Below are 114,822 nucleotides of genomic sequence, written 5' to 3'. Positions count from 1 at the left end.
GACTCCTTTTTTGGCGATATCGGTGAGATCAGACGTGTTTCCGGCCGCTCCATGACTGCCGGCGAGGTCCGCGCTGCCGATATCCTGCTGGTCCGTTCCGTTACCCGGGTAAACCGTGAGCTGCTTGAAGGCAGCCGCGTGCGTTTCGTGGGTACGACCACGATTGGCACCGACCACGTGGATCGGGACTGGCTCGAACAGCAAGGTATCCGGTTTTCCGCAGCGCCCGGCTGCAATGCCAACAGTGTTGCCGAGTACGTGCTGTCTGTTCTGTCTCTTTATGCCGAGAAGCGGGGGCTGATCGACTGGTCGCGGCTCAGTGTCGGTATTGTCGGTGTGGGTAACGTTGGTGGCGAGTTGGCGCGTAAACTGGAACGCCTTGGCTTTGACGTGCGGCTTTGCGATCCGCCAAGAGCAGACCTGGGCGAAGAAGGCCAGGAGTTTGTGTCCCTCGAAGAGGCCATGAAGTGCGATGTAGTTACCTTGCACACACCGTTAACCCGTGAGAGTAACCATCCGACGTTCCACATGGTTGGCGAACAGGAGCTGGATAGTCTGGGTGCAGGTCAGTTGCTTATCAACGCCGGCAGAGGCGGGGTTATCGACTCATCAGCCCTGCTGGCGCGTCTCGGTAAGAGCAATGTGCCCACCGTGGTACTGGATGTCTGGGAGCAGGAGCCAAGAATCCACCCTGAACTCGTTGATCAGGTATGGCTGGCAACACCGCATATCGCCGGGCACAGCCTGGAGGGGAAGGTTCAGGGCACGGAAATGATTTATCAGGCGCTGAGCCAGTTCCTTGGGTTGCCGGTTCGCAAAAAGGCGGGCCAGTTTCTGCCGGAGCCGGCACTTAGCAAAATTTCTTTTACCAGCTCCGCGGAGGAGGAAGATGCAATCCGCATTGCATTGAGGGCATGCTATGATCCCCGCCGGGACGATATCCGGCTTCGGAACGCCATGAGCGGTTCGGTTGAGGAGCGAGGGGCAGCATTTGACCGACTTCGTCGTGACTACCCGGTGCGTCGGGAGTGCTCCAGCCTCAAGATCCAGCTGAAGGGAACGAGTAAATCCCTGCAGGACAGTTTCCGGGCCATAGGGTTCAAGCTGAAGATCTGATCAGTAGTGTTGGCAGGAAAGAAAAAACCGGGGCAGTGCCCCGGTTTTCTGTTTACAGCTTTGCGCTCTGCAAGGCCTGGATGCGGTCTTCCAGCGGAGGGTGCGTCATAAAGAGTGCGCTCAATCCGCCCCGGGCGCCGCGGTTGATGCCGAACGCCTGCAGGGTGTCGGGCATCTGGTCCGGGACCTCACTCTCCTGCCTGAGCCGCGCCAGTGCGCTGATCATCGCCGAGCGCCCGGCCAGTTGTGCTCCAGCGATGTCGGCCCGGAACTCCCGGCGGCGCGAGAACCAGAACACAATGGTGCTGGCGAGGATCCCCAGTACGATTTCGGCCACGATACTGACTGCAAAAAAACCGAGACCATAGCCGCTCTCATTCTTGAACACCACACGGTCAACGAAAGAACCTATCACTCGTGCCGCGAATATTACGAAGGTGTTCACCACCCCCTGAATCAGCGCCAGGGTCACCATATCACCGTTGGCTACATGGCCGATTTCGTGGCCAAGCACTGCCCGGATCTCATCTTTGTTGAAGCGTTGCAGCAGGCCTTCGCTCACTGCCACTAACGCGTCATTCCTGTTCCATCCCGTGGCAAAAGCATTCGACTGTGACGCCGGAAAGATGGCCACTTCAGGCATGCCAATACCGGCGTTTTTGGCCATTTCAGCGACCGTCCCGACCAGCCAACGCTCGGCGGGTGTTCTCGGAGATTCAATGACCTTCGCCTTGGTGCTCCACTTGGCCATGGGCTTCGATAGGAGCAAGGAGACGATGGCGCCGGCAAACCCGAAGATAGTGGCGAAAGCCAGTAGCGAGCCATACTGAATGCCGTTCTGGGCCAGGTAGCTGTCCACCCCCAGCAGTCGCAGCGTGAAGCTGGCGACAAGGATCACGGCAAGGTTGGTTGCCAGAAACAGCAGAATACGCATGTTAGGTCCCTGTTCTGTCCGTCACGAAAAAAACCGGTGTTCAGACCGATATATATGGCTCGGGTTCAATCAATCAACGCTCTTACGTCGATTTAATAATTGCCACTGTCAGCAAAGAAGACCGCCTGCATTGCCTGACTGATGCGGCCGGAGTTGCCGCTTCTGAGTACGGTGCGCACCAGGTGGATATGGGTGGAAAGATCGTCCTGAACCGAGGGGGGCAGGGTGCTGACGGATCCCCCATCCGCAATTCCCAGTTCCCGGGTCAGAGACGCCGGTGCCGGAGCGCTCAGGCGGATAAACGCACCCCGTGTCAGGACCGCCTGGTCCAGCGCTTCCTGACGAATGGTATCAACATACCGAAGCAGGCCTTCCTCGGCGAGCCAGAGCAGCGCGCCAAAGCAGGCCATATGTCGCTTGCTGTGCAGGCCGAACTCGTCGGGTTCATCGGGCCCGGCAATATCTTCAACAAACAGGTTTATTCGCCTCGGGAAGGCGCCATAAAGTTGAACAAGAGCAATTGCAGCATCCTTGTAGAATTCCTCGACGTGAAGATCCGCCATGATGAGCCCCGTTACTGCTGGTATTTGCCCAGGAAGTTTCCGAGCCGGCCCATGGCGTCTTCCAGGGTGTCCTCCCGGGGCAGGAAAACCACCCTGAGATGCTGCCTGTCATCGATATTGAACGCTGAGCCCTGTACCAGAAGGATTTTTTCCTGCAGCAGAAGATCCAATACCAGCTTTTCATCATTAACGATGGGGAAGCGCTTGGGATCCAGCTTCGGGAACAGATAGAGCGCGCCCTGGGGTTTGACGCAGCTTACGCCCGGAATATCGTTGAGCATCCGCCAGGCCGTCTCCCGTTGCTCGTAGAGCCGTCCGCCCGGGGCTACCAGGTCATTGATGGACTGATACCCGCCCAGTGCAGTCTGGATGGCCAGTTGGGCGGGCACGTTGGCACACAGGCGCATGTTGGAGAGCATCTCAATGCCCTCGGTCAGGTCCTTGGCGCGGTGTTTGGCACCGCTGACAATCATCCAGCCTGAGCGGTAACCGGCCGCCCGGTAGTTCTTTGAAAGGCCGTTATAGGTGAAGAACAGAACATCGTCGGCCAGTGAAGCGGTGGAAATGTGCTGGGTGCCGTCGTAGAGAATCTTGTCGTAGATCTCGTCGGACAGAACGATCAGGTTGTGCTCGCGGGCAAGCTCGATCACCTGTTCAAGCAGTTCTTTTGAGTAGACGGCACCGGTCGGGTTGTTCGGGTTAATCAGCACAATTGCCCGCGTACGACGGGTAATCTTTTTACGAATATCGTCAATATCCGGGAACCAGTCCTGCTGTTCGTCACAGCGATAATGCACCGGTTTGCCGCTGGACAGGGTAACAGCCGCTGTCCAGAGCGGGTAATCCGGTGCCGGGATCAATACTTCATCGCCAGTATTGAGCATCGCCTGCATGGTCATGACAATCAGTTCGCTGACGCCGTTGCCAAGAAAGATGTCGTCAATATCGACCTTGTCGATACCTCGCTGCTGGCAATAGTGCATCACAGCCTTGCGGGCGGAGAACAGGCCCTTTGATTCCACGTAGCCCTGGGCCAGGTGCATGTTGTAGATAACGTCCTGCTGGATTTCTTCCGGCACATCCAGCTCAAATGTGGCCGGGTTGCCAATGTTCAACTTGAGGACCCGGTGGCCTTCTTCTTCCAGTCGACGTGCTTCCCGCAGAACTACGCCACGTATTTCATAACACACGTTATCCAGTTTGGCGGATTTATAGTAGTTCTGCATAGGACCCGGGCTTCCTTCTTGTGAGATCGGAAAATGACGCCTGCCAAAACGACAGGCCTTTATTCTAGCGGAGCGACGGTCGGCGGCAACAGGGGAATTATGATGAATTGTGTCGTGTTCAGGCAGATTTACAATGCAAAGCTGAACCGGTTTGTAAAAGTGCGTCCCGGGAGGCCTGCACGGACATGGTTTTTTTAACTAAATTGTGCACAATATAAATGTGGAAAAGATAAATTCATTATGGGAGAGTCCGATGGCTGGCAACACGATATACGACTTCGAAGTACGGGATATCCAGGGCAATGAGAAAAGCATGGCAGACTATCGGGGAAAGGTGCTCCTGATTGTTAACACCGCCAGTAAATGTGGATTCACACCGCAATTCGAGGGTCTGCAATCGCTCCATACTGAGCTGGGGGGTAAGGGGTTCGAAGTGCTGGGCTTTCCCTGCAACCAGTTCCTTAACCAGGATCCGGGTGATGACGACGCGATCAGCCAGTTCTGTAGCCTGAATTATGGGGTGGATTTCCCGATGTTTTCCAAGATTGAAGTCAATGGCGATGGCGCCCATCCGCTGTTCCGGTTTCTCAAGCGCGAGGCCAAAGGCCTGATGGGGTCAGAAAACGTGAAATGGAACTTCACCAAGTTCCTGGTCGGCCCCGATGGAAAGGTAGTCCGCCGCTATCCGCCCACAACCAAACCCGAGGATATTCGGGCTGACATCGAGAAGTTACTGCCGGCATGACAGCACAGAGTGACCCGTTGAGCGACATGCTGAGTGTCGATAACCAGATCTGCTTCGCATTATACGTTGCAAACCGGGCGGTAACCGCTCGTTATCGTCCACTGCTGGTGGACCTTGGCCTCACTTATCCGCAGTATCTGGTGATGCTGGTGCTTTGGGAGCAGGCAAGAAACGGATGGCTAACGAGGGTTTCTGATCTGGGAGCGCGGCTTCGACTGGACTCGGGAACCCTGACACCGTTGCTGAAGCGCCTGGCGGACCGTGGGCTGGTCATCCGACAACGGAACCTGGATGACGAGCGGGTGGTGACGGTAGCGTTGACCAAAGCTGGGCATGACTTGCGAGAGCAAGCCGGGCAGATTCCCGGGCGCCTCTTGTGCGGTATTGATGTCGAGCCGGGCCGGCTGGTTGCGCTCCGGGATGAGCTCAGGCAGGTCCTGAGTGTTCTGGAGCACCAGGTGGGCGCCAGCGATTGATCACTGCCCTGAGCTCGTCACATTTATAGGGCTTGGTGATGTAATCATTCATTCCTGATGCCAGGCAGTCCTCCCGGTCTCCCTGCATCACGTTGGCAGTAACGGCAATGATGGGCAGGTTCTTCCAGTCCGGGTTCTGGCGTATCCGTTGCGTTGCCGCATAACCGTCCATCACGGGCATCTGACAGTCCATCAGCACCATGTCATAATGCTTTCGCTCCAGCGCATGGATGGCTTCCTCGCCATTCTCTGCGTGGTCTGTCCGGTGACCAAGCTTTTTGAGCAGGCTCGTGGCCACCAGTTGATTGACCTGATTGTCTTCTACAAGAAGAATCGACAGCGGCTGATCGGTGTCGGTTTGCGATGGCTCCGGAGTGATGCCGAGACGGTTTTTCGGGGAAGCCACGCTTTCAGCGTCTGCTGGCCCGGCATCATGGACCGCCAACGGCAGGATAACGGTGAAGTGGGTGCCGCTGCCCTCCCGGGAGTCCACCAGGATCTGGCCATGCATTCGTTCCACCAACTGGCGGCAGAGCGTCAGCCCAAGACCGGTCCCGCCATAAAGTCGGGTGGTGTCCGCGTCGGCCTGGGAGAAAGGTGAGAATATCCTGTCCAGACCCTCTTTTGACATGCCAATCCCGGTATCTACCACGCCGATTCTGAGACTGCCGCCAGAATAGCCCGCCCGGATTCGGACGCCGCCCTCGTCAGTAAATTTGATGGCGTTGCTCAACAGGTTATTGAGCACCTGCCGGACCCGGGTCGGATCGCCCAGAAAACTCTCCGGGAGATCCGGATCTATTTCGTTAATCAGGTAAATATTCTTGCGACGGGCTTGTTGGGTATGGAGCGTTGCGCATTCCTCGATCAGCTGCCGGACGCTGAACGGGATGTTTTCGAGGCTAAGCTTGCCGGCTTCAACCTTCGAAATGTCCAGTATATCGTTCAGAAGCTCCAGCAGGTTCTCTCCGGCATTCAGGGCGATCTCCAGTCGGTTGCGCTCAGCGGAATCAAGATCTCCCTCCAATGCCAGACCAAGCAGCCCCAGAACGCCATTCAGGGGAGTACGGATCTCGTGGCTCATGCTGGCCAGGAAACTGGCTCTCGCCCGGGCGCGGCGTACGGCGTCTTCCTTCGCTTTCACCAGGGCGCGGTTACCCCGTTGCAGGGCCTGATTTTTCTCGGAGATTTCCCGGGTGCGGTCTTCAACTTCCTGCTCAAGCTGAGTGGAGTAGTTCTTCATGGCGCTCTCGGCATGCCGGAGTTGCGCCAGACTGGCATCCATGGTTTCAAGGTGCTGGTTGATGACGCCAACCATGGTTCCGATCTCGTCTTCCCGATGGTTGTGCGGTATTGGCAACCTGACTTTCTCCGGAGAATTTGCGCGCACCTGGCTGAGGGCACTGATGACATTGAGCATGGGGCGGGTGAGCACGAAATAGAAAATCAGAAACAGCGCGGCGGACAGGATGAGGGTTTTGAATAGCCCGCTCATGAGAGTGTAGCCGGCCCGCTCAAGAAACTGAGCGCCATAGTGGAAGGTATCGATGGTGACAACGAGTTCTCCGAGGGGTAGATCCTCAAGCTGAGGCACTCTCAGCTCATGCCTGAAAACCCGGTCTGAGCCGAACAGAAGATCGCTGACCCAGCGGTAGGACGACGTCGGGCTGCTTTTGCTGGAAGCCGCCATGGGCTCGTTGTCGCTGTCGATAATTCGGGCGTCGATTGTCGCCGGGTGTCTGAGCAGGCCATCCAGCAATTCTTCCGCCAGCCGGATGTCGATGTTGTAGGCAATCTGGGACGCCGGGCTGGTACTGATGTCCATCAGGGCGTGGATTTCGCTTTCCAGGGATTCCCTGGCGCTAAAATAATCCAGGGTGATCTGGATAAAATTGAGCACCAGCCCCAAGGCCATGGCAACCAGTACGGTGTCACGGGTGAGTCGGTAGGAAAGCCGCTGCTTGAAGCGTTTGCTCACGGGTATGCACTGTCCCTGTTGGCGGGCCGGACCTATTAACGACCCGGTCTGTGCCTTCAGTCGTCGTAGTCGGCTTTTTTCTTCCACTCATCATCGTGGAGGAAGGTGTCCCATTCCCGGTCCAGCTGGGACTGGGATTCATGGTACTGGCCATCCTTGCCTTCTGCGCTCATTGCCTCCAGTTCCTTGATACGTGTCCGGAAGCTCTTGACCGCTTTCATGGCAAGGGGATTGTCACGGGACTTGCCCATTTCGGTGCTGGCCAGGTGATAGGCGTGGATGGCTTTGCGAATCTGGTTCTGGCGGACATAATCCCGGGCCTGGAACACATGCAGGTCGGCGTGGGTCTTATGAACCAGAAACAGGACATACCTGAGGTTCTTCTTGGCAGTGCCAGCGTCAATCCGCCCGCTTTTATGCATCGCCTCAATCATTTTGAACAGATTCTGAAGCAATTCCTTGACGTAATTGGATTTTTCCGGGGAATCGATCTTTACCGGCACGGTGGTGTCACGTTTTTCCATGACCTGTTTTTTCAGATCGGTCGCCGAATCCTGCCACTGTTTAACCGGGAGGCCGGACTTAAGCCCCGCGAGTTCATTACACGCTTCTTCCATGCGTTTGATCAGCACGAGCTTAAGGTCTGCGGTCAGGTACTGACCGGGGATCTCCGAGAGCAGCCGAAAGGCGCGGTTGTACGCGTCCTCCTGTGCGGTGATTTTCCGGGCCCGCTCGATTCGGGCCCGCTCTCGCATCTGGCTGATCACAATAATGACAATCGAGACGGTAACGATGGCGGCCAGCACAAGGACAATCGTAGTGGTATCCATTTTGTCAGTAACGACTCCGGCTTCAGGATCAAAGGACGGCGGGAATGCAGGCCCGGCCTCAAAATACCGATATTATTCAGCAAGTATCCGAAAGACTAACAGAAATACGGCGTTGAATCCGTTTTCAAATGTGAAAGTTCGTATTGCACATTGATTACGTGAATTTTCCGTAGCATGTATATTGTCCCCGTGAATGAAGGTTCTTTTACCCCGTTATTATGGCGTTCCGGAGTTGTCTGTGGATATTTCCCGTGTTGATCTGAACCTGCTCGTTTATCTGGACGTGCTCTTGCGCGAGCGGAATGTAACCAAGGCAGCCAACCACCTGGGCATCACCCAGCCTGCCATGAGCAATGGGTTAAGGCGGTTGCGTGATCTGTTCAGCGATCCATTGCTGGTAAGAACCAGTGAAGGTATGACAGCCACGGAGCGCGCCCGGGAGCTTCAACCGCTGGTACGCGGGATCCTTTCAGATATCGAGCAGGCAGTGCAGGAAAAGACGCCGTTCTCGGCTCTCGAAAGCCAGCGGGTGTTCAGGATTATGGCCAGTGATTACGCCGAGTCCTGTTTGATGCCCCGCGTGCTCCGCCGCATTCGGCAAGAGGCGCCACAGGTGACGCTGGACGTCCTGACCCCGAGTGACGTCAGTTTTCTCGACGTCGAGCAGGGCAGGCTGGACATGGCCATTAACCGGTTCGACAAGATACCCCAGTCGTTCCACCAGAAAACTCTCTGGACCGAATATTTCGCCTGCCTGATGAATGCCCGTAATCCGCTGCTCAGGGAGCCGTTTACGCTCGATACCTACCTGGATGCCAGTCACATCTGGGTCAGTAAGACCGGCTTTGGCGTTGGCGTGGGTGTAAATCCCAAGGACGTCCAGCGCCTGGGCTGGGTTGACGAAGCCTTGTCCAGAATGGGGCGCAAGCGTCAGATTTCCGTCTTCACACGGCATTATCAGGTGGCAATGCTGCTCGCTGAGCAGCATGACCTGATTGCCACATTGCCCTCCCGTGCCGCCTGGCTTCAGAGGGACAATCCGAATCTTGTCGTCAAGGTGCCGCCGTTCGAGATTCCGCCCTTTGAGTTGAAAATGGCCTGGAGTCCGTTGCTGCAACACAATGCCGACCATCAGTGGCTGCGCAGGCTGATCGCTGAGGTTGCCAGTGAAGTGGATGCCGAATTTGCCCCGTTCGGCGCCCGATTTGAAGCGCCGGACGCGCCACAGGCTCATCACTCAGAGCGGTAATTCCCGCAATTCCAGGGAAGGGCGGGCGGCATCCCACATTCGCTGGAAACTCTCCGAGAGCAGTTTTACCCGGCCACCGTCCGAAAACCTGGCGAAACCCTCCGGCTTGTAGAAGTCATGCCGGTACACCACACCTTCCCGATCCGCCAGAATGAACGGCTGATCCTCCACCGGGTAATCTTCATTGACCAGGCGCAGTTCCATCCGACTGGGTAACCGGCGCATGAGCTCGACCAGTTTGTGGCGACGCTTCACCAGCGGTTTGTCGTCATGGATCAGCAGTCTGACCTCACTGAGCCGATGGCGACGGGCGAGGGCGGAGATCAGCTCCCGGAAACGATGGCGGTCGTACAGATCGTGTTCCAGCAGGCGGTCGTAAAGCCAGATTCGCTGACCAGCCTGGCCAACCACGGAATCCATCAGGCTGATCAGCCGGCTTTCACTATCAAATAGCCAGGACTCCGTGTCATTACCCAGAATCATCGGCTGGTCTTTGCCGGCAAGGGCCTCGGCCGCGAGATCCGGTGCCAGGCAACGCATATCAAAGTGAGGAATGCCGGCATCGTCGTAGACACCCGAGCAGACATGAAAGCCTGAACGCTGGTAGAAGGGGATAGCGTGTTCCTGGGCAGAGAGCCTGAGCTCTGAAAACCGTCCCGCGGATTCATTGATCAGGTGCCGCAGCAGTGCCTCACCAATACCCTGTCCGCGGTACTCCGGCGGTATCGCCATGCGACCAATGTGGCCGGTTTCTTCCAGGGCCGGGAACAGCCGGGCGACGCCGGCGGGCGTGTTGTCAGGCAACACCGCCAGGTAATGATCGGCAATTTCGTCGGTTTCATCCCACTCCAGCTCCGGAGGGACCTTTTGTTCGTCAATGAACACCTGCTGACGAATTTCCCGGATTGATGCTGGAGCGAGTTGCCAATCGTATTTTCTGAATCGGATATTCATGATGATGCCTGATAAGGCGAGCGGGTAAGCCCTGATAAAACCGTGCGGAGCCATGGGTGAAGTGCAAAGCACTTCACGGGAAAGCCATGGACGGCTTGCCCCGGACCTTTAGCGCGACGCAGGAGCGATAAGCGCTAAAGGGCGGAGCCGAGCGTACACGGATGTATTCACAGCGTGTTTTATCAGGGCTTACCCGCTCGCCGATACCTCGACCGCCTATGTTTACTCGAAATAGACAGAGCCCTGATTGTAGAGCGTGGTCAGAAGCCCAAGCAACGCTTCGTCGTCGGCAAATCCGGCCAGTGCCGCCATATCGATGCGGGCGGAGGAACATAGCAGCGGGGCCAGAGGCCGGGCCTCACCTTTTAGCAGGAATTGTTCGCCGTCCACGAACAGCGCGGTTTCGCTTTCAAAATCGTAATAGGCGAAGCGCGAGCCTTCATTCCAGCGCATCTGCTCGCCGGCCTGAATCGCTTCCGCAATATCCCCGGCATCGGCCGGTTCGTCGGCAGGGACTACGATGTCCATACTCTTCGGAGCCGTGGAATATTGACCAAACCAGAGAGTCAGTTGCCGGCGATCACCCAGTTTCTCCCGAATAACACCTTCCAGGCGGTCCACAACGTTGGGCCGGATAGTGCCCGGGTTATCCTGAACCTGCAGGTCCGGGTCGTTGAGATGCTCGGAGGTATCGGACTGGCTGGCCAGAAAGTCGGTGAACCCGGTAAGAATGTCGTCGATGGTCGGCGCCCGGAAACCCACTGACAGGGTGATGCAGTCGTCCTCGGCAATGCCATGGTGTCCGATGCCTGGCGGCAGGTACAGCATGTCACCGGGGGACAGGGTGACGGTTTCTTCTCCATCCCAGCTACTCAGAATCCGGAGCGGGGTGCCTTCCACTTGTGGAGAGGCGTGGTCGCAGTGGCCGCCAAAGGTCCAGCGCCGGTGCCCCTGGGCCTGAAGCAGAAAGACATCATACTGGTCATAGTGAGGGCCAACGCTGCCGCCCTTGGGGGCGTAACTGGCCATGATGTCATCCAGGCGCCAGTTGGGTATGAAACGGAAGTGCTCCAGCAGATCGGCAATGTCCGGCACCCAGTGGTCCAGGCCCTGAACCAGCAGGGTCCAGTCCTGCTCTGGTAAAGCGCTGAACCGGTCCGGAGAGAAGGGGCCGTTGTGGAGCTGCCAGGGTTTGCCATCGTCGTTTTCAATGACAATCCGGGACTCCACGCCTTCTTCGCAGGCGAGGCCCGCGAGCTCATCGGCACTGACCGGGCACCGGAAACCTGGAAATGCCTGACGGATGACAAGGGGCTTCTTCTGCCAGTAGTCCCGCAGAAATTCAGAGGGTGTCAGTCCGCCAAGCATGTCCATGGGCGTGCTCCCGGTTTCAGATGTTTTGTGCTTGATCAATGGCGTTGCCGATGTAACTGCCTGGTGTCAGCGCCATCAGTTCTGCCTTGGCTTGCTCCGGAATCTCAAGGGTCTCAACGAAATTCTTGATCACTTCCGGGGTCATTGCCTTGCCGCGGGTCAATGCCTTGAGCTTTTCATAGGGCTTTTCGATGTTGTAGCGGCGCATCACGGTCTGGATCGGCTCGGCGAGTACTTCCCAGGCGTGGTCAAGGTCGTCATCAAGACGGGCCGGGTTGATTTCGAGCTTGCCCAGCCCCTTGAGGCTGGCCTCATAGGCGATCAGGCTGTGGGCAAAGCCAACCCCCAGGTTGCGGAGAACTGTTGAATCAGTCAGGTCCCGCTGCCAGCGTGAAATGGGGAGCTTGGCAGAGAGGTGGCTGAACAGGGCATTGGCGATACCAAGGTTGCCTTCGGAGTTCTCGAAGTCGATCGGGTTGACTTTGTGGGGCATGGTGGAGGAGCCCACTTCGCCTTCCACGGTCTTCTGCTTGAAGTAACCCAGGGAAATGTAGCCCCAGATGTCCCGGTCCAGGTCGATCAGAATGGTGTTGAAACGGGCGACGGCATCGTACAGTTCGGCAATATAATCGTGTGGCTCGATCTGCGTGGTGTACGGGTTCCAGTCAAGGCCGAGAGCTTCGATGAATTCCCGGGCATTCAGCGCCCAGTCAATGTCGGGGTAGGCTGAAATATGGGCGTTGTAGTTGCCAACCGCGCCGTTGATCTTGCCCAGCAGCTCGGTTTCACGGATCTGTTTGACCTGCCGGCGTAACCGGTAGACCACATTGGCCAGCTCCTTGCCCACGGTTGTGGGTGAAGCGGTTTGCCCATGGGTACGGGAGAGCATCGGCTGGGATGCGTGATCGTGTGCCAGCTGTGCCAGCTTGTCGACAACCCGGTCCATGGCGGGCAGCATGCCGTGATCCAGACCCTCCCGAAGCATCAGCGCGTGGGACAGGTTATTGATGTCTTCCGAGGTGCAGGCAAAGTGGACAAACTCGGTCACCGCGTGCAGTTCCGGAACGCTGGCGATTTTCTCCTTGATGAAATACTCCACCGCTTTCACATCGTGATTGGTGGTGCGTTCGATTTCCTTGATACGCTCGGCGTCCTCCAGGCTGAATTCGCTCACGATGCGGTCGAGCACGGCATTGGCTTCAGTGGAAAAAGCAGGCACTTCGGTTACGCCGGGGTGAGCGGCCAGTTTCTGCAGCCACCGAATCTCGACGGTCACGCGGTTCCTGATCAGGCCATATTCACTGAAGATTTCACGGAAGACGCTGACTTTACTGCCATAGCGTCCATCGACCGGGGAAATGGCGGTCAGGGCGGTGAGTTCCATCGAAAACCTCTCAAGTCATCAAAGAATTGTGTCAAAAGAAAATCAGGGGGTGCCTATCATACACCAGCGCAGGCACTGAATCAGCGCTGTCAGTGGTACAGGGAGCGATTCGCTTCCTCGGCCAGTTCCCGGGCCAACAGGATGACCTTCTTGCGGGAAAAAATCAGTTGCCAGCGACGCCCGCCGGTCTGGCGCCAGAGCACCGCCGACCGTATACCCGCCAGCAGAAGAGCCCGAACCTTGGCGGCGTTCTCTTCCTGCTGCAGGACTGAGGGATTGCCGCTCACCTGGATGCGCATCCGGAAAGTGCTGATGGTATCGGCGTATACCGAGGCCAGGTTGCTGATCAGGTTGGGGTGGGTATAGCCGAAGTGGCTGGCGGTATGCCGCGCCTGGTCGATCCTGCTGCCGATGACGTCCAGCATGTCTGACCGGCGGTTCAGCCTGGATTCCAGGTGAACCAGGTTAAGGGCATAGCGAAGCACTTCGATATCCTGCTGCTTGCTCTGCTGGCTGAGCACGGAGGAAAGCGTTACCAGGCCCTCCCGGATATCCCGGAGTTCACCACCGTAAACGTCCAGGGTGTTCTCCGGATTCGTTGCAAACAGGGAGCGTATGGAGGTTTCCAGACTGGCCTGATTACACTGGCCGCTGTGGGCAATCTGCTGAACCAGGTTAGCGGCCTGGAAAACCCCGGCCAGGGCCAGGGTCTGGTCTTTCAGAGAGCGGCTCATACGGATTCTTCCTGAGTCCGGGAACCGGTCAGGCGGGCCGGCAGGGGCTCGCCATCACGCCAGGTTTCCTCAATGACACCACCGCCGAGACACACCTCGCCGTCGTAGAAGACAACCGATTGTCCCGGCGTGACCGCCCGTTGGGCATCCTCAAAATCGACCCGCAAGCCACCGTCAATGACAGAAACCTGACAGTCCTGATCCGGCTGCCGGTAGCGGGTCTTCGCCTTGCAGCGGAAGGACTCTGCGGGAGGCTGGCCGGCGACCCAGTCAATCGGACCGGATACCAGGCCCCGGGAGAACAGCAGGGGATGATGCTTGCCCTGAACGGCAATGAGCAGATTGCGACTGAGGTCCTTTTCCGCCACATACCAGGGCTCATCGCCAAATTCACTGAGGCCACCGATGCCGAGGCCCTGGCGCTGGCCAATGGTGTGGTACATCAGGCCCTGATGGCGCCCGATCTTCCGGCCATCCGGTGTTTCGATATCGCCGGGCTGGGCGGGCAGGTACTGTTTCAGAAAGTCCCGGAACTTGCGCTCACCAATAAAGCAGATGCCCGTGGAGTCTTTCTTGTCGTGGGTCACGAAGCCCTGCTGTTCGGCAATCCGGCGCACTTCCGGTTTCTCGAGTTCGCCCACGGGGAACAGGGTCCGTGCGATGCGGTCGCCTGAGACCGCGTGCAGGAAATAGCTCTGATCCTTGTTCGGATCCAGGCCTTTCAGCAGCTGGGCCTTGCCCTGGGAGCCGGCAATGGGGCGCTGGCGGGCGTAATGGCCGGTGGCAATATAGTCAGCACCCAGGGTGATGGCGTAGTCCAGAAAGGCGCGGAATTTGACTTCCTTGTTGCACAGAATGTCGGGGTTCGGGGTGCGGCCTGCCTGGTATTCCGACAGGAAATGCTCAAATACCCGATCCCAGTACTCGGCGGCGAAGCTGGCGGTATGCAGTTTGATGCCGATGGCATCGGCAACGGCCCGGGCGTCCGCCAGGTCGGTCATGGCGGTGCAGTATTCGGTGCCGTCATCCTCATCCCAGTTCTTCATGAACAGGCCTTCAACCTGATAACCCTGATCCTTGAGTAGCCAGGCGGCCACGGAAGAATCCACACCGCCGGACATGCCGACGACAACGCGGGTGTTGGTTGGGCTGGTTGAAGAATGAGCTTCAGATGCGTTGGTCATTACAGCGTTGCTACCGGTTAAAAAACCGCGAGTTTACCATTTTCCTAGTACGCCGTCTTTGAATCGACGACGACGTCCAGCGGGTATTGGCGGCCGTTTCGGTAATCTTCTATGCACCGCAGTACAAGCGGGCTGCGAAGTTTTTCGCCGAGGCCACGAATCTCGTCAAGGGTCAGCCAGTGGGCGGCAATGATGCCGTCGTCCAGATGGTCTGAAACCTTCGCCCCGGCTTGGGCGACGTAACAGAAGCGATAATAGGTAACGTCATTTGCCGGCGCCTTGTAGGTGTAGATGCCCAAAAAGTGTATCGGGTCAATCTCCCAGCCGGTTTCCTCCAGGGCTTCCCGGCGAACGGCATCGAGTATGGCCTCGTTTTCCTCGATATGGCCGGCGGGCTGGTTGAACACAACCTTGCCACCGCTGAACTCCTCCACCATGAGAAAACGTCCTGTCTGATCTTCAACAACAACCGCTACAGTGGCATGGGGTGTCCAGGTCATGACTTTCTGGTTCTCCGGGGTCGGGCCCCGGGTCCGGCACGACCGGGGCGGGATTTGGTGTTTGAGCTGGCCGGCAGGTTGACGGTGACTGTCCGGTGTTCACCGGATTTCAGGCCAGCCAGGGTCCAGTCGCCAATGCGGTAACGGATCAGTCGCAGCGTCGGGAAGCCGACCGCGGCAGTCATTCGCCGGACCTGCCGGTTCCTGCCTTCGGTAATGGTCAGCTCCAGCCAGCTGGTTGGAACGGTATCGCGGTGCCTTACAGAAGGTATCCGGGGCCAGATGGCCGGCGCGGGCATTCTTGTGGCTTTTGCCGGCCGGGTCAGGCCATCTTTCAGCTCAACGCCTTCCGCCAGACGTTTCAGGGCGTCGTCTGAAATCTCGCCTTCTACCTGCGCCCAATAGGTCTTGGGCATCTTGAGCGCCGGCGACGCAATCCGGTGCTGCAAGGCACCCTCGGATGTCAGCAGAAGCAGGCCCTCGGAATCATAATCCAGTCGACCGGCCGGATAGACGCCGGGAATTCGCAGGTAGTCCGCCAGCGTCGCGCGCGGCGAGTCGCCTCCAGCGGCACCATCGTCAGTAAACTGGCTCAGGACCTGAAAGGGTTTGTTGAAAAGAATGAGCTCAGCCATGCAATCGCACGTTTCCAGAAGTTGCAGAGTGCTTCAGAGAGAGTAGGGTACTTCAAAGGTAAGGAGTGACAAAGTCAGATTGCGGCGTCAAGTTTCAGCCGTTAGCAGGATCGTCAGGTTTTCAGAGAAAAAATAACACCTCCCACCAGCTTTCGCCGGTGGGGGTGTCAGGCTCCCGACGCCAGACAGGTCAGCCGTTTACTGCACGGGGCGGATAACCGTCCCGGCCGGATTCCTGTTGCCCCGATTCTTCTGCAGCGTCGCCTCCGGCACCTGTCTGGGCCTTGCTGGCGGGCTGCTCATCCGGAATGATGTTGACTGCGTGAATGCCCTTGTCGCCTGGCTTTTTATCAAAGGATACGGCCTGACCGGCTTTCAGGGTCTTGTAGCCGTCCATTTGGACCGATGAGAAGTGAGCAAACAGGTCGTCACTGCAACCATCCTCGATGATGAATCCGTACCCTTTGGCATTGTTGAACCACTTGACTTTGCCTCTTGGCATGATGAACTCCCCTGTTCTTTTGCTGTCACTGTTCTTATTCGTGGTGTTTGCCTTTCGGCCGTCGCACTTTCCGTCCGAATTACCGTCGGAATCGCGTTACACAAACGTTGCATGGATTTACATTATTTTACAATGCTATTTAACTTTCGACCAATCGTAGCGTCGAGTCAATAGTTTCTATGCCGGGAATGTGTGGTTGAACGCAGTCTGGAAGCGGTATCATGTTCGTATCAGTAAATATCCCACACGTCCTGCTTGAAAAGCTTGGGGCCGACATCCACATTTAGACAGGAGCACCGATAAACCGGTAAGCAATGATGCGGACTATCGAAAATTCTCTACTAGTATTAAATCAGGGGGAGGACGAACAGCCGGGGCGGCAGGATGGCCTCAGCGTTGCTCCCGAAAAGCCTGCTCTCAAGCGCCCGGCGCGATACAGGGTAGTGCTCCTGAACGACGATTACACACCCATGGATTTTGTGGTGGATGTGCTGATGACGTTCTTCGGAATGAACGAGGAAAAGGCGACGCAGGTGATGCTGCTCGTCCATACGCAGGGAAAAGCTGTATGCGGGGTATTTACCCGGGACATCGCGGAAACAAAGGCGGCACAGGTGAACCAGTATTCCTCGGAATGCGAACATCCGCTCCTTTGCGAGATTGAACGTGCGGACTGAAAGACGTTGGGGTGGCCCATGCTGAGCAAAGATCTGGAAATTACGCTGAACACGGCCTTCAAGAATGCCCGCGATAAGCGTCATGAGTTCATGACTGTGGAGCATTTGTTGCTGGCCCTGCTCGACAACGAATCGGCGGTGGGCGTTCTGAAGGCCTGTGGTGCAGACCTCAAGCGACTTCAGGAGGAACTGGTCGAGTTTGTTGACTCAACAACACCATTGATCCCGAGCAGCGACGGTGAGCGGGAGACCCAGCCCACGCTGGGTTTCCAGCGAGTGCTGCAACGGGCGGTGTTCCATGTGCAGTCCTCGGGCAAGAAAGAGGTAACCGGGGCCAATGTACTGGTCGCTATCTTCAGCGAGCAGGAAAGCCAGGCAGTTTATGTGCTCAAGAAACAGAGCATTGCCCGCATTGATGTGGTCAATTTCGTCTCTCATGGAATCTCCCGGGTTCAGGGCGCCGAAGATCAGGAAAGTCATGATCAGGCTTCCCATGATGAAGCCGGAGAGGAGGGTGGCCATTCCAAGCCACTGGAAAGTTACGCAACCAATCTCAATGAGCAGGCCCGCCAGGGCCGGATTGATCCACTCATCGGGCGCGAGCACGAGGTTGAGCGGGTGGTACAGATTCTGGTGCGCCGTCGCAAGAACAACCCGCTGCTGGTCGGTGAGGCCGGCGTAGGCAAGACCGCCATCGCTGAAGGGCTTGCCAAGCGAATCGTGGATGGTCAGGTACCCGACATCATTTCCGATGCCGTGGTCTACTCGCTGGATCTCGGTGCCTTGCTGGCGGGTACCAAGTATCGCGGTGATTTCGAGAAGCGCCTGAAAGGGCTGCTGGCGGAACTCAAGAAGGAGAGCCACGCGATTCTGTTTATCGACGAGATCCACACGATTATCGGTGCAGGTTCTGCATCCGGTGGCGTTATGGACGCTTCCAACCTGTTGAAGCCGATGCTGAGTTCCGGGGAGATCCGTTGCATCGGCTCCACCACGTTCCAGGAATTTCGTGGCATCTTCGAGAAGGACAGCGCGCTGGCCCGCCGCTTCCAGAAAATCGATGTCAACGAGCCCAGCGTTGAGGATACCTACCAGATCCTCAAGGGGCTGAAGCCGAACTTCGAGAAGCACCACGATCTCAAGTACACGGACAAGGCCTTGCAGGTTGCCGCGGAGTTGGCAGACCGGTACATCACCGATCGTCATCTGCCGGACAAGGCTATTGATGTGATTGATGAGGCGGGCGCCCGCCAGCGGTTGCAGCCGGAAGGCAAGCGCAAGAAGACCATCGACGTAACTGATATCGAGGATGTGGTAGCGAACATTGCCCGCATTCCGCCGAAGAATGTCTCCACCAGCGATAAGGACCTGCTTCGCAATATCGAGCGGGACCTCAAGATGGTGGTGTTTGGTCAGGATCCGGCCATCGAGTCCCTCTCTACTTCCATTAAGCTGGCCCGTGCCGGCCTGAAGGCGCCTGAGAAGCCGGAAGGTGCATTTCTGTTCGCGGGGCCGACAGGTGTCGGTAAAACTGAGGTCACCAAACAACTGGCCAAGGTTCTGGGAATCGAACTGCTGCGCTTCGACATGTCCGAGTACATGGAGCGCCATACTGTCTCAAGACTCATCGGTGCGCCGCCGGGCTATGTCGGATACGACCAGGGAGGCCTGCTGACGGAGTCTGTCACCAAGCACCCGCACTGCGTATTGTTGCTGGATGAAATCGAAAAGGCCCACCCGGAAGTCTTCAACCTGCTTCTGCAGGTCATGGACCACGGTACGCTGACTGATAACAACGGCCGCAAGGCGGACTTCCGCCACGTGATCCTGGTTATGACAACCAATGCCGGCGCAGAAAGCATGGCCCGTCGTTCGATTGGCTTCAGCGAACAGGACCACAGCACCGATGGCATGGAGATTATCAGCAAGACCTTCACGCCGGAGTTCCGCAACCGTCTGGACGGTATCATCCAGTTCGGCGACCTTCAGAAGGACACCATCACCCATGTGGTGGACAAGTTCCTGACCGAACTGCAGGCGCAGCTGGACGAGAAGCATGTTGTGTTGCATGTGGATGATGCTGCGAAATCCTGGCTGGCAGACAAAGGCTACGACGTCACCATGGGTGCCCGTCCGATGTCCCGTCTGATTCAGGACAAGATCAAGCGGCCGCTGGCTGAGCAGATCCTGTTCGGACGCCTGTCAAAGAAGGGTGGAGATGTGTACATCCATCTCCGTGACGATGAGCTGGTGTTTGAGTACGAGGACGAACCGGCGGAAGCCGTCTGAGGTGCTGACGTAAAGAAAAGCCGCTGTCCGGTTGCCCGGACAGCGGTTTTTATGACCTGACAAAAAAAAGCCCCCGAAGGGGCTTTTCAGATGTCACGTGAGCCTTAACGGGCGCGGTACACAATGCGGCCCTTGCTCAGGTCGTAGGGAGTCAGCTCAACCTTGACCTTGTCACCTGTCAGGATGCGGATATAGTTCTTGCGCATCTTGCCGGAGATGTGAGCTGTGACAACGTGACCGTTGCTCAGCTCAACGCGGAACATGGTGTTTGGAAGGGTGTCGATAATAACGCCTTCCATTTCAATGACATCTGATTTCGCCATTCAGTAGAAACCTCGTTTGGATATGCTTCTCGTGATTTTAAATTGCGCAATTCTGCCTGATTTATCCGCGTTTGGCAAAGTCAGCCGGCACTCAGTTCTCGCCAGTGCCCGTCACGGAGGGCCTCAATGGGGCGGAACCGGGTTTTGTAGTTCATTTTCCGGCACTGTTTGATCCAGTAACCGAGATACAGATGCGGCAGGCCCTTGCGGCGGGCCTCGTCAATTTGCCACAGGATGGCAAAAGTACCAAGGCTGCGATCCTCCATTTCAGGTTCGAAAACCGTATAGATGGCAGACAGGCCGTCATCCAGCAAGTCGACGGCGGCCAGACCCACCAGATTATTGTCCTTGCGGATCTCCAGAAACCACGAATCGGTCGCACCTTCCACCAGAAACGAGGTGAACTGCTCCCGGGACGGCGGGTACATATCGCCGTCCTGGTGCCGCTGCTCGATATAGGTGGCGTAAAGTTGATAATACCGTTCGGAAAAGGTGGCGGGCACCAGGGTGCACTCCAGATCCTCGTTTTTCTTCAGTACGCGTCGCTGGCTACGGTCGGGTTTGAAATCATCGACCTTCAGGCGAACGGGAATGCAAGCGTTACACTGCTCGCAGTGGGGGCGGTAATAATGGGATCCGCTGCGGCGAAAGCCTAGGGCGGTGAGCTGGCTGTAGAGTTTTTTGTCGATATGGGCCCGCGGATCCACGAACATGGTGGTTGCCTCCCGGTCTGGCAGGTAACTGCAATCGTGTGGCGGGGTTGCAAAGAACACCAGGGTTCTGAGATTGCTCATTCACGCCTCCGGCCCGGGCCATTGCCAGCGGAAGGTCCAGTCGGTTTGATCCGGTTTCTGATCGATGCTCATCCTGAGTATAGATAAAAACTCTTCCCGGGGAATAGTTTTGGCACCCATGGTCAGTAGGTGGCGGCTTTCCACCTGGCAGTCCATAACCCGGTAGCCCCAAGCCTGGAGCTGATGGGCAAGGTGGACCATCAGGACTTTGGAGGCGTTGGTCTCCAGGGAGAACATGGATTCGCCGAAGAAACACCGGCCGATGGCCAGGCCGTACATCCCGCCAGCCAGGTCACCGCGGCGGTTCCAGACTTCAATAGAGTGTGCCGTGCCCATTCGGTGCAGTTCGGCGTAGCTGGCGATCATTTCTTCCGTGATCCAGGTGCCTTCGGCCCGGGTGGAGGCGCACAGGCGGATAATTCGCCCGAAGGCCTGATTAGCGGTGACCTGAAAGCGTTGCTGGTTCAGGGTGCGGCGCAGGCTTCGGGATACGTGGATTTCGTTAGGGAACAGCACGCATCGGGGGGTCTGGCGACCACCAGAGTATGGGTTGTTGGTCGCTGTACCAGGGGAATATACCGTTCCGGTAGGCGAGCATGAGTCTGTCTGTGGCCAGGTCGCCGCCGAGTGCCAGGAGGCCGTCGGGGTCGTCCAGGGCTTCGTTGGCTGGGGGGGAACCAGAGTTGGTCAGGGTCTAGCCAAGGTAGTGAGGTCATCCTTCTCCGGCAATTACTTCAGTGTTTCGGGCCTGTAGAGTACCGGCCGGTGGGACCCGCCTTCTGAAACACGCTGTAAATACGTCCCTGTACGCTTGGCTCCGCCATCCATGGCTCCGCACAGTTTCAGAAGGCGGCTCCCACCGGCCTTCGCAAACTTTTGAGTTCGCGTTCCTTTTGTTACTGAATCACAATCAGTCTTGCTGATCCAGAAACTTTTCCGCATCCAGGGCGGCCATGCAGCCGAAGCCGGCGGAGGTGACGGCTTGGCGGTAAACGTGGTCGGCTACGTCGCCGGCGGCGAAGACGCCGGGGATGCTGCTCTGGGTGGCCATGCCTTCGAGGCCGGAGCGGATGCGGATGTAGCCGTTTTCCATATCGAGCTGGCCCTGGAACAGGTCGGTGTTGGGTTTGTGGCCGATGGCGATGAAGACGCCTGCCAGTTCCTTGTCCTGAGTCGAGCCGTCTTTCATGCTTTTGATGCGCATGCCGGTGACGCCGGTGCCGTCGCCCAGGACTTCGTCGAGGGTGTGGTCCCAGACGATGTTGACGTTGCCGTTTTCGGCTTTCTCGAACAGTTTGTCCTGGAGGATTTTTTCGGCTCGGAGGCTGTCGCGGCGGTGGACCAGGGTGACTTCGTCGGCGATGTTGGAGAGGTAGAGGGCCTCTTCAACGGCGGTGTTGCCGCCGCCGATAACGGCGACTTTCTGTTTCTTGTAGAAGAAGCCGTCGCAGGTGGCACAGGCGGATACGCCCTGGCCTTTGAATTTCTCTTCGGATTCCAGGCCCAGGTACATGGCGGAGGCGCCGGTGGCGATGATCAGGGCGTCGCAGGTGTACTCGCCGCCGTCGCCCTTGAGGCGGAAGGGACGGTTGCGCAGGTCGGCTTCGTTGATGGTGTCGTAGACGATGCTGGTTTCAAAGCGCTCGGCGTGTTTGAGCATGCGCTGCATCAGTTCGGGGCCCTGTACGCCGTCATTGTCGCCGGGCCAGTTGTCCACGTCGGTGGTGGTGGTGAGCTGGCCGCCGACTTCAATACCGGTAATCAGGGTCGGGTTCAGGTTGGCGCGGGCTGCGTAAACAGCAGCGGTGTAGCCTGCGGGGCCGGAACCGAGGATGATCAGTCGGGAATGTTTGGTGTCGCTCATTGAAGGTCTCTCACTGAAAAAGCCGTACATTGCCCGGCCCGGTGTTCAGGGCCAGACGCTTCGGGGAAAGGTGGAAAGGCTAACATGAAAGAAGCGGTCTGCCATTCGTTTTGGGCAATACCGCTTATAAAACCTTGCTATTTACTCAAGCACTGAAACGGTGGCAAGCAGTTGTCTGACACGTTCGGTGCTTTTGCCGGATTCGCCCTGTTCCAGGCGATGTTCCGCTACTGCCGGGAACACGGCCTGGATATCATCCGGCAGTACGTGATGCCGGCCCTCCATCAGGGCCCATGCCCTGGCAGCCCGCAGCAGGCCGAGTCCGGCTCTTGGCGAGAGCCCGTACAGCAGCCCCGGCATTCTGCGGCTTTGCGCCAGCAGGCGTTGAATATAGTCCAGCAGGGCCGGGCTGGCGGTTATCCGGGTTACGGCTTCCTGAAGGGTCTTCAGATCCTCCCGGGAGAGTAGGGTGCCAAGCTTTTCGGTCAGCACACGCCGGTCTTCGCCCTCCAGCAGTTCCCGCTCGGCTCTGGGATCAGGATAGCCCAGGCGCAGGCGCATCAGGAACCGGTCCAGTTGCGATTCCGGTAAGGGATAAGTGCCACCCTGTTCGGTCGGGTTCTGGGTCGCAATCACGAAGAACGGGTGGGGCAATGGCCGGGTTTCGCCCTCGATGGACACCTGGCGTTCTTCCATGGCTTCAAGCAGGGCGCTCTGGGTGCGTGGTGATGCCCGGTTGATTTCATCGGCCAGTACTACCTGGGCGAAGATCGGGCCCGGGTGGAAAACCAGGCTGCCGGCCTGTTTGTCATACATGGAGTAGCCAAGCACATCGGCCGGCAGCAGGTCGTTGGTAAACTGGATGCGCTGGTAGCTGAGCCCCATCACTTTGGCCAGGGCATGGGAGAGGGTGGTTTTGCCCATGCCGGGAATGTCTTCAATCAGCAGGTGGCCCCGGGCCAGAAGCCCACAGAGAGCGAGGCGAACCTGTTGATCCTTGCCGAGAAGTATCTGGTTCAGTTCACTGACAACGGTATCGACCAGTTTTTTCATTCCGGGCTCAGTCCCTCACGCGTTTGAGAATATCTCCGTAGGCGTCAATCCTGCGGTCTCTCAGATACGGCCAGATGCGACGAACCGATTCACTGCGGTTGCGATCAAGTGTTACGGCCAGGATGCATTCGGAACTGTCATCGGCCCGGGCAAGAAATTCGCCCTGGGGTCCGCAAATGAAACTGTTACCCCAGAAGCGGATGCCATCGCTCTGGCCGGAAGGATCCGGTTCGGTGCCGACGCGGTTTGGCGCCACCACAGGCAGATTGTTGGCGACGGCATGGCCTCGTTGCACGGATACCCAGGCTTCCAGCTGCCGGGCCTGTTCGTCCGGTTCGTCGGTGACATCCCAGCCGATGGCAGTCGGATAGATGAGTATCTCGGCACCGGCCAGGGCCATCAGCCGGGCCGCTTCCGGGTACCATTGGTCCCAGCACACCAGGACGCCCAGCCTGCCCACGGAGGTATCTATGGGAGTAAAACCACTGCGGCCATCGTTAAATTGGGCGTCACCGGGGGTGAAGTAGAACTTTTCATAGAAGCCGGGATCATCCGGAATGTGCATTTTACGGTACAGCCCGGCCATGGAGCCGTCTTTCTCAAACACCACGGCGGTGTTGTGGTAAACACCGTTCATTCGCCGCTCAAAGATGGAGCCTACCAGGACAATATCCAGCTCAAGGGCGAGATCAGAGAGTCTCTGGCTGGTGGGCCCGGGTATGGACTCCGCCAGTTCAAAAACCGAGGTGTCTTCGGTCTGGCAGAAGTACAGCGTGGCGTGGAGCTCCTGCAGAATGATCAGATCGGCCCCGTTTGCTGCGGCTTCCCGTACCAGTTTTTCCGTGGCGGCGAGGCTGGCGGCCTTGTCCGGACTGCAGGCCTGCTGAATGGCCGCGATGGTGATCCGGTTGTTGCTTGAATTAATGCTCATCAGGTAACGACTCCGGCCGGAATCTGCATGGTGACACAGTGAAGGCTGCCATGCTGATGAATCAGGGCCCGGCAATCAATCGGCACAATGTCCCGGCAAGGGAAGATCTCCTTCATGACCGCAATCGCCTCGTCGTCCTGGGCAACGCCATAGACGGGAAGCAGAACCGCACCGTTAATAATCAGGAAATTCGCATAGGTGGCAGGCAGGCGTTGTCCGTCTTCATCGTGGATTGCTTCCGGCCAGGGCAAAGCTGTCAGCTTGTAGGGCGTGCCGTCGGGCTGGCGGAATTCCTGCAATTCCTCCTCCATGGCAGCCAGGGCGCTGTAGTGTTCGTCGGCGACATCCGGGCAAGCCACATAACAGATGTGGTCCGGGGCGCAGAATCTGGCCAGTGTATCGATATGGCTGTCGGTGTCGTCGCCTTCAAGATAGCCGTGGTTAAGCCAGAGAATGCGGTTGACGCCCAGAACCTCGGCCAGCAGCTGCTCAATCGCGGTCCGGTCCACGGAGGGATTTCGGGAAGGAGTCAGCAGGCACTCCGAGGTGGTCAGCAGGGTGCCCTGGCCATCGGATTCGATGGAGCCGCCTTCCAGTACAAAATCGACTTGCTGCATCGGAGTGGCGCCAAATACGCCGGCGTTGGCCAGATGCTGGTTGAGGGCGTCGTCTTTTTCGAAGGGGAACTTCCCGCCCCAGGCATTAAAGCGGAAATCGAGCAGCGCCGGGCCGTCTTCGGTTGCGATGGTAATCGGGCCATGATCCCTGGCCCAGGTGTCGTTTGCCGGTGCCGGAACGATGCGTACCCGACCCGGAAAGTCGTTTTCCTCAGCGTACCGGTTCAGATCCCGGTCAAGTTCCTGCAGGCGGGCGACGTACTCGCAGCTGATCAGGAGGTTCTCGTAGCGAAGTACGGCCCTGGCAATGTCGAGGAATACCGGCTCGACCTCATCAAGTATATCCGCCCAGTCTGTTCCGGGGTGAGGCCAGGTCAGCATTATGGCACTCTGGGGAGCCCACTCTGCGGGCAATACGCGTCTGGTTGTCACTTCGCAGCCACCTTAAATCACAAAAGACGCCATTCTAACCAAAGGTCGGCTGAACGTCAGGACATGAGTGGGGAAATTCGGGCCTTTGAGGGCCGCTATCGGCTATTCAGCGATTGTGCTTGAGAACGGTATGGATTACCCGATCATTTTCGAAATAAACGACAAAAGTCGGGTAGTGCCACTGGCTGATGGGAGGTTGGCCAACCGGACCCTGAATTTCCAGGGGGGCGCCCCAGGAAGCCCGCACCGAAGCCTGGCTCATTCCGGTGCCAGGAACGTTTGCCTGGTCGCGATCTGCCTGGGTTCCCACCGGTACGCGGATTTCCTCGGCAACCGCAGATGCGGCCGGGAAAAGGGTCAGGGTGGCAGACAGAGCCAGTACGCCGAGCAGGATTCTGTTTTTTTTCATTGATCGATCTCCATGAAGGCTGACGTCCTCAGAAAGTTTGCTCCGGAGGACATGGATAAAGCGTAATATCCGAAAAAGATTAGTAAAAGTCACCCGCTTCCCACAGTCTACTCTTTTTGGCGCTGGCGAATCTGCCACCGCATCACATGCCGCGCGATCTGCTGTCGGTCGCCGTCATCAATCCGGGCAAACTCGGTGTGGACCCTTGCCCCACCTGAGGAGTCGGGGTGTACCTCCAGTACCCGGGCGATAGCCTGAGGCTGGAAAAGCTCTGGCGGAAGTGTCATGCGAACGGCAAGCCGGTCCCCCGGTTGCCAGGCACGCGTACTGCTTGAGAATGACAGGCCGCCCTCGCTCAGGGTCACATCCTGCCAGTCCTCCGGTTGCAACGGATTTTGCTCAAAGGCCATAATGCGCGCAAGCATATCCAGCTTGCCGTTCAGGGATTTGATCAGTCCGGTAAGTAGCCGGTCTCTCTCGGCAAGGCTGGCAAGCTGGGACTTCACGTCCTGGTCCAGCCGCCTGAACTCCGCTTTCAGGCTCTCAAGATGGTCGCCGTCGAAAGCATCTGCATCCAGGGGTGTGTCGGGCGCAAGCTTGCGGATTTCCAGGCCGATTCGGTCTTCAATGCGGAAAAAGTCCCGGCGCTCGGGTGAATAATCCGCCGGTTCGCTGGGGATGTTGGATGACGGCATCTCGGCTCCGGAAAACTGAAATTTTATTGATACAGAGTAGTTTAGCAGTTTCCCTCTGTGCTGGAAGGTGCCAGGGAAAACCAGACCACGACAGACCTGAAGGTAGCAACAGGCTCCTCTCCATGTTCAGACCCTTATCGTTTTATATAGGCTTGCGATACACGGCGGCCAAGCGCCGGAATCACTTCATTTCCTTTATCTCCCTGACGTCGATGATCGGGTTGATGCTGGGTGTTGCGGTCCTGATTATTGTTCTTTCCGTGATGAACGGATTCGACCGGGAGCTTAAGCAGAGAATTCTCGGTATGGTGCCCCACGCCACGATTCAGGGCACAGGCCCCCTGGACGACTGGAAATCCGTGGATGCCCGGGTTGAGAAGCATCCCCGCGTGCTGGCAGCTGCTCCCTTTATTCAGGGACAGGGCATGGTCACTGGCGGTGGGAATGTCCGCGGCGTGGTGCTCAATGGTATCCTGCCGGAAGAGGAGCGCACCGTCTCCATCATTGAAAATCACATGATCGAAGGCAGGCTTGATGACCTGGTGTCCGGTGAATTCGGCATTATCATCGGTCGGCTGATGGCAGCCAGTCTGCGCCTCCAGGTAGGTGACAAGGTCACGGTGGTGCTGCCAGAGGCATCCGTAACGCCTGCGGGCGTACTGCCGCGGCTCAAGCGATTTACGGTAAAGGGCGTGTTCAGCGTCGGGGCGGAGCTGGATGGCAATTACACCCTGATCCACATGGACGATGCCTCGAAACTCATGCGCACCGGAGGCAAGGCGGAAGGCATTCGCCTGCTGGTGGATGACCTGTTTGCAGCTCCCCGGGTAGCGGAAGAGGCTGCGAAGCAGCTTGGCGGGCGTTATTACGTGTCCGACTGGACCCGCACCCATGGCAATCTGTTCCAGGCCATCCGCATGGAGAAAACCATGATCGGTCTGCTGCTTATGTTTATTGTCGCCGTGGCGGCGTTCAATATCGTGTCCACGCTGGTGATGGTCGTCACCGACAAAACCGGTGACATAGCCATTCTCAGGACTATGGGGGCGACTCCGGGCCGGATTATGCGGATTTTCATTGTTCAGGGTGCGGTGATCGGTATCTTTGGCACGGTCATAGGCACCTCGCTGGGTGTGTTTGGCGCGCTCAATATCAGTACCTTCATTTCCTGGCTTGAAGGCGCGTTGGGGCACCAGTTTCTCAGTGCCGACGTCTATTTCATCAGCTACCTGCCTTCGCAGCTGCAATGGCAGGATGTCTTAATAATCAGCGGCGCCGGCCTTGCCATGAGTCTTCTGGCAACCATCTACCCGGCCTGGCGGGCTTCGAGAGTGGATCCCGCGGAGGCGCTTCGCTATGAGTAAGGAACATTCGGCTATGGTGGATTCATCCCTGGTGATTGACTGTCGGCAGGTGACCCGTACCTACAGTGAGGGCCCCGAAAAACTCACCATTTTTTCGGATATTTCTCTGGAAGTGGCGCCCGGAGAAACGGTCGCCATTGTTGGCAGCAGTGGCGCCGGTAAAACCACCCTGCTCAACCTGCTTGGCGGGCTGGACAAGCCCTCATCGGGCCAGATTTCCATTTGCGGCAAGGATATTCACCGGCTTTCCGAAGCCGGCCGCGCCAGGTTCCGTAACCGTTACCTTGGGTTTGTGTACCAGTTTCATCATTTGCTGCCGGAATTCTCGGCACTGGAAAACGTCATGATGCCCTGCGTACTGGGTGGCATGGCGGTCGCTGACGCCCGGAAGAAAGCGGAAACGCTGTTAGGCAGAGTTGGCCTTGCTGCGCGACTGACCCACAAGCCGGGTGAACTGTCGGGCGGCGAGCGTCAGCGGGTGGCCATTGCCCGGGCACTGGTCAATGAGCCGGATTGTGTATTGATGGATGAACCAACCGGCAACCTTGACGAGCACACGGGAGAAGGGGTCAGGTCGCTGATCGAGTCTCTTCGGGATCAGCTGGGCATTGCATTTGTCATGGTTACCCATGACATGAAGATGGCCCGGAGTCTGGGGCGGGTATTACGGCTTGAACAGGGTCGGCTGATTCAGGAAGTCTGATCGGTCTCCCGACGACGTTTCCGGCGATTGATCCGCCGCACCTGCCAGTCTGTGCGTATTTTCCGGCGCCACAGGAACTGGATGACCAGGTAAGCGAGGCAGGCTGACACGGTCGCAACAATGAGGGATCCAAGATACAGAGGGATGCCTATGTCCATGAGCCGTTCAGTGATCCAGGACCATGACAGCTGAAACTCGAAACTGAGAACCGGGCGGCTAAGGGCCCAGGCCCCGACTTTGTAATTGAAGTAGAAAATCGGTGGCATGGTTACCGGATTGCTGATCCAGACCAGAACAACCGACAGCGGCAGATTGGCGTTGAACCAGATCGCGAAAAATGCAGCAGCAAGCATCTGGAAGGGCATGGGTATGAAACAGAACCAGACGCCGACGAGAAAGGCGCGGGCAACACTGTGGCGATTGATATGCCAGAGATTGGGCTCGTGAAGGATATCGCCCAGAAAGCTCAGCGACTGCATCGCTTGCACCTTCTCTGGTGAGGGCAGATAGCGTTTCATGAACTTCTTCGGCATTGGAAGTTCTGCCTTTAAACGGAGTTAAAAAACCGGCACATCGGATGTCGCCGGTGAATGTGACATACGGGAGGACAAGGATTGTCCGGAAGTCTGAACCGCTCGCCGTACCCGCCGGGCAGGCGCGTTGCCGCAGTCCTGGGCGTTATCGCCTTCTCTGGTGGCGTCATCTTACTGTATTGGCTGTCGATACTGCCACCTCCGCAGTGGCTGGCGGCACCCGGACTTCTGCTTTTTTTGACCCTTTGCCGTCCGGCGTCTGTCATGATCCGCCGGTTAACGGTGCTGGCTCTTGGCTTTCTGGTGGGACTTTCCTGGGCAGCGTGGCATGCCCGGAGCCAGCTTTCGGAAGTGTTGCCGCCTGAAGCCGAGGGGAAACGTCTGTCGGTATCCGGTTACCTGTGTGATATCCCGTCACCGGGAAGTTTCGACAGTTTGCGCTTCAGTTTCTGTGTTACCCGTTGGCATAACCTTCCCCCGGTAAACGTCCCGGGCACGCGTCCGCCCGAGTTGCTGCGGCTGGCCTGGTATGGTCACGCAGCAGAGAGATTACCGGGGGCCCGTTTGCGCCTGGAGGTCAAGCTCAAAAGACCACACGGGAACCTCAACCCGGTGGGTTTCCGGTATGAAAACTGGCTGTTCCGCAAAGGGTACCGGGCCACCGGAAATGTCCGTAGTGTTCAGGTGGATCCAACCGTGCCTTGTTCCCTGCACTGCCAGTACCGGAGTGCACACCTGTCGCTGGGCGACTGGGTGCAAAACCGGTTCGGCGGCACCGAACACTTCGCGCTGGCTTCCTCGCTGTTGATTGGTCATCGCGGGTACATGACCCAGAAGCACTGGGACGTTCTGAAAGCAACGGGAACCATTCATCTGGTCGCGATCTCCGGTTTGCACCTGGGGCTGGTCGCTCTGGGTGCAGGTTTTTTGTGTCGGCGCCTCTTGCTGGCCTGGCCGGCCCGCCGCGTGAGCGAACTCAATGGGCGCCGGATTGTCTTTGTTTTCGTGGTGGTATCTTGCCTGGCCTACGCTCTTGCGGCCGGTTTTACCGTGCCCACCCGCCGGGCACTGGTTATGGTGATCGTGGGCGGCTGGCTGCTTCTGTTGGCCCGACAGTCATCCGTCTGGCAACCGTTTCTGGTTGCTCTGGCGGTGGTTTTGCTGCTGGATCCTCTTGCACCCCTGGACCAGGGATTCTGGCTATCGTTCGCTGCCGTCGCGGTACTCATCGCTGTATTCTCGGCGCGGCTGGCAGGCGCCGGGTGGTTGGGTAGCCTGTTGGTTGCCCAGATCTCGGTGTTTTCTGGCTTATGGCCAGTTCTGGAAACCTTCGGGCAGGGGCAGCCCCTGGCGGGATTGCTGGCAAACCTGATTTCCATTCCCTGGGTATCCCTGGTGGTTATGCCTCTGCTGGTCACGGGCGGGTTGATTACTGCCGCTATTCCGGAAGCGGCGAACCTGTTCGGGCCCGCATTTGATCTGGTGCTCGGTCTGCTCTGGCATTTTCTGGACTGGCTCGCACGCTGGCAGGTGCCCGAAATCGCTGCCAGCGCCGAAGAAATCGCTGCTTTATCGATGCTGTCAGTGTTTATGGTGCTTGCGCCATTCACCGGGTTTCGGCTGGTGGCGGTTGTGTCGGCGCTTGTGTGGCTGGGATCTTCATCCTCGTCGTTACCGCAGAATTCCCGGGTGGCTCAGCCCGAAATCCGGGTTTGGGATGTCGGGCAGGGCTTGTCGGTGCTTGTCCGTCACGGCCGGGAGGTCCTTGTCTACGACACCGGGCCGGCTGTGCCCGGGGTGTTTTCAGCCGTTGAGTCGACGCTGTTGCCAAATCTGAAGGCAGAGGGCATCCACAGAATCGATACCCTGGTGATAAGTCATGGGGACAGTGATCATGCCGGAGGCGTATCAGAGCTCGCGGAGCAGATCGAAATCGGTCGCGTTGTTGCCGGTGAAACCGGGGCAATCAGGAATCGAATTCCGGATGTGCCCACCGTACCCTGTGAACGGGCCACTGAAACCTTCGGCGCTCTGACCATCGACTACTGGCAAGGGGAGGGTGTTTCCGAAGGCAACGATGCGTCCTGTGTAATCCGGATCCATCATCCCGAATCGGGTATTGAATGGATACTGCCCGGGGATATTACCGACCCCATGGAGTCGCAGTATCTGGCCTTTCTTTCGGCCGGCGGGAAATTGCGTCATTCGGGCAGTCGGGTGGTCCTCGCTCCCCATCATGGCAGCAAGACATCCTCTTCCGAAGCCTGGGTTCAGGGGCTTGATCCCGACTGGGTCATCTACACCGCCGGATACCGCCACAGGTATGGTCATCCCCATCAGATGGTAACCGCCCGTTACCGGCGCTCTGGTGCGGTCTCACTGAACACCGCCTGTTCCGGCAGCGTATTGATGACTATTGCCGATAACCGGTTGGTGTTAAAGGAAATGCGGCGTGAGGCGCCATTCTGGATAGGTGGCCCGGGGCTGACCCGTGATCAATGTGAAATACCGTGACATTGCCGCTGTGGCCTCCACGGGTAGCTATGCTAAAGTAGCGCGGCTTGTAAACAACCAGGGAGACCAAGCGTGTTCGAGCTGTTGAAAGCCGGTGGCATTCTGATGGTGCCAATTGTTGCCTGTTCCATACTTGCACTTGCCATCATTCTGGAACGTTTCTGGACCCTTCGTGCTTCCAGGGTTGCGCCGTCGCAGACCATTAACGAACTGTGGCGCTGGATCAAGAAAAAAGAACTGAATGGCCGGAAACTGAAAGCCCTGCAGGGATCATCTCCCCTGGGCCGGATTCTGGCCGGCGGCCTGATCAATGCCAAGCATGGCCGCGAAATCATGAAAGAGAGTATTGAGCACGAAGCCAGTCAGGTGATTCATGACCTGGAGCGCTTCCTGAATCCGCTGGGCACCGTGGCCACCATCACACCGCTGCTGGGGCTTCTGGGCACGGTCATCGGCATGATTAAGGTGTTTGCCGAGATTCAGCTGGCCGGTGTCGGTAACGCAGGCAACCTGGCCGGTGGTATTTCCGAGGCGCTGATTACCACGGCTGCCGGCCTGAGTGTGGCCATCCCTGCGTTGATCTGTCACCGCTACTTTATCCGCAGGGTAGACGAGCTGGTGGTCGGCATGGAGCAGGAAGCCATCAAGCTGGTTGAGGTTGTGCACGGAGACCGCGAAATCGACGTGGAAGGAGCCTGAACACCGTGAAGTTCAAGCGCCAGAGAAGCCAGGAAGTCGGGGTTGACCTGACACCATTGATCGATGTGGTGTTCCTGCTGCTGATTTTCTTTATGGTTTCCACAACCTTTACCCGGGAGAGCCACCTTCAGGTGGAGCTGCCGGAGGCAAGCGGGGAACCCGCGGAGGCCTCAGAGGTCAAGCAAATTGACGTGGTGATCAATGCCGAAGGGCAGTACATCCTGAACGACCGCACGCTGGTCAATAACCGGCGTGAAACCCTGGAGCGGGGCGTGCGTGAGCTGGCGGAGGGTAACAGCTCGATGCCGTTTATCATCACGGCGGATGCCCGCACCCCCCACGAATTTGTGGTTCGTGCCATGGACGTTGCCGGCCGCCTGGGGTTTGCAAAGCTGAGCATCACCACGGAGCGGGAGGCTGAGAGTCAGTGAGGGTAACCGAGCCTCTGCCTGATCCCTCTCCGGTAGTGCCGGCCGGCAGTTGGGAAACCTACAAGCGTTTGTTGGCCTACGTGAGGCCTTTCTTGCTGGCGTTCTCCCTGGCTGTGGTCGGCAACATCATTTACGCTGCTGCATCAACTGGCATGGCGGCCGCCATGGAATACGTGATTGCGGCCATCGAGAACCCCACCGAGCAGAACCGTCTGATGCTCACCCTGGTCATCGTCGGGGTATTTTCGTTCAGGGGCCTGGGCACCTTCCTGAGCCAGTATTTCATCAGCTATGTTGGTCGTCAGGTTATCAACTCGCTGCGCAATGATGTGTTCAATCGCCTGATGACATTGCCGTCCCGGTATTTTGATGACAATGCGGCCGGGCGTCTGGTCTCCAAGCTTACCTTCAACGTCGAGCAGGTGGCGGAAGCCACCACCAACGCCGTCACCATTACCCTTCGGGAAGGTCTGACCATCATCGGTCTGCTGGGCTACATGTTTTACACCAACTGGAAGCTTACACTGATATTCCTTGCCGTCGGACCGCTGATCGGTGCGGTGGTGAGTTATGCCAGCAAACGTTTCCGAAAAATCAGTAAGCGGATTCAGGGGTCCATGGGAGACATCACCCATGTGGCCTCCGAATCCATCACCGGATACCGGGTGGTGCGGACCTTCGGTGGTGAAGACTACGAACGCCAGCGTTTTCGGGACGTTAACGACAAAAACCTCAAGCAAAGCCTCAAGATGGCATCGACTCAGGCGATCAGTGTTCCTGTGATTCAGGTACTCGTGGCCATCGCGATCGCCGGTCTGGTGTGGATGATGCTGGCCCCGGAAATCCGGGGTGGAATGACCACCGGCCAGCTCGTGGCCTTTATCACGGCGGCAACCACCATGGCCAAGCCCATCCGGCAGGTGACGTCGGTCCACGCCAAGATACAGAAGGGCGTGGCGGCGGCTTACGATGTGTTCGAAACCATTGACGAATCGCCGGAGCAGGACCCGGGCACCTACTCCCCCGACCGTGTCGAAGGCAAGATCGAGCTCAATGATGTGTCTTTCCGGTATCGGGACCAGTTGGACAATGTACTGGAAGGCATCTCGCTGCAGATTCCTGCGGGGCAGAGTGTTGCGCTGGTCGGCCGCTCCGGAAGCGGAAAATCCACACTCGTAAGCCTGTTGCCGAGGTTCTATGAATTTACCGGCGGTGATATCCGCATCGACGGCCATTCGCTGCGGGATTTCTCGCTGAAGGCCTTGCGGGCGCAGATCGCTCTGGTCACCCAGAGCGTTGTGCTGTTCAACGATACCATCGCCGCCAATATCGCCTATGGTGCCCTCAGGGATTGCAGTCGCGATGAAATCCGGGAGGCAGCGGCCAAGGCCCATGCTCTCGAGTTCATTGACCGGATGCCCGAAGGCCTGGACACCATGATTGGTGATAACGGTGTGATGCTTTCCGGTGGCCAGCGTCAGAGGCTCGCTATTGCCCGGGCATTGCTCAAGAATGCACCGATCCTGATCCTGGATGAGGCCACGTCTGCGCTGGATACGGAATCCGAACGCCACATTCAGGATGCCCTTGAAACCGTGATGCGGGGACGTACCACCCTGGTGATCGCACACCGTCTGTCCACCATCGAAAAGGCAGACCGGATACTGGTGATGGAAAACGGTCGTATTGCTGAATCCGGCCGTCATGATGAACTTCTTGCTACTGGTGGCGCCTACGCTCAATTGCACCAGATGCAGTTCAGTGAGCAGTCATGAGCTCGTTGGTAGATCGTCTCTGGTATGGCAGAAATCGTCCTCTGGGGTTTCTTGCACCTCTTTCCTGGCTATACCGCGGCCTCTCGGAAGCCCGCCGCCGTTCTGCGTGGGAGGCCCGGGATGTCTCGCTGCCGGTTCCGGTTGTGGTTGTTGGCAATATCACCGCAGGTGGTACCGGCAAATCGCCCCTGACCGCCTGGCTGGTTTCGGAACTGATCGGTGACGGGTGGTGTCCGGTGATCCTCAGCCGCGGGTATGGCGGCAAGGCCGCTGACTACCCCCTGGAAATTAATGCCCGAACCAGCCCCCTGGAGGCCGGCGACGAGCCTGTAATGCTGGCTCTCAGCACCGGGTGCCCGGTTGTTGTGGACCCCCGGCGCCGGCGTGCGGCGGAATATGCCCTGGACAATAATCTCGGAAACCTGTTGGTCTGTGACGACGGTCTCCAGCACTACAAGCTGCCCCGGGATGTGGAATTGTCGGTGTTCGATGGCAAGCGTGGCATTGGCAACGGTGCCCTGATTCCGGTCGGACCACTGCGCGAACCGCTCTCCCGGCTCGCCTCCGTGGATTTTGTTATTGTTAACGGCACGGATTATTCCGATCAGGTCATGGGGAGTTTTGCTGGTATAGAGCACCCACAGATCTATTCAATGGTACTCGAACCCGGAACCCTGGTTCACGTCAGGACCGGTAAACCCCGGCCCATCTCCGATCTGAAAGGGCTGTCCGTAAGGGCCGTGGCGGGAATCGGCAATCCGTCCCGTTTTTTCGATACACTCAGGGCACTGGGCGCCGTGGTTACCGAGGCAGCTTTCCCGGATCATCATCGCTTCCGCGTTGCCGACCTGAATGCCTGCCCGAATGATTTGATCGTTATGACTGCGAAGGACGCGGTGAAGTGCCGTGGCTTCGCTCCCGACAACGCCTGGAGCCTGACCGTTGAGGCCAGGTTGCCGGACCGGTTCCGGGACGCTCTTCTGGCCCGGGTTCGCCAGTGCTCCGAACAGTTAACTTCTTGATAGCGAGTGAGTAAACACCATGGATAAAAAATTGTTGGCAATGCTGGCCTGTCCGGTCTGCAAGGGAGATCTGAAGCTCAACGACGCCCGAACCGAGCTGATCTGTTATCAGGATGCCATGGCGTTCCCGATCCGTGAGGGGATTCCGGTGATGCTGGCCAGCGAGGCCCGGACGCTCTCCACCGACGAGCGCCTGCACAAGCGTTGAAACCAGAGGTCATCAGGGTAGCTACACCATGTCTTTTACTGTTGTGATTCCGGCCCGGTATGCCTCCACCCGCCTTCCCGGAAAGCCGCTGGCGGATGTCGCCGGAAAGCCCATGATTCAGCATGTCTGTGACCGCGCCGGCGAAAGTCGGGCAGGGCGGGTGGTTGTCGCGACCGACAACGAACGTATCCGGAGCGTCTGCGAAGGCTTCGGTGCGGAAGTGGTCATGACATCGCCAAACCATGCCAGCGGTACTGACCGGCTGGAAGAAGTTGCCCGGGCGCTCGGTTTTGAACCGGACCATCGTGTCGTTAACGTGCAGGGTGATGAGCCCCTGATTCCGCCGGAACTGATCAACCAGGTGGCGGACAATCTGGAGTTTTACCCGGAAGCCGCCATTGCCACCCTGTGCGAGCGCATCCACGACCCAGAGCAGGTTTTTAACCCCAACGTGGTCAAGGTGGTGTTCGACCATCAGGGCATGGCCCATTATTTCAGCCGTGCGCCCATTCCCTGGGCCCGGGACCATTGGCAGGGTGGCACGCCTTTGACCCGTGTCGACGTTTCCATGCCTGATAGCATCGGTTACTTCCGGCACATCGGTATCTACGGTTACCGGGTCTCGGTACTGGGGCAATTTGTCCGCTGGGCGCCCGCGCCCACGGAGATCACCGAATCCCTTGAGCAACTGCGGGCCCTGTATAACGGCGCCCGGATCCACGTGGATGTGGCGTCGGTGAACCCGCCCGCCGGTGTGGATACCGAAAGCGATCTGCAACGGGTGAGGGAGTGGCTGGAAAGGAGGAGCAACGATAATGGCTGAACCGGTAAAGGTGCTGTTCGTTTGTCTGGGCAATATCTGTCGGTCGCCCAGTGCAGAGGGCGTCTTTCGTGCCCTGGTTGAGCAGGCAGGGCTGGCTGAAAAGATCGACATCGATTCCTGTGGTACCGGTCACTGGCATATCGGCAAACGCCCCGATGCCCGGGCCCAGGAAGCGGCAAGGCGACGTGGCATCGATATCAGTGGTTTGCGGGCTCGCCAGTTCAGCCCGGGGGATCTCGATAGTTTCGACTATGTGCTGGCAATGGACCACCAGAACCTTGCGGACATCAAGGATGTCTGGCGTCAGAACGGGGGCACCCGGCCAGCGTTATTCCTGGAGTATGGCAGCTCCAAGCATGATGAAGTCCCGGATCCCTACTACGGTGGTGCAGACGGCTTCGAGGTGGTTCTGGATCTGATCCATCAAGCCGGAGAGGGTTTGCTGGCCGATATCCGGGGGCGGCTGACTTGAGACGGAATCCGGAGATCCGGGAGGATGTTGAGCTGGAGGCGCTGAACACGCTTCACGTGCCTGCCCGGGCCCGTTTTTATGTCGAGGTCGAAAGCGCTGCCGGGTTGACCTGGTCCCTGGAGTGGGCAGCGAAAGGGCAGTACGAGACCCTGATTCTCGGCGGTGGAAGCAACCTGGTGTTTGCCGGTGATTTCCGGGGGCTGGTTGTTCGCATGGCCATCCGGGGGCGGAGCTGGGAGCGAGTGGTTGATCACCGGGCCACGCTGGTTCTGGGAGCCGGAGAGAACTGGCATGAGGCTGTCCTGTATGCTGCCAGAGCCGGTTATCGCGGTCTTGAAAATCTGGCCCTGATTCCGGGCACTGCAGGTGCTGCCCCGGTTCAGAATATTGGCGCCTATGGGGTTGAGCTATGTGACTGCCTGGAATCGGTCACGGCACTGGATCGCACCACCGGTGAGTTGGTTGCCCTCAACAATGCCGAGTGCCGCTTCGGCTATCGCGATAGCCTGTTCAGGCACACCCCCGGTCGTTTCGTGATTACGGAAATCCGCCTGGGGCTATCCCGTAACAAGCCCCTGGCACTGGGTTACCGTGACCTGCAGGAGTATCTCGGCGATACGCCGGACTCTGCTCTGAACGCCCTGGATGTCGCCGAGGCGGTCATGGCGATCCGGAGGCGAAAGCTGCCGGACCCGGCCATCATTCCCAACGCAGGCAGCTTCTTCAAGAACCCGGTGGTGGATGTGGCGCAGTTCGATTCGCTCAGAACGCAACATCCGGATATTGTCGGTTACCCTCAGGAGCATGGCATTAAACTGGCCGCGGCCTGGTTAATTGACCAGAGTGGCTGGAAAGGTTTCCGGAATGCCCGGGTGGGTGTTCACAACCGTCAGGCGCTGGTTCTCATTAATCACTCCGGCGGCAGTGGCAGAGACATTCTGGCGCTGGCGGAGGAGATCCGGAAATCCGTTGAGAAGCGATTCGGAGTTTGTCTGGAAATGGAACCCGGCATTGTTGCCGGGGCCGGGAGCCTCTGACGGCACTCGTTCGGTAGTACCGTCAGCGTTTCAACCCGTCGTCCGACGGGTCGGGATTAAAGCCCTTTACGGGGCGAAGCATTCACCAGGAAAGGCAGTGCTTCAGCCACCGGGATATCCTGTTTTTCCTCATCCCGGCGTCCCTTGTACTCGAGGGTGCCCGCCGCAAGGCCTCGCTCTGAGACCACGAACCGGTGCGGAATACCAATCAGTTCCATATCGGCAAACTTCACACCCGGGCGCTCGTTCCGGTCATCCAGCAGGACGTCATAGCCCGCCTGGCGCAGCTGTTCATACAGTTTCTCGCCAGCTTCGGCAACCGTGGGTGATTTGTGGGCGTTGAGTGTGATGATGGCCACCTGGAACGGGGCAATGGCGTCCGGCCAGATGATGCCCTTATCGTCGTGGTTCTGTTCAATGGAGGCGGCGACGATCCGGGATACGCCGACACCATAGCAACCCATGTCCATGATCACGCTTTTGCCGTTCTCGTCCAGGACCGTCGCGTTCATGGCGGTGCTGTATTTGTTGCCGAGCTTGAAGATATGGCCAACCTCGATGCCCCGGCGGATTTCCAGGGTGCCCTTGCCGTCCGGGCTCGGGTCGCCTTCGACGACATTGCGCAGATCCTCCACGCGATCCACCGGGACGTCCCTTTCCCAGTTCACGCCGGTCAGGTGGAAGCCGTCCCGGTTGGCGCCGCAGACAAAGTCCGCCAGGTGAGCGGCACTGCGATCAACAATCACCGGTACGTTCAGCTTGACCGGGCCAATGGAGCCGGCCTTGCAGCCAATGACCTGCTCGATTTCCTCATCCGTAGCCATGGTCAGCGGCTCAGCCACGCCTGCCAGGTTCCCGGCCTTGATCTCGTTCAGGGTGTGGTCGCCCCGGAGGATCAGTGCCACCAGGCCTGAGTGGCCTTCCTCATCGGCCTCGGCCTTGACCAGCAGGGTCTTGACCGTGCGCGTGGCATCAATGCCCAGGAATTCAGACACCGCGTCAATGGTTCTCTGGTCCGGAGTGGCGACCTCTTTCAGCGCTTCAGCAGGCGCCGGGCGCTGGCCGGCAGGGGCCACGGCCTCGGCCTTTTCGATGTTGGCGGCGTAGTCGCTGTCGGTGCTGAAGACGATGTCGTCCTCACCGGAGGACGCAAGCACATGGAATTCATGGGAGGCACTGCCGCCAATGGCGCCCGAATCAGCCTGTACCGGGCGGTAATCCAGCCCCAGGCGATCGAAAATCGCGCAGTAAGTGCGGTGCATGAGCTGGTAGGTCTCATCCAGGGACCCGGCATTGATATGGAAGGAGTAGGCGTCCTTCATGATGAATTCCCGGGCACGCATCACGCCGAACCGGGGACGGCGCTCATCCCGGAATTTGGTCTGGATCTGATAGAAGTTGGCCGGCAGTTCCTTGTAGCTCTTGAGCTCGTTGCGGATCAGGTCGGTAATGACCTCTTCGTGGGTCGGGCCAAAACAGAAGTCCCGGCCGTGACGGTCATTCATCCGCAGCAGTTCTCCGCCATACTGGGTCCAGCGGCCGGATTCCTGCCACAGTTCCGCGGGCTGAACAGCCGGCATCAAAACTTCCTGGGCACCGCTCCTGTCCATCTCTTCACGAACAATCCGTTCAACCTTGCGCAGAGTCCGTAGCCCCATCGGCAACCAGGTGTATAACCCGGCAGCCAGTTTGCGGATCATGCCGGCGCGCAACATCAGCTGGTGGCTGATGATTTCCGCGTCGGCGGGGGTCTCTTTCTGGGTGGCAATCAGGTAACGGCTTGCTCGCATCGTGTCTTCCGTTTGTCAGAAATCTGGAGTGTTAGACTAATGGACAGTCGGCGGTTGCCCCGCCGCAGCCTTTATTTGTCGTAAAGTGGTCGTTATTGTACGGAGCCTGTTGCACAAGGTACAGATGATGACCGACGAATCCATTGATGTTGCCCCGCGGCGTCGGCCGGTCCAGGCTCGCAGCCGAGCCTGCGTTCGCGAACTGGTGTCCTGAATCAGGACAGGTAGCCCAGGGGCAGGGCGGTACTGTCTGTTACCCGTCGAAGCACAAAGCTTGAATGTACACCACTGACCCCCTGAATCCGGGTGATCCGGTTGAGCAGGAAATGGTGGTAGTGGTCCATATCCGGAACCACGACTTTGAGCATGTAATCGGCATCCTGTCCGGTGATCAGGTAGCACTCCTGCACTTCCGGGTATTCGGCAACCTGTTCTTCGAAGGTGGCAAAACGCTCTGGCGTGTGTCGGTCCATGCCGATCAGTATGATCGCCGTGAGTGACAGGCCCAGCTTCTTGTGGTCCAGGATGGTCACAGTCCTGACAATGATGCCCGCTTCCTCAAGGGCCCGAACCCGGCGCAGGCAGGGAGAGGGAGAAAGCCCCACCTTTTCCGCCAGTTCCTGGTTGGTCAGGGAACCGTCGTTCTGGACCTGTTCGAGGATCCGCCGGTCAATTTTATCGATTTTGATGAGATTTTTCTGATTATGTGGCATAAAATTCCATGAATATTATATAAATAGCAATTAATGAATTAAAAAGTACGCTTTTCAACCAAACTTCGCAATCAAATATCAGCGTTATCGCGTTAACCTGTACGCACTGAGAATTTCACCCCCGAAACTGCAAGGAATAACACGCATGGCTTTCGATCATCGCAAATACGTTGCGTTCAAACCTGTTGCCAAAACCGATCGCCGCTGGCCCGACAAGGTCATCGAAAAGGCGCCGGCCTGGTGTGCGGTAGACCTTCGGGACGGTAACCAGGCGCTGGTGAAGCCCATGTCGGTTGCCCAGAAGCAGCGGATGTTCGATTTACTGGTCAAGCTGGGCTTCAAGGAAATTGAAATCGGTTTTCCTGCTGCGAGTCAGCCTGACTTTGACTTCTGCCGCAAGCTGATCGAGGAAAACCGCATTCCCGAGGATGTAAAGATCCAGGTACTGACCCAGGCCCGGCCGGAGCTGATCGAGCGCACCTACGAAGCGCTCTCTGGTGTCCGCAAGGCCATCGTGCATGTCTATAACTCGACATCGACCGTGCAGCGGGAGCAGGTGTTCGGGCTCGACCGCGACGGCATCCGTGATATTGCGGTAAATGGCGCGAAGGTGGTCAGGGACATAGCGGCACGCCATCCGGAAACGGAATGGACGTTCCAGTATTCACCGGAAAGTTTCACTGGCACCGAGCTGGATTTCGCGGCGGAAGTGATCGATGCCGTGAGCGACGTCTGGCGTCCGGACCAGGGGCAGCCGATGATCATCAACCTCCCAGCGACCGTTGAAATGGCTACGCCGAACGTGTTTGCCGACCAGATTGAATGGATCTGCGACAACATCAGGCGTCGTGAGCACATCAGTATCAGTGTGCATACCCACAACGACCGCGGCTGCGCCGTGGCGGCTGCGGAACTGGCTGTGATGGCCGGTGCCGACCGCGTTGAGGGTACCCTGATGGGTAACGGGGAGCGTACGGGGAATATGGATCTGGTCACCATGGCGATGAACCTCTATTCCCAGGGCATTGACCCCACGCTGGATCTTTCCGGAATGGCGGAGATCAGCGAGCTGGTTGAAGCCTGTACCGAGATCTCCACCCATCCCCGCCACCCCTACGCCGGGGAGCTGGTGTTCACCGCCTTCTCGGGCAGTCACCAGGATGCCATTCGCAAGTGTCTGGCGCGCCGGAAAGAAGGGGAGACCTGGAATGTGGCCTACCTGCCCATTGATCCGTTTGATGTAGGCCGCCGCTATGAGGAGGTTGTGCGCATCAACAGTCAGTCTGGCAAGGGCGGTGTCGCCTATGTGCTGGAGCGGGATTACAACATCAGCCTGCCGCGCTGGCTGCAGATCGAGTTCAGCAAGGTGGTGCAGAGAGAAGCCGAAACCAACGGCGGCGAGATCGATTCACTGACCATTCACCGGCTGTTCGAGGACCGTTACCTGAAGGTTCATGCTGACTGGGCATTGAGGTCCTACGATCTGCACCGGGACGAAGAGGGCGTTCGCGCCGAAGTGTCCGTTGGCAGTGAGTCTGCACCAGTGCGCCTGGACGGCCGCGGCCTGGGTGCCGTGGAAGCGGTGTCTGAAGCCCTGGAAGGCCGGTTCGGACTCTCCATTGCGGTTGAAGCGTATGACGAGTTTGCCCTGGGCGAAGGCACCAATGCCAATGCCCTGGCCTGTATCCGCCTGACTGCGAATAGCAAGCACTGCAGTGCGGCGGCACTGGCGGAAGATACCACCTCTGCGACGCTGCAGGCGCTGTTCTCGGCCGTGGCACAGGCGGTGGGAGCCGAAATGCCGGAGCCGGCGAGGGAGGCCGAGGTTGCGGGCGCCTGAGCCAGACCGGCGCCCGGAACGACACAAGCCGGCACGAATGCCGGCCTGTTGATTTTCCAATGCCCGTGAGGGGCAAAGGACGGAACGGAAACCCTTAGACGGGGGTTACGTTTTCCGCCTGGGGACCTTTCGGGCCCTGTGTAACGGTAAACTGTACCTGCTGGCCTTCGGTCAGGGTACGGAAACCGCTTGAATTGATTGCGCTGTAGTGAACAAACACGTCACTGCCACCGTCCTGAGCGATAAAGCCAAAGCCTTTGGACTCGTTAAACCACTTAACGTGGCCAGTTTTAGTATCGGACATTGATCTTTCCTGTCTTTCTGTAATTTGCCCTCACGGGACCTTCAAATTCCATGTGGAACCGGTGCTGAGAAATCCAGAGAGTACTGAGGAAAGGGGCAACGAAGAGCACTTCGGCAGGACGTTGAAACGCATTCACCAAATACCGCTGTATGTTCACAGCATTTTCAGTATAGACCGAGTTCGGGGGCCGTCAACGAAATTTTCAACCCTTTCATGCAGGTTTTAATTTGCCTGGAAACAACGGGTTGTGAGTCAGGACATACAGACCCATCGTCCCCGGTTTGACCGGGGACGATTACCGGTTGCCGACAGGCTGCTAGTGGCGGAATTGCTCGCTGATTTCCTCCAGTATGGCCGGGTCGTCAATGGTGCTGGGAACGGTGTATTCCTCGCCATCGGCAATCTGCCGGATCACCCGTCGCAGGATCTTGCCGGAGCGGGTTTTCGGCAGGCGTTCGACCACCAGGGCCCGCCGGAAACAGGCAATGGCACCGATCTTGTCACGCATCATCTCCACCAGCTCATCTTCCAGCTCATCGTGGTCAATGGTCGCACCATCCTTGATCAGCACGAGACCAATGGGAATCTGTCCTTTCATGTCATCGTGAGCACCCACCACGCAGCACTCCGCGACGGCTGGATGGGAGGCCACCACTTCTTCCATCTCGCCGGTAGACAGGCGGTGGCCGGCAACGTTGATCACGTCATCCGTGCGGCCCATGATGAATACATAGCCGTCATCATCAATGAAGCCGCCGTCGCCGGAACTGTAAAACCCGGAAATGGGTTCCAGATAGGTTTTGCGGAAGCGCTCGTCGTCGCCCCAAACGGTCATCATGCAGCCCGGTGGCAGTGGCAGTTTTACGGCAATCTGCCCCTGTTCGCCCGCGGGTATCTGGCTGCCGTTCCTGTCCACCACCTGAACGTTGTAACCGGGTGAGGGTACAGTCGCAGAGCCGGGTTTGGTGGCCATCATTTCGATGCCGACCGGATTGCAGCAAATGGCCCAGCCGGTTTCGGTCTGCCACCAGTGATCGAGAACCGGCAGGCCGGTATGTTCCTTCAGCCATTCGTACGTCGCCGGGTCCAGCCGCTCGCCGGCCAGGAACAGGCGCTTGAGAGAGCTGATGTCGTAGCGGGAAAGCTGGTCCGCCTCGGGGTCTTCCTTGCGAACCGCCCGGAAGGCCGTCGGAGCGGTGAACAGCATGTTTACCTTGTGATCCTGAACCACCCGCCAGAATGCGCCGGCATCGGGCGTTTTTACCGGTTTACCCTCGTAGAGAATAGTGGTACAGCCCGCAAAGAGCGGGGCGTAGACGATGTAGCTGTGGCCGACTACCCAGCCCACGTCCGAGGCGGCCCAGTAAACATCGCCGGGTTTGGTGTCGTATACCAGGTTCATGCTGTAGTTCAGGGCAACCGCGTGGCCGCCATTGTCCCGGACCACGCCTTTCGGCTTGCCGGTAGTGCCGGAGGTATAGAGGATATAGAGCGGATCGGTTGATTTGACGGGCACCGGGTCAGCCGGTTCGGCGGCTGCCATCAGTTCGTTCCAGTCGAAATCACGGCCCGGGCTCAGGTCTGCCTTTGCCTGGGGTCTCTGGTAAACAATGCAGGTTTCCGGTTTGTGGCTGGCCTGGTCGATGGCCTTGTTCACCAGTGGCTTGTATTCGATGACGCGAGTCACTTCGATACCGCAGGAGGCGGTGATAACCGCTTTGGGTTTGGCATCATCAATGCGAACCGCCAGTTCGTGGGCGGCAAAACCGCCGAACACCACCGAGTGAATCGCGCCGATGCGTGCGCAGCCGAGCATGGCGATAACGGCTTCAGGAATCATCGGCATGTAGATGATAACCCGGTCGCCTTTGGTGATGCCACGATCCTTGAGGGCGCCGGCGAAACGGGCCACCTCGTCGGTGAGTTCGTTGTAGGTGTAGGAGTGCTTGGTGTTGGTGACCGGTGAATCGTAGATCAGGGCTTTCTGGTCGCCCCGGCCGGCCCGGATGTTGGCATCCAGCGCCACGTCACTGGTGTTCAGGGTGCCGTCGGGAAACCACTGCCCGTGGCCGTTGTCGGTCGGCTGCCAGATGGTTTTCGGCGGTTCGAACCAGTCAATTTTTTCCGCCTGTTCACGCCAGAAGTCGTCCGGGTTGTCTATCGACCGCCGGAATTCTGAGTGGTAGTCCATATATTCCACCTCATCGTGCCTGTTGTTGTTTTAGTGCGTTTCCTGACAACTTTAGGCCGTTTGAAATCACGGACTAGTAGACCATTGGCTTAGTCTGGCCGGTTTATGGCTCCCTTTCCTCCGCAGATTTGACCGATGTCACCTTTGCCGTCAGCTCACCCTTGGCAACCCGGGCAGAAACGGTTTCCCCGGCACTGACCGCCGATGCCTCCCGGATGATCCTGCCATCACTATCCCGCACGATGGCGTAACCACGGCCCAGGGTCGCCAGGGGGCTCACGACATTGAGAGTCTGTGCCGCGTGTTCCAGGTTTTCCCGCCGATACCTGAGACCCTGTTGCATCAGCGAGACCAGTTGATCGGTAATGCGGTTCACCGTAGCCTGGTTTTGCGAAAGCTGCCGGCCAGGTGATTGCATCACCAGCCTCTGGCGCAGGTGGTCATTCCTGGTACTTACCGTGCTCAAGCGCTGTCGGATAGCCTTTCCAAGCCTCAGCTCCAACTCATCCATGCGCTGGGCCTTTTCAAGCAATTCCCGTCTCGGATCCCGCAGTCGCGCGGCCAGGTGCCCGAGCTGGGTGTTGAGGCGTTTCAGGGCAAGCTCCATGGCGTTGGAGAGCCGGAACTCCCGCTCACGGAGCTGCTTCAGCCAGTCGGACTGGTCCGGTGAGATTTTTTCGGCAGCGGCCGAGGGCGTCGGGGCCCGCAGATCGGCAACGAAATCGGCAATGGTGACATCCACCTCGTGACCAACCGCGCTGACGGTGGGGATTGTGCACGCTGCAATGGCCCGGGCCACGGCTTCTTCGTTGAAGCACCAGAGGTCCTCCAGAGATCCGCCACCCCGGCCGATGATCAGTACATCGGCAACGCCATGGGCCTGGGCCCGTTCAATGGCACGGACAATATCGGAGGTTGCCGCCTTGCCCTGCACGGCGGTTGGATAAAGGGTAACCGGAATGGCCGGGCAGCGACGTGCCAGTACCGTGAGGATGTCGTGAATGGCCGCGCCGGTTGGAGAGGTAACCACACCAATGTGTTTTGGTAGTGAAGGTAACGGTTTTTTTCGGGCGTTATCGAACAGGCCTTCGGCGAGAAGTTTGCGCTTGAGCTCATCAAAGGCCTGCTGCAGTGCGCCGAGGCCGGCCGGCTCTAAATGCTCGACGATAATCTGGAAGTCGCCCCGGTTCTCATAGAGGGTGACTTTGCCGCGGATGCGTACCTGGTCGCCTTCTTTCGGCAATGTGCGGATTCGCTGGTTCAAACCGCGGAACATGGCGCAACGTACCTGGCATTTTCGGTCCTTCAGGGAAAAGTACCAGTGCCCGGAGGAAGGCCGTGAAAATCCCGACAGTTCACCTTCCACCCACACCTGCATAAAACTGGATTCCAGCAGGTGCCTGGCCTGGTGGTTCAGTTCGCTGACGCTGAGTGCCCGGGGGCGGGTGTCCTGAAGGGGAGATGTCACCGGTCTGACTCCGTCGTTATGCATACGCAAAAGCCGAAAAATGGGAGGTTAAAAATAGCGAAATTTCAAAAAGATGCAATCGAACGTTGAAAACGGCGCGGTTTACTGTCCCCGAGAGCCCCTTTATAATGGATCGATTAAGGATTTTGCTTTGTTGTACCGCCGCGGGTACAGCACGGAAATTCCCAACTTAGCACGTTCAAAAGGCGGATCCCAATGCTGCGAATTGCCGAAGAAGCCCTCACATTTGATGACGTTCTGCTGGTTCCCGGATATTCAGAAGTTCTTCCCCACCAGGTTAGCCTGCAGACCCGGTTGACCAAAGGTATCACTCTGAACATTCCGCTGGTGTCTTCCGCAATGGATACCGTTACCGAAGCGGACCTGGCCATCGCCATGGCCCAGGAAGGCGGAATTGGCATCATGCACAAGAACATGACCGTTGAGCAGCAGGCAGCAGCGGTTCGGAAGGTCAAGAAGTTCGAAAGCGGAGTGGTGAAAGACCCGATTACCGTGACACCGGATACCACCGTCCGCGAGTTGGTGGATATCACCATGGCCAACAACATTTCCGGCCTGCCGGTGGTCGATGGCCGCGATCTGTTGGGCATTGTCACTGGCCGCGACATCCGGTTTGAAAGCCGGATGGACACCCCGGTGCAGGACATCATGACGCCCAAGGATAAGCTGGTCACGGTGAAAGAAGGGGCCTGCCTGGACGACGTCAAGGAGTTGCTGCACCGCCACCGCATCGAAAAGGTGCTGGTGGTCAATGACAATTTCGAGCTGCGTGGACTGATCACCGTCAAGGACATTCAGAAGGCCAAAGACTACCCGCTGGCCTGCAAGGATGACCAGGGGCGGTTGCGTGTCGGTGCCGCTGTCAGTACCGGCGGCGACACCGAGGCGCGGATTACGGCGCTGGCAGAGGCCGGCGTGGATGTGCTCGTGGTTGATACCGCCCACGGTCATTCACGGGGTGTGATCGAGCGTGTTCGCTGGGTCAAGCAGAACTTCCCGGAAGTTCAGGTGATTGGCGGTAACATTGCAACCTCCCAGGCGGCTCTCGCTCTGGCGGACGCCGGTGCCGACGCCGTGAAGGTGGGTATTGGTCCCGGTTCTATCTGCACTACCCGCATTGTCGCCGGCATTGGCGTACCCCAGATTTCAGCGGTCTCGAACGTGGCGGCTGCCCTGAAGGAACGCGGCGTACCGCTGATTGCCGACGGTGGCATACGATTCTCTGGCGATATCGCCAAGGCCATAGCCGCCGGTGCCCATTGCGTCATGATCGGCAGCCTGCTGGCCGGTACCGATGAAGCACCCGGCGAGGTTGAGCTGTTCCAGGGCCGCAGCTACAAGGCATACCGTGGCATGGGCTCAATCGGCGCTATGGGGCAGGGCTCCAGCGACCGTTACTTCCAGGATGCCAGCAAGGGTATCGAAAAGCTGGTGCCCGAGGGCATTGAAGGCCGTGTCGCCTGCAAGGGGCCAATGCGCAACATCGTTCACCAGCTGATTGGCGGCCTGCGTGCTTCCATGGGCTACACCGGTAGCGCCACAATGGAAGAGATGCGTACCAAGCCGGAATTTGTGCGCATCACCAACGCTGGTATGCGTGAGAGCCACGTGCACGATGTGACCATCACCAAAGAAGCGCCAAACTACCGTATCGGTTAATCATTGCCTGACCAGACGCGGCTCCCCTGAGGGCCGCGTTGTTCATTTAGCTCCGAGGACTCCATGGCCCAGAACATTCACGACCACCGCATCCTGATTCTCGATTTCGGTTCCCAGTACACCCAGCTCATTGCCCGCCGTGTACGGGAGATTGGCGTCTACTGTGAGATCAGGGCGTTTGATATTACCGAGGAAGAACTCAACGAGTTCAACCCGAAAGGGATTGTTCTTGCCGGTGGGCCTGAGTCGGTCACACAGCTGGGCGGCCCCCGGGCGCCGGAAGGCCTGTTTGATCGCGGCATTCCGGTCCTCGGTATCTGTTACGGCATGCAGACCATGGCGGAGCAGCTCGGCGGCCGGGTTGCCAGTTCCGAGAAGCGGGAATTTGGCTACGCCCAGGTGAAAGTGCGCGCCACCGGCCCGCTGCTACGGGATATCACCGATCACCTGACCACCACCGGCGATTCGTTGCTGGATGTCTGGATGAGCCACGGTGACAAGGTGGTGGCTATGCCAGAAGGCTTCGAGCTGCTGGCGTCTACCGAAAGCGCCCCCATTGCCGCCATGCAGGACCTGAGCCGGAACCTCTATGGTGTTCAGTTCCATCCGGAAGTGACCCATACGCTTCAGGGCAAGCGGATTCTCGAGCATTTTATTCTGGACGTGTGTGGTTGCGAGGCGCTGTGGACGCCGGCGAAGATCGTGGACGACGCGGTTCGGCAGATCCGGGATCAGGTAGGCAGCGACAAGGTGCTGCTGGGCTTGTCCGGGGGTGTCGACTCCTCCGTGACTGCTGCGTTGCTGCACCGGGCGATCGGTGACCAGCTGACCTGTGTGTTCGTGGATAACGGCCTGTTGCGTCTCCACGAAGGCGACCAGGTGATGGACATGTTTGCCCGCAATATGGGCGTGAAAGTAATCCGGGTGGATGCAGAAGACCTGTTTCTGTCTAAACTCAAGGGCATCAATGATCCTGAGCAGAAGCGCAAGATCATCGGCAACACCTTTATCGATGTATTTGACAGCGAAGCGGCCAACATCCGCGATGTGAACTGGCTCGCCCAGGGCACCATTTATCCGGACGTAATCGAGTCAGCCGCCTCCAAGACCGGTAAGGCGCACGTCATCAAATCTCACCATAACGTGGGTGGCCTGCCGGAAACCATGAAAATGAAGCTGGTGGAGCCGCTGCGGGAACTGTTCAAGGATGAGGTGCGCCGGATTGGCCTTGAGCTGGGCCTGCCTTACGATATGGTCTATCGTCACCCGTTCCCGGGTCCGGGCCTGGGCGTGCGCATTCTCGGTGAAGTGAAAAAGGAATACGCCGATATCCTGCGCAAGGCAGACGCCATCTTCCTGGAAGAGCTCCACCGTGCCGATCTCTACCACAAGACCAGCCAGGCGTTTGCCGTGTTCCTGCCGGTCAAGTCGGTAGGCGTGGTTGGCGATGCCCGCCGCTACGAGTACGTGGTGGCCCTGAGAGCGGTTGAGACCATCGACTTCATGACAGCCCGCTGGGCACATCTGCCGTACGACCTGCTTGAAACGGTCTCCAACCGGATCATCAACGAGATTACCGGTGTGTCCCGGGTAACCTACGACGTATCCTCCAAGCCGCCGGCGACCATTGAGTGGGAGTGACAAAAATTTTAACACATTGAAATATAATAATAAAAATTACCTAATCGATAATACAATCTGCATTATCAATGGCATTTTTCATGGTATTATCAAGTAAGAGAAGCGTAAACTGATATCATTCCATAAGTAAATGCCGGCGGGAATGTGTTTTGGGCAGGCGCCGCAGACTATGCCTGTAGCCAGTTCTCCACTTTCAGCCCTGGCACCCGGGAGAATTCCCTGACATTGGCGGTTATAACTGTAAGGTCATTTGCGAGTGCATGTGCAGCAATCAGCAGATCATTTGGCCCAATGGGTGTTCCCTGACGTGTGAGGTGATGGCGTAATGATGCGTACTGGTGGTCGGCGGGTGTTTCCAGTGGCAGGATTTCCAGTGCCGAGAGGATCATGTCAATGCGCTCTGCAAGTTTTGCAGAGTTTGACGTGATTGCGCCATAGCGGAGTTCCGCGGCTACAATGATGCTGGTGCAGACAGTATCCTCGCCTGCCTTGGTGATCTGTGCTGCTACCACGCCTTGCGGATTGCGGACAAGATCGGACAGGATGTTGGTATCCAGTAAATACGCCAGGGATCCATTCATAGCTGCACGTCATCCAATGGAGGCAGGTCATCATCGATATCGGGGAAGGGTTCAGTCAAGGGATCCAGAGAGGCTAGCAGCGCCAGCAGCCTGCCTTTACGGATCGGCTCCACAATCAGCCGGTCACCCTCCTTGTGGATGAGTGCTTCCTCACCCTCCAACTCGAACTCGCGAGGGATGCGTAGGGCCTGGTTGCGCCCGTTGCGAAAGAGGCGTACATGGCGTTCAGAAGTTGACATTCGAATATCCTCCGGCTTATAAGGCATATGTCAAAGCATATGCCTAGGAGTCCGGTAAGTCAACCGATCCTGTAAGTGTGCGGCGTGACAGCGTTATCCCGGTAAGTTACAAGGTGATTAGCAGCACAACTGTACATGGTATCTGTCATGGTAATGTCACTTACCAATATGCTTAAGCTATTGAAAATAAAGTATAAAAATGACCAGTTTGTAATTGAGTGGGAGTAGGCCAGATCTGGCACTGGCAGGCAACAGCAGGCATGTCACCCTTAATACCTGATTGTTCAGTCAGGTAGAAAATAAGTAATGATATCCATCTCCTTGTGCGGGACGCCGATAATATCAATGCCTTTTTCACCAATCAGGTAGAAGACAACATGCTCGCCTTGAGGGAAACTGTAATAGCCTTCAGCCACATCCAGGCGATGTTTGCCCAACCGTGGATTTTCTGCTAACCAGCCAAAGCGTTTTTCGAGTGCTTTCAGGTAATTATTTCGTTGGCGTTTACCCCAGTGCTGCTCTGTATATCGGCCGATGTTTTTTAAGTCATCCTGAGCCCTCGGGGTAACTCTGAATCCGGGCATCAGACTTCGTTATCCAGATCGTTGATCAGTGTGTCCATTTTGAAATTATCAATGAACTCACTGGCTCTGGCCTGTTCAACGCCCTGCGCCAAATGACTTCGTAAAGCGTCAAGTTTGCTTTTGCGCTCTTCCATTGAGCGTAGGGCATCCCGGACAACTTCACTGGCAGAGCCGTAACGCCCGCTGGCAATCTCATTCTTGATGTAAACTTCCCAGTGCTCACCTAGGCTGAGACTTGTCGTTGCCATATTGCTCTCCAAATATTCATAATTAACAAATATGAATATATATCAAGCTGGAAAGAGAGGCAACCGTTGTTTGATCCGTCAGTTTTTCGAGTGATTAGCAACAATTTCTGAACATGATATTTTTCATGGTATTAACATTAACGGAAATCGTAAGAGTATGAAAATAAATACAAAAAACTGCTCGTTTGTAATTGAGTGGGAATAACCGGAGTCCGCATGAACAAGGGGTCAGAAGAAGGCTTTCTTCTGACCCCGGCTTAACTGACGCCAGGCCCGAAAAAGCAATGTCCCGGACAGGCGCCGATCAATATTTGAGCAGAAAATAAATCTGGGTGTCTCCTTTTCCTTTTTTTGGTCAGGCATGAGCTTGAGGCGGTTTGATCAGCGATTCAGCCGGAATACCCAAGCCTTCGTGGAGCTTCCAGATCATCTTCAAAGTCAGCGAGCGCTTGTGATTTAGGATCTCGTACACGCGATTACTTTTGCCGATCATCGGCTCCAGGTCTTTAGCGGTTAAGCCCTTGCGTTCCATTTCGAACTTGATCGCCTCAACAGGATCAGGCAAATCCATCGGGAAATGCTTGGCTTCATAAGCCTCGATCAGTGTGACCATGACATCCAGCTTTTCGCCTTCTGAGGTGTCTGGTCCAGCCATCATCAGGCTTTCAATTTCTTTTAATGCCGCTTGGTAGTCGGTATCAGTTTTAATCGGTTTGATATCCATCGTTAATCCTCCGGCAGTTAAATCGTTTGCACATCAATCTTGTCATACTGTGAGTGGGTGCCAATAAAGCGGATGTATACGACGCGATAGGCGTAGCTTATCCAGACCACAAGTCGATACTTGTTCCCCGCAATATTGAACACCACCCGGCCATCCTTGAGGATGCTTGCGTTCCTGAAGTCCTGCTTTACCTCTGCAGGTGAGCTCCAATCGGCATGTTGGGTATGACGGTGCCAGGCCAGTGTCGGCTCTTTGGCATCCTGGTACTCCGGGTTTTCTTCCCAGAAGGCTTTCAGTGTCGATAGTGCGATGATTCTCATGCTTAAAACGTTAGTCCCAATACGGGACTATTACAACAGTTTTTGGATGTACCCTAATTTGGCTGACGACCTTGGTCGTTATCCCCATACTGGAAACAAGGAATGACTCGTCCGGCACATCCGAAGAAAGAGATTGAAACCGCGCTCAAGCATGCGGAAGAGGAGGGCTGGCGAGACGGTACCGGAGGATTGATCTATGGAATACATTTTTACGCTGAAGTACTAACTGTCCGACCGCGACTGTGACCCGGATGCGCTGGTGGAGCGCCTGATCGAGGCCTCGCCGGATCTTGTCGGCTTGACGGATGTGGCGGACGTCGTGGGCGTTCTCACGTCAAGTCCCGTGAACAAGGGGTCAGAAGAAAGCTTTCTTCTGACCCCGGCTTAACTCAGGTCGTCAAAGCTGCTGGCGGCCGGATTGCCATGATTCAGGTATATGGTGCGGGTCTTCTGCTTGAGCTAACAGGTTATTGCCCGGCATCGGAGAACTGAGTATGATCCCGAAACCATGCATCGATCACAATTAACCACGCTCACGAAAATCTTCTGGGTAGCCTACCTGGCTATCGCCCTGGTGTTTATCCAGGGCGCGCGGTTGCACATGCATACTTACGATCATGAGTCGACCACGTCGGAACATGCGCATCAGGAACATGGCCACGTCGACTACGGAGTTTCGGCTAAGAAACATCCTGACCAAGTGGGTCAAATCAACCTGTCTCAACAAGGAGTCCTGAAAAAACTGCCGCCTGGATCGCTGGTCATCGCTTTGTTTTCGGCAGTGATCCTGCTTCTGCCGAGACGGCTTTGCTCCCAGATATCGTGGCGCCTCTATCGCCATGCACCATTCCTCTCTTCCGCTTTCAGTCTAAGACCGCCCCTGCGCGCACCCCCGCTCTGAGACTCTGAGACTTCCCTTTAGATGGTTTTGCCTGCGAAGACCTGCCGTTGGTCTGTGCTGAGCAATGCCGCATGGCTTTTTATCTTGAATGCTTTTCCGCGCGTGTCGTATCACCGACGCAGCGCTCAGGAGTGGGTAATGTTCAATGTTTTGTTCTTGGCGCGCCGAAAAAACCGGCGAGCGGTAGTACTGTGGTTCCTGCTGTCCTGTACTGTGCCGGTATCGGCCATGGGTCAATCGCAGGGTATATGGACACTGGAAGACAGTATCCGGCGCGTGGTCGAAATTGCGCCGGAAATCCGTGGTGCGCAGGCGGCGGTCGGTGCCCGCCAGGGTGCACTGCAACAGGCCGGTGTGTGGCCGAACCCGCAGATCGAATTGCGTGCCGACGACAGTATCGGCAAGGACGCGGGCACCGGAGGCACTGATTTTACCCAGTTTGCGATCAGCCAGCCGCTGCCGCTGAGCGGTCGTCTTGGACACCAGCAAGCGGTCGCCGGGGCGGCCCTGGACGCTGCCCGTGCTGAGCAGAGCTATCAGCAGATCCGCCTGGAAACCCAGGTGGCGCAGCGCTATCACAGCCTGCAGCTGGCTTTGGGGCGCCTGCGCCTGGCACAGCAGCGCCTGCAACTTGCCGATGACCTGCAGAACACCGGGCGCCGCCGCGCCCAGGCCGGGGAGCTTTCCGAGCTGGAGCGTCTGCGCATGGATCTGATCCGGGAAGCCGCGCAACAGGCATTGAATAGTGCCGAAGGCGCCTATAACGAAGCGCTGAGCAGATTTCGTGTCTACTTGGGGCTATCCGGCGAGACGACACCTCAATTGACTTCCCTTAAACCGTTCGGCCTCGTCCCCGCGCTGGAACAGTTGCAAGCCGGTATGGCGAACCATCCGGCGCTGCTCGCCGCGAAACACCGAGTCGAGGCGGCGCGATCAGGTGTGGACCTGGCCCGTGCCGAGCGCTTGCCGGATCTCAGCCTAAGTGTGTTTCGTGAGCAGGATTTACTCAACGGACGTCGCCAGGATGTCACCGGAATCGGCCTGGGTATCACCATACCTCTCTGGGACCGAAACAGCGGTCGCATCGGAGAAGCCCGGGCTCAAGTCATTGAGGGCCAGTCGGAACTGCAGGTGCTGGAACGGGATTTGGATAGCCGCCTGCGGCAGAGCTATCTGAATCTGAATCAGCTCGTTAAGCAGGGAGAGCATTACCGCACGCGGGTGTTCCAGCCTGCGCAAAAAGTATTCGAGCTGACGCGCAAGGCATATGCCAGCGGTGAGGTGGAGATCCTCTCGGTGATCGATGCCAACAACACCTATTTTGACGCCCACGAACGCTATTTGGAACTGCTGCAAGAGGCGTGGCTGGAGGCCGCGGATCTGCGCCTGGCCGCCGGTCGTGCCCTTGTCGCCACTGAACAGGATACTGATAATGAATAAGCCTTTAGCCACTCTGTTTTTCCTGCTAATCCCGGCGCTGGCGCCGGCCGCTGAACTGGTATTGACTCAGCAGCAACTGGCCAGCGCCCAGCTTGCCACCACTACCGTGACTGCCCGTGAGCTGAAACCACGCCTGGATCTGACCGCTACCCTCACCGCTGACCGGCGCAAGAGCCACCGTGTTACACCTGTCGTGGATGGCCTGGTGACCGAGTTGCTGATGGTGGAGAATGACACGGTGCATAAGGGACAGGTACTGGCCCGGTTGCGTAGCAATAGCCTGGGCCAGGCGCAGGCGGATTACCTGGAGGCATTGGCCCGCTTCGATCTGGCGCGCGCCGAGCGCGCCCGCATCGAGGGGTTATGGAAGGACGGCATCGTCGCGGAAAGCCGCTGGCTCGCGGTGGACAGCGAATACAAGCGTGCCCGTGCCACCCTGGATGCCCGCCGTCGCTTGTTATCGCTGGCCGGGTTGTCGGACGACCAGATACAGGCGCTGGCGCAAAAGCCCGACCGCCTGGCGGAGTTCGAGCTGATCAGCCCGATTGATGGCATGGTCACCGGTGTCGAGATCGAGTCGGGGCAACTGGCTACCGCTGGCCAGGCCGCTTTTCATGTCGACGACCTGTCCAGCCTGTGGGCCGAGGTACGGGTGCCGGTGGCAAGCCTGCCCCGGATCGAGCTGGGAGCGGAAGTCCTGATCCAGGTTGAGGCCAGCCCCGGGCGTGAATACCGCGGGCGGCTGCAATCTCTGGGCGGGGAAGTGGAGCGTCAAAGCCAGACCCTGGGCGGTCGAATCGTGGTCGACAACCCGGACGACGTCTTGCGGCCTGGCATGTACGCTGCCGTGACGCTGACCGGGATTTCCTACCAGGGCCTGGTGGTGCCGGCCAGCGCGGTGTTCCGGGTCGGCGAGCAGGCTTACCTGTTCGAGGTGACGGGTCCACGGCGCTTCAAGCCGGTTCCGATCGAAATCGGCATGGAGGCGGGCGACTGGATTGCGGTGCGCGCCGGTATCGCGGCCGACACCGAGATTGTCAGCGGCGGTGTGGCCGAGCTGAAATCGCACTGGCAGTACCAGGGAGGCGAGTAAGCCATGATTGCTGCACTGATTCGTTTCTCCCTGATCCAGCGGCTGATGATCCTGCTGCTCGCTGCCGCACTTACCGTCGGTGGGATATGGGCATTTCGCACCCTGCCGATCGACGCCTTCCCGGATATCGCCTCGCCCCAGGTGCAGGTGATCATCAAGGCGCCGGGCCTGTCGCCCACCGAGGTGGAAAGCCGCATCACCTTTCCCATCGAGGCGGAGATGCAGGGGCTGCCGCGCCAGACCGTGCTCCGTTCCACCACCAAGTACGCCCTGAGTTCCATCACCATCGATTTCGAGGACGGCACCGACATCTACTGGGCGCGCCAGCAGGTGGCCGAGCGCCTCAACCAGGTCTGGGGCGAGCTGCCGGCTGGCGTGGAGGGCGGTCTGGGCCCAATCACTACGCCGCTGGGCGAGGGGTATATGTACCGGGTCGAGGGGAAAGGTTACAGCAACCGGGAGCTGCGCCGTATTCAGGACTGGGTCATCCGCCCACGCTTGCGTACACTCGAGGGAGTGGCGGAGGTCAATTCCCTGGGCGGCGAGGTCAAGGTGTTTGAAGTCGTAGCCGATCCCGAGGCGCTGCTGGCCTACGGTCTGTCGATCGAGGACCTGGAGACCGCACTGGAGAATAACAACCGCAACGCCGGCGGAGACCGCATCAACCGTAACAACGAAGTATTGCTGGTGCGCACTGTGGGACAACTGCGGGATCCGGACGACATTCGGAGCATCACGGTGGCAACCCGTGACGGAATTCCTCTACACATCAGTGACGTAGCCAAGGTCCGCATCAACTCCCTGACCCGCTACGGGGCGGTCACCGCCGACGGCGAAGGCGAGGTGGTTACCGGCCTTGCGCTGTTGCGCAAGGGCGCCAACAGCCGCACCACCGTTGATGGAGTGAAACGCGAACTGGAGGCGCTCAAGACAGCGCTGCCCGAGGGGGTCCATATCGTACCCTTCTATGATCGCACCGAGCTGGTGACGCAGGCGGTATGGACCGTGGAAAAAGCGCTGGGCGAGGCCGTGGTGCTGGTGTTGCTGGTGTTGATCATCATGCTTGGCAACCTCCGGGCCGCCTTGACCGTCGCGCTGATCTTGCCGCTTTCGGTGCTGTTCACCTTTGTAATGATGCGCCTGTTCGGCGTCAGCGCCAATCTCATGTCGCTCGGCGGGCTGGCGATTGCCATCGGTATCCTGGTGGATGCCGCGGTGGTGGTGGTCGAGAACATTCATGCGCAACTCAGTCATGCGCCCAAGGGGATTGGTCGTCTGCACCTGGTCTACCGGGCAACACTGGAGGTGGCGACTCCGGTGATCTCCGCCGTGCTGATCATTATCGTGGTGTTTCTGCCCCTGTTCAGCCTGTCCGGGCTGGAAGGCAAGATGTTTACGCCGCTGGCGGTGACAATTGCGTTCGCGCTCATCGGCTCGTTGCTCCTGTCGCTGACGGTCATTCCGGTGTTCGCCAGCCTGTTGATGCGCGGTGGCGCGGAAAAGGATAACCGGGTGCTGGCTTTGCTGAAACAGGCCTATCTGCCGGTAATGCGTTGGGCGTTGAACAGCCGCAAGACCGCAGTTGGCGGTGCCTTGGTATTGCTGGTGATCGCAGCCGCACTGTTTCCCATGATTGGCAAGGAGTTCATGCCGGTCATGGATGAAGGCACCACCGTGGTTATCATCGAAAAGCTGCCCAGCATTTCGCTGGAGCGCTCGCTGGCGCTTGATGAGCCCTACCAAAAGGCCATGATGGAACTACCCGAGGTCACCGGCGTGGTGTCGCGTACCGGCGCCGACGAACTGCGCATGGACCCCATGGGCCTGTACCAGACCGACAACTTCATCATCACCAAGCCGCGCGATCAGTGGACGGTAAGCCTGGAGGAGTTTCAGGAACGGTTGCGTGAGAAGCTCGACCGCTTCGTCGGCATCGACTACGCCTTCACCCAGCCCATCGACATGCGGGTCTCGGAGATGCTGACCGGCGTGCGGGCCGCGATGGCCATCAAGTTGTATGGCGACGATCTTCCGGTGTTGGAGGAAAAATCCAAACAGATCGAAACGTTGGTCAACAGCATTCCCGGCGCCGTCGATGTCTTTCGTGCGCCGCTCTCGGGTCAGACTTACCTGCAGGTCGAGATCGATCCCCAGGCCATCGCCCGCTTCGGGATCAATGTCGATGACATCAATCGGCTGGTGGAGATTGCGGTCGGTGGTCGTGTGGTCACCGAGGTGATCCAGGGCAACTACCGGGTAGGTGTACTGCTACGCTATCCGGAAAAGTCACGCACATCCCCGGCAGACATCGGTGCGCTAAAGGTGGAAACACCGACGGGAGAAAAGATCCTCTTGAGCAGTCTGGCCAGGCTGCGGGAAGTGGATGGGCCGGTGGCGATCACCCGCGAATCGGCCAAGCGCCAGGTGGTGGTGCAGGCTAACGTCGAAGGCCGCGATGTGGTGGGTTTCGTCGACGATGTACGCGCCACACTGGAACGCGAACTGCAACTGCCACCGGGTTATTACGTCACCTATGGCGGCCAGTTCGAGAACCAGCAGCGCGCCGGCGCCCGTCTGGCGCTGGTCGTGCCGGTGGCCGTCGCGCTGATTTACGTCATGCTGTTTACCACCTTTCGCTCCCTTCGCCAGGCCGGCCTGATCATACTCAACATCCCGTTCGCCATGATCGGCGGCGTGATCAGCCTGTACCTGTCCGGCCTGTATCTGTCGGTACCGGCATCCGTAGGCTTTATCACCCTGTTCGGTGTAGCGGTGCTCAATGGTGTGGTGATGGTGACCTACTTCAACCAGTTGCGTGAAGCCGGCCGAACGCTGCTCCAGGCGGTTCAGGAAGGTGCCGAACGCAGGTTGCGCCCGGTACTCATGACCGCATTAATCGCCAGCCTGGGCCTGGTGCCGCTATTGACGGCGACCGGGCCGGGCTCCGAGTTGCAGCGCCCGCTGGCGGTCGTGGTGATCGGCGGACTGTTCACGTCGACGCTGCTCACACTGGTGCTGCTTCCTACCTTATATGCCTGGACAGAAGGGCGGGCGCAGCGACGCCTGGCTCAACCCGCAACGGAGGACCACGTGTGAAGATTCTGACGCTTATTGTGCATGCCAATACCCAGCAGGAATTGGGCGACCAACTGCGGACCCTGAGCGAGGTATCCGGCTTTACGTTCAGCCATGTGGAAGGGCACGGGGCTCAGGTGGAACGCGACCCGTTTCTCTCGGCACGTGATAAAGTGGTCGGCTACACACCGCGGGTTCGGGTGGATATCCTGCTTGATGACGCCGATGTAAGTGCCGTACTGGAGGCGCTTCGCCAGGCGGAAAACAGCGTGACCGGTGACGCTGTTTACTGGATAACGCCTGTGGAAGAAGGAGGTCACCTTTGATTGAGACAACCGATAGGCGAAAACCCATTCTCGGTCTGGCTTCCGACTCGCCGGTATGATGGCGAAAACGGCTCCCGGAACAGAAGTGTTTTCAATAGATTTTTGATCATGGTATTTTCATCGCACTTTAAATCTTCTGGAAAATCATAACCTGCTGTATTTAAGTGGTTATTTGAATAAGGGGTCAGTGAACAAGGGGTCAGAAGAAGGCTTTCTTCTGACCCCGGCTAAACTCTGCCCCCGGCTTAACTGACGCCATGCCCGAAAAGACAATGTCCCGCACAGAAGCCGATCACTATTGGATGACCCGGGCTCTGCAGCTTGCATCGGAAGCCGCGGCGAAGGGGGAAGTGCCTGTGGGCGCCGTGGTGGTGCTGGAGGGCGGGGAGATCGGGGCGGGCTTTAACGCGCCCGTCTCCGGCTGCGATCCGACTGCCCATGCCGAAATCCGGGCATTGCGCGACGCCGCGTCCCGGGTTGGCAATTACCGGCTGCCTGGCGCCACGCTTTACGTTACGCTGGAGCCCTGTACCATGTGCGTGGGTGCCATTGTCCATGGCCGCATCAGTCGCCTTGTGTACGGCGCTGCCGAACCCAAGGCCGGGGCGGTGGAATCGGCACGCCGGACGCTGGAAGAGCCTCATCTGAACTGGGGTGTGACCTCGGTCGGTGGTGTTCTGGCAGATCGTTGCAGTGAGATGATCACTGAATTTTTCAGTCGGCGGCGGGCGGAAATCCGGCGCCTTCGCAAACAATCTTCAGGGAAGGAGTAGTTCCCGCCTATGAAAGTCCTCGTTACCGGCGGCGCCGGGTATATTGGCAGTCATGTGGTTCGCCAGCTGGGCCAGGCCGGTCACGACATCGTGGTGTTCGATAATCTGTCCACGGGTTATCGCTGGGCGGTCACGGCAGGGGAGCTGGTTGTCGGCGATCTGGCCGATGAAGCGGCGGTCGGGGAACTGTTCTCCCGGCACCGGTTTGAAGCGGTCCTGCACTTCGCAGCCAACATCGTCGTGCCAGAGTCGGTCGCCAATCCCCTGAAGTATTACAGTAACAACACCCGCAACACCCTGAACCTTCTGAAAGCGGTCGAGAAGCACGAAGTGCCCTACATGGTGTTTTCATCCACTGCGGCGGTTTATGGCATGCCGGAGCAGACGGTGCTGACCGAGGATCTGCCGCTGGCCCCCATCAATCCCTACGGCGCCTCCAAGATGATGAGCGAGCGGATGATCATGGACCTGGCGGCGGCCTCCGGCCTCAACTACGTGATCCTCCGCTACTTCAATGTGGCGGGGGCCAACCCGGATGGCCTGCTCGGCCAGGCCACGCCCGAGGCGACCCATCTGATCAAGGTGGCCTGTGAGTGCGTCACCGGCCAGCGCGAGGGCATGAGTGTCTTCGGTACCGACTACGACACCCGCGACGGCACCTGCATCCGGGATTACATCCATGTTGAAGACCTGGCCAAAGCGCATGTCATGGCGCTGGATTACATGGCGGACGGCGGTCGTTCGAAGGTCATGAACTGCGGTTATGGTCGCGGGTTCACGGTTCGGGAAGTGATTGATGTTGTGAAGAAACAGTCCGGCACCGATTTTCCGGTTACCGAAACCGGCCGGCGCGCGGGCGACCCGGCGGCGCTGATGGCGGATAACACTCTTATCAGGCAAACCCTGGGTTGGCAGCCTGATTATGACGACCTGAATACGATTGTTGGCACCGCGCTGGCCTGGGAAGCCATCTGGCGGAAGAAAAAAGCCAGCGACACCCATTAATTTTCTTGTTTGTGTTGGGATTTAACGGATGAAAATTACGATTTTTGGAACCGGTTATGTAGGGCTTGTGACCGGCGCATGTCTGGCGGATGTTGGTCATCACGTTCTGTGTATGGATGTTGATCAGGCCAAGATCGGGAAGCTGAAGAATGGTCAGATTCCCATCTACGAGCCAGGTCTGGACAGCATTGTGAAGCACACCGTCGAGGCAGGGCGTCTTTCCTTTACCACAGACACCGAAGAAGCCGTCGGCCACGGGACCTTGCAGTTTATTGCGGTCGGCACGCCTCCGGATGAGGACGGGTCAGCGGATCTGCAGTACGTTACTGCTGTGGCCCGGTCCATCGGTGAATTCATGGACGACTACAAGGTGGTCGTGGACAAGTCCACGGTGCCGGTTGGTACTGGTGACAAGGTCGGGGCAGCGGTTCGGGCCCAGCTTGACCGCCGTGGGCTGGAGCTTGATTTTGACGTTGTGTCCAACCCCGAGTTCCTCAAGGAAGGCGCTGCCATCAATGATTTCATGAAGCCCGACCGCATTGTTGTCGGTACCGACAGCGAGCGGGCGGCGGAACTGCTGCGGGAAGTCTATTACCCGTTCAATCGCAGCCATGACCGCATGATCTTCATGGATCTGCGATCTGCGGAGCTGACCAAGTACGCTGCCAATTCCATGCTGGCTACCAAGATCAGCTTCATGAACGAGATCGCCAACCTGGCCGAACGACTGGGCGCGGACATCGAAGCCGTCCGCCGTGGTATCGGTTCCGATCCCCGGATTGGCTATCATTTCATCTACCCGGGCTGTGGTTACGGTGGTTCCTGCTTCCCGAAAGATGTACAGGCGCTGGCCCGGACGGCCAGTGACTGTGGCTATGAGGCGCGTCTGCTGAACGCGGTTGAGGCGGTCAACTACGCCCAGAAGCACGTCCTGTTCGATAAGATCAGTCACTACTTCGGTGGCGACCTGAAGGGCAGGGTCGTGGCCATTTGGGGGCTGGCCTTCAAGCCCAACACTGACGACATGCGCGAAGCGTCCGCCCGTACCCTGATGGAAGACCTGTGGAAAGCCGGCGCCACCGTTCAGGCCTTTGATCCCGAGGCCATGGAAGAAACCCAGCGCATCTACGGTGACCAGGACGGTCTGACCCTCTGCGGTACCAAAGAGCAAGCACTCAAGGGCGCGGATGTGCTGGCAATCTGCACCGAATGGAAGGAGTTCCGTTCACCGGATTTCGAGTCGGTCGCTTCCGCTCTCCGTGAGCCAGTCGTGTTCGACGGCCGCAACCTGTACGAGCCGGACATGCTCGAACGTTATGGGCTGATTTACTACGCCATCGGCCGTGGTCGCAGCCAGTTCCATTCGCAGTAATCACATTGGCAGCAAACAAGGGGGGGGCGATCATGAGCGGCCCAGAGGACTTCCGGTTACACGAACGGTTAAATGCCGATACCATTGGTCTCGGCAATAGTCCGCTGTGTGAGATCCGGCTGATGAACGACAGTACCTGGCCCTGGGTGCTTCTGGTTCCGGCTGTTGCCGGGGTCCGGGAGATCTACCAGTTGTCGGCGGATCAGCAGCACCAGTTGGTGCGGGAGTCCTCGGTGCTCAGCGAGGCCATGATGGACGTGTTCGGCGGCGACAAGATGAACGTCGCCGCCCTCGGCAACATGGTGCCCCAGCTTCACATTCACCATATCGTGCGTTTCGAAGGCGACCCGGCGTGGCCAGGCCCGGTGTGGGGCACGCAGGCGCCGGTGCCTTATACCGATCAGGAGCTGGAGCTGGTCAGGAAGCAGCTTGGTCCGGTGCTCTTGGAACTCCGGTCGGGCGTCTAGCGTCCTGAACGAGCCTGGTATTTTGCCAGCGTCTGGGAACCGACCAGAATCATCCGTAGCTCGGTTTTCAGCTTAACCTTGAGTTCCTCACGCTCCTTCGGAGTCGCATCCAGCGCCTCGGCACCCTGGTTGAACACCAGCGTCACCATGGCCTCGGCCACCAGCCTCGCTTCAGAAAGCGGCTTGTTCTTTTCCTCCGCGACCCGCCGAAGGTCATCGGCCAGTTCCGTCACGAAATGATCGATCTCCGCTTTCACCGCTGTTCGAAACGTGGTTGAAACGCCCGTACGCTCACGCAGCATCAGCCGGAAAAGGTTCGAATTGTTGCCAAGATACTCCATGAACGTCTCCACGGATGTTGAAATGGCACTGCCACCGTCCCGGGCGATCCGTTTACGGGCCTGACGCATCAGTTGCCGCAGAGCAACGCCACCTTCATCCACCAGGGCCAGACCCAGTTCATCGAGCTCGGCAAAGTGTCGGTAAAAGGAAGTCGGGGCAATGCCTGCCTCCCGGGCAACCTCCCGCAAGCTCAGACTGCCGAATCCCCGATCGGCACTGAGTTGCGAGAGCGCCGCATCCATTAATGCCCGCCGGGTTTTCAGTTTCTGCTCCGCTCTGGTGGCCAAGTTCAGACTCCATCTGCTGATAGAAAAGGCAGCATTCTAGCCGGCTGCCAACCCACAGTCATCCGGTCGCCTCATTTGCGTGCCAGCACGCCTGATTTTCAGCGCCATTGTGTTTATAATGGGCGGCTTTTCCGCTATGGTCGCAACATTTTTTGAGCGGGCACGAACAACGTAGCGCCGGGTGTGGTGGGCTTTTCCGAAACCTTGCGGAGCCATGGATGGCGGAGCAGAGCGTACAGGGACGTATTCACAGCGTGTTTCGGAAAAGCCCACCACACCCGGTGCGGCATTAAAGCACCAAATTTGAACACATTAAACGTAACGGGAACCGGTATGCGCAGTCATTATTGCGGTGGGATCAACGAATCCCACATTGATCAGGAAGTCACACTTTGCGGATGGGTCCACCGCCGCCGTGACCACGGTGGGGTTATCTTCCTGGATCTGCGGGATCGGGATGGTATGTCTCAGGTGGTTGTCGACCCTGATACCCCTGAAAGCTTTGCCCTGGCGGAGAAAGTCCGTAGCGAGTTTGTGATCAAGGTTACCGGTCGCGTGCGTCGTCGTCCCGCCGGGACCGAGAACAACAACATGCCCACCGGGCAGGTTGAGCTGCTGGGCAAGGAGTTGAGTATCCTGAATGCCGCCGCAACGCCGCCGTTCCCGCTGGACGAGCATGTGGATGTTGGTGAGGACGTTCGCCTGCGTTACCGTTATGTGGACCTGCGCCGTCCGGAGATGATCAACCGTCTGCGTTTCCGCTCCCGGGTAACCAGCTACATTCGTAACTACCTGGACAGTAACGGCTTCATGGATGTGGAAACCCCCATCCTGACCCGAGCCACACCCGAAGGCGCCCGTGATTACCTGGTACCCAGCCGTACCCACGAGGGTTCGTTCTTTGCGCTGCCTCAGTCTCCCCAGCTGTTCAAACAGCTGCTCATGGTGTCTGGCGTTGACCGTTACTACCAGATTGCCAAGTGCTTCCGGGACGAAGACCTGCGGGCGGACCGTCAGCCGGAATTCACCCAGGTGGATATCGAGGCCTCCTTCATTGATGAAGAGATCCTGATGGGCCTGAACGAGGACATGATCCGCTCCCTGTTCAAGGATGTGCTGGATGTCGATCTTCCGTCCTTCCCGCAAATGCCGTATGCCGAGGCCCTGCAGCGCTACGGCAGCGACAAGCCGGACCTTCGTATTCCGCTGGAGCTGCTGGACGTGAATGATCTGGTCGAGGGTGTGGACTTCAAGGTGTTCGCCGGCCCGGCCAAAGACCCGAAAGGCCGTGTTGCCGCCCTGCGTGTACCCAAAGGTGGCGAGCTGACCCGCAAGCAGATTGACGATTACACCAAATTCGTCGGTATCTACGGTGCCAAGGGTCTGGCTTACATCAAGGTCAACGACCTGTCCAGGGGCGTAGAGGGTTTGCAGTCTCCGATCATCAAGTTCCTGGGTGATGATGTTGCCCTTGCGATTATGGAGCGGGTGGGTGCTGAAGATGGAGACATCGTTTTCTTCGGCGCCGACAAAACCAATGTTGTGAACGAAGCCCTTGGCGCGCTGCGTATCAAGGTTGGTCACGATCTGGACATGCTGACCTGCGAGTGGGCACCGCTGTGGGTTGTGGATTTCCCGATGTTCGAGGAAACCCCGGACGGTGGTCTGACGGCGATTCACCACCCGTTCACTGCGCCTTCCTGCAGCCCGGAAGAGCTGGCGGCAGATCCGGCCAACGCGTTGTCCCGTGCCTACGACATGGTCCTGAACGGTACCGAGCTGGGTGGTGGGTCGATCCGTATCCATGACGAGAAAATGCAGGAAGCGGTGTTCCGCATCCTGGGTATCGGCGAGGAAGAAGCGCGGGCCAAGTTCGGCTTCCTGCTCGACGCCCTGAAGTTCGGTTGCCCGCCCCATGGTGGTCTGGCCTTTGGCCTGGACCGTTTGGTGATGCTGATGACCGGCGCTACGTCCATTCGTGACGTGATCGCTTTCCCGAAAACCCAGACCGCTACCTGTCTGATGACTCAGGCGCCGGGCGAAGTGGACGAGAAACAGCTGCGCGAACTGCACATCCGTTTGCGTAAGCCGGCAAAGCCGGTGGAAGGCAACAAGGCCGAAGCAGGCGAGGGTAAAGACTAAGTTGGGAACAACGGGCGCGAGGCCTTACGCTCTGCGCCCGGGCGACCGTCAGAGTCGCTGTGACCAGACAGAGGCATTGATGTGGCGATAATTCTGGGCGTTGATCCCGGATCGAGGATTACCGGTTACGGCGTCATCCGTGTGGAAGGTCGGCACATCGAATACATCGACAGTGGCTGCATCCGCGTGGGTGAGAAACCCATGGCAGAGCGCCTGCAGACCATTTTCCAAAGTCTGGCCACGCTGATCGGCGAGTATCGTCCGGAAGAATTTGCCATCGAGCAGGTGTTCATGGCGCGCAATCCCGATTCGGCCCTGAAACTGGGCCAGGCCAGGGGGGCAGCTATCGTCAGTGCCGCCAACAGCGGCCTCGCGGTTCACGAGTATTCCGCCCGACAGGTCAAACAGGCCGTTGTCGGCAAGGGTGGGGCAGACAAGTCCCAGGTCCAGCACATGGTCCAGGTGCTGCTTTCACTCTCACGCAAACCTCAGGCGGACGCGGCCGATGCGCTGGCAATTGCGATGTGTCATGCCCACATGAGTCAGAGTATCCTGCGGTTGGCCAGTGGTGCCGGAAAGGTTCGAAGCGGTCGCGTGCGACAACAGTAAACTGCTCACAAGAGCCACAGGAGATACCCCTTGATTGGTCGTATCCGAGGTATTCTGGTTGAAAAGGCTCCGGGCCAGGCGCTGATAGAGTGCGCCGGTCTTGGCTACGAAATCGACATTCCCTACACCACCTTCTTTCATCTGCCCGAAACGGGCGATGAAGTTACCCTTCACACCCATTTTGCCGTCCGGGAAGATGCCCAGAGTCTCTACGGCTTTGCCTCTCGGCTGGACCGGAACCTGTTTCGCCTGTTGATCAAGGTTAATGGTGTGGGGCCAAAACTGGCGGTGGGCATTCTTTCCGGCCTTGATGCCCGGCAGTTTATCCGCTGCGTGGAAAACCGGGACTCCGCCTCGCTGGTCAAGCTGCCTGGGGTTGGCAAGAAGACGGCTGAGCGGCTTCTTGTTGAAATGACCGACCGGATAGGGCAACTTGAAGGGCAATTCGTGCCAACGTCGCCTGATACGACAGGATTGGGGCAGGTGGCCGGACATGCGGCGTCTGCCGGGCCGGGGGCGACAGAGGAGGCGGAAGCCGCGCTGATTGCGCTGGGGTACAAGCCCCAGGAAGCGGCCAAGGCCATCAGCAAGGTGGCAGAGGAGGGCATGACCAGCGAGACCCTGATCCGGCTGGCCCTTCGCAACATGATACCGGCCTGATCACCGACACCTGTCGCGAACCTGTAGAGAGCGTAACGTGACACCCTCAAAGCCCTTTGTACAATTGGGGCAGCCTGGAACCGCGGGCGAAGGTGAGGCACGATGTTGATTCCCACACTATGGGTGATGCCATGATCGAATCCGACCGGTTGATTTCGGCCCGGGCCGGTGAATACGAAGAAGTGCATGACAGGGCGATTCGCCCGGCCTTACTGGCCGAATACGTTGGCCAGCCGACGGTCCGTGAGCAGATGGATATTTTTATTTCAGCTGCCCGTGGGCGCCAGGAAGCTCTGGACCATGTGCTGATCTTCGGCCCACCCGGTCTTGGTAAAACCACCCTCGCCAATATCATTGCCAACGAGATGGGTGTGTCCATCAAGACAACCTCGGGCCCGGTTCTGGAGAAGGCCGGGGATCTGGCGGCGATGCTGACCAACCTTGAAGAAGGCGACGTTCTCTTTATTGACGAGATCCACCGCCTCAGCGCTGCTGTGGAAGAAGTGCTGTATCCGGCCATGGAAGATTACCAGTTGGACATCATGATCGGTGAAGGCCCGGCCGCCCGTTCAATCAAGCTGGATCTGCCGCCGTTTACCCTGGTAGGGGCCACCACCCGTGCCGGTTTGCTGACATCGCCATTGCGGGACCGCTTCGGCATTGTTCAGCGCCTGGAGTTCTACAACACTGAAGATCTCACCAGTATTATTATCCGATCCGCCCGCCTGTCTTCTGTTTCTATCGATGAAGCCGGTGCGTTCGAGATTGCACGCCGGTCACGGGGCACCCCGCGGATCGCCAACCGTCTGTTGCGCCGGGTCCGTGATTTTGCCGAAGTCCGCTTCGATGGTCGTATCACCTCTGACATCGCCGATCAGGCCCTGAACATGCTGAAAGTGGACAGTCAGGGCTTCGACCATATGGACCGCCGGCTGTTGCTGGCGATGATTGAAAAGTTTGATGGTGGCCCTGTGGGCGTGGAGAGCCTTGCCGCCGCCATCAGTGAGGAGCGGGGCACAATCGAGGATGTGCTCGAACCCTTCCTGATCCAGCAGGGCTACATGCTGCGTACGCCGAGGGGCCGCATGGTCACCTCCAACGCCTACCAGCATTTCGGGGTTGTCCCTCCGAAATCGGGCAGGGAGGGCGATCTTTTTGGTTGAACAGTCGGTAGAAGCGAGTTTTGAATTGCCGGTCCGGGTCTATATCGAAGACACGGACGCGGGAGGCATCGTATTCCATGCCAAATATCTTCATTACATGGAGCGGGCCCGAACCGAGTGGGTGCGCAGTTGTGGCGTCGGTTTGAGAGCGGGTCTTGCCGAAAACATCAGCTATGTCGTGCAGAGGCTGTCCATCCACTACTCTGTAGCGGCGAAGCTCGACGACGAACTGCTGGTAACTGCTGAGCCAGTGGCTTTCGGCCGGGTGTGGATGGACTTCAGGCAGAGAGTCAGTCGCGCGGCAGACAGGAAACTGCTCTGTGACGGTGAAGTGCGGGTTGCCTGTGTCTCTCTGGACACCGGCCGGCCCCGTCGCCTGCCGGACAATATGCAGGAACTGCTGGCCAGAAATGTCCAGCCTCCTGAAACAACTAACAGAATGAGTCAGGAGTAAGAGGTGGATTCAGAACTTTCAGTCTGGTACCTGATTGCAAACGCAGGTGTATTGGTGCAGTTGGTCATGCTTTTGCTGGCCCTGGCATCAATTATGTCCTGGGCGCTTATTTTTCAGCGCCTTCAGGTGTTCCGACAAGCCAAGCGGGCGCAGCTGGCATTTGAGGAGCGTTTCTGGTCTGGTATGGATCTCGGCCAGTTGTACCGGGAAGTGAATGCTGAACCGACACCGTTTTCCGGTATGGAATCGCTGTTTCGAGCCGGCTTCAAGGAATTTTCCCGGCTGCGCCAGCAAAGCCGCGATGCCGATGCCGTGATGGAAGGCACTCAGCGGGCAATGCGTGTTGCCTTCTCCCGCGAGCAGGAGCGCCTGGAGGCCCATCTTCCGTTTCTGGCAACGGTCGGCTCGACAAGCCCCTATGTGGGTCTGTTCGGGACCGTGTGGGGCATCATGAATTCATTTCGCGGCCTGGCCCAGGTGCAGCAGGCGACTCTGGCAACCGTTGCCCCGGGTATTTCCGAAGCCCTGATTGCAACCGCTATGGGTCTGTTTGCGGCAATTCCGGCGGTTATCGCCTACAACCGCTTCTCCGCCATGTCCGATGCGTTGCTGAAGAATTATGAAACCTTTGCTGATGAGTTCTCCAGTATTCTTCATCGCCGCGTTCACCAGACTGAAAAGAGCGCCGCGTGATGGCTACACCTTTTGAGGGTAGGAGTCGGGGCAGGAGCGAAAGTTTATGAAAGGCATGGGAATGATGCCGGAACAACGGCGAAAGCCAATGTCGGAAATCAATGTGGTTCCGTACATTGACGTGATGCTGGTGCTGCTGATTATTTTTATGGTTACCGCGCCGATGCTGACTCAGGGCGTCAAGGTGGACCTGCCACAGACCACCGCTGATCCGATTCAGGCGGATAAAGACGTCGAGTCGGTAATCGTTTCAGTGGACGCTAACGGTGCCTACTACGTGGAAGTGGGCGATAAGGGCAGCGATCCGATGTCGCTGGCCGAAGTCCGGGAGCAGATCGCCAAAATTCTGTCTCAGCGCTCCTCCAGTGAAATTCTGGTCCGTGGCGATGAATACGTTGAATATGGCACGGTTGTCCGTCTGATGGCGGAATTGCAGGGTGCCGGTGCCAGCAGTATTGGCCTGATCACTGAATCACCCCGGGACGACAAGTGACACCGGTGCGGGCAGGAGTGTTGTGAGAGATAACCAGCGCGAAGTAACCACAACCGGAGTGCCGCCCTGGAAGTCGCCAGTGGTGCTTTCGGTAACGCTTCATGTGCTGATCGTCGGTATTGCACTGACAGGCTGGTCCTGGAGCTCGCCGGAACACGAACCGCCGCCCAGAAGTATCTCGGCACGCCTGATCACGCAGCAGGAACCAGAGCCAAGCCCGGTCGTGGATCCGGTAGATCAGCAAAAACGTGACGAAGAACGCAGGGCCGAGGAACAGCGCAAGCAGGCAGAGGCCGAGAAGCGACGCCAGGAAGAAAAGGCACGGCGGGTTGCCGAGCAGAAGCAGCGCGAAGAGGAGAAGCGGCTCCAGCAACACCAGCAACAGAAGGAGCGTGAGCAACAGGAAGCCGAGGCGAGGGAACGGGAGGCCCGGAAAGCCCGTGAAGAGGAAGCCGCCCGTCAAAAAGCCGAGGCTGAGGCGAAAGAGCGCGAACGCCAGAAAGCTGAGGAAGAAAAGCGGCGGCAGGAAGAGGCCAGAAAGAAGGCTGAGGAACAGAAGCGCCGGCAGGAAGAACAGCGCAAGCGTGAAGACGCGGAGCGCAAGCGCCAGGAAGAGTTGGCGCGCCAGGAGGCTGAACGTAAGCGCCTTGAGGCGGAACGGAAGCTCCGGGAGCAGCAGTTGGAAGCTCAGGCAGATGAAGCCCGGCGAGCTCGCGAGGCGGAGGCTCGCCGCCAGCAAGAGGCGGCAGCAGCAAAGGCCAGAGAAGCGCAAATGCTGTCCGAGAGTGAAAAGTATCAGGCTCTGATACGGGAAAGGCTCAGTCAGGCCTGGTATCCGCCGTCGTCGGCCACGGAGGAGATGACAGCGCGGTTGCAGATCACGCTGCTGCCCACGGGTGAACTTGCCAGTGTGAAACTGGTCAGCAGCAGTGGCAATACCGCTTTCGACAATTCAGCTCTGGGCGCTGTACGCTCCCTGAGTCGTTACCCAATACCCAACGAGCGTGATACGTTTGAACGGTATTTCCGGCAGTTTACGATTGAGTTCAACCCACGCAGGTTGAGATAAGGATACGGATAACACCATGACACAGGGGATTTGGTACAACCCGTCAAAGACAATTCTGGCAGCAATCGCTCTGGTATTCGTAGCTGTTTCAGGCGTGCGGGCAGAACTGCTAATCCGGATAACCGAGGGTGCAGATTCCGCCATACCTGTCGCTGTGGTTCCATTCGCCGAGTCCGGTCAGATGCCCGCCGGAGACAAGGTCAGCAGTATTGTTCAGGCGGACCTCACCATGACAGGCGAATTTCGCGCCCTGTCACCGGAAAAGATGCTGAGTCTGCCATCCAGGCGGGAAGAAGTGTATTTCCGGGACTGGCGTTTGCTAGGCCAGCGTTACGTGCTTGTTGGCGGGCTCAGCCGCAGTGGCGACCGGGTTCAGGCCCGCTACGAGCTCTTCGACGTAAACCGCGAGGAGCGGATTCTCGGAGAAACGGCGGCGGCGCCCGCCTCCAACATGCGCTCCCTGGCCCACCACATCAGCGACAAGGTCTACGAAGCGATTACCGGCGTGCCCGGGGTATTCTCGACCCAGCTTGCCTTTGTGACTCTGGATGCCGCCGGTGGCAAGCCGCGCTACCGTTTGCAGGTAAGCGATGTGGATGGCAAGCGGGCCCGCATCCGGCTGGAAAGTCAGGAGCCAATCCTCTCGCCGGCCTGGTCGCCGGATGGTAAAAAGCTGGCTTATGTCTCCTTTGAAACCGGAAAGCCGGTGATATTCGTGCATGAACTTGCCTCTGGCAAGCGTACCAAGGTTGCGGATTTTCCGGGCCTTAACTCGGCGCCCGCCTGGTCTGATGATGGCAGGTCGCTGCTGATGACGCTTTCCAGGGACGGTAATGCGGAGATTTACCGCATGAATCTGGAGACCCGTCAGCTGACCAAGCTGACCAACCATTGGGCGATCGATACCGAAGCGAACTGGGACGCCAGTGGCAAAGGAATTTTCTTTACCTCCGACCGTTCGGGGGGCCCCCAGATCTATCATATGGAAACACCCGGTGCCGAACCCCGGCGCATTACCTTTGGTAGCCGTTACAACGCCCGCCCGCGGGCCGATAGCAACGGAGAATTTGTCTATTACGTACATCAGCGTGACAGCGCGTTTCACATTGCCCGTACAGACCTTGAGACCGGGGAGGAAACCATCCTCACCCGGACAGAGTCTGACGAATCTCCAAGTGTTGCCCCTAATGGCAGGATGCTGATCTATGCAACCGACCAGAATGGCACCAGCGTGCTTACCGTCATATCGTCGGATGGCGGGGCTGCATACAGTCTTCCGGGCTCTGAGGGGGAGGTTCGGGACCCGGCCTGGGGGCCTCTGGTTCGCTGATTGCCATAGCCCGACCGGCTTCGGTAATTGTTCAAGAAATAACGTCAATCAACTGAAAGGAAAAGATTATGAAGTTTTCAGCTCAATCCAAGGCATTTGCACTTTTACTCTCCGTAGGCCTGGTTGCAGGCTGTAGTTCGACCGGCGGAACCGCGGAAGACGGCGAGTACGGCTCAGACGTCGGGGCTGTGGATCAGGAAGGCGGTTCTACCGTGTACGGCGGTGATGATCAGCGTGGCGTTTCCTCCTCTGCAATGACAGAAAAAGAGCGTATGGCCGCCCGTGAGCAGGCCGAGCAGGCAGCGCTGCGTGATATTACCGTGTTTTATTTTGATTTCGATACTGCGGAAATCAAGCCCGAAGCCCGTGACGTCCTGGTGGCCCATGCCCGCTACCTGGCCAACAATCCGGGCCGGAATGTTCGTCTGGAAGGCCACGCTGACGAGCGCGGCACCAAGGAGTACAACCTGGCCCTCGGTGAGCGCCGTGCCAACGCAGTTCAGCGCTTCCTGATTGTGAATGGTGCTTCACGGGGACAGATTGAAACCGTAAGCTATGGCGAAGAGAAGCCGGCAGTGATGGGTTCCAGTGAAAGTGCGTGGGCCCAGAACCGTCGTGTGGAACTCGTATTTGAGTAATCACACAGGAAGGACCATGAGACAAACACTCATGGCGACAGTGTTGCTCCCGCTTGCCTTCGGGCAGGCGGGGGCAGCCCTGGCGCAATCAGCTCAGAACGCTCAGCGTAGCGCCAACAACAGCCAGGCCACGGCTGAGCTGTTCTACATGATCCAGCAGCTTCAGGGCGAAGTCAGGCGCCTCCAGGGTGAAGTGGAGGAGCAAAGGCATCTGATTAACCGCCTGCAGGAACAGGGGCGCGACCGGTATATTGACCTGGATCAGCGTATCCTGGACCTGTCTGAGAAGTTGGCTTCGCAACCGGCTCCTGAGCCCTCAGCAGGCCCGAATCCGGCCACTTCCGGTTCGGCCCCGGCAGTCAGGGAGTATCGCCAGCCCGGTGCCGAAGAGCGCAAGGCCTACGAACAGATTCAGGATCTTATCCGCAACCAGAAGAAATATGATGAGGCCATCAGCCGGATTTACGAGTTTATCGATAAGTATCCGGAAGGCGACCTTACCGTAAACGCCTATTACTGGCTGGGTGAGGTTTATCTGGTCAAGCCGCAGCTGGAACAGGCGAAGCAGGCATTCACCATTGTTGCCACCCGTTTTGCCGATCACCGGAAAGCGCCGGATGCGCTTTACAAGCTCGGCGTGACTCATGATCGCCTGGGTGAAAAGGCTGAAGCGCAGCGCCGTATGAAAATGGTGATTGAGGATTACCCCGCCAGTAGTGCTGCAGACCTGGCAAGGAAGTATCTGGCGTCAGGAAACATCTGAGCTCTCCGTACGGGAAAAATGTTGAGAAACCTGAAAAAAAGGGGTTGATCAGCGGCCAAAAATCATTACTATATGCGCCTCGTTTGGGTCGTTAGCTCAGTTGGTAGAGCAGTTGGCTTTTAACCAATTGGTCGAAGGTTCGAATCCTTCACGACCCACCAATTACGAAATACCGGATGGGCTGAATCGTTCGGTATGGATTGAGGCCACAGGCTTTGATCAACAGTCATGGGTCGTTAGCTCAGTTGGTAGAGCAGTTGGCTTTTAACCAATTGGTCGAAGGTTCGAATCCTTCACGACCCACCAAATAACAGAAGCCTCCGGGTTTTTGTGAAAAAAGAGCCTTAGGGCTCTTTTTTTTTGCGTATACGATCTTACCTAGGTAATACTCCCCCCTGAAAATGCAACACAGAGATGCCGTAATGACACACGCTGAAGACCGTATCCTTGTTCAGGAACATCTGGCCCATGCCGCCGAGCCGAAGCCGCTCAGCGCCAGCGAAAAGGCTGACCTGGAAGCCCGTATCAAGTCCGCCCTGAAAACTGAGGATGCGGTGCTTGTGGCGCATTACTACACGGATCCGGACATTCAACGCCTTGCCGAAGAGACCGGCGGCTGTGTCGCCGATTCCCTGGAAATGGCCCGGTTTGGTAATCAGCATCCGGCGTCGACGGTGGTGGTGGCCGGTGTTCGCTTCATGGGGGAGACCGCCAAGATCCTGAATCCGGAGAAGCGGGTGCTGATGCCTACGCTTGAGGCGACCTGCTCCCTGGACGTCGGTTGTCCGGAAGACGAGTTCTCGGAGTTCTGTGACCAGCATCCGGATCGTACCGTAGTGGTTTATGCCAACACATCTGCTGCAGTCAAGGCGAGGGCAGACTGGGTAGTTACCTCAAGCTGTGCCCAGGCCATTGTCGAAGATCTTGACGCCCGCGGCGAGAAAATTCTCTGGGCGCCGGACAAACACCTGGGACATTACGTTCAGAAGACGACCGGTGCCGACATGTTGCTCTGGGATGGTTCCTGTATTGTCCATGAGGAATTCAAATACCGTGGCCTGGAAGATCTCAAGGCGCTCTACCCTGATGCCGCCGTGCTGGTGCACCCGGAGTCTCCGGATGCGGTCGTGGAAATGGCCGACGTGGTGGGTTCAACGTCCCAGTTGATACATGCGGTCCAGACGCTGCCAAATGAGAAGTTCATTGTTGCCACTGACAATGGCATCTTTTACAAGATGCAGCAACTGGCACCGAACAAGACGCTGATTGAAGCACCAACGGCCGGTAATGGCGCTACCTGTCGCAGCTGCGCCCATTGTCCGTGGATGGCGATGAACGGTCTGGAAAACCTGTTGCACGTACTGGAGCAGGGTGATCAGGAAGTTCATGTGGACCCGGCCCTGCGGGAGCGGGCGCTAAGGCCGCTGCAGCGTATGCTCGATTTTACCGCAAATACGAACCTGAAAGCCGCAGGCAACGCCTGATCAGTTGTTGAAGTGGGCGTTCAGGCGGCTGGTGATTTCTGCCAGCCGTTCGGTTACGACCTGCCTCTGGGGCGCGCCTGCGGGAAGTTTCTCCTGTGCCTGCCTCAGTTGTCGCTGTGCGGCCTCCAGATCCCCCATGAGGACGTCGTATTCCGCGCGGGCCCGATGCACGCCCACGATGTTCCGTGCCATACCCTCGGCCTCGGCGAGCTTCAGCCAGAGCTGCTCCTGGCCCGGCAGCTTGCGGGTTAGTTGCTTGAGGTGTTCGGCCGCCGCGAGGCCGTTGCCGTCGGCAATTTCGGTTTCGGCCAGGGCGTAGGTAATCGGATAATTGCCCGGATTTCTTGCCAAGGCTCCCATGAGGATCGCCCTGGCGTCGTCTGGTCGGTTCTGGGCAAGCCGCACCTCCGCCAGTGACACCTGGAAGGTGATCCTCCCGGGATTTCCTGCCAGCAGGTCGTTCAGGATGTCAGCGGCCTTTTCATACTGCCTGTCTTCCGTGTACGCGACCGCCAGACCATACCGGATGGCGTCGTTTCGCTGCGCATCCGGCTGCTTAAGGTAGCCTTCGAAGGTTTCGACCGCGATCTCCGGAGAGGGGGCGTAACGAACCTGCAGGCGGCTGCGCATCAGATGATACTCCTGCCCGTCCCGGATATCTTCATCGGGATACTGTTCGGCACGGTTTCGGGTGTCTGCGACCCGGCTCTGGGTCAGGGGGTGCGTGGACAGGTACTCGGGCGGCCGGTTTCCCTGCATCCGGTTCTGACGCATCATGATTTCAAACATCTCCGGCATTCCGCTGGGATCCATCCCGGCGGTGGCCAGTATGTCCAGGCCAACCCGGTCCGCTTCCTGCTCGTTGGCCCGGCTGTAGGCAAGCATGTTCTGGACCGCCAGGGCCTGGGTGCCGGCAATGGCGGCAATCCCGATATCGGACTGGGTGACTGCTGACAGTATGATTCCTGCAATCATCCCCGCAAGGGTCAGGGGCGCGCTGGTTTCCTGCTGTTGCATGCGGCGGGCGAAATGCCGCTGGCTGAGGTGCGCAAGTTCATGGGCCAGTACCGATGCAAACTGCTGCTCGGTTGCGGCGTTGAGGAAAAGGCCTCCGTTCACCCCGACGATACCGCCTGGCACGGCAAAGGCATTAATGGCCGGGCTGTCGATCAGTGTCAGCGTAAGATCGCGGTTCTGAAGCGGGGCGGAAGGTACCAGCCGGTATATAATGGCACTCAGGTAATCGTAAACCAGTGGGTCCGTGATGCGTGGTGTCGAGCGACGAATGGAGATCATCACCTGCTGGCCGATATCCGATTCCTGCTGGCCCGCGATCAGGCCGCCACCGTTGCCGCCAATACTGGGGAGTCTGCTTTCCTGGGCGCGGGCTGGCAGGGACATGATCAGCAGTGTGAGGGTAAGCAGCGCGGCGCTTCCGAACGTCAGGAATGCCCGATGGCGGGATTGGTCTGGAATCATGTAGTGCCGGTTGCCTTTGGTCTGAATCGCCGGTTGGACAGCGGGTTACGATAAAAAGTTCTTATCCCCTCCTTGAAGAGGATTGTGATGCAATACATTATCACTGTCGGCATAATGCCTGCTTGTTAAATCCGCTTATAGTGACTGTGATGGTGCCTCGTTTGTATGGTTGACCGATCCCTCGATGCCTCCGGGCTGCGTTGCCCGATGCCGCTGCTGAAAACCAAACTGGAACTGAACACCATGGCGCCCGGTGAGGAGCTCGAAGTTATCGCCACCGACGCCGGCTCTGCCCGGGACATCCCGGCGTTTTTGAAGCTTTCCCGGCATACACTGATGAGCAGCTCTGAGGCCGCCGGGCAATACCGGTTTGTGATAAAGTGCGGCGGCTAATATTTCGGAGTTGTCAATGATCAGGACGTTACGCGGTCTCGCGCATAAATATTTTTCGGATGAAGAAGCGGTCATCCTGTTCCTGATTCTGGTAACAGGAACAGTCTTTGTTATCTGGTTTGGTGCCATGCTGGCCCCGGCCATCGCTTCGCTCATCATCGCCTTTATTTTGCAGGGGCTGGTCACCAAGCTCAACAGGCTTGGCATTCCCGAGATGGTCTCCATCCTCGGTGTGTTCCTGGTGTTCCTTGGCGTGCTTGTGGGTTTCCTGTTCGGTCTGCTGCCGCTGATCTGGGTTCAGCTCAGCGCCCTGGCCGGGGAGGCACCACGGATTATCCGCGAGCTGCAGTCCTACCTTGAGCTGTTGCCGGAGCAGTACCCGCATCTGATTTCATCTGACGCTGTCGGTGCGGTTTACCAGCAGGTCAGCACCGAAGTGGGCCAGTTCACTCAATGGCTGGTGTCCTTTTCATTGTCCAGTATTCCGGATCTGGTGGCGTTGCTGATCTACATGGTACTGGTGCCCATCCTGGTGTTTTTCTTCCTGAAAGACCGGGAGATCCTGCTTGGCTCCATTGCCAGGCTGCTTCCGCCCCAGCGCCCGATGATGCTGACGATCTGGCACGAGGTAAACCTGCAGTGCGCCAATTATGTTCGCGGCAAGGCGCTGGAAATTGTCATAGTCGGCGGAGCAACCTACATCGCCTTCAAGCTGCTCGGAATGCCCTATGCCGCGCTGCTGTCCCTGCTGGTTGGCTTGAGCGTGGTGATTCCCTACATCGGAGCCGCGGTAGTGACAATTCCCGTGGCGGTAATCGCACTGTTTGCCTTCGGCTGGGGCAGCCAGTTTATCTGGCTGATGGCCGTTTACGGAATCATCCAGGCCCTGGACGGCAATGTGCTGGTTCCGGTGCTGTTCTCGGAAGTGAACAACCTGCATCCGGTCGCCATCATCGTGGCGGTGCTCTTTTTCGGGGGCATCTGGGGCCTGTGGGGTGTCTTCTTTGCCATTCCGCTCGCCACCATGCTCAAGGCTGTGTTTTCCGCCTGGCCGGTGAAGGAGTCCGTTCCTTCGCCGGATAGCGAAAAGGTCTGAATGGCGCTCAAAGCCCCTTCACAGTCTCCAGCACTTCATCCGCGTGGCCCTTTACCCTGACGCCACGCCATTGGGCTCTCAGCACACCTTCCTGATCGATCAGGAAGGTGCTGCGGTCGATCCCCGTGTATTCCTTGCCATACAGCTTTTTGAGTTTGATGACATCAAAGAGCTTGCACAACGCCTCGTCCTTGTCGGAAATTAGGTGGAAAGGAAGCTCGTGTTTTGCCCTGAAATTCTCGTGTGCTTTCAGTCCATCCCGTGACACCCCCAGAATCTCGGTGTCCAGTTCTTCAAACTGTTTCATTCGGTCGCGGAAGTCCTGGCCTTCAGTGGTGCAGCCGGGGGTGTTGTCTTTCGGATAAAAATAAATAACGACATTCCGCCCTTTGAGATCGTCCAGGCGAATGGTCTGGTCGCCCGTGGCCGCGGCTTCAAAATCCGGAACAGGTTTGTTTAACTCGACGGATGGCATGACATCTCCTTTAATTCCCTTGTGTCAGTTCGTGCTCAACATTACCATATCGGTTTTATTCGGACGGAGCTTTTATGATTACGGGTAGCCTTGTCGCACTGGTCACGCCCATGCATCCAGACGGTGAAATTCACTGGGAGGATCTGGACAAACTGGTCGACTTTCATATGGAAAACGGCACGCACGGTATTGTCGCTGTCGGTACCACCGGCGAGTCCGCAACGCTTGATCCGCAAGAGCATTGCCGGGTTGTCGGCCACATCATTAAACGCGTGAACGGCCGGATTCCGGTTATTGCGGGTACCGGTGGGAACAGCACCCGCGAAGCCATTGAGCTGACCACCGAAGCCCATAAGCTGGGTGCCGATGCCTGCCTGCTGGTGGTGCCATACTACAACAAGCCGACCCAGGAAGGCCTGTACCGGCACTTCAAGGCGATTGCCGAAGCCGTCCCGGGCATCAGCCAGATGCTCTACAACGTGCCGGGCCGGACCGCCTGTGACATGCTGAACGAGACCGTACTGCGACTGGCGGATATTCCCAATATTGTGGGTATTAAAGATGCAACCGGCAACATACCCCGGGGTGCCGAACTGATTGAGGCTCTGGACGGGCGCCTTGCGGTCTACTCCGGCGACGACGCCACAGCCGCGGAACTGATGCTTGCCGGCGCCAAAGGCAATGTCTCCGTTACCGCTAACGTTGCTCCGAAGAGTATGTCGCGGCTGTGCGAAGCGGCGATTGCAGGCAATCGTGAGGAAACAGAGCGCCTCAACGAGTTGCTGATGCCGCTCAACCGGAAGCTGTTCCTGGAAGCCAACCCGATTCCCGTGAAATGGGCATTGCATCGAATGGACATGATCGGCGAAGGCATTCGCCTGCCGCTGACACCGCTCAGTGAAAAGTTCCACAGCGAAGTGGAAGATGCTCTCAAGGCCTCAGGTGTACTCTGAGTTTGCTGAAATCGTCCCCGACCCGGAGTAACCAGATGCAGGTTCTACAAGGAACCGGTAATACCTTCATGGCTAAACCCGTTGTTGTATTGTGCGGGCTGTTGCTTGTGGCAACAGTCTCCGGATGCGGTATGATTGAAGACCGATCCGAGCATTATGTAAATGCCAGGGAAGGGCAACCGCTGGAACTCCCGGAAACGGCCGATGGTTCCCGTTTCAGCCAAGCCATGCCAATCCGTGACGTCCGACTGGCCGACGCCAGCAAAATGTATCCAACCGAGATTCCCCGGCCACCGGATATGACCTCCGATATCCTCGATGAGAATTATGTGATCGAAGAGCTTGATGGCAGCGTCTGGTTGCTGGTGAACGATGTGCCCGGCAGGATCTGGCCGGCAATGAGCACCTATCTGGCGGAACGCGGTCTTGGTGTTGGCTTCGACAGTCCGCAACTGGGAATTCTGCAGAGTGAACTGGCCAACTTCAGCAAGCGTGCCCGTGAGTTGGTGGAATTGTCTGACGATCCCTCGGCCGGAGAGCAGAAAGTGGTCCTTCAGGTCCGCATAACACCTGGCGTTCGGCGCAAAACCACGGAAATTCAGGTGCGTAAGCTGGAAGTTGCCGGTCAGCCGGACGAGCTGATTCCCTGGAGCGGCGCATCCGATCCTCCGGAGCAGGCTCTGGCCTTGCAGAAACGCCTGCTGGCGGACATGGGCGAATTTCTCAGGGTGCGGGAAGAGAGCAAATCCTTTTCCCGTGCCGCATCAGGGATGGCCAGGGATCCTGTGGTCCGCCTGATCTTGGAGAATGAAGAGGCCATTGCTATCCGTGTGGAGCTGGACTACGGCCGCGCCTGGGCGGAAGTCAGTCGCGCGCTTACGGATTCCGGCATCCCGGTTGTAGACCTGAACCGCACTGAAGGGTGGTTCCAGGTTGATTTCCGTACCGAAGATGAGCGCAGTCCGGGCTGGTTCAGTTGGTTCCGTGACAAGGAAGCCCCCAGGCATAGCCACACTGTGAACCTGAGCCAGCGTGATGATGCAATTGTCATTTCTGCCGAGCGCCTGCCGGATTACACGGGCAGCCGGTCAACGTCGGATCTGCTCACGCAACTGTTCGATTACCTATACTGATTCAGAAAGCGGCCACCTGATGCGACCGCTTTTCGGAGACTCCTGATGGAAAAACGTGAAGAACTCTATGCCGGCAAGGCGAAATCCGTCTACCGTACTGACGACCCTGAACGGTTCGTGATGGTATTCCGTGATGATACCTCTGCCTTTGATGGCGAAAAAAAGGAACAGCTGAACCGCAAGGGCATGGTGAACAACAGGTTCAATGCGTTCATCATGGAAAAGCTGGAAGCAGCGGGCGTGCCTACTCATTTCGAAGGGCTGCTGTCTTCCACCGAATCCCTGGTAAAAAAACTGGACATGATTCCGGTTGAGTGTGTGGTTCGCAACATCTCCGCCGGCAGTCTGTGTCGGCGTCTGGGTGTGGAAGAGGGCCAGGCGTTGACCCCGCCCACCTACGAGCTGTTTCTCAAGAACGATGCGCTTCATGACCCGATGGTCAACGAGTCATTGGCGATCAGTTTTGGCTGGGCAACAGCCGATGAACTGGCTCAGATGAAAGAGCTCACCTACAGGGTGAACGATGTGCTCAAGGCCCTGTTTGACGACGCCGGTATGCTGTTGGTGGACTACAAGCTGGAATTCGGTCGCAGTGAAGGGAAGATCTTGCTGGGGGATGAGTTCAGTCCGGACGGTTGCCGGATCTGGGACAGGGAAACCCGCAGGAAAATGGACAAGGACCGCTTTCGCCAGGGCCTGGGCGAGGTTATCGAGAGCTACGAGGAAGTCGGGCGCCGTCTGGGAATCCGGTTCGACTGATTGAAACTGACAACAAAATAGAAAGGTGGGTCATGCGTAAACTGATGCTTGCTGTGGGCGGTTCACTGATTCTGGTGGCGCCTTTGTCCCAGGCGGACGTGGTTGGTCTGGGTGCCAGTGTAAGTTACTGGGATTCCGATCTGTCCGGTAAGGCTGCGACGAACAACGATCTGGTCGATGTCGAAAACGACCTGAACCTGGGCGGCGATTCCACTGCCAACGCCTCGCTGTACCTGGAGCATCCGGTTCCGGTATTGCCGAATATTCGCATCAACTACACACGGGTTAAGCAGAGTGGCCGGGGTCAAGTTGGTCTGGTGGGCTTCGATGGTGTTACTGGTGATGTCCAATCCGATTTCGACCTTGAGCAACTGGACCTGACCCTGTATTACGAAGTACTCGATAACTGGGTTAACCTGGATCTAGGCCTGACCGCCCGTGATCTTGCCGGTGATCTCACAGTGCAGGAAGTAAATGGCCTGGCCACCAGCGAAACCAGCGTTGATGCCGTTATCCCCATGGGCTACCTTGCTGCCCGCTTCGACCTGCCGTTCACCGGCGTATCGGTGGGCACGGAAGGCAACTTCATCAGCTATGGCGGCGATTCGCTGCTCGATTTCAACGCCTACGGCCAGTATGAAATGGCAGTTCTGCGGTTCCGGGCCGGCTATCGCCAGATGTCCATCGATTACGAAGATGGCAACGACCGGCTGGATGTGGAAATTGGCGGGCCGTTTGTGAGTGCGGGCGTTTCATTCTGACACCGCCGTTTGGTTCAAAGGCCGGCATTTCGTTCAAAGGAGAGACACTTGAAGATTCTCGTAACCGGTACTGCGGGCTTTATTGGATCACACCTGGCTCACCGGCTGCTGGACAGGGGTGATGAGGTCATTGGCGTTGATAACGTCAATGATTATTACGATGTGAACCTGAAGGAAGCTCGCCTGGAACGGCTGACCAGCAAAGCGGGCTTTACCGAAGTCCGCGAGGATGTGTCTGACCGGGCCACCATGGAAGCGCTCTTCGCCAGGCAAAAGCCGGAGCGGGTAGTGCATCTGGCGGCGCAGGCCGGGGTACGTTACTCCATCGAGAATCCGAACGCCTATGTGGACGCCAATCTGGTTGGCTTCATGAACATCCTCGAGGGTTGCCGTCACAACGGTGTGAAACACCTGGTGTACGCCTCCAGCAGCTCCGTATACGGTGCCAACGAGACCATGCCCTTCTCGGTGCATGACAATGTGGACCACCCCCTGAGTCTCTACGCAGCCTCCAAGAAGGCCAACGAGCTCATGGCACACACCTACAGCCATCTGTACAACCTGCCGACCACCGGCCTTCGGTTCTTCACGGTCTACGGCCCCTGGGGCCGGCCGGATATGGCACTGTTCATCTTTACCAGGAAGATTCTGGCCGGTGAACCCATCGATGTCTTCAATCACGGCCACCACCGCCGGGATTTCACCTACATTGATGACATCGTGGAGGGCGTGATCCGCACCCTGGACCACGTAGCCGGGCCAAATCAGGGCTGGAGTGGCGAAACCCCTGATCCGGGCACGAGCAAAGCACCTTATCGCCTGTACAATATTGGCAGTAACAATCCGGTGGAGCTGTCTCGCTTTATCGAAATTATTGAACAGCGGATCGGGAAAAAAGCCGAGAAAAAGCTGTTGCCCCTTCAGCCCGGCGACGTGCCAGCCACCTACGCCAATGTTGATGACCTGATCGCAGATGTGGGCTACAAGCCATCGACCACGGTTGAAGAAGGTATTGCCAACTTTGTGGACTGGTATCGGGATTTTTACCGAGTCTGACTGTGCAGGTGATTGAAATATAAGTCTGGTTCCCACCACGCGTCATACATCAATCACGACTGCATGCTCGGCCCCATCATCCTGAAGTGCGATGCAGCTGGGTCCGTCGATGTCGGACGTTGATTCGGTGCGGCGTTGTACCGTGATGTGGTAGACGCTCTTGCCGAAGCGGTAGTCCAGGGTGTATCCCGGCCAGTGTGGCGGCAGGCATGGCGACACCCGCAGGTTATTGCCCACGCGCCGGATTCCGAGAATACCTTCGAGAATAAAACGGTAGAGCCAGCCGGCGGAGCCGGTGTACCAGGTCCAGCCACCGCGCCCGACATGGGGAGGCTCGCCGTAGATGTCGGCGGCCAGCACGTAGGGTTCCACCTGATAGTGCGCGATCCGCTCCGCGGAATCCCCGTGTCTGACCGGGTTCAGGCAGTCCAGCACAGCGCTGGCGCGCTCGGCATCGCCCAGGGCCGCGAATGCCAGCCCGACCCAACAGGCCGCATGGGTATATTGACCGCCATTTTCACGCACACCCGGTGGATAGGCGGCGATATAGCCGGGGTCAGGCTGGCCCTGACCCCGGCCGGTGAACGGTGGCGTAAACAGAAGCACCTGGCCCGGATCCGTCCTGACCAGTCGCTCCCAGACTGCTGTCATGGCGCTTCGGGTACGGTCGGGTTCGGCAACGCCGGATAAAACCGCCCAGGACTGGGGAATGGAATCAATCTCGCATGCCTTCTGCCCCGCGGAACCCATCGGAGTCTGGTCGTCGTAGTAAGCCCGCCGATACCAGTCTCCGTCCCAGGCCTGCTGATGAAGGGCGTCGGCCAGACCGGCTGCCCGGGCGCTGAGATTGTCCGCCGTGGCCTGGTCGCCCCGTCCAGTACAGACCTGCGCGAAGCGCTGAAGGGCCTGAATCAGGAACCAGCCCATCCAGACACTTTCGCCGCGCCCACCCAGGCCGACACGATTCATGCCGTCATTCCAGTCCCCGCCGCCAATCAGGGGCAGCCCATGGGGGCCCAGGCGGTTAGCACGCTCCAGTACCCGCAAGCAGTGGTCGTACAACGAACTGGTGGCCGTTGAAGATTCAAACTGCGCATACCGTTCCGCCTCGTTGTCGGCCAGCGGATCCCCCACAAGCCAGGGCACGGGTTCGTCCAGTAGCCCGGTGTCACCGGTGGTCTCCAGGTATTCGCTGACCACCAGGGGCAGCCAGACCAGGTCATCGGAAATCCGTGTGCGGACTCCCCGGGCGTGAGGTGGATGCCACCAATGCAGAACATCGCCTTCGGGGAATTGGCGGGCGGCGGCGGCAAGAATCTGGGCACGGCAGACATCCGGCCGGGCATGCAGCATGGCCATGGAGTCCTGCAGTTGATCGCGGAAACCGAACGCGCCGCTGGACTGGTAGAGGCCACTGCGACCGTGGATACGGCAGGCCAGGGTCTGGTAGAGCAGCCAACGATTGAAAATGAAAGCAACACCGTCGTCCGGGCAGGATAATGTCTGCGCGCCCAGTGCCTGCTCCCAGTATTGGTTGGTGGCTTCCCATGCGTTGGCGACGGCGTCAGGCTGCTGGTACTGGTTGAGCAGCGCCAGGGCGGCATCGAAACTGTTTTCGGCGCCAAGGAAGAAGGTCACAGTCTGCTCGCCGGATGCCAGCAGATCCACATGCACCTGAAGCGCGGCACAGGGGTCGCGTCCCGGTTCAACGCGGTTGGTCAAACCCACCCGCTTTAAAGCGGCCGGCTTCTCAAGACCGCGCTGGCGATCCAGGAATTCGCTGCGGTCGGTGGTGTAGCCGTGGACGGGAGTGTCGGTGGCGAGAAAGGCGATTTGCTCGGGCCAGTCGGGGTTATAGGGGTTGGCTGCGATCAGCGCGCGCTGCTCGGCAAGGAAAGCCGGCTGGATATACTGACTGGTATCTTCCCGGCGGGTGCCCAGAACCCATTCAGCGTAGTAAGTCAGCGTCAGGCGCCGCTGCCGGTCCGAGCGGTTGCGAAGGGTTACCTGGACGATCTTGAGTGAGTCGTCGGGCGGTACAAAGACGGTCATCCGACTCTCGATGTCATGGCGGATATGTTCAAAGCGGGTGTAACCGGCGCCATGGCTGACTCGGTAAGTGGACTCATGGGGCACCGGGTTGGAGGTCGGTGCCCACAAGGCGCCGGTCTCCTCATCCCGCAGGTAGAGGCATTCCCCCGGCTCATCCAGAGTAGGGTCGTTGCGCCAAGGCGTCAGACGGTTTTCGCCGCTGTTCTGGTACCAGCTGAAGCCGCCGCCGGATTCCGATAGGATCGAGCCGAAGGTCGGGTTAGCAAGCACGTTGATCCAGGGTGCTGGTGTCGGCGAGCGATGACTGACCGTGATTACGTATTCCCGGCCATCGGGCGTGAAGCCGCCATGGCCGTTATCGAAACGCAGAGGTGGCAGGGGCGGGAGTGACGGCGAGCTGATCGGTGGCAGGGCATTGAGCGGTCGTACCCGTAATCTTGGCAGAGGAGACTCACCGTGCTCCAGCGTACCGAGCGCTTGGGATAGCGACGCGGTCGTGGCATCCAGCACCACGTTTGCGGCGGTTTGTAACAGAACCACTTCTTCCTTGCCCAGCGCATCGGCAGTGAGTGGGTAAACGCCGCCACGGCTGCCGACAAAGGGCTCGGCATTGTGCTGGGCCAGCAACCGCCGGACGGTATCTTGCGTGGTGCCCTCGTAACCAGTGTCCCCGGTGTTCAGCAGGATCAGGTCAACCTTGAAGTTGCGTTTGCGCCAGAACGAGTGGATTTTCAGCAGCAGGTGGGCGGTTTCGAGATCCGCCTCACGACCGATGCGCACCAGCACAATGGGGAAATCGCCGGAGATGCCCACACCCCAAAGGTTGGCCTGCTGAAGTCGATTTGCCGCCAGTATCGGTACCGGCGCCCGAAGTTTCGGTTGGTTATACAGCAGCGCGGACGTTACGGCGGTCAGGGCACGGAATTCGTCGCTGCTGAGCTTGCTGCGCCAGAGCTCCCGGCTGGCCTGGGCCTGGCCCTCATCGAAGGTTCGCTGAACGCGCGGCCAGTAAGCAAATCGTGTGGCGGTAGCCAGCACATCGTCGCGGCTGTCTCCGACGATGCGCAGAAAGGCGAGCTGGATGGACGTTCCGGGTTCGATGTGGATGGTTTTCTGCAAGACGGCAACCGGATCAAGGGTGTATCCCAGCGAGCCGGAAAGAACCTCGCCTGTTTCCAGTGCCCGCGGATGAGCGATGGAACCGCCGCGACCGAGGAAGGCAGCCCGGTCCGTTTCCATGGCATCGGGTGTCAGAACACCAGACAGGCCCATGATGACCTCACCCACCACCGGTGCCTGGTCGTCCGGGTCCCTGGTGCGACGCTCAAACAGCAGCAGTGAACGGGCAGACACGTACTCTGAATGAACGAAAAGGTTGCCGAAGGCCGGATGCTGGCTATCGGCACGGGGGTCGGCCAACACAATTTCGGCGTAACTGGTGAATCTCAGGTGTCGCGACTGATCGCCGTGATTGGTGATCGTGACGCGTCGTAATTCAACGTCGTGCCAGGGTGACACCGTTATTTCGAGCGTTTGTATCAGGCTTTGGTCGTGGCGCTGGTACTCGGCGCAATGACTATGGAAACGCACATGCTCCCGGAGGCCCTGGCCTTTCGCCGGCGCTCGTGGAATAGACCAGATATCGCGGCTGCCGAGATCCTGAACATAGAGCCAGTTTCCCCATCGCTCAAGGGTGCTGTCCGGCCGCCAGCGGGTTATGGCGTCCGACTTCCAGTTGGTGCCACCGCCACCCCAGCTCGACGCCAGGACGTTCAGCCGGCCATTAGACAGCAGATGAACCCGTGGTGTCGGGCTGTCCAGGGGAATTTCCCAGGGCGTGATGGAAGGGGCTTCCTGAGTGCCTCTGACGCTGTCTTCTTCCTCGCTGTGGGTCGGGTATTCGATGTCTGCATCCAGATCGATCCGCTCCTGCAGAAAGAGTTCACAGGCCTCCACCCGCGGGTCCCGCGAAAATCGCGATATCGCGTGTTGCGGGCTCAGGGAAATACCCAGACTGATCAGCGACATGCCATGATGGTGGGCCATGTAGCTGCGCACGATGCTGTATGAGCTGCCCACATCCATCCGGCGTTCGGTGTAATCCAGCGCTTCGAAGAAGCCATAACGCCCCAGCATGCCCAGTTTCTCCAGGTGCCGGAGATTGTCGAAGGCGGCTTTTGGTCGCCAGAACAGGGCCAGAAAGGTTGCGTAGGGCGCGATGACCCAATCCTCGATTCCCTTGTTGCTTCGAAGCGACAGTTCCGGCACACCGAAAGCGTGGTAGGCGTAGTTCTGGGCACCGTCCAGCAGGTAGTAGCCCGATTCGGAGATGCCCCAGGGCAGGCCCCGGCTTGTGGCGTAGCGGATCTGGTGGTCAATGGCACCCCGGGCACTCAGACCGAGCAGTGTTGTTGCCGGCTCTCGCATCAGCAACTGGGGCATCAGGTACTCAAACATCGTACCGCTCCAGGACAGCAACAATGGCTGCCCTTGTTCACGGGTCAGCGGGCGCCCAAGGTGGACCCAGTGGTGGGCGGAAACATCGCCTTTGGCGATGGCCAGAAAACTGGCCAGACGGGCTTCCGAGGCAAGAAGATCGTAGGCGTTGTCGTCCAGTTTGCCCAGGTCCACGTTGTAGCCAATGCGGAACACTTTTTTTTCCCGGTCGTAGAGGAAGGCCATATCGGTATTATCGAACCAGCCCTCACAGGTATCGGCCAGCTGCTGGGCCGTCACAAGCAGGGAACTGGCGGCCTCGGCTGCTTGATTGATGTTGCCTGCAAGAGGTTGTAGCCAACGTTGCAGACTGGTGGTCAATGCTCCGTCCCGGCTGGGGGCCGTGAGCTGCTCAATCAAAGGCTGAAGCCGTGACTCCAGCGTGGTCAGCTCGTGGAAGGTCGGGGGTTGCAGGAGTGACTGCTCCAGTGACAGCCAGGCCCCATATTGCTCGGGCGTCAGTTCACCCTTGTCGATGGTTGGCCAGGTGTCCGGTGCCGACCACCAGGGCAGAAACTGATCACGGCTCTGAAACATGCGTTCGAGGTGATGGTGTGACCGCTCCAGCCAAAGCCCCATGTCGGCCAAAACCTCCGGTGGCAGCGATGGGGTTTCGAGCAAAACTTCCTGCACCGCCGGGTCCAGGCCCTTGACCAGACGGTTTGCCAGTGTCTCAATCAAACCGGGCCATTGCCGGGGCGCGAGGCGGACATCCATTACCCGTTTGCGAATATCCGCCAGCGCCCCAATGCCATCAACTTAAGACATTTCACTAAAAATATCATATAATTAGGGTCCACAAACCAACTCAGGAGTCACTGAATTGAGCCATAAATCCAATCCAACGGTTGACCCCACCAGCGAGATCCTGCTTAAAAATTGTACATAAATTAACCAGTTTGCTGGATAGCCCGGAATTCATTGCTACTCATCGCCAAAATGCGTGCGATTTCACCCGAAAACGCTATCTCACCTTCCGTAATCTGATCCTTTTTCTGCTTAACCAGCCTGGCAGTGCGCTTCAGACCGAGCTGGATCAATTTTTCCGTGTGCTCAACAACACGCCTTTCGAAAAACAGGTCGTCACCGCGCAGGCTTTCAGCAAAGCCCGCCGCAAGCTCAAGCCCTCCGCTCTGGTGGCGCTGAACGATGTGCTTCAAAACCAGCTGGATGAACTGGGCCTGCGCAGCACATGGTGCGGGCTGCGGCTGCTGGGCGTGGACGGCTCCGGTGTACACCTGCCGCTGGAGCAGCCCCTGGAAAACTTCTTCGGCAGTCACAGTGAGCTGCCCGTGGCGCGGCTGTCCATGCTCTATGATCTGTGCGACCAACAGACCCTGCATGGTCTGCTGATTACTCCGGATGTGGATGAGCGGGGCTGTGCCGCCATGCACCTGGAGTATGCGCCGGACAACAGCCTCCTGGTGTTTGACCGGGGCTACCCTGCTCATTGGCTCTTTGCCGCCCTGTTGCAGCGGAACCAGCATTTCCTCATGCGCCTGACTCTCAAGCACAACCCGGCCGTGAGGGACTTCGTGGCTTCCGGCAACAGCGAACAGACCCTCTGTTTCGCCTGCAAGGGCTGGCTGTCCCGAAAAGTCTGCGAGCAGGCCGGCGTCGATCCGGATACCGAGGTCACCCTGCGCCTGATCCGGGTGCTCCTGCCAGGCGGTGAGGTGGAAGTGCTGGCCACGTCACTGCTGGATACCCAGGCCTTCCCGGCCACCGAATTTGCGGGGCTCTACCACCGCCGTTGGGGGATCGAAACCGATTACCGGCGGCTCAAGCAGACCCTGACCCTGGACAACTTCAGCGGTCGCACCGCGACCGCGGCGCTTCAGGACTTCCACGCCAAGCTGCTGTTGAAAAACCTGGCCATGCTGATGCAGGTACTGCAGCAGCCCCGGATTGAGCAACAAACCCGACACCGCAAAAGGGGTTGGAAGGCGAACTTCACTCAGGGCGTGTCGCGCCTGAAAAACACCCTGGTGACGCTCCTGGTCGAGCCATGCGCCCACGCCATGGAGTGCCTGTTGACCCTGATCCGTAACAGCCTGACCGCCATCCGGCCCGGGCGAAGTTTTCCGCGCCAGCGCCGACGAAAAGCAACCCGCGGGTGCGAAGGCTACAAGCGCACTCGCTGAACCCGAAGGCTCCGGTCACGAGCGTATTGAATCCGACTCAAAGACTGCGTTTGGCGCTGGTCGGCTTTCGCTCGCCTCAAAGGTCGCCTTGACCTGCAATTCTTCTCCAATCCGCACCTCCGTGTCCCCTCAACACGGCAATAAAGGGGTGTTTCTGTCAGTTGGCCAACTTCATGCTGGCTCGATGTGGCAGGAACCTGGCTTGCCGGCGCTGTGGTTTTTCCTTAAGTTGATACCATTGGCCAGCGCCCTGGCAAGGTGTCGCCTTGGGGCTGTTCCCGGGTGGTCCCGGAGCGAGTCCTCAAGCACGCCGATCGCATCGAGCAGCCCCTCAAACTGGTTAAAGCGCCAGACAGGATCGTCCTCAAGTCCCGTCAGCCCCTGCTTCAGCGCCAGCAAAGAACCGAGGAGGTTGCCGCTATCCACGGTCGACACATACGCTGGCGGCAGGGTTGTGAGGTGATGGGTGTCGCACCAGTTATGGATATGGCCCCGGAAGCTTGGCAAGTTTTCCATGGAACGCAGCGTGTTGCGTGAGCGGATGACCAGTTCTTGCGCATCCACATAACCCATGTCATAGGCGGTCAGGTTGCTGACCAGCAGCAAGCCGATGTTGGTGGGTGAGGTGCGGTGAGCGACCACACCCTTGGGCTCTTCCTGGAAGTGGTCAGGGGGTAGCCAATGATCTTCCGGTCCGACAAACCGTTCAAAAAAATACCACGTGCGGCGCGCCAGTCTTCTCAGGTGCGTTCGGTCTTCGGCACGGATTTTTTCCACTGGTGGCTTTCGGTCCCGGCGAGCCAGGAAGGCTATCTGTGGTGACACCAGCCAGAGCAGCAGAATGGGGATGGCGTAGATCAGCGTCATGGGCGTGCTGGCGGCCAGCAGCGGTGTGATGACCAGCGCGCTGACCGGCCCTGCCCACATGGCACGCCAATATTTCCATTGCGTGGACGTGCCGGTACGCCCGGCCTCCAAAGCTGCCGGTGCCCATTCCAGCAGGCGCCGGTGACTGACGCGGCTGCGGTACAAGGAGCGAATCACGGCATCCAGGGTGAGAGCGGCTTCCTGGGGCAGAAAGGCGACAACGAGCAGCCATCGCTTCAGATCCCCCTTCAGGTTCTGAATCTGTTGCGCTGCCCGCCGCCTGCGGACGGTGGCATGGGCCAGCCCAACAATGCCCGTCAGACTTGGAACCAGCAGGGTGAGCATGGCCAGAGCCGTCCAGTGAAGCGGTGAGCCGGGAAGCGCAAACCAGCCCAGTAGCAGCAGCAACAAAAGCCAGGGCGCCTGAAGACTGCGCAGCAGATTGTGAACCAGCTGCCACCGGTGTAACCCGGACAGTCGGTTGGGTCTGCGCTCTCCGGTTTCCGTGGGAACGGTTGGCCAAAGCCAGGGCACCAGCTGCCAGTCCCCGCGTATCCACCGATGCAGTCGCCGGCCGAAGGACAGGTATTCGGGTGGGTATTCCTCGTACATGACAATGTCGCTGACCAGTGCGGTGCGCCCGTGAATGCCTTCGAAAAGATCGTGGCTGAGTACCGTGCCTTCCGGTACCGCATTGCGCAGGCTGGCCTCGAACGCGGCTACGTGGTAGAGACCCTTGCCTGTGAAAATGCCTTCGCCAAACAGGTCCTGATAGGCATCCGAAACGGCCAGGGTGTAAAGGTCCAGGCCCCGGTCACCGGAAAAGATTCGGGTGAAAATATTTCGGGTAGCGGTCATGGGATTGATTTCAATACGGGGCTGCAGAATGCTGTAACCGGAGCGGATTACGCCGGTTTCTTCATCCCATACCGGCTGGTTCAGTGGATGGGCGATGGTGCCAACCAGGCGCCGCGCCCCGTCTACAGGCAGCAAGGTATCGGCGTCCAGGGTAATGACGTAACGCGCCTGTCGCAGCCACTTGACATCACCAGCCATGTCGGTGAAAGAGCCGCGCTCACCGGTCAGTATGTAGTGATTAAACTCCTTGAGCTTGCCGCGCTTACGCTCCCACTCCATCCAGATGGCGTCTTGCGGGTTGAGGCTTCGGGACCGGTGCATCCAGAAAAACGGGGCGTGGCCATCATCGTTGTAATGTTCGTTCAACGACGCGATGCCTGCTCGCAACCGGGCCAGCAGCCCCTTGTCCCGCGGTGTGGTTTCTTCGGCGGCGTCGAACAGGCCGGTGAGCAAGCCAAAACGCAGCTGGTTGTCGGGATTGGCAAGATAATGACGCTCAAGCTGGTCAATGGCGCCCTGAATGTCCTCTCTCCCGCCGATGAGCAGGGCCATGCATACGACCGCCTTGTGATCAGCATCAATGCCGTCGGTGAAGTCGAGCTTGGGCAGAACCCTTGCTGGCACGGTCAGAGTGGCTAGCCAGTTCACCAGAATCGATGCCAGCACCAACGCGGGTACCGCCACCACCAGGGTGACCGGTAGCGCCTGCCAAAGACCGCCCTGGATGAACGCGTAGGCAGTGGGGATGGCAAACAGTATAAGCGCTGTCAGTGACAAGCAGCCGAAATAGAGCGGTTGGCGATGACGAGCCAGCCAGCGCTTTAATTGGCCTACCCGGTCCGGACGGACATCGATCTGCCGCTCCAGTATCCGGTACCCTTCACCGAGCAGGAAGTAGCCGATGTGACCGGATGCGGGCGTGGATGCCCGGGCTACCTCGCGGGCGTCCCGGGCGAGGCTCAGCACGCATCGTGCAACTGCAAGTTCATCTGTTTTGCTGCGTCGGGCCAGCTGTTCAATCCGGGTACGGTAGCGGTTCCGGGTGCTGAAATCCATGCGCCCGTAGGCCCCTGCCGGGTCCTGCCTGAGCAAGGCCTCGACCTGGGACGTGCGTTCGAAAAATCCTTGCCAGTTGGTGCGCCCAAGCCGATGCAGGGTGAGGATGCCATCGGCCACCACGTCACGGCTTTCAACATCGACCATGCCCCGGTGTGAGTCACGGGAGGCCAGGTCAATTGATCGCTGCTGAACCGTCTCCATGACCAGCATCAGGGCCTGGTAACGCAGAAGCAGCGGCAGCGCCCAGAGTTCGGCTGTGTTCAGGGGTGCGGTATCTTTTTGTTCCAGTACCATCGCCTCGAGGACGTTATCGTCAAACCGTTGCTCCGAGCGCTCCAGTGCCACGCGTGCCATTTCCTGAACGCGGGTCGGGCCTGCCAATGGCCCGGACACAAGTATGGGCAGATGGGCAACAAAGTCGGCCGACAGGTCCCGCCGTAACATGCGCAGAACCCGGCGTATCAGGTATTCGTTGTCGATATACCAGTCGATCCAGGGCGCGGCGGCGGAGAGATCGCTTCTCAGGGTATAGAGTTCCAGATGGATTCGGTCCAGCCGGTGGGCATAGCGACTCAGTGTCTCGCCCAGTGTCCGGTGAGCCTGGCGTGTGCCCGGCCCGATGGCTGTCCACGGGCTCTGCTGAGCACCTGGCTCATCGCTCAGCGTCTCCCCGGCATCGGCGCTGCCATCCGGCCGCCGGCTTTTTTCGTTGTGTAGGGCCATCAGTGCCCCCAGGCTTCACGCGCGGACTTTTCGGCAAAGGTGAGTTCGATTTCATCGGGTTCGAGATCCTGAAGCACCAGCAAGGGTGTTTCACCATAGACCAGCGCATTGAGGGGCAGGGCGCCCAGTGGCCAATGGCTGACGCAGGTGTTCCCATGGGCGGCCATGACCACCAGGTCGGACTGACCCTTGCGGGTTATTTCCCAGAGAGCCGCTATGGGGGAATCCCGAACGTCAACTCTCGACTGAACGTGAAGCCCCTCATTTTTCAGGCGTTCTGCGATGTGTGACAGGTTATCCTTGATGCGCGCCCTGAATTCGGATTCCAGCGCCCTGACCGTATCGAGCCGTGGGTCGTCCCTGGCAATCTGATAGCGATGGCCAAGCGAGGGTACGAAGGAAACCAGATCAACAGTGCTCTCATTATGGCGAGAGAGCATTTCAACCAGGGGCAGCACGCACTCGGATCGGCTGCTGCCATCGAGCGGGACGGTCATCCGGTTGTAGTGGGACTCCTGCAGGGGGTTACACTGATCGCTCAATGCACGTACCAAAAGAAACGACACGTGGGCCTGAAGGATCGACTTGTGGGCCACACTGCCGAGCATGTAGTGGCTGATGCCACCAAAGCCATGGCTGGTCATTACCAGCAGGGTCTGACCGTCTTCCCTGGCAAAATTGATGATTTGATCGACCGGCTCGCCTTCCAGTGTGGCTGTCTCGATCTCAAGCCCCAGAGCGCCCAGTCTTGAAACCACTGAGTCGAGATACGCGGTGGCTTCTGCCTGCAATGCATCCCAGGCCACGGGGTCGGCAGGGTAGTGATAGTGACTGTCATTTTCCTGCTGCAGGACGCGAATTAACGCGAGTTTTATGTCGAGAGCCTTGGCCAGATTGATGGCATGAGGCAGCGCCCATTCAGCCAGACAGGAGCCGTCCAGCGGCACAACGATGCGTTGAAACATAGCAGTGTCCCTCGCTCAGCCTTCAGAGCACCGGCACAGGGAATAATCAGACGACAAACTTGATGGGAGGTGCTTCCTGCAAAATGCCCGGTCCACTCCTTAGTATTGAAGCATTGGATCCATGGAATGACTCTAACACTTATAGCCGCAGTGCTGGTCCGTTGCAACGGTAATTCACCCATTCTAAATGGGGCCGACGCCGCTTGCTGTACAGGAAAGCATGGGTATCAGAGATCAAGAAAAACAGCAGCTAAGGCTGATACTGCATTAGGTCGGTATTGAGGAGATTTGCATAGAAGAGCTGCAGGAGCCACGTAACTTATTGAAAAGTGGTAGGACCACCCAGATTTGAACTGGGGACCTCTACCATGTCAAGGTAGCGCTCTAACCAACTGAGCTATGGTCCTGTGTCCTGCAACGGGGACGAAATATACTGATTCCTCCGATGCTGGTCAACCACTTTTATGTGGTTTTCCGGCTCCGCAGCTTTTCCTTGATGGCTTTGCTCAGCACCGCCCACCGGTTCACGATAAGTGCCGCGAAGATCAGGCCGCATCCACCGAGTTGGATACGGGTCATGGTCTCATCGAACCAGCCTGCAGCGAACAATGCCACCCATACCGGCTCCAGAACAAGAATAACGACACCATGGCTGTTTGCGGACAGGCTCTGGGCGTAGGTCTGGATCAGGAAACGTCCGGCGGTACCTATCACCGCGCTGGCCATAACCCACCAGATCAGCAGAGGGTCCGGCTCGCTCAGGGTGGGCTGCCACTGCTCAAGAATCATGGATTCTACGAGGGTCAGCAGGCCGACTGTGAGCAGTGCCAGGGCGGTCAGGGGCAGGGCGGGCACCCGGTGCTTTTCCACGGTTTCGCCAAGCCGGTTCACCACTGTTCTCCGGTTGGCAGCCCGGGTGTTGAGGGTGAAATACAGGGCGAAGATGGTTGCCGCCATCACGAAGAAGATCTGGCCTGCTTCCGGCCGAAAACCGTTTTTCAGCGAGAGTAGGGCAAGACCGCCAACGGCGATGGGTATTGCCAGCCAGGTGCTTGGTGGCTGCGCTTCCTGAAATACCAGCCGGGCAATGATGGGCACAATAACAACGCCCAGGCTGGTCAGAAACGCGCCTTCACCCAGGCTGGTGCCATGAAACAGACCCATCACCCAGAAGGTCATGGCCGTGCCGAACACCAGGCCCACACCGATACTGCGGCGGATCTGATCCAGACTGAGGGCCATCAGGGAGCGGCGGGCAAAGAAAGCGAGTATCCCGCCGGCAATCAGGAATCTGGCTGCCATAAACATCAGCGGAGGCATCAGCAGAACCGCTTCTTTGGAAAACATCCAGCTGATGGCGGCAAACAGGGTAACAACAACCAGTAACAGATCGGATTTGTGCGCGTCAGACATCGGGTAATCGCTTTGCCGGCAACCGGAGAGTCAGTGGGAAGCGCACCAATGTATAGTTTGCGAACTAAAAAGAAAAGATGGGAAAACTACCGAGACCGAAAAGGCTCGTCCCTGAGCCGCAGTGTTCCTGATTGAACCGCTGTTTCAGTGGCTTTAGTTGTTGAGGGTGCTGTACACAAGGTTGGACATGTCGGTCTGGTCTGAACCCGGAACCTCAATATACCGGTCACCGGACCCCCACCATTGCCACCAGGCCCGTTGATTGTAGGTACGGCTGGCGAAATCCACCCGCAGGCCATTCAGCGTGGTGTTGTTCACCACCGGCACCGAAATGTTCCCGGTCTCGGACCCGAGCACACCGCTGTGGGTGACGCCCTCGTTCATCAACACCGGGTAGTGGTTGTAGTACAGCCCATCAGGACCATTCTGGCTGGTGACTTTACCAGCGAGGCTGAGGCTCGAAGAGCAGGAATCGATCCCTTCCGCCGTGGTGGCACCGCAGGCCGAATGTGTAGGCACCACTCCGTCGTCGGTTCCGGCGATAAATGGCTTGGTGATGCCACCGTAGGAGGAACCACCCGCCACAAAACGCAACCGCGGAATCGAATTCGGGCCCACGGCCAGGTTGCGGGCCGTGTTGGTTTGCAGATCGTTCACCACACCCAGTTTGCCCGGTTCAGGTTCAATGCCGGTGAACGCCTCCACAGCTGCCCGCAGGGGCCAGTTGTACCAGCTGTTGTTATAGGCAAGACTCATGGCGAGGTTCGCCAGTTCGGTACCACCTCCGGCGCCTGAATAGTCCAGGGCTGCCAGGATTTTCAGGGGTTGCAGGCCTTCGGACTGAAGCCAGCGGGCCTGGTTTTCCAGCAGGTAGCGGGTAACCAGATCGCCGGTGGAGTGAGAGACGATGACACAATAGTCATTACACAGGCCCTGTTGGCTGATCTGTCGCATTTGCTCATAGGCCTGCTGGGCAATGCCACCCTCAATGCGCCCGTTGCTGCCCCAGTCTATACGGGCTTCGGCACGGGACAGCCAGAAGGTTCGCCAGTAGTCCTCGCCGGCATTTTTGACGTCCTGGAGGTTTGCCGGCGGGTTGGCCAGGTCTTCCTGCTGGAAGCCGTGCACCAGGATTACATTGTGCCCGGCCAACCGGGCCTGGGCGGTGCCGGCAAACAGGCTGCCGGTGATGGCGACCGCCAGGGCCGCTTTGCAGGCACTTCCGATCTTTGTTGTTGTCATGCTAGCTCCGTCTTTGCTGAGTTGTTGTTGTGAAAAGACGCTTCTCCGCCGGTTTCGGCGGTACAACCCGGGGTCAGCCGGTGCAGGGCCGGGGCCCTGTCATCAGAACTTGTCGGCAAGCTGCCGGAGCAGCGCCGCCCGTTGTTCCGATTCGGGATTTACCGCCGGCGTATCGGTCAGGTTGTCGAGATCCGGGGGTGTGAATACGTAGCCTTTCTCGGGCCCAAACGCATAGTTGGTCCGGTCGCCGGGCCCGGCGGGCAGCTGGCGTATCTGGATGTGGCGCAGCTGGAGCTGACCGGTCTCAGTCTCGTTGGCCAACACGGTGCCGTGGGCTTTGAGGTTGATGGTGTCCGATGTGCCGTCCAGCCGCTGCTCCATCTGCAACTGGGCAACAGGCCGCTGACCGGAATACAGCTGGGCAGAGAGCGCGTAGAAGCCAGGCTCTTCGGGCGAGAACCTAACCGGAATGATCAGATTGTTGTTACTCACGTGGGGCTCACCGAGCCCCCCGAAATCGCCGAGATAAGGCTCGATGGTAAGCGGTGATGCGTGACGAACGGGCCGCCCGTCCAGGCGTGCCTCTACGATCAGGCGGTATTCTCCGGGCTCCTCCTCGCTTGCCTCCAGCGTCCCCTCGAAATAGCCCGCCGAACCGGCTTGCTCCAGGGTGGCACTGGCAACAGCCTCCCGGCTGTCCGGCTTTTCAAGAGTTGCCGTGAGCGAGCGGCCAACAACCTGGGCGCTCTGGATGGCGGCGGCGACAAGAATCGTCTCGCCCCGGGTGAACCGGTATTTCTCAAGCGTGACGGTAAATTGCCCTTCACCCTCCAGCGGAAGGCTGACCGGCTCGTAGCGATTGCCCTGGTAGGCCTTCGCCTGTGCTTTGCTGAGCGGGACGGACCAGGCAGGGTAGCGAGTAGACTGTTCGTACTGCTCGGCAATACCGGCCAGCATAAAGCCAAGGGCGTTGTCTGAGGGTGGCTCCGGCGCCTGGTCAATGGAGGGTAAAACGGCAGGGGCGGTGGAGGCGGCTTTCCCCGCAGGCGCGGAGGACGCTCCGGTGGCCAGGGTGGTCAACCATCGAAACGCAGAGCGATTCTCGTCAGACAGGATATACCCCATCCCGACCACGCTGGTGGACACCAGTGTCAGAAGCAGCAACGCCTTTCGGGCCATGCATCAGGTCTCTTTGTTGTTTTGTTCCTGTGCCCCTAAACATAACGGGCTTTGCGGTGCACGCCAAAATTCTGGCCGGTTTATGTAACAGAATCTGCCCGGATTGAGCAGCGGGTCACATTCCCGGGCCGTTGAGTTTCACGACCGCTTTGGCAGTGCCCGGCGCTGGCAGTGCCATATCCGGTACAGGCAGATTGTGCGCCAAGCGGTTTGTGCGTTACATTTCCGGATTGATTCACTTCGCAGGGCATTTACCGGGGCTGGGTCCTGGTTTGAATGACGAGGTACATGGCCATGCAGCACTTGCAATCCATTCAGCACTGGGAGCCAGAGAAGCCTGGATACGACGGGCAACTTGAACTGCCTGGGATTGCCCTCGATAAAAGCGATGATCTGCTGTTGTCGCTGAATGAGCTGGAGGAAGAGCTTGAGCGGGTGCAACTGACAGCGGAAGAGGTGGAACTGCTTCGCCGGTTCCGCAGGACAACCGCGGAAAACCGGCGAATGATTCTTCAGATCCTGGGCCGCTGATCCGGCCCGGAGCTTTTACTTACCTTTCTTGTAAATGTTCTCGTACACGTAGTTGGTGGCTTCCACAAAGCCGTCGATACTGCCGCAGTCAAAACGGCGGCCCTTGAACTGATAGGCCAGTACACAACCGTTTTTGGCCTGCTCCAGCAGAGCGTCGGTAATCTGTACTTCGCCGTTCTTGCCAGCCGGTGTTTGCTCGATAATGTCGAAAATGTCCGGTGTCAGAATGTACCGGCCGATAATGGCCAGGTTGCTGGGCGCGTCGTCCGGAGCCGGCTTCTCAACCATGTCGGTGATCCGGTAAAGCCCATCCTTCATGGATTCGCCGGCAATCACACCGTATTTGTGGGTTTCGTCCGCAGGTACCTCTTCAATGGCAACGATAGAGCAACGGAACTGGTTGTAAAGCTTCACCATCTGCGCCAGAACACCGTCTTCCCCTTCGGGGCCGATGCAGAAGTCGTCTGCCAGAACCACCGCAAACGGGCTGTCGCCCACCAGATTACGGCCGGTGAGGATCGCGTGGCCCAGGCCCTTCATTTCATTCTGACGGGTAAAGGCGAAGGTGTTGTGATCAATCAGGTCACGGATTGAGGTCAGCAGGTCTTCCTTACCGGAACCGGCAATCTGGTGCTCAAGCTCATAGCTGATATCGAAATGATCTTCAATCGCCCGTTTACCCCGGCCGGTTACAAAGCCGAACTCGTGGATGCCCGCTTCCGCAGCTTCTTCGACGCCGTATTGCACCAGCGGCTTGTTCACCACCGGGAGGATCTCCTTGGGCATGGCCTTGGTTGCCGGAAGAAAGCGGGTGCCGTAGCCGGCAACAGGGAACAGACACTTCTTGATCATAACGCTTGTCCTTATATTCGCTTGGGTCACCGCCTGTTGCCAGTCGGTCGTCCGTGAAAGGGACTCATTAAGTGTGCCAAGTGTAACCAAGTTGTTGGCCTAAATGGAGGCCCCGGTACTGAAATGTAAAGTTTGGTAAAAAAGGGCACCCGGTCACCTTCGGGGTTGTGCATTGATTTGCATAGAAAAAACTTGCAAATACGTCAGTAAGATACTGTATTATTGGAATATTTAGTTTGTAATTTTTGGCAACAGCAACTGGATTTATCGTCCCGGGTACAATACATTCCCCGCATGAAAAGTTATTTAGATTAAGCGGCTTTCCTTTCGTGCTGTGGCCGGCGCTATCTGGCAGGACCTTATTACATTGAAATCGCCACTTTTAACCGCACTGTTGTGGTGCGTAGTCAGTCAGCCTCTCTACGCCGAAGACGGCGGCTCGTGGCTCCGCAACGGCTGGCAACCCTATTCGAGCAATTTAGCCGGCAGTGTGGACGCGTTCCGGGAGGAGCGCGAACACTGGTTGAGGTCCCGGCTGAAGTTTTCCGGCAAGACGGAACTGAACAGTGATGGCATCGATGGCTCTGTGGGCGTGGCCGCAGACAGACTGCTCGGTCAGAGTGATGCCATTGGATTCGACTACCGTGATGCCCGATCCTATAGGAACGAGACCGATTCCAGTGCCGCGTCATTCCGCTATCGCTTCCCGGCAGGGGCGAATCAGTTGCGGATTGAGGCGGGGAGCTCTCGTTACGAGTACGCTGCCAGCAATGCTGGCAGCCGCTTTAACGCCAGCAGTAAATCCCGTGTGCTCGGTCTGGGGGCGAGCAGACCGCTGTTCTCCCGGTTTGGCATGGCCTTTGATGGCATCGCCCGGCATCGGGGGCGAGACAGCGTATTCTTTGAGCAAGACAGCCTGGTATCAGAATCGCGTTACCAGGTTTCGTCCATTGGCCTGGAGGCAAGCGGAGGTCATGAACTGGCAGCCGGCCTGGTTGCCAACACCCGAATTCTGGCATTGAGTGGCCGCGAATTCCTCGCAACCGATTATCCGTCGCATGATGACATGGCAGATGAAAAGGAGTTCTACAAGATCGCCGTGTCCGCTTCTGTTGAGCAGGAGCTGTTCCAGTGGAACTGGCGGGTGAACGGACGGTATCAGTTTGCGGATGAAGATCTCCCGTCGTCGGAATACCTGACGGTCGCCGGCCCGTCCATGCTCACCGGATTCAATGGCCAGACCGTTTCTGTGTTCAGGGGCGGCTGGCTGCGAATCGATACCGCCAGCCCCGCGTGGCCCGTGCCATTCGTGGATGGCGTATTGTCCACTGTGAACTTTGCCGTGTTGCAGGGCTGGGTTCCCGATTACGGGGTCCAGACAGCCCGCCACGGTAACGCCAGTGCCGGTCAGGTCTCGGTGAAGATGCAGGGCCGGGCCTTTACCGCCAACGTCAGCGTGGGCCGGATGATCCGCGCCTCCACCATGGCCCTGACAATGCCCGATTATCCGGACGTGCGGATCTCGCTGTCCATGGGGATCTGACCCCGAGTCTTAAGAAGTTGTCACTTGAGTAAGTTTCGATCGCAGGTGCTACATTAGTACATCTAAGGGATGTGATCGAGGTTGGAGAACCATGCGCTCAGGGACAAGATTGCTCACGCTGCTTTTGTTGCAGTGCTCTCTCTATACCGGAACCGCTCAGGCTTTTAAGTTTGAGGAGGTAGTCGACAAGGCCAGGGCCCTGGCCAACGCCAAGTATGAGCCGCCACCCGAGGTGCCGGGATTTCTCAGAGATCTGGATTACCAGAACTATCAGGCCATTCGGTTCAATCCCGAGGCGAGTCTCTGGCGTGAAGGTCGTTCCCGTTTTCAGGTCATGATGGTGCCACCCGGCAATTTCTACACTCACACCGTGCAACTGAACGAAATTGACGCGGATGGTGTAGAGCCCATCCCTTTTGACAAGTCTGCCTACAGCTTTCCCGACAGTGACCTTGCCAAACGAATACCCGCCAATCTCGGTCACGCCGGTTTCAAGCTTACCTATCCTCTGGGCGACGGAACGGAGCAGAACCAGTTCCTGGTTTTTGCCGGAGCAAGTTACTTCCGGGGAGTCGGGGCGGGTAACCGGTTCGGGCTCTCCGCCAGAGGCATTGCTGTGAACACGGGCTTGCCCTCCGGCGAAGAGTTTCCCTCATTCGTTGAATTCTGGCTTGAGCGGCCCGGCGGCGGCAGTGATCGTATGCGGGTATACGGGTTGCTGAATGGCCCAAGCGTGTCCGGCGCCTACAGCTTTGATATACAACCCGGGCCCACTACCCGGATTGACGTCACGGCCGAACTTTTTTTCCGGAATGCAGTGGAACAGCCGGGCCTTGCGCCACTCACTTCCATGTTCTATTACGGCGAAAATACCGCGCGTCCGGTTGGGGAGTGGCGGCCACAGGTTCACGACTCAGACGGCGTGTTGATTCACGACGAGGGCAGTGGCGAGTGGTTGTGGCGTCCCCTGATCAATCCCTCCCGCCTGCGCCTCAGTTACCTGCAGGTGAATCGCCTGGGCGGCTTTGGACTGATCCAGAGAGATACGGCCTTCCACCAGTTTGAGGACGCAGAAGCCCGTTACGACCTGCGTCCCAGCGCCTGGGTATCACCCCGGCCAGGCTGGTCCAATGGGGAAGTGGTACTGGTAGAGATCCCCACGAATTCTGAAACCAACGACAACATCGTCGCTTTCTGGAAACCGGGGGAAGACGCGAGTGCCGGCGCTCACCACCAATTTGCCTATACGCTCAGCTTTGGTAGCAGTGACGTGGCTGGTCAGGATACCGGACGGGTGGTGAAAACGTTCGTGGGGGATGGTAGCCGCACCGGAGGCGGCGACGCAGAGAATGCTTACCGAATCATTGTTGATTTTGCCGGCGGACCACTGGAAGAACTCAAACCGGACGCGGCGGTGATCAGCAACGTCAGTGCAGGGGGCGGTGGCGAAGGCTTTGAAATTATTGAGCATTATGTCGAATTCATTGAGGCGGACAAGAGCTGGCGTCTGTCCATGCTGGTGCGGCCTGGTAAAGGAAAGGATACGGTTCTTCGCGGCCAGTTACTGCTGGATGACAAGCCCCTGACGGAAGTCTGGACCTATCTGTTGTTCGAGGCTTCCAGGGCCACTCAGAACAGATCATGAAGGGAGGGAGCCCTGATCATGCCCGAGATCTTGTGTCAGCAAGCGTTGGAAAGGGTACTTACCTACCTGGATGACGATGGCGTTGAATTGACAACAGACGCCTGCAGGCAAGCCCTTCGCCTCCTGGAAATGTCGATGGCTCAGGGCGCCGGGCCGGACCTGCCCGCCCGGTGTATCGACAGCATTCCCGGTTATTTCGAGCGTCCCCATGAGAGCATTCCGGACGCCAGCCCACCACTGAAGCGCGGGCACATCGGCTATGACTGATATAGCCAACAGGGAAGCCACACTGGCTCGGAGACGTTCCGGTGGTTGGCGAAGAGTCGCTACGTTCAGGCGACTGCTGCTGACCATTTTCGTGGTGGGGCAAACCCTTACAGCCTGCTATTTTCTGCTCTGGGTTTTACCTTACCACGGGGGCACCATGGTCGAGTTGGGGCTGTTGGTGCTGTTTGCGCTGCTGTACATGTGGATTGCCGTTGGCTTCTGGACGGCCGTATTTGGTTTTCTGCTCAGACTGATGGGTGGTGATCGCCACAGCCTGCTGAAGCGACATGCCGGGAAGGAGCTGGAAGCGACACCGTTGGCCCGAACGGCCATTATCATGCCGGTCTATCACGAGCCCGTGCACTGGACTCTCAGCGGGCTCAAGGCGGTGTATCAGGACCTTGAACGCTCCGGCCATCTGGACCAGTTCGAATTTCATATTCTCTCGGACAGCCGCGACCCGAATGTCTGGCTTGAGGAGCAGGCCACCTGGTATCAGCTGTGCCGGGAGCTTGGGGCAGAGGGGCGGCTGTTTTACCGCCGGCGCCGGGTGAACCTGAACTTCAAGAGCGGTAATGTGGCGGATTTTCTGCGCCGCTGGGGCCGCCGCTATCGTTACATGGTGGTCCTTGATGCCGACAGCCTGCTCAGCGCAGACACCATCGTGCGCATGGTGCAACTGATGGAACGTGAGCCGAAGGTTGGCATACTGCAGACCGCCCCCTCCATTATCAACGGCGAGTCACTGTTTGCCAGGGTGCAGCAGTTTTCCAACCGCCTCTATTCCACCCTGTTTGCCACTGGTCTTGCCGCCATTCAGATGGGCGACGCCGCTTTCTGGGGACACAACGCCATTATCCGGATCAAATCCTTTATGGATCATTGTGGCCTGCGCAAACTGCGTGGGTTCGGCCTGTTCCGGGGGCCCATCATGAGCCACGACTTTGTGGAGGCGGCCTACATGGGCAGGGCCGGTTACGAAGTCTGGCTGGAGCCGGGCCTTGGCAACAGTTTCGAGGAGTCTCCGCCAACGCTGTCGGACGAACTATCCCGTGACAACCGCTGGTCCCGGGGAAATCTCCAGCATTTGTGGATTCTGCTGTTCGGGCGCCGGCTTCGACTGGCCCACAGGATGGCTCTGTTGAACGGGGTCATGGCCTATCTGGCTTCGCCCCTCTGGCTGGCGTTCCTGATTCTGACCACCGTGGAAGCCGTACAGATGACAGTCGCCAGAATCGACTACTTCCCGGAGGGGCATCAGGGTTTGTTCCCGCTCTGGCCGGAATGGCGACCGGAATGGGCGCTCGGCCTTGCGTTAAGCACCCTTTCCCTGCTGTTTATCCCGAAATTCCTGGCCATTCTGGACGCGGTTATTCACGGTACTGCCAGGCAGTTTGGCGGGGTTTTGAGGCTGTTTATCAGTGTGCTGGCTGAAATCGTGGTTTCGGTCCTGCTCGCGCCTATAAGAATGATGGCTCACAGCCGCTATGTTATTGGCGCCCTGTTGAACCTTTCGCTGAGCTGGGCTGGACAGAACCGCACACAGGAGACCTCCTGGCGGGACGCCTTTGTTACCCAGCTTCCCGGAATGTTGGTCGCGGCAGGCTGGTCCGCCTTTGCCTGGAGCCTGGACCCCATCTTCTTCCTCTGGTCATTGCCGGTTGCTATTCCACTGGTACTGGCAGCTCCCACGTCTGTGTTGCTGAGCCGGGTGGGCGCAGGTCAGGCGCTGCGAACCTGGGGCATGCTGCTGATACCGGAAGAACGAGTGCCCGTTAAGGTGTTGGAAGACGCCCGTGCAGCCAGGCGCAACGGCGGTAGAGGATCAGTGTTAACGGCGGTGGAAGCTGCGGTGGTACGGCCCCGGCTTAACCGGCTCCATCAGGCGCTTGCCCGCAAGGTCCGCCTCGCCAGAAGGGCGGAGCTGCTGGCGCCCCTGGTGGCGCGCTGTGGCAGCGACGGCCCCGCCTCATTGTCGCGAAGCGAACTCAGCCAGTTATTCCGAGACAGGCAGTCGCTGGCGGAACTGCACCAGCTTGCCTGGCAGGCTCCGCCAGACAGTTTCTGGGGCCGGCGCATCACTTTGCTAGGCAGAAACCATTGAAGCCGGACGGCCAGGTGCTGACAGACACCTGGCCGTATCAGTACACGCCGCCGCCTGAGCAATAGAGGGCATAGCCATGGAAAAACAGGAAAAAAACAGAAAGAGCGACGGGGCTCTGTATTTCATCTCCTGGGCCCAGGCGGGTGCTTCCTGTTTGTGGTGCTGATGATCATCAAAACCCTGTGTGACCACGTCAGCAATCTGAGAGCGGTGGGGGAGTTACTGGGTAAATGAGCTTGCATTTGTCAACAAGTAATCAGTCTTAGCTCAAAGGATTGTTGACAATACTTCGTTTCAGGCGTAGTTTTTGGATAACTACGGTCAATATTGTTAACAAAGTATGTCTGAAGCCATTATTCAAACCTACACTCGCGCTGATGAAGCCTTTGATTGTCTGCAAACGGCTATTGTGAAAGGCGATCTCATCCCCGGCGAGAAAATCGGCGAAGTTGAACTCTGCTCCCGATTCAATCTTACCCGTGGCCCCTTGAGGGAAGCCCTTGGCCGACTCGAATCCCGTGGACTACTGGTGCGCCGCCCGCACGCCGGAGTAAAGGTGGTTTCGGTGAGCGCTTCGGAACTGATGGAACTTTACCGGATCCGGGAAGTGATGGAGGGCCTGGCAGCACGCCAGGCCGCCGAGCGCATGACCGACCAGGAAATTGCGGACCTTCAGCGCACCCTCGACACCCACGAACAGATGATTGAGGAAGCTCAGGGGCAGGCCTATTATCAGGCTGAAGGCGATTACGACTTTCACCACAGGGTTGCCACCGGCAGCCGCAACACCAAACTGGCCCAGATGCTACTGGGTGATCTTTACTACATGGTGCGGATGTACCGTTACCGGTTAAGCACCTCCACCGGTCGCCCCCATCGGGCGCTGGGTGAACACCGCCGTATCGTCGAAGCGATTGCGCAGCGAGACGGTGAGCTCGCCGAATTTCTGATGAAAAGACACATCAACGCCGCCCGCCTGAACATCGAGAAAAAAATCCAGGAAGGCGAACTGACAATCTGAAAAAGGGGTCTGACTCGAAGTGTGAAGAAGGGTCTAACTCCGAGTTTGAAAAAGGGGTCTGACCCCGCGGGGTCAGACCCCAACTTCACGCACCAAATCAGCAGGCTAAAAAGGGGTCTGACCCCAAGTTCACAAACAACCAAGAGAGGCCAACACCATGTCCAAAAAACTCAGCCCAGGCGCCCGTTTCCGCAAGGCCCTGAAAGCAAACCAGCCCCTGCAGATCGTGGGAACCATCAACGCCTACGCCGCCATGATGGCCGAGAAAGTCGGTCACCAGGCGATCTACCTGTCCGGTGGTGGTGTGGCCAACGCCTCCTACGGCCTGCCGGATCTGGGCATGACCTCCATGAACGATGTGGTTGAAGACGTTCGCCGCATCACCGCAGCCACCGACGTTCCGTTGCTGGTCGACATCGACACCGGCTGGGGTGGCGCTTTCAATATCGGCCGCACCATCCGTGAAATGGAACGTGCCGGCGCAGCAGCGGTCCATATTGAAGACCAGGTCGCCCAGAAACGTTGCGGTCACCGCCCGAACAAGGAAATCGTCTCCCAGGAAGAAATGGTAGACCGTATCAAAGCCGCGGTCGATGCCCGTGAAGACAAAGACTTCTTCATCATGGCCCGTACCGATGCCTTCCAGAAAGAAGGCCTGGAAGCCGCCATCGAGCGTGCCAAAGCCTGCATCGAAGCCGGTGCGGACGGCATCTTCGCTGAAGCGGTCACCGAGCTTGAACACTACAAAGCGTTCTCCGAAGCCCTGGATGCGCCCATCCTGGCCAACATCACCGAATTCGGCGCCACGCCGCTGTATAATCGCAAAGAGCTGGCCAATGCCGGCGCTGACATGGTGCTTTACCCGCTCAGCGCCTTCCGCGCCATGAACAAGGCCGCCCTGACGGTGTATCAGAACATCCTGGAAAAGGGCGACCAGAAAGACGTGGTTGACCTGATGCAGACCCGGATGGAACTGTATGATTTCCTGAACTACCACGATTTCGAACAGAAGCTGGACCAGCTGTTCCAGCAGAGCAAGGGTTAAGACTGAAAACGGGGTCAGATGAAAACGGGGTCAGATGAAATTTTCATCTGACCCCACCTTCATGACCCCATGTTAGAGCTGAAATTGGGGTCAGAAGAACGCTTTCTTCTGACCCCGTTTTTAAGACTGAAAATGGGGTCAGACCCGATTGGGTCAGCCCCCTGATAATAGAGGGGAGACAACAATGGCTGAAGCAAAAAAACTGAGCGGCGCCGGCCTTCGGGGCCAGGTAGCTGGTGAAACCGCACTGTGTACCGTCGGCAAGAGCGGCGCAGGCCTGACTTACCGCGGCTATGACATCGCCGATCTGGCAGAAAAGGCCCAGTTCGAGGAAATCGCCTACCTGCTGCTGCGTGGCAAACTACCGAACCGCCAGGAGCTGGCTGCCTACAAGACAAAGCTCCAGAGCCTGCGGGGCCTGCCGGCTGCCCTGAAAACCGTGCTCGAGCAGATTCCCAAGGATGCGCACCCGATGGACGTGATGCGTACCGGTTGTTCCATGCTGGGTATCCTGGAAACCGAACAGGATTTCAGCGAGCAGGACGACAAAATCGACCGAATGCTGGCGATCTTCCCGTCGATCATTACTTACTGGTACCGCTTCGCCCACGAAGGCGTGCGCATTGAAACCGACAGCGATGTCGATTCCATCGGCGGGCACTTCCTGGAACTGCTCCACGGCAAGAAGCCCAGCGAGCTGCACGAGCGCGTGATGAACGTGTCGCTGATCCTCTACGCCGAGCACGAATTCAACGCCTCTACCTTTACTGCTCGTGTGTGCGCCTCCACGCTGTCGGACATCCACAGCTGCGTAACCGGCGCCATCGGCACCCTGCGAGGCCCGCTGCACGGTGGTGCCAACGAAGCCGCCATGGCGCTGATCCAGAAGTTCAAAACCCCGGACGAAGCCGAAGAAGGCCTGATGGGCATGCTCGAGCGCAAGGAAAAGATCATGGGCTTCGGCCACGCGATCTACAAGGATTCCGATCCGCGCAACGCCATTATCAAACAGTGGTCCAAAAAGCTGGCAGACGAAGTGGGGGATACCGTGCTGTACCCGGTGTCCGAGCGCTGCGAAGCCGTCATGTGGCGAGAGAAGAAGCTGTTCTGCAACGCGGATTTCTACCACGCCTCGGCCTATCACTTCATGGGCATCCCGACCGAACTCTTCACCCCGATCTTCGTGATGTCCCGCGTCTCCGGCTGGACCGCCCACGTGAAAGAGCAACGCGAAAACAACCGCATTATCCGCCCAAGCGCCGATTACACCGGCCCGGCGGATGCAAAGTGGGTGCCGATCGACGAGCGGCCCTGAGGGAGTGAAAAAGGGGTCTGACCCCGTGGGGTCAGACCCCAAGTTCAGACCGCGAACTCCGAGTTATGAAGTAGGGGTCTGACCCCAAGGGGTCAGACCCCATTTTCAGACGACGAACTCCGAACCATGAAGGAGGGGTCTGACCCCACGGGGTCAGACCCCATGTTCACACAATTGAGTTGCTGACCATGAACACCAACTACCGAAAACCCCTCCCAGGCACCGACCTGGACTATTTCGACACCCGCCAGGCTGTGGAAGACATCCAGGCCGGCGCCTACGACAAACTGCCGTACACCTCCAAAATCCTGGCCGAACAACTGGTTCGCCGCTGCAATCCCGAGGCACTGACCGATTCCCTCAAGCAGCTGATCGAGCGCAAGCGCGACCTGGACTTCCCCTGGTACCCGGCGCGAGTGGTGTGCCACGACATCCTCGGCCAGACCGCATTGGTGGATCTGGCAGGCCTGCGTGATGCCATAGCAGAGAAGGGCGGTGACCCCGCCAAGGTCAATCCTGTGGTTCCGACCCAGCTGATCGTGGATCATTCTCTGGCCGTTGAGCACGCCGGTTTCGAAAAAGACGCGTTCGAAAAGAACCGTCAGATTGAAGACCGCCGTAACGACGACCGTTTCCATTTCATCAACTGGACCAAGACCGCGTTCAAAAACGTCGACGTAATCCCCCCGGGCAACGGCATCATGCACCAGATCAACCTGGAGAAGATGTCCCCGGTGGTGCAGGCTCGTGATGGCGTTGCTTACCCGGACACCTGCGTAGGCACCGACAGCCACACCCCGATGGTTGATGCCCTGGGCGTGATTTCCGTGGGTGTGGGTGGTCTGGAAGCGGAGAGCGTAATGCTTGGTCGCGCTTCCATGATGCGCCTGCCGGACATCGTGGGCGTGGAACTGACTGGCCGACTGCAGCCGGGCATTACCGGGACCGATATGGTCTTGGCCATCACTGAATTCCTGCGTAAGGAGCGCGTAGTCGGCGCCTACCTGGAATTCTACGGCGAAGGCGCTGACAGCCTCACCGTCGGCGACCGTGCCACCATCTCCAACATGACTCCGGAATACGGCGCTACCGCCGCGATGTTCTATATCGACGGCCAGACCATCGATTACCTGAAGCTGACCGGCCGTGAAGACGACCAGGTAGCCCTGGTAGAAACATTCGCCAAGGAAACCGGCTTGTGGGCCGACAGCATGAAGAACGCCGAATACGAGCGCGTGCTGAAGTTCGACCTGTCCAAAGTCACCCGTACCCTGGCCGGACCCTCCAACCCCCATGCTCACCTGCCCACTTCCGAGCTGGCAGAGCGCGGCATTGCCGGTGAATGGGAACAGGAAGAAGGCAAGATGCCGGATGGCGCGGTGATCATCGCTGCCATCACCAGTTGCACCAACACCAGCAACCCCCGGAATATGGTGGCGGCAGGGCTGATTGCCCGCAACGCCAACAAGCTGGGCCTGACCCGCAAGCCCTGGGTAAAAACCTCCCTGGCGCCCGGCTCCAAAACGGTGAAGATGTACCTGGAAGAAGCCAGCCTGATGCCAGAGCTGGAAACCCTCGGTTTCGGCGTGGTGGCCTTTGCCTGCACCACCTGTAACGGCATGAGTGGCGCCCTGGATCCGAAAATCCAGCAGGAAATCATCGACCGGGATCTGTACTCCACCGCGGTGCTCTCCGGAAACCGGAACTTCGACGGCCGGATTCACCCCTACGCCAAGCAGGCGTTCCTGGCGTCGCCGCCGCTGGTAGTGGCCTACGCCATCGCCGGCACCATCCGTTTCGACATCGAGAAAGATGCCCTGGGCTATGACAAAGACGGCAACCCCGTCACCCTGAAGGACATCTGGCCGGATGATGCGGAGATCGATGCCATCGTGAAATCCAGCGTCAAGCCGGAGCAGTTCCGCAGCACTTACATTCCGATGTTCGACATCACCCGGGATGCCCAGGCCAACACCAACCCGCTATATGAGTGGCGCCCGCAGAGCACCTACATCCGCCGCCCGCCGTACTGGGAAGGTGGCATGGTGGGTGAGAAAGCCCTCAAGGGCATGCGTCCGCTGGCGGTGTTGCCGGATAACATCACCACGGATCACCTGTCGCCGTCCAACGCCATCCTGATGAACAGTGCGTCTGGTGAATACCTGCACAAGATGGGTGTGCCGGAGGAAGACTTTAACTCCTACGCCACCCACCGGGGTGATCACCTGACTGCCCAGCGTGCCACCTTCGCCAACCCGAAACTGTTCAACGAAATGGTCCGGGATGAAAACGGCAACGTGAAGCAGGGTTCGCTGGCGCGTATCGAGCCGGAAGGCAAGGTCACCCGCATGTGGGAAGCCATCGAAACCTACATGGAGCGCAAGCAGCCGCTGATCATCATCGCCGGCGCCGACTACGGCCAGGGCTCCTCCCGTGACTGGGCCGCCAAGGGCGTGGCACTCGCCGGTGTCGAAGCAATTGTGGCCGAAGGATTCGAGCGGATTCACCGAACCAACCTGATCGGTATGGGCGTGATGCCCCTGCAGTTCGAAGAAGGCACCACACGCAAGACCCTCGCCCTAGACGGCACTGAAACCTACGACGTAGAAGGCACCCCGGCGCCCCGTGCCGAACTGACGCTGGTCATCCACCGCAAGAACGGCAGCACCGAACGCGTGCCAGTGACCTGTCGCCTGGATACCGCCGAAGAAGTATCGATCTACAGTGCGGGTGGCGTGTTGCAGCGGTTTGCGGAAGATTTCCTGCAATCGGAAGGTGCTGCGTAAACAAGGGGTCTGACCCCGTGGGGTCAGACCCCATTTTCAAACTCCGAGGTCGGGGTTGAAGAAGGGGTCAGAAGAAAGCCTTCTTCTGACCCCATGTTCACCGCACCCATAGCATCGACAAAGGGGTCAGATGAAATTTTCATCTGACCCCGTCTTCACCAAGAGAGCAGAAAAATGACCCACGCTCCCCAAATTAAAATCCCCGCCACCTACATGCGCGGCGGTACATCAAAAGGCGTGTTCTTCCGCCTTCAGGACCTCCCAGAACCCTGCCAGACTCCAGGCGAAGCCCGGGACAAACTCCTGCTGCGCGTTATCGGCAGCCCCGACCCCTACCAGAAACAGATCGACGGCATGGGCGGCGCCACCTCCAGCACCAGTAAAACCGTCATCCTGGCCGAGCCCACCCAGCCGGACCACGATGTGGACTACTTGTTCGGCCAGGTCTCCATCGACAAGCCCTTCGTAGACTGGAGCGGCAACTGCGGCAACCTCACAGCCGCCGTGGGCGCCTTCGCCATCAACGGCGGCTTCGTCGCCAAAGACCGGATTCCTGAAAATGGCACCTGCACCGTGCGCATCTGGCAGGCCAACATCAAGAAAACCATCGTCGCCCACGTGCCCATCACCAACGGTGAAGTCCAGGAAACCGGCGATTTCGAACTGGACGGCGTCACCTTCCCCGCGGCTGAAGTGCAGGTGGAATTCATGGACCCGGCGGATGGTGAAGGTTCCATGTTCCCCACCGGCAATCTGGTGGACGACCTGGAAGTGCCTGGCGTAGGCACCCTCAAGGCCACGATGATCAACGCCGGCATTCCCACCATCTTTCTGAACGCCGAAGACATTGGCTACAAAGGCACCGAGCTTCAGGACGCCATCAACTCCGACCCTAAAGCCCTGGCCATGTTCGAAACCATCCGCGCCCACGGCGCCGTGAAGATGGGGCTGATCCAGAACATCAAGGAAGCCGCCAATCGCCAGCACACCCCGAAAGTCGCCTTCGTGGCCAAACCCTCCGATTACGTGTCATCAAGCGGCAAACAGATCGGGGAAGGGGATGTGGATGTACTGGTCCGGGCCCTATCCATGGGCAAACTCCATCACGCCATGATGGGCACCGCCTCTGTTGCCATCGCCACCGCAGCCGCCGTTCCCGGAACTCTGGTCAACCTTGCAGCCGGCGACGGAGATCGGACTTCCGTCACCTTCGGCCATCCATCCGGAACTCTTCAGGTTGGCGCAGAAGCCAGTCTGGTGAATAACCAGTGGACCGCCACCAAAGCCATCATGAGCCGCAGTGCGAGGGTGTTAATGGAAGGTTGGGTGAGAGTGCCTGGGTGAAAGTGCCTGGGTGAGAGTGCCTGGGTGAGAGTGCCTGGGTGAGAGTGCCTGGGTGAGAGTGCCTGGGTGAGAGTGCCGGGGGATTCGGTCTGACAGGACCTTAGTAAAGCCTGCATTTAAAGGCCGGGGTTGCCCCGGCTCTGCTTCGCCTGAATACTGGTCACCGGCCCCACTTTACCAATCAGGCTCGCTCGTTTTTCATTCCAAGTGTTGACCTACAGTAAACCTATTCGTAAACTTTCCGCATGTACTCACTGAAATACAAAAAATCCGCACTGAAAGCACTGAAGAAAGCCCCCAGGCCAGTAGCAGAAAGGATAATGTCCGAACTCGAAGCGATTGCGCTGGATCCAGACAACTACCGTGGCGACTGGAAGCCGATGAAAGGAAAGCCTTATTGGCGCCTTCGTCAGGGTGGATACAGGGCGATTTGCAGTTTTGATAATGGTGAGCTGATTTTACTGGTATTGAAAGTCGGCGCCAGAGGAGATATTTATAAATGAGCGTGCAGATTATTGAAAAATCGGGAAAACCCGAATACGCAGTCATTCCCTATGCCGAGTATCAAGAGTTGCTTGAGATGGCACAGGATGCGCGTGATATTCAGGATGCCGATGTTGCGATGGCTGAACTTTCCGCCGGAGAAGATGAAAGCATTCCTGCGGCTATCGCTAAGCGCCTCATGTCTGGAGATGAACACCCGCTGAAGATTTGGAGGGAATATCGCGGCTATACTCAGGAATCACTGGGCACAGAAGCCGGTATTGGCAAATCGTATGTGTCACAAATTGAGGCTGGCACCAAAACGGGTTCAACAAAAGTTCTCAGAGCGATTGCGAAAGCTTTGCAGGTTGAAATAGACGATCTGTTGGGCCGATAGTGAGTGATGCGCCTGGCTGGGTGAGAGTGCCAAGTACCCAATTGTCAGATGGCTGCTTACTGTAGTCATCTGCCGGATATATAGTAATGACTATACCCTATGACCATGGTGTGGCAATTTCTCGTGTCAGCTATATCAGCATGGGAAATTGCATTGCTTGTGGGGCGGGACCGGCTGACCCTGGGCATGAATCTCGATGACTGGCTTGAGACAGTCAGTGAGATTGAGGGGTGCGGTTTGTGGCTTTGGATGAAGTCGTATCCGAGCGTATAAACATGTTCGATATACCCCGGTCCCGGGTTCTTGGCGTCAGCATAATTTACGCACTCGGAAGTCAGTCTGCTGTTTAACGGCATTTTTAATTCTGTAATAACTATAAATCGATCTCTTTAAATGTTTTTGTTCTAATCGACCCTGCTTACATACCTCTCCAAAAAATACATAGCGTGGAAGACGATGCATTTACGCTCCTTCAATGTCGAAGATACTTACACCTGCATCTCCACATCCACCAGGCCGAAATTTTAAGTTTATGAAAGATAATCAGTTTAAATATTTGGTATGGATGATGCGTGTAGCTATACACCGCTGACGTGCTTGCCTGAATTCCAGCTGCCAGCGTTCACCTTCAAGGAGAGATAACTATGAACACTGCACTTAAAAGAACGCTTTTATCAACGCTTGTTGTGCCATTTGCGCTGGGCGCGGCATCTGCCAGCGCGGATCTGATTACCACATGGGATTATACGGTCGACAGCAAGTTCGAGAACGCAACGTTCACTAATAAAGGGAACACCAACCCCGGTACCCAGGATACCAGCAACGAAAATGTGATTTCATGGGGTGGAACAACAGCTGCGAGTCGGTCGTCTGTCTCGATTACCGATGTCGATTCCACAACGGATGGTACGCTTCCAAAACTTGTAACCAATGGGGTCTCCGTAGACGGTGGCGTATTTACCCATGATAACAACACCATCAATTCGAGTTTTGATACGCTGCTAACGTTTGACCTGACCTCCACGCTCACCCTGAATCCGCTTACACCGATGGGTGTTGGCAGTACCGAGGTGCTGCCCTCGATTACCTTCAACAGTCGCTTTACGGAAACGCCAAACAACCCGGGCAGTGGGTCCTGTGCCGATGGATTAGCCCAGCCCTGCGGTGACATTTTCACCCTGACCGACATTGACGGTTTGGGCCCCTATACCGGTGGCGCCCTTCCCCCACAGCAGTTCACCATGGAGGGCTACGTCTACTCGGTGTTCCTTGAGCTCGCTGGGCTGACGACGCTGCCTGATACTGCCTGTGCGGCTGCGGGGGCTGCTAACGGATGTCTTGGTCTTCTGACTCCTGAGGGCGGCCCCAACACTTTTGAGACCTCGTTCCGTATCGAGGCTACACCGGTTAGCGTACCTGAGCCAGGCACCCTGGC

General features: G+C 58.1%; 105 protein-coding genes, 3 tRNA genes and 1 pseudogene (2 of these 109 running past the window's edge). 64 read left to right on the top strand and 45 right to left on the bottom strand.

Translation table 11 applies throughout. The annotated features are described in order from the left end of the window. Nucleotides 1-1,116, top strand: the 3' portion of a protein-coding gene (pdxB, locus tag NLK58_RS04285) for a 4-phosphoerythronate dehydrogenase PdxB (RefSeq protein ID WP_117617428.1). It extends 36 nt beyond the left edge of the window; the window shows 1,116 of its 1,152 coding nt (coding positions 37-1,152); the start codon falls outside the window, past its left edge; the stop codon is at nt 1,114-1,116. A 52-nt stretch (nt 1,117-1,168) separates the two neighbouring features. On the opposite strand, the gene htpX is transcribed toward pdxB, so the two are convergent. The 3 genes from htpX to NLK58_RS04270 all read right to left on the bottom strand — a co-directional run bounded on the left by htpX (nt 1,169) and on the right by NLK58_RS04270 (nt 3,839). After that, on the bottom strand, nt 1,169-2,050 hold the full coding sequence (gene htpX, locus NLK58_RS04280; RefSeq protein ID WP_117617427.1) for a protease HtpX: 882 nt from the start codon (nt 2,048-2,050) through the stop codon (nt 1,169-1,171). A 92-nt stretch (nt 2,051-2,142) separates the two neighbouring features. Next, nucleotides 2,143-2,613, bottom strand: a complete 471-nt coding sequence (locus NLK58_RS04275; protein WP_117617426.1) for a hypothetical protein — start codon at nt 2,611-2,613, stop codon at nt 2,143-2,145. 11 nt (nt 2,614-2,624) lie between these two features. After that, nucleotides 2,625-3,839: a pyridoxal phosphate-dependent aminotransferase gene (locus tag NLK58_RS04270; RefSeq protein ID WP_117617425.1), complete on the bottom strand. Its 1,215-nt coding sequence runs from the start codon at nt 3,837-3,839 to the stop codon at nt 2,625-2,627. Between the two features lie 253 nt (nt 3,840-4,092). Between NLK58_RS04270 and NLK58_RS04265 the strand changes: the two genes are divergently transcribed. Together NLK58_RS04265 and NLK58_RS04260 are read left to right on the top strand one after the other, a co-directional pair. Next, nucleotides 4,093-4,584 (top strand): glutathione peroxidase, encoded by a 492-nt coding sequence (locus NLK58_RS04265; protein ID WP_117617424.1) that lies wholly within the window; start codon nt 4,093-4,095, stop codon nt 4,582-4,584. Further along, nucleotides 4,581-5,060, top strand: a complete 480-nt coding sequence (locus NLK58_RS04260; protein WP_205422262.1) for a MarR family winged helix-turn-helix transcriptional regulator — start codon at nt 4,581-4,583, stop codon at nt 5,058-5,060. The genes NLK58_RS04265 and NLK58_RS04260 overlap by 4 nt, the downstream gene beginning before the upstream one ends. Here the strand turns inward: NLK58_RS04260 and NLK58_RS04255 are convergent. Beyond that, the gene (locus NLK58_RS04255) at nt 5,011-7,038 is read right to left on the bottom strand and encodes an ATP-binding protein (RefSeq protein ID WP_117617423.1); all 2,028 of its coding nucleotides are present in this window, start codon (nt 7,036-7,038) and stop codon (nt 5,011-5,013) included. The two genes, NLK58_RS04260 and NLK58_RS04255, sit on opposite strands and share 50 nt — an antisense overlap. 56 nt (nt 7,039-7,094) lie before the next feature. Next, a complete protein-coding gene (locus NLK58_RS04250) occupies nt 7,095-7,868 on the bottom strand; it encodes a hypothetical protein (RefSeq protein ID WP_117617422.1) in 774 nt (257 codons plus the stop codon). A gap of 238 nt (nt 7,869-8,106) precedes the next feature. Here NLK58_RS04250 and NLK58_RS04245 point away from each other — a divergent pair, with 238 nt between their 5' ends. Then, nucleotides 8,107-9,117, top strand: a complete 1,011-nt coding sequence (locus NLK58_RS04245) for a LysR family transcriptional regulator (RefSeq protein ID WP_341582133.1) — start codon at nt 8,107-8,109, stop codon at nt 9,115-9,117. On the opposite strand, the gene NLK58_RS04240 is transcribed toward NLK58_RS04245, so the two are convergent. From NLK58_RS04240 to NLK58_RS04205, 8 genes are all read right to left on the bottom strand, one after another. Then, nucleotides 9,106-10,071, bottom strand: coding sequence for a GNAT family N-acetyltransferase (locus tag NLK58_RS04240; RefSeq protein ID WP_341582132.1), 966 nt, complete (start codon nt 10,069-10,071; stop codon nt 9,106-9,108). The genes NLK58_RS04245 and NLK58_RS04240 overlap by 12 nt on opposite strands. Before the next feature lie 222 nt (nt 10,072-10,293). Further along, nucleotides 10,294-11,445 carry a cupin domain-containing protein gene (locus NLK58_RS04235; RefSeq protein ID WP_341582131.1) on the bottom strand — a complete coding sequence of 384 codons (1,152 nt, stop codon included), beginning with the start codon at nt 11,443-11,445 and terminating at the stop codon, nt 10,294-10,296. 16 nt (nt 11,446-11,461) lie between these two features. Next, entirely contained in the window at nt 11,462-12,829 is a 1,368-nt protein-coding gene (purB, locus tag NLK58_RS04230) for an adenylosuccinate lyase (RefSeq protein ID WP_341582130.1), read from the bottom strand. Between the two features lie 89 nt (nt 12,830-12,918). Next, nucleotides 12,919-13,563, bottom strand: coding sequence for a high frequency lysogenization protein HflD (gene hflD, locus NLK58_RS04225; RefSeq protein WP_117617417.1), 645 nt, complete (start codon nt 13,561-13,563; stop codon nt 12,919-12,921). After that, nucleotides 13,560-14,747, bottom strand: coding sequence for a tRNA 2-thiouridine(34) synthase MnmA (gene mnmA / locus NLK58_RS04220; RefSeq protein ID WP_341582129.1), 1,188 nt, complete (start codon nt 14,745-14,747; stop codon nt 13,560-13,562). Before mnmA ends, hflD begins: the two co-directional genes overlap by 4 nt. 44 nt (nt 14,748-14,791) lie before the next feature. Continuing rightward, the gene (locus tag NLK58_RS04215) at nt 14,792-15,247 is read right to left on the bottom strand and encodes an NUDIX hydrolase (RefSeq protein WP_117617415.1); all 456 of its coding nucleotides are present in this window, start codon (nt 15,245-15,247) and stop codon (nt 14,792-14,794) included. After that, nucleotides 15,244-15,882, bottom strand: a complete 639-nt coding sequence (locus NLK58_RS04210; RefSeq protein WP_117617414.1) for a pseudouridine synthase — start codon at nt 15,880-15,882, stop codon at nt 15,244-15,246. The genes NLK58_RS04215 and NLK58_RS04210 overlap by 4 nt, the downstream gene beginning before the upstream one ends. Before the next feature lie 190 nt (nt 15,883-16,072). Continuing rightward, on the bottom strand, nt 16,073-16,384 hold the full coding sequence (locus tag NLK58_RS04205; RefSeq protein WP_117617413.1) for a cold shock domain-containing protein: 312 nt from the start codon (nt 16,382-16,384) through the stop codon (nt 16,073-16,075). A gap of 317 nt (nt 16,385-16,701) precedes the next feature. Between NLK58_RS04205 and clpS the strand changes: the two genes are divergently transcribed. Both clpS and clpA read left to right on the top strand, forming a co-directional pair. Beyond that, on the top strand, nt 16,702-17,061 hold the full coding sequence (gene clpS / locus NLK58_RS04200) for an ATP-dependent Clp protease adapter ClpS (protein WP_117620266.1): 360 nt from the start codon (nt 16,702-16,704) through the stop codon (nt 17,059-17,061). A gap of 18 nt (nt 17,062-17,079) precedes the next feature. Further along, the gene (gene clpA, locus NLK58_RS04195) at nt 17,080-19,350 is read left to right on the top strand and encodes an ATP-dependent Clp protease ATP-binding subunit ClpA (RefSeq protein WP_341582128.1); all 2,271 of its coding nucleotides are present in this window, start codon (nt 17,080-17,082) and stop codon (nt 19,348-19,350) included. 104 nt (nt 19,351-19,454) lie between these two features. Here clpA and infA read toward each other — a convergent pair whose 3' ends face one another. From infA to NLK58_RS04150, 9 genes and pseudogenes are all read right to left on the bottom strand, one after another. Further along, nucleotides 19,455-19,673 (bottom strand): translation initiation factor IF-1, encoded by a 219-nt coding sequence (gene infA / locus NLK58_RS04190; protein ID WP_014421226.1) that lies wholly within the window; start codon nt 19,671-19,673, stop codon nt 19,455-19,457. An 80-nt stretch (nt 19,674-19,753) separates the two neighbouring features. Further along, nucleotides 19,754-20,467: an arginyltransferase gene (locus NLK58_RS04185; RefSeq protein ID WP_117617411.1), complete on the bottom strand. Its 714-nt coding sequence runs from the start codon at nt 20,465-20,467 to the stop codon at nt 19,754-19,756. Then, nucleotides 20,468-21,183: pseudogene (gene aat / locus NLK58_RS04180) on the bottom strand (leucyl/phenylalanyl-tRNA--protein transferase). It abuts the gene before it with no gap. A 194-nt stretch (nt 21,184-21,377) separates the two neighbouring features. Further along, nucleotides 21,378-22,331, bottom strand: coding sequence for a thioredoxin-disulfide reductase (gene trxB, locus NLK58_RS04175; protein WP_341582127.1), 954 nt, complete (start codon nt 22,329-22,331; stop codon nt 21,378-21,380). A 141-nt stretch (nt 22,332-22,472) separates the two neighbouring features. After that, nucleotides 22,473-23,384 (bottom strand): MoxR family ATPase, encoded by a 912-nt coding sequence (locus NLK58_RS04170; RefSeq protein WP_341582126.1) that lies wholly within the window; start codon nt 23,382-23,384, stop codon nt 22,473-22,475. Nucleotides 23,385-23,391: 7 nt separating this feature from the next. Continuing rightward, on the bottom strand, nt 23,392-24,315 hold the full coding sequence (locus NLK58_RS04165) for a carbon-nitrogen hydrolase (RefSeq protein WP_341582125.1): 924 nt from the start codon (nt 24,313-24,315) through the stop codon (nt 23,392-23,394). Continuing rightward, on the bottom strand, nt 24,315-25,313 hold the full coding sequence (locus tag NLK58_RS04160) for an agmatine deiminase family protein (RefSeq protein WP_341582766.1): 999 nt from the start codon (nt 25,311-25,313) through the stop codon (nt 24,315-24,317). Before NLK58_RS04160 ends, NLK58_RS04165 begins: the two co-directional genes overlap by 1 nt. Before the next feature lie 157 nt (nt 25,314-25,470). Next, the gene (locus NLK58_RS04155; RefSeq protein ID WP_341582124.1) at nt 25,471-25,773 is read right to left on the bottom strand and encodes a hypothetical protein; all 303 of its coding nucleotides are present in this window, start codon (nt 25,771-25,773) and stop codon (nt 25,471-25,473) included. Between the two features lie 107 nt (nt 25,774-25,880). Next, a complete protein-coding gene (locus NLK58_RS04150; protein WP_341582123.1) occupies nt 25,881-26,468 on the bottom strand; it encodes a PilZ domain-containing protein in 588 nt (195 codons plus the stop codon). Between the two features lie 122 nt (nt 26,469-26,590). Here NLK58_RS04150 and NLK58_RS04145 point away from each other — a divergent pair, with 122 nt between their 5' ends. Next, nucleotides 26,591-27,832: a lipoprotein-releasing ABC transporter permease subunit gene (locus NLK58_RS04145; RefSeq protein WP_117617404.1), complete on the top strand. Its 1,242-nt coding sequence runs from the start codon at nt 26,591-26,593 to the stop codon at nt 27,830-27,832. 13 nt (nt 27,833-27,845) lie between these two features. Next, nucleotides 27,846-28,535 carry an ABC transporter ATP-binding protein gene (locus NLK58_RS04140; protein ID WP_117617403.1) on the top strand — a complete coding sequence of 230 codons (690 nt, stop codon included), beginning with the start codon at nt 27,846-27,848 and terminating at the stop codon, nt 28,533-28,535. On the opposite strand, the gene NLK58_RS04135 is transcribed toward NLK58_RS04140, so the two are convergent. Continuing rightward, nucleotides 28,523-29,053: a DUF2062 domain-containing protein gene (locus tag NLK58_RS04135; protein ID WP_376788064.1), complete on the bottom strand. Its 531-nt coding sequence runs from the start codon at nt 29,051-29,053 to the stop codon at nt 28,523-28,525. The two genes, NLK58_RS04140 and NLK58_RS04135, sit on opposite strands and share 13 nt — an antisense overlap. Before the next feature lie 96 nt (nt 29,054-29,149). Between NLK58_RS04135 and NLK58_RS04130 the strand changes: the two genes are divergently transcribed. The 9 genes from NLK58_RS04130 to murB all read left to right on the top strand — a co-directional run bounded on the left by NLK58_RS04130 (nt 29,150) and on the right by murB (nt 38,049). Beyond that, nucleotides 29,150-31,582, top strand: coding sequence for a DNA internalization-related competence protein ComEC/Rec2 (locus NLK58_RS04130; RefSeq protein WP_341582122.1), 2,433 nt, complete (start codon nt 29,150-29,152; stop codon nt 31,580-31,582). A gap of 72 nt (nt 31,583-31,654) precedes the next feature. Then, on the top strand, nt 31,655-32,281 hold the full coding sequence (locus NLK58_RS04125; protein ID WP_117617401.1) for a MotA/TolQ/ExbB proton channel family protein: 627 nt from the start codon (nt 31,655-31,657) through the stop codon (nt 32,279-32,281). Between the two features lie 5 nt (nt 32,282-32,286). Further along, a complete protein-coding gene (locus NLK58_RS04120) occupies nt 32,287-32,712 on the top strand; it encodes a biopolymer transporter ExbD (RefSeq protein ID WP_117617400.1) in 426 nt (141 codons plus the stop codon). Beyond that, nucleotides 32,709-34,487 carry a lipid A export permease/ATP-binding protein MsbA gene (gene msbA / locus NLK58_RS04115; protein WP_117617399.1) on the top strand — a complete coding sequence of 593 codons (1,779 nt, stop codon included), beginning with the start codon at nt 32,709-32,711 and terminating at the stop codon, nt 34,485-34,487. The genes NLK58_RS04120 and msbA overlap by 4 nt, the downstream gene beginning before the upstream one ends. Further along, the gene (lpxK, locus tag NLK58_RS04110; RefSeq protein WP_341582121.1) at nt 34,484-35,509 is read left to right on the top strand and encodes a tetraacyldisaccharide 4'-kinase; all 1,026 of its coding nucleotides are present in this window, start codon (nt 34,484-34,486) and stop codon (nt 35,507-35,509) included. The genes msbA and lpxK overlap by 4 nt, the downstream gene beginning before the upstream one ends. A gap of 19 nt (nt 35,510-35,528) precedes the next feature. Continuing rightward, nucleotides 35,529-35,717: a Trm112 family protein gene (locus NLK58_RS04105; RefSeq protein ID WP_117617397.1), complete on the top strand. Its 189-nt coding sequence runs from the start codon at nt 35,529-35,531 to the stop codon at nt 35,715-35,717. A 28-nt stretch (nt 35,718-35,745) separates the two neighbouring features. Continuing rightward, nucleotides 35,746-36,540, top strand: coding sequence for a 3-deoxy-manno-octulosonate cytidylyltransferase (kdsB, locus tag NLK58_RS04100; RefSeq protein ID WP_341582120.1), 795 nt, complete (start codon nt 35,746-35,748; stop codon nt 36,538-36,540). Next, nucleotides 36,533-37,012 (top strand): low molecular weight protein-tyrosine-phosphatase, encoded by a 480-nt coding sequence (locus NLK58_RS04095; protein ID WP_341582119.1) that lies wholly within the window; start codon nt 36,533-36,535, stop codon nt 37,010-37,012. Before kdsB ends, NLK58_RS04095 begins: the two co-directional genes overlap by 8 nt. Then, nucleotides 37,009-38,049 (top strand): UDP-N-acetylmuramate dehydrogenase, encoded by a 1,041-nt coding sequence (gene murB / locus NLK58_RS04090; protein WP_341582118.1) that lies wholly within the window; start codon nt 37,009-37,011, stop codon nt 38,047-38,049. The genes NLK58_RS04095 and murB overlap by 4 nt, the downstream gene beginning before the upstream one ends. A gap of 56 nt (nt 38,050-38,105) precedes the next feature. Here the strand turns inward: murB and NLK58_RS04085 are convergent, their stop codons facing one another. Together NLK58_RS04085 and NLK58_RS04080 are read right to left on the bottom strand one after the other, a co-directional pair. Next, nucleotides 38,106-39,839: a proline--tRNA ligase gene (locus NLK58_RS04085; protein ID WP_117617394.1), complete on the bottom strand. Its 1,734-nt coding sequence runs from the start codon at nt 39,837-39,839 to the stop codon at nt 38,106-38,108. Nucleotides 39,840-40,054: 215 nt separating this feature from the next. Then, nucleotides 40,055-40,552 carry an Lrp/AsnC family transcriptional regulator gene (locus tag NLK58_RS04080; protein WP_117617393.1) on the bottom strand — a complete coding sequence of 166 codons (498 nt, stop codon included), beginning with the start codon at nt 40,550-40,552 and terminating at the stop codon, nt 40,055-40,057. 145 nt (nt 40,553-40,697) lie between these two features. On the opposite strand from NLK58_RS04080, the gene leuA reads away from it, so the two are divergent. Next, on the top strand, nt 40,698-42,392 hold the full coding sequence (gene leuA / locus NLK58_RS04075; RefSeq protein ID WP_341582117.1) for a 2-isopropylmalate synthase: 1,695 nt from the start codon (nt 40,698-40,700) through the stop codon (nt 42,390-42,392). Between the two features lie 94 nt (nt 42,393-42,486). Here the strand turns inward: leuA and NLK58_RS04070 are convergent, their stop codons facing one another. From NLK58_RS04070 to xseA, 3 genes are all read right to left on the bottom strand, one after another. Next, nucleotides 42,487-42,696, bottom strand: a complete 210-nt coding sequence (locus NLK58_RS04070; protein ID WP_048494874.1) for a cold-shock protein — start codon at nt 42,694-42,696, stop codon at nt 42,487-42,489. A 316-nt stretch (nt 42,697-43,012) separates the two neighbouring features. Further along, the gene (locus NLK58_RS04065; RefSeq protein ID WP_341582116.1) at nt 43,013-44,887 is read right to left on the bottom strand and encodes a propionyl-CoA synthetase; all 1,875 of its coding nucleotides are present in this window, start codon (nt 44,885-44,887) and stop codon (nt 43,013-43,015) included. A 103-nt stretch (nt 44,888-44,990) separates the two neighbouring features. Continuing rightward, nucleotides 44,991-46,379 (bottom strand): exodeoxyribonuclease VII large subunit, encoded by a 1,389-nt coding sequence (gene xseA / locus NLK58_RS04060; RefSeq protein ID WP_341582115.1) that lies wholly within the window; start codon nt 46,377-46,379, stop codon nt 44,991-44,993. A 192-nt stretch (nt 46,380-46,571) separates the two neighbouring features. On the opposite strand from xseA, the gene guaB reads away from it, so the two are divergent. After that, entirely contained in the window at nt 46,572-48,035 is a 1,464-nt protein-coding gene (gene guaB / locus NLK58_RS04055; RefSeq protein WP_117617390.1) for an IMP dehydrogenase, read from the top strand. A gap of 63 nt (nt 48,036-48,098) precedes the next feature. Beyond that, on the top strand, nt 48,099-49,676 hold the full coding sequence (guaA, locus tag NLK58_RS04050) for a glutamine-hydrolyzing GMP synthase (protein WP_117617389.1): 1,578 nt from the start codon (nt 48,099-48,101) through the stop codon (nt 49,674-49,676). 167 nt (nt 49,677-49,843) lie between these two features. Here the strand turns inward: guaA and NLK58_RS04045 are convergent, their stop codons facing one another. From NLK58_RS04045 to NLK58_RS04020, 6 genes are all read right to left on the bottom strand, one after another. After that, a complete protein-coding gene (locus tag NLK58_RS04045; protein WP_117617388.1) occupies nt 49,844-50,257 on the bottom strand; it encodes a type II toxin-antitoxin system VapC family toxin in 414 nt (137 codons plus the stop codon). Further along, complete coding sequence (locus NLK58_RS04040; protein ID WP_117617387.1) at nt 50,254-50,496, bottom strand: antitoxin; 243 nt, start codon at nt 50,494-50,496, stop codon at nt 50,254-50,256. Before NLK58_RS04040 ends, NLK58_RS04045 begins: the two co-directional genes overlap by 4 nt. 284 nt (nt 50,497-50,780) lie before the next feature. After that, the gene (locus tag NLK58_RS04035; RefSeq protein WP_117617386.1) at nt 50,781-51,080 is read right to left on the bottom strand and encodes a type II toxin-antitoxin system RelE/ParE family toxin; all 300 of its coding nucleotides are present in this window, start codon (nt 51,078-51,080) and stop codon (nt 50,781-50,783) included. Continuing rightward, a complete protein-coding gene (locus tag NLK58_RS04030) occupies nt 51,080-51,328 on the bottom strand; it encodes a type II toxin-antitoxin system ParD family antitoxin (RefSeq protein WP_117617385.1) in 249 nt (82 codons plus the stop codon). The genes NLK58_RS04035 and NLK58_RS04030 overlap by 1 nt, the downstream gene beginning before the upstream one ends. A gap of 355 nt (nt 51,329-51,683) precedes the next feature. Next, a complete protein-coding gene (locus NLK58_RS04025; RefSeq protein ID WP_117617384.1) occupies nt 51,684-52,052 on the bottom strand; it encodes a type II toxin-antitoxin system HigA family antitoxin in 369 nt (122 codons plus the stop codon). A gap of 17 nt (nt 52,053-52,069) precedes the next feature. Then, nucleotides 52,070-52,372, bottom strand: a complete 303-nt coding sequence (locus NLK58_RS04020) for a type II toxin-antitoxin system HigB family toxin (RefSeq protein ID WP_117617383.1) — start codon at nt 52,370-52,372, stop codon at nt 52,070-52,072. A gap of 508 nt (nt 52,373-52,880) precedes the next feature. Here NLK58_RS04020 and NLK58_RS04015 point away from each other — a divergent pair. From NLK58_RS04015 to NLK58_RS03975, 9 genes are all read left to right on the top strand, one after another. Then, complete coding sequence (locus NLK58_RS04015) at nt 52,881-53,273, top strand: hypothetical protein (RefSeq protein ID WP_341582114.1); 393 nt, start codon at nt 52,881-52,883, stop codon at nt 53,271-53,273. Between the two features lie 138 nt (nt 53,274-53,411). Beyond that, on the top strand, nt 53,412-54,713 hold the full coding sequence (locus NLK58_RS04010; protein WP_341582113.1) for a TolC family protein: 1,302 nt from the start codon (nt 53,412-53,414) through the stop codon (nt 54,711-54,713). Beyond that, complete coding sequence (locus tag NLK58_RS04005) at nt 54,706-55,806, top strand: efflux RND transporter periplasmic adaptor subunit (protein WP_341582112.1); 1,101 nt, start codon at nt 54,706-54,708, stop codon at nt 55,804-55,806. Before NLK58_RS04010 ends, NLK58_RS04005 begins: the two co-directional genes overlap by 8 nt. A 3-nt stretch (nt 55,807-55,809) precedes the next feature. Next, a complete protein-coding gene (locus NLK58_RS04000) occupies nt 55,810-58,902 on the top strand; it encodes an efflux RND transporter permease subunit (protein ID WP_117617379.1) in 3,093 nt (1,030 codons plus the stop codon). Beyond that, nucleotides 58,899-59,207 carry a DUF3240 family protein gene (locus NLK58_RS03995; protein WP_162893682.1) on the top strand — a complete coding sequence of 103 codons (309 nt, stop codon included), beginning with the start codon at nt 58,899-58,901 and terminating at the stop codon, nt 59,205-59,207. The genes NLK58_RS04000 and NLK58_RS03995 overlap by 4 nt, the downstream gene beginning before the upstream one ends. 272 nt (nt 59,208-59,479) lie before the next feature. Next, nucleotides 59,480-59,980 carry a tRNA adenosine(34) deaminase TadA gene (gene tadA, locus NLK58_RS03990; RefSeq protein WP_341582111.1) on the top strand — a complete coding sequence of 167 codons (501 nt, stop codon included), beginning with the start codon at nt 59,480-59,482 and terminating at the stop codon, nt 59,978-59,980. A 9-nt stretch (nt 59,981-59,989) separates the two neighbouring features. Further along, complete coding sequence (galE, locus tag NLK58_RS03985; protein ID WP_117617376.1) at nt 59,990-60,985, top strand: UDP-glucose 4-epimerase GalE; 996 nt, start codon at nt 59,990-59,992, stop codon at nt 60,983-60,985. A 28-nt stretch (nt 60,986-61,013) separates the two neighbouring features. Beyond that, on the top strand, nt 61,014-62,357 hold the full coding sequence (locus NLK58_RS03980) for a UDP-glucose/GDP-mannose dehydrogenase family protein (protein ID WP_341582110.1): 1,344 nt from the start codon (nt 61,014-61,016) through the stop codon (nt 62,355-62,357). 32 nt (nt 62,358-62,389) lie between these two features. Further along, nucleotides 62,390-62,824 (top strand): HIT family protein, encoded by a 435-nt coding sequence (locus NLK58_RS03975; RefSeq protein ID WP_341582109.1) that lies wholly within the window; start codon nt 62,390-62,392, stop codon nt 62,822-62,824. On the opposite strand, the gene fabR is transcribed toward NLK58_RS03975, so the two are convergent. Next, nucleotides 62,821-63,453, bottom strand: coding sequence for an HTH-type transcriptional repressor FabR (gene fabR, locus NLK58_RS03970; RefSeq protein ID WP_117617373.1), 633 nt, complete (start codon nt 63,451-63,453; stop codon nt 62,821-62,823). The two genes, NLK58_RS03975 and fabR, sit on opposite strands and share 4 nt — an antisense overlap. Nucleotides 63,454-63,786: 333 nt before the next feature. On the opposite strand from fabR, the gene aspS reads away from it, so the two are divergent. The 14 genes from aspS to nadA all read left to right on the top strand — a co-directional run bounded on the left by aspS (nt 63,787) and on the right by nadA (nt 74,951). Then, nucleotides 63,787-65,595 carry an aspartate--tRNA ligase gene (aspS, locus tag NLK58_RS03965; protein ID WP_117617371.1) on the top strand — a complete coding sequence of 603 codons (1,809 nt, stop codon included), beginning with the start codon at nt 63,787-63,789 and terminating at the stop codon, nt 65,593-65,595. Between the two features lie 81 nt (nt 65,596-65,676). Continuing rightward, a complete protein-coding gene (gene ruvC, locus NLK58_RS03960) occupies nt 65,677-66,204 on the top strand; it encodes a crossover junction endodeoxyribonuclease RuvC (RefSeq protein WP_117617370.1) in 528 nt (175 codons plus the stop codon). Between the two features lie 30 nt (nt 66,205-66,234). Then, a complete protein-coding gene (ruvA, locus tag NLK58_RS03955) occupies nt 66,235-66,864 on the top strand; it encodes a Holliday junction branch migration protein RuvA (RefSeq protein WP_117617369.1) in 630 nt (209 codons plus the stop codon). A gap of 131 nt (nt 66,865-66,995) precedes the next feature. After that, nucleotides 66,996-68,027: a Holliday junction branch migration DNA helicase RuvB gene (gene ruvB, locus NLK58_RS03950; RefSeq protein ID WP_117620262.1), complete on the top strand. Its 1,032-nt coding sequence runs from the start codon at nt 66,996-66,998 to the stop codon at nt 68,025-68,027. Further along, nucleotides 68,020-68,481 (top strand): YbgC/FadM family acyl-CoA thioesterase, encoded by a 462-nt coding sequence (locus tag NLK58_RS03945; protein ID WP_117617368.1) that lies wholly within the window; start codon nt 68,020-68,022, stop codon nt 68,479-68,481. Before ruvB ends, NLK58_RS03945 begins: the two co-directional genes overlap by 8 nt. Before the next feature lie 3 nt (nt 68,482-68,484). After that, a complete protein-coding gene (gene tolQ / locus NLK58_RS03940; RefSeq protein ID WP_117617367.1) occupies nt 68,485-69,174 on the top strand; it encodes a protein TolQ in 690 nt (229 codons plus the stop codon). A 46-nt stretch (nt 69,175-69,220) separates the two neighbouring features. Next, nucleotides 69,221-69,667: a protein TolR gene (gene tolR / locus NLK58_RS03935; protein WP_117617366.1), complete on the top strand. Its 447-nt coding sequence runs from the start codon at nt 69,221-69,223 to the stop codon at nt 69,665-69,667. A gap of 79 nt (nt 69,668-69,746) precedes the next feature. After that, nucleotides 69,747-70,736, top strand: a complete 990-nt coding sequence (gene tolA / locus NLK58_RS03930; RefSeq protein WP_341582764.1) for a cell envelope integrity protein TolA — start codon at nt 69,747-69,749, stop codon at nt 70,734-70,736. A gap of 16 nt (nt 70,737-70,752) precedes the next feature. Further along, the gene (gene tolB, locus NLK58_RS03925) at nt 70,753-72,066 is read left to right on the top strand and encodes a Tol-Pal system beta propeller repeat protein TolB (RefSeq protein WP_117617364.1); all 1,314 of its coding nucleotides are present in this window, start codon (nt 70,753-70,755) and stop codon (nt 72,064-72,066) included. A gap of 68 nt (nt 72,067-72,134) precedes the next feature. After that, nucleotides 72,135-72,704, top strand: a complete 570-nt coding sequence (pal, locus tag NLK58_RS03920) for a peptidoglycan-associated lipoprotein Pal (protein ID WP_117617363.1) — start codon at nt 72,135-72,137, stop codon at nt 72,702-72,704. A gap of 16 nt (nt 72,705-72,720) precedes the next feature. Further along, complete coding sequence (gene ybgF, locus NLK58_RS03915) at nt 72,721-73,467, top strand: tol-pal system protein YbgF (protein ID WP_117617362.1); 747 nt, start codon at nt 72,721-72,723, stop codon at nt 73,465-73,467. A gap of 85 nt (nt 73,468-73,552) precedes the next feature. Then, nucleotides 73,553-73,628: transfer RNA gene (locus tag NLK58_RS03910), tRNA-Lys, on the top strand. Nucleotides 73,629-73,697: 69 nt separating this feature from the next. Next, nucleotides 73,698-73,773, top strand: a tRNA-Lys gene (locus NLK58_RS03905). Nucleotides 73,774-73,889: 116 nt separating this feature from the next. After that, a complete protein-coding gene (gene nadA / locus NLK58_RS03900; RefSeq protein WP_117617361.1) occupies nt 73,890-74,951 on the top strand; it encodes a quinolinate synthase NadA in 1,062 nt (353 codons plus the stop codon). On the opposite strand, the gene NLK58_RS03895 is transcribed toward nadA, so the two are convergent. Beyond that, nucleotides 74,952-76,352, bottom strand: a complete 1,401-nt coding sequence (locus NLK58_RS03895; protein WP_376788078.1) for a M48 family metalloprotease — start codon at nt 76,350-76,352, stop codon at nt 74,952-74,954. It lies immediately after the preceding gene. 243 nt (nt 76,353-76,595) lie between these two features. On the opposite strand from NLK58_RS03895, the gene NLK58_RS03890 reads away from it, so the two are divergent. Together NLK58_RS03890 and NLK58_RS03885 are read left to right on the top strand one after the other, a co-directional pair. Next, entirely contained in the window at nt 76,596-76,823 is a 228-nt protein-coding gene (locus tag NLK58_RS03890; RefSeq protein WP_303286436.1) for a sulfurtransferase TusA family protein, read from the top strand. 16 nt (nt 76,824-76,839) lie between these two features. Beyond that, nucleotides 76,840-77,919, top strand: a complete 1,080-nt coding sequence (locus NLK58_RS03885; protein ID WP_303286434.1) for an AI-2E family transporter — start codon at nt 76,840-76,842, stop codon at nt 77,917-77,919. Between the two features lie 7 nt (nt 77,920-77,926). On the opposite strand, the gene NLK58_RS03880 is transcribed toward NLK58_RS03885, so the two are convergent. After that, the gene (locus NLK58_RS03880; RefSeq protein WP_303286432.1) at nt 77,927-78,394 is read right to left on the bottom strand and encodes a peroxiredoxin; all 468 of its coding nucleotides are present in this window, start codon (nt 78,392-78,394) and stop codon (nt 77,927-77,929) included. Nucleotides 78,395-78,468: 74 nt separating this feature from the next. Between NLK58_RS03880 and dapA the strand changes: the two genes are divergently transcribed. The 5 genes from dapA to NLK58_RS03855 all read left to right on the top strand — a co-directional run bounded on the left by dapA (nt 78,469) and on the right by NLK58_RS03855 (nt 83,056). Beyond that, complete coding sequence (gene dapA / locus NLK58_RS03875; protein WP_341582107.1) at nt 78,469-79,347, top strand: 4-hydroxy-tetrahydrodipicolinate synthase; 879 nt, start codon at nt 78,469-78,471, stop codon at nt 79,345-79,347. Nucleotides 79,348-79,478: 131 nt separating this feature from the next. Continuing rightward, entirely contained in the window at nt 79,479-80,480 is a 1,002-nt protein-coding gene (gene bamC / locus NLK58_RS03870) for an outer membrane protein assembly factor BamC (protein WP_339750310.1), read from the top strand. 45 nt (nt 80,481-80,525) lie between these two features. After that, nucleotides 80,526-81,239, top strand: a complete 714-nt coding sequence (gene purC / locus NLK58_RS03865) for a phosphoribosylaminoimidazolesuccinocarboxamide synthase (RefSeq protein WP_303286429.1) — start codon at nt 80,526-80,528, stop codon at nt 81,237-81,239. Nucleotides 81,240-81,271: 32 nt separating this feature from the next. Beyond that, nucleotides 81,272-82,000, top strand: coding sequence for a TIGR04219 family outer membrane beta-barrel protein (locus tag NLK58_RS03860; protein ID WP_341582106.1), 729 nt, complete (start codon nt 81,272-81,274; stop codon nt 81,998-82,000). A gap of 48 nt (nt 82,001-82,048) precedes the next feature. Beyond that, the gene (locus tag NLK58_RS03855) at nt 82,049-83,056 is read left to right on the top strand and encodes an NAD-dependent epimerase (RefSeq protein WP_117617352.1); all 1,008 of its coding nucleotides are present in this window, start codon (nt 82,049-82,051) and stop codon (nt 83,054-83,056) included. Nucleotides 83,057-83,098: 42 nt separating this feature from the next. Here NLK58_RS03855 and NLK58_RS03850 read toward each other — a convergent pair whose 3' ends face one another. Continuing rightward, nucleotides 83,099-88,321 (bottom strand): GH36-type glycosyl hydrolase domain-containing protein, encoded by a 5,223-nt coding sequence (locus NLK58_RS03850; protein WP_341582105.1) that lies wholly within the window; start codon nt 88,319-88,321, stop codon nt 83,099-83,101. Nucleotides 88,322-88,452: 131 nt separating this feature from the next. On the opposite strand from NLK58_RS03850, the gene NLK58_RS03845 reads away from it, so the two are divergent. Then, a complete protein-coding gene (locus NLK58_RS03845) occupies nt 88,453-89,748 on the top strand; it encodes an IS4 family transposase (protein WP_341581325.1) in 1,296 nt (431 codons plus the stop codon). 171 nt (nt 89,749-89,919) lie between these two features. Here the strand turns inward: NLK58_RS03845 and NLK58_RS03840 are convergent, their stop codons facing one another. The 6 genes from NLK58_RS03840 to NLK58_RS03815 all read right to left on the bottom strand — a co-directional run bounded on the left by NLK58_RS03840 (nt 89,920) and on the right by NLK58_RS03815 (nt 98,054). Continuing rightward, on the bottom strand, nt 89,920-93,255 hold the full coding sequence (locus NLK58_RS03840) for a glycosyltransferase family 2 protein (RefSeq protein WP_341582104.1): 3,336 nt from the start codon (nt 93,253-93,255) through the stop codon (nt 89,920-89,922). Continuing rightward, nucleotides 93,255-94,220, bottom strand: a complete 966-nt coding sequence (locus NLK58_RS03835; RefSeq protein WP_117617350.1) for a universal stress protein — start codon at nt 94,218-94,220, stop codon at nt 93,255-93,257. The genes NLK58_RS03840 and NLK58_RS03835 overlap by 1 nt, the downstream gene beginning before the upstream one ends. A gap of 330 nt (nt 94,221-94,550) precedes the next feature. After that, nucleotides 94,551-94,627: transfer RNA gene (locus NLK58_RS03830), tRNA-Val, on the bottom strand. Between the two features lie 55 nt (nt 94,628-94,682). Beyond that, nucleotides 94,683-95,633 (bottom strand): DMT family transporter, encoded by a 951-nt coding sequence (locus tag NLK58_RS03825; protein WP_117617349.1) that lies wholly within the window; start codon nt 95,631-95,633, stop codon nt 94,683-94,685. A gap of 153 nt (nt 95,634-95,786) precedes the next feature. Further along, nucleotides 95,787-96,875 (bottom strand): hypothetical protein, encoded by a 1,089-nt coding sequence (locus NLK58_RS03820; RefSeq protein ID WP_117617348.1) that lies wholly within the window; start codon nt 96,873-96,875, stop codon nt 95,787-95,789. Between the two features lie 102 nt (nt 96,876-96,977). Then, a complete protein-coding gene (locus NLK58_RS03815; protein WP_341582103.1) occupies nt 96,978-98,054 on the bottom strand; it encodes a hypothetical protein in 1,077 nt (358 codons plus the stop codon). 276 nt (nt 98,055-98,330) lie between these two features. Between NLK58_RS03815 and NLK58_RS03810 the strand changes: the two genes are divergently transcribed. Continuing rightward, a complete protein-coding gene (locus NLK58_RS03810; RefSeq protein ID WP_341582102.1) occupies nt 98,331-98,585 on the top strand; it encodes a hypothetical protein in 255 nt (84 codons plus the stop codon). 15 nt (nt 98,586-98,600) lie between these two features. Here NLK58_RS03810 and galU read toward each other — a convergent pair whose 3' ends face one another. After that, on the bottom strand, nt 98,601-99,437 hold the full coding sequence (gene galU, locus NLK58_RS03805) for a UTP--glucose-1-phosphate uridylyltransferase GalU (protein WP_117617345.1): 837 nt from the start codon (nt 99,435-99,437) through the stop codon (nt 98,601-98,603). Between the two features lie 367 nt (nt 99,438-99,804). Here galU and NLK58_RS03800 point away from each other — a divergent pair, with 367 nt between their 5' ends. The 12 genes from NLK58_RS03800 to NLK58_RS03745 form a co-directional block, all read left to right on the top strand. Further along, on the top strand, nt 99,805-100,980 hold the full coding sequence (locus tag NLK58_RS03800; protein WP_117617344.1) for a ShlB/FhaC/HecB family hemolysin secretion/activation protein: 1,176 nt from the start codon (nt 99,805-99,807) through the stop codon (nt 100,978-100,980). A 91-nt stretch (nt 100,981-101,071) separates the two neighbouring features. Further along, nucleotides 101,072-102,625, top strand: a complete 1,554-nt coding sequence (locus NLK58_RS03795) for a glucan biosynthesis protein G (RefSeq protein ID WP_341582101.1) — start codon at nt 101,072-101,074, stop codon at nt 102,623-102,625. Nucleotides 102,626-102,643: 18 nt separating this feature from the next. After that, complete coding sequence (locus NLK58_RS03790; protein WP_117617342.1) at nt 102,644-102,892, top strand: hypothetical protein; 249 nt, start codon at nt 102,644-102,646, stop codon at nt 102,890-102,892. After that, entirely contained in the window at nt 102,885-104,996 is a 2,112-nt protein-coding gene (gene mdoH / locus NLK58_RS03785; protein ID WP_341582100.1) for a glucans biosynthesis glucosyltransferase MdoH, read from the top strand. The genes NLK58_RS03790 and mdoH overlap by 8 nt, the downstream gene beginning before the upstream one ends. 340 nt (nt 104,997-105,336) lie before the next feature. Beyond that, a complete protein-coding gene (locus tag NLK58_RS03780) occupies nt 105,337-106,017 on the top strand; it encodes a GntR family transcriptional regulator (RefSeq protein WP_117617340.1) in 681 nt (226 codons plus the stop codon). A gap of 157 nt (nt 106,018-106,174) precedes the next feature. After that, the gene (gene prpB, locus NLK58_RS03775; protein ID WP_341582099.1) at nt 106,175-107,062 is read left to right on the top strand and encodes a methylisocitrate lyase; all 888 of its coding nucleotides are present in this window, start codon (nt 106,175-106,177) and stop codon (nt 107,060-107,062) included. 184 nt (nt 107,063-107,246) lie between these two features. Further along, a complete protein-coding gene (gene prpC / locus NLK58_RS03770) occupies nt 107,247-108,377 on the top strand; it encodes a 2-methylcitrate synthase (RefSeq protein ID WP_341582098.1) in 1,131 nt (376 codons plus the stop codon). 188 nt (nt 108,378-108,565) lie between these two features. Beyond that, the gene (gene acnD / locus NLK58_RS03765) at nt 108,566-111,163 is read left to right on the top strand and encodes a Fe/S-dependent 2-methylisocitrate dehydratase AcnD (RefSeq protein ID WP_341582097.1); all 2,598 of its coding nucleotides are present in this window, start codon (nt 108,566-108,568) and stop codon (nt 111,161-111,163) included. Nucleotides 111,164-111,337: 174 nt separating this feature from the next. Then, complete coding sequence (prpF, locus tag NLK58_RS03760) at nt 111,338-112,507, top strand: 2-methylaconitate cis-trans isomerase PrpF (protein WP_341582096.1); 1,170 nt, start codon at nt 111,338-111,340, stop codon at nt 112,505-112,507. 245 nt (nt 112,508-112,752) lie between these two features. Then, nucleotides 112,753-113,010, top strand: coding sequence for a type II toxin-antitoxin system RelE/ParE family toxin (locus NLK58_RS03755; protein ID WP_273073053.1), 258 nt, complete (start codon nt 112,753-112,755; stop codon nt 113,008-113,010). Next, nucleotides 113,007-113,387, top strand: coding sequence for a helix-turn-helix domain-containing protein (locus NLK58_RS03750; protein ID WP_117617335.1), 381 nt, complete (start codon nt 113,007-113,009; stop codon nt 113,385-113,387). Before NLK58_RS03755 ends, NLK58_RS03750 begins: the two co-directional genes overlap by 4 nt. Before the next feature lie 644 nt (nt 113,388-114,031). Next, a protein-coding gene (locus tag NLK58_RS03745; RefSeq protein ID WP_341582095.1) for a THxN family PEP-CTERM protein crosses the window boundary here: on the top strand, nt 114,032-114,822 show its 5' portion. It continues 64 nt past the right edge of the window; 791 of the gene's 855 nt are visible here — the first part of the coding sequence; it begins with the start codon at nt 114,032-114,034; its stop codon lies beyond the right edge, outside the window.

Source organism: Marinobacter metalliresistant (assembly GCF_038098645.1).
Lineage (GTDB): Bacteria > Pseudomonadota > Gammaproteobacteria > Pseudomonadales > Oleiphilaceae > Marinobacter > Marinobacter metalliresistant.
Note: the sequence above shows the minus strand (reverse complement) of the source record. Positions and strands in the feature narration are given on the sequence as shown.

Excerpts from the sequence above, each read along its gene's own strand:
- NLK58_RS04240 (WP_341582132.1), bottom strand. The coding sequence starts at position 10,071 with ATGAATATCCGATTCAGAAAATACGATTGGCAACTCGCTCCAGCATCA.
- NLK58_RS04185 (WP_117617411.1), bottom strand. The coding sequence starts at position 20,467 with ATGAGCAATCTCAGAACCCTGGTGTTCTTTGCAACCCCGCCACACGAT.
- NLK58_RS03890 (WP_303286436.1), top strand. The coding sequence starts at position 76,596 with ATGGTTGACCGATCCCTCGATGCCTCCGGGCTGCGTTGCCCGATGCCG.
- NLK58_RS04025 (WP_117617384.1), bottom strand. The coding sequence starts at position 52,052 with ATGGATATCAAACCGATTAAAACTGATACCGACTACCAAGCGGCATTA.
- NLK58_RS04030 (WP_117617385.1), bottom strand. The coding sequence starts at position 51,328 with ATGGCAACGACAAGTCTCAGCCTAGGTGAGCACTGGGAAGTTTACATC.
- NLK58_RS03860 (WP_341582106.1), top strand. The coding sequence starts at position 81,272 with ATGCGTAAACTGATGCTTGCTGTGGGCGGTTCACTGATTCTGGTGGCG.
- purC (WP_303286429.1), top strand. The coding sequence starts at position 80,526 with ATGGAAAAACGTGAAGAACTCTATGCCGGCAAGGCGAAATCCGTCTAC.
- guaB (WP_117617390.1), top strand. The coding sequence starts at position 46,572 with ATGCTGCGAATTGCCGAAGAAGCCCTCACATTTGATGACGTTCTGCTG.
- NLK58_RS04085 (WP_117617394.1), bottom strand. The coding sequence starts at position 39,839 with ATGCGAGCAAGCCGTTACCTGATTGCCACCCAGAAAGAGACCCCCGCC.
- NLK58_RS03980 (WP_341582110.1), top strand. The coding sequence starts at position 61,014 with ATGAAAATTACGATTTTTGGAACCGGTTATGTAGGGCTTGTGACCGGC.
- NLK58_RS04250 (WP_117617422.1), bottom strand. The coding sequence starts at position 7,868 with ATGGATACCACTACGATTGTCCTTGTGCTGGCCGCCATCGTTACCGTC.
- NLK58_RS03850 (WP_341582105.1), bottom strand. The coding sequence starts at position 88,321 with ATGGATGTCCGCCTCGCGCCCCGGCAATGGCCCGGTTTGATTGAGACA.
- NLK58_RS03885 (WP_303286434.1), top strand. The coding sequence starts at position 76,840 with ATGATCAGGACGTTACGCGGTCTCGCGCATAAATATTTTTCGGATGAA.
- NLK58_RS04265 (WP_117617424.1), top strand. The coding sequence starts at position 4,093 with ATGGCTGGCAACACGATATACGACTTCGAAGTACGGGATATCCAGGGC.
- NLK58_RS04070 (WP_048494874.1), bottom strand. The coding sequence starts at position 42,696 with ATGTCCGATACTAAAACTGGCCACGTTAAGTGGTTTAACGAGTCCAAA.
- mnmA (WP_341582129.1), bottom strand. The coding sequence starts at position 14,747 with ATGACCAACGCATCTGAAGCTCATTCTTCAACCAGCCCAACCAACACC.
- NLK58_RS03820 (WP_117617348.1), bottom strand. The coding sequence starts at position 96,875 with ATGACAACAACAAAGATCGGAAGTGCCTGCAAAGCGGCCCTGGCGGTC.
- NLK58_RS04165 (WP_341582125.1), bottom strand. The coding sequence starts at position 24,315 with ATGAGCATTAATTCAAGCAACAACCGGATCACCATCGCGGCCATTCAG.
- NLK58_RS03810 (WP_341582102.1), top strand. The coding sequence starts at position 98,331 with ATGACGAGGTACATGGCCATGCAGCACTTGCAATCCATTCAGCACTGG.
- lpxK (WP_341582121.1), top strand. The coding sequence starts at position 34,484 with ATGAGCTCGTTGGTAGATCGTCTCTGGTATGGCAGAAATCGTCCTCTG.
- kdsB (WP_341582120.1), top strand. The coding sequence starts at position 35,746 with ATGTCTTTTACTGTTGTGATTCCGGCCCGGTATGCCTCCACCCGCCTT.
- NLK58_RS04235 (WP_341582131.1), bottom strand. The coding sequence starts at position 11,445 with ATGGACATGCTTGGCGGACTGACACCCTCTGAATTTCTGCGGGACTAC.
- NLK58_RS04135 (WP_376788064.1), bottom strand. The coding sequence starts at position 29,053 with ATGAAACGCTATCTGCCCTCACCAGAGAAGGTGCAAGCGATGCAGTCG.
- leuA (WP_341582117.1), top strand. The coding sequence starts at position 40,698 with ATGGCTTTCGATCATCGCAAATACGTTGCGTTCAAACCTGTTGCCAAA.
- NLK58_RS04270 (WP_117617425.1), bottom strand. The coding sequence starts at position 3,839 with ATGCAGAACTACTATAAATCCGCCAAACTGGATAACGTGTGTTATGAA.
- NLK58_RS03780 (WP_117617340.1), top strand. The coding sequence starts at position 105,337 with ATGTCTGAAGCCATTATTCAAACCTACACTCGCGCTGATGAAGCCTTT.
- galE (WP_117617376.1), top strand. The coding sequence starts at position 59,990 with ATGAAAGTCCTCGTTACCGGCGGCGCCGGGTATATTGGCAGTCATGTG.
- tolB (WP_117617364.1), top strand. The coding sequence starts at position 70,753 with ATGACACAGGGGATTTGGTACAACCCGTCAAAGACAATTCTGGCAGCA.
- NLK58_RS04170 (WP_341582126.1), bottom strand. The coding sequence starts at position 23,384 with ATGAAAAAACTGGTCGATACCGTTGTCAGTGAACTGAACCAGATACTT.
- NLK58_RS04205 (WP_117617413.1), bottom strand. The coding sequence starts at position 16,384 with ATGCCAAGAGGCAAAGTCAAGTGGTTCAACAATGCCAAAGGGTACGGA.
- tolR (WP_117617366.1), top strand. The coding sequence starts at position 69,221 with ATGAAAGGCATGGGAATGATGCCGGAACAACGGCGAAAGCCAATGTCG.
- NLK58_RS04080 (WP_117617393.1), bottom strand. The coding sequence starts at position 40,552 with ATGCCACATAATCAGAAAAATCTCATCAAAATCGATAAAATTGACCGG.
- NLK58_RS04260 (WP_205422262.1), top strand. The coding sequence starts at position 4,581 with ATGACAGCACAGAGTGACCCGTTGAGCGACATGCTGAGTGTCGATAAC.
- NLK58_RS04000 (WP_117617379.1), top strand. The coding sequence starts at position 55,810 with ATGATTGCTGCACTGATTCGTTTCTCCCTGATCCAGCGGCTGATGATC.
- galU (WP_117617345.1), bottom strand. The coding sequence starts at position 99,437 with ATGATCAAGAAGTGTCTGTTCCCTGTTGCCGGCTACGGCACCCGCTTT.
- NLK58_RS03815 (WP_341582103.1), bottom strand. The coding sequence starts at position 98,054 with ATGGCCCGAAAGGCGTTGCTGCTTCTGACACTGGTGTCCACCAGCGTG.
- NLK58_RS04275 (WP_117617426.1), bottom strand. The coding sequence starts at position 2,613 with ATGGCGGATCTTCACGTCGAGGAATTCTACAAGGATGCTGCAATTGCT.
- bamC (WP_339750310.1), top strand. The coding sequence starts at position 79,479 with ATGATTGAAGACCGATCCGAGCATTATGTAAATGCCAGGGAAGGGCAA.
- NLK58_RS04020 (WP_117617383.1), bottom strand. The coding sequence starts at position 52,372 with ATGAGAATCATCGCACTATCGACACTGAAAGCCTTCTGGGAAGAAAAC.
- ruvB (WP_117620262.1), top strand. The coding sequence starts at position 66,996 with ATGATCGAATCCGACCGGTTGATTTCGGCCCGGGCCGGTGAATACGAA.
- dapA (WP_341582107.1), top strand. The coding sequence starts at position 78,469 with ATGATTACGGGTAGCCTTGTCGCACTGGTCACGCCCATGCATCCAGAC.
- NLK58_RS04215 (WP_117617415.1), bottom strand. The coding sequence starts at position 15,247 with ATGACCTGGACACCCCATGCCACTGTAGCGGTTGTTGTTGAAGATCAG.
- NLK58_RS03895 (WP_376788078.1), bottom strand. The coding sequence starts at position 76,352 with ATGTCCCTGCCAGCCCGCGCCCAGGAAAGCAGACTCCCCAGTATTGGC.
- prpB (WP_341582099.1), top strand. The coding sequence starts at position 106,175 with ATGTCCAAAAAACTCAGCCCAGGCGCCCGTTTCCGCAAGGCCCTGAAA.
- pal (WP_117617363.1), top strand. The coding sequence starts at position 72,135 with ATGAAGTTTTCAGCTCAATCCAAGGCATTTGCACTTTTACTCTCCGTA.
- xseA (WP_341582115.1), bottom strand. The coding sequence starts at position 46,379 with ATGCATAACGACGGAGTCAGACCGGTGACATCTCCCCTTCAGGACACC.
- NLK58_RS03755 (WP_273073053.1), top strand. The coding sequence starts at position 112,753 with ATGTACTCACTGAAATACAAAAAATCCGCACTGAAAGCACTGAAGAAA.
- NLK58_RS04095 (WP_341582119.1), top strand. The coding sequence starts at position 36,533 with ATGGCTGAACCGGTAAAGGTGCTGTTCGTTTGTCTGGGCAATATCTGT.
- NLK58_RS04105 (WP_117617397.1), top strand. The coding sequence starts at position 35,529 with ATGGATAAAAAATTGTTGGCAATGCTGGCCTGTCCGGTCTGCAAGGGA.
- tadA (WP_341582111.1), top strand. The coding sequence starts at position 59,480 with ATGTCCCGCACAGAAGCCGATCACTATTGGATGACCCGGGCTCTGCAG.
- NLK58_RS04010 (WP_341582113.1), top strand. The coding sequence starts at position 53,412 with ATGTTCAATGTTTTGTTCTTGGCGCGCCGAAAAAACCGGCGAGCGGTA.
- nadA (WP_117617361.1), top strand. The coding sequence starts at position 73,890 with ATGACACACGCTGAAGACCGTATCCTTGTTCAGGAACATCTGGCCCAT.
- NLK58_RS03790 (WP_117617342.1), top strand. The coding sequence starts at position 102,644 with ATGCCCGAGATCTTGTGTCAGCAAGCGTTGGAAAGGGTACTTACCTAC.
- NLK58_RS03835 (WP_117617350.1), bottom strand. The coding sequence starts at position 94,220 with ATGTTTCAACGCATCGTTGTGCCGCTGGACGGCTCCTGTCTGGCTGAA.
- guaA (WP_117617389.1), top strand. The coding sequence starts at position 48,099 with ATGGCCCAGAACATTCACGACCACCGCATCCTGATTCTCGATTTCGGT.
- ybgF (WP_117617362.1), top strand. The coding sequence starts at position 72,721 with ATGAGACAAACACTCATGGCGACAGTGTTGCTCCCGCTTGCCTTCGGG.
- NLK58_RS04160 (WP_341582766.1), bottom strand. The coding sequence starts at position 25,313 with ATGCTGACCTGGCCTCACCCCGGAACAGACTGGGCGGATATACTTGAT.
- NLK58_RS03840 (WP_341582104.1), bottom strand. The coding sequence starts at position 93,255 with ATGGCCCTACACAACGAAAAAAGCCGGCGGCCGGATGGCAGCGCCGAT.
- aspS (WP_117617371.1), top strand. The coding sequence starts at position 63,787 with ATGCGCAGTCATTATTGCGGTGGGATCAACGAATCCCACATTGATCAG.
- hflD (WP_117617417.1), bottom strand. The coding sequence starts at position 13,563 with ATGAGCCGCTCTCTGAAAGACCAGACCCTGGCCCTGGCCGGGGTTTTC.
- trxB (WP_341582127.1), bottom strand. The coding sequence starts at position 22,331 with ATGAGCGACACCAAACATTCCCGACTGATCATCCTCGGTTCCGGCCCC.
- prpC (WP_341582098.1), top strand. The coding sequence starts at position 107,247 with ATGGCTGAAGCAAAAAAACTGAGCGGCGCCGGCCTTCGGGGCCAGGTA.
- acnD (WP_341582097.1), top strand. The coding sequence starts at position 108,566 with ATGAACACCAACTACCGAAAACCCCTCCCAGGCACCGACCTGGACTAT.
- NLK58_RS03975 (WP_341582109.1), top strand. The coding sequence starts at position 62,390 with ATGAGCGGCCCAGAGGACTTCCGGTTACACGAACGGTTAAATGCCGAT.
- clpS (WP_117620266.1), top strand. The coding sequence starts at position 16,702 with ATGCGGACTATCGAAAATTCTCTACTAGTATTAAATCAGGGGGAGGAC.
- NLK58_RS04150 (WP_341582123.1), bottom strand. The coding sequence starts at position 26,468 with ATGCCGTCATCCAACATCCCCAGCGAACCGGCGGATTATTCACCCGAG.
- purB (WP_341582130.1), bottom strand. The coding sequence starts at position 12,829 with ATGGAACTCACCGCCCTGACCGCCATTTCCCCGGTCGATGGACGCTAT.
- NLK58_RS03750 (WP_117617335.1), top strand. The coding sequence starts at position 113,007 with ATGAGCGTGCAGATTATTGAAAAATCGGGAAAACCCGAATACGCAGTC.
- NLK58_RS03795 (WP_341582101.1), top strand. The coding sequence starts at position 101,072 with ATGCGCTCAGGGACAAGATTGCTCACGCTGCTTTTGTTGCAGTGCTCT.
- NLK58_RS04005 (WP_341582112.1), top strand. The coding sequence starts at position 54,706 with ATGAATAAGCCTTTAGCCACTCTGTTTTTCCTGCTAATCCCGGCGCTG.
- htpX (WP_117617427.1), bottom strand. The coding sequence starts at position 2,050 with ATGCGTATTCTGCTGTTTCTGGCAACCAACCTTGCCGTGATCCTTGTC.
- NLK58_RS04065 (WP_341582116.1), bottom strand. The coding sequence starts at position 44,887 with ATGGACTACCACTCAGAATTCCGGCGGTCGATAGACAACCCGGACGAC.
- clpA (WP_341582128.1), top strand. The coding sequence starts at position 17,080 with ATGCTGAGCAAAGATCTGGAAATTACGCTGAACACGGCCTTCAAGAAT.
- NLK58_RS04040 (WP_117617387.1), bottom strand. The coding sequence starts at position 50,496 with ATGTCAACTTCTGAACGCCATGTACGCCTCTTTCGCAACGGGCGCAAC.
- mdoH (WP_341582100.1), top strand. The coding sequence starts at position 102,885 with ATGACTGATATAGCCAACAGGGAAGCCACACTGGCTCGGAGACGTTCC.
- NLK58_RS03880 (WP_303286432.1), bottom strand. The coding sequence starts at position 78,394 with ATGCCATCCGTCGAGTTAAACAAACCTGTTCCGGATTTTGAAGCCGCG.
- NLK58_RS04015 (WP_341582114.1), top strand. The coding sequence starts at position 52,881 with ATGCATCGATCACAATTAACCACGCTCACGAAAATCTTCTGGGTAGCC.
- NLK58_RS03825 (WP_117617349.1), bottom strand. The coding sequence starts at position 95,633 with ATGTCTGACGCGCACAAATCCGATCTGTTACTGGTTGTTGTTACCCTG.
- NLK58_RS04035 (WP_117617386.1), bottom strand. The coding sequence starts at position 51,080 with ATGCCCGGATTCAGAGTTACCCCGAGGGCTCAGGATGACTTAAAAAAC.
- NLK58_RS04140 (WP_117617403.1), top strand. The coding sequence starts at position 27,846 with ATGGTGGATTCATCCCTGGTGATTGACTGTCGGCAGGTGACCCGTACC.
- prpF (WP_341582096.1), top strand. The coding sequence starts at position 111,338 with ATGACCCACGCTCCCCAAATTAAAATCCCCGCCACCTACATGCGCGGC.
- NLK58_RS04145 (WP_117617404.1), top strand. The coding sequence starts at position 26,591 with ATGTTCAGACCCTTATCGTTTTATATAGGCTTGCGATACACGGCGGCC.
- NLK58_RS04210 (WP_117617414.1), bottom strand. The coding sequence starts at position 15,882 with ATGGCTGAGCTCATTCTTTTCAACAAACCCTTTCAGGTCCTGAGCCAG.
- NLK58_RS04045 (WP_117617388.1), bottom strand. The coding sequence starts at position 50,257 with ATGAATGGATCCCTGGCGTATTTACTGGATACCAACATCCTGTCCGAT.
- NLK58_RS04155 (WP_341582124.1), bottom strand. The coding sequence starts at position 25,773 with ATGAAAAAAAACAGAATCCTGCTCGGCGTACTGGCTCTGTCTGCCACC.
- infA (WP_014421226.1), bottom strand. The coding sequence starts at position 19,673 with ATGGCGAAATCAGATGTCATTGAAATGGAAGGCGTTATTATCGACACC.